Source organism: Streptomyces boninensis, assembly GCF_048572725.1.
Lineage (GTDB): Bacteria > Actinomycetota > Actinomycetes > Streptomycetales > Streptomycetaceae > Streptomyces > Streptomyces boninensis.
This window is the reverse complement of the sequence record NZ_CP183837.1, coordinates 6423805-6533778: the sequence shown is the minus strand read 5'-3', so window position 1 is coordinate 6533778 and position 109974 is coordinate 6423805. Positions and strand designations below refer to the sequence as shown.

The window sequence follows — 109974 nt, the reverse complement described above, 5'->3', positions numbered from 1 at the left end:
AGGACCATGCGAACCGTCCACGTCTCATCGCCAGCGGACGGAAGCAGACATGGCAGACCAGCACAAACGGCGACGCGAGCCAAGTGAGCCCGGGGCCGGGTTGACAGTCCACGCCGAGTTCGCCGCCATCCCCGGACCCGACGGGGAAGAACTGGAACGTCCCCGGGCGGCAGCCGTCCGCGACGTCCTACAGTGACTGCACGGCCAGCGGCAGGATCACGAGCGACCATCCGATCGGACCTGACAGGGCCTGTTCCCATGCTCTGGGTGCCCCACAGGGTTCCGACCGGCGCACAAGTGATCAGTCCCCTGACCTGCATAAACAGCAAAGACCTGACGGCCAGTCAAGCAATCCTGACAAGCCGTCAGGTCTCGCGCACCCGAAAAGGCGCCCTGACCTGCGCTTTCCTTGCGCAGTGGGTGCCCCCGGCGCGGGACCCGGAACATGGGAACTGGGATCGAGCCCGCTGCGCAGGGACCATCTGGTGATCACTAGCACCGTGGCAGTCAAGTGATCGACGGGTGTCCCCCGCCAGTTTCGTTGGCGGGATCCGAACCTGCGACACCCGCTTTAGGAGAATGATCAACTCGGTTGAGCATGACCCCAACTTGCAGCGTTGCCACCTCGGGCGTAGCACTGGAACCGGAACCACCACTGTTCGCCGGAGGCTCATGGCACGATCCGTGGCCCGGAACTGGACTAGGTCCCACCCGTCTCCAAGGGCGCCACGCCGACACTCTGGCCGGCAGTGGCCACTTGGCGTGATGGGCACGCGGTCGCGCCAGCGATCCAGATGCGCAGTCGAGCTTGCCCGTCGCTGCCGCTCCCGGGCGCGTCGAGGTGTTTACGGCTGTGGCTGCCCGGCGACGGCATCAAACCCATCGGCCACACCGACATTGGCCCCCGCCGAGCGGTCGGCCTCACCGCCGCCGACGCCCGCCAGCACCTGCACGTGCTCGGCGCCACCGGCTCCGGCAAGTCCACCCTGATCGCCAACCTCGCCCTGCACGACGTCGACCAACACCGCGGCGTGATCGTCATCGACCCCAAGGGCGACCTCGTCACGGACATCCTGGCCCGACTCCCTGAGAGCTGCGCCGACCGCCTGGTCATCCTCGACCCCGGCGACCTCCACCCCCCGCCCTGCCTGAACGTCCTCGACGGCGGCGCCGCGGACGTGGTCGTCGACAACGTCACCGGGATCTTCGCCCGCATCTTCGCCGCTTTCTGGGGCCCGCGCACCGACGACGTGATGCGCGCCGCCTGCCTGACCCTGCTCGCCTACGCCCGCGCAGCCAACCGCCCCGTCACCCTCGCCGACATCCCCCGCCTCCTCGGCGAGCCGGCCTTCCGCCACCGCATGCTGCCCATGGTCAAAGACCCGGTGCTGCGCGGCTTTTGGAGCTGGTACGAAACGCTGTCCGAACCCACCCGGGCCACCGTCATCGGTCCGGTGATGAACAAGCTGCGCGCCTTCCTGCTCCGCGACTTCGCCCGCCGGGCGCTGACCGCCGGGGCGTCCACCTTCCACCTGCCCGACATCCTCGCGGGCGGCATCCTCCTGGCCCGCCTGCCCAAAGGGGCCCTCGGCGAAGAAACCACCCGGCTGCTCGGCTCCTTCGTCGTCGCCAAAACTTGGCAGGCCGCCGCCGCCCGCGCCCACACTCCCGAACACGCACGCACCGACGCCTCGCTGTACATCGACGAGGCGCACAACTTCCTCACGCTGCCGTATCCGCTGGAGGACATGCTCGCCGAGGCCCGCGGGTACCGCCTCTCTCTCACTCTGGCCCACCAAAACCTCGCGCAGCTGCCCCGTGACCTGCGCGAGGGCATCTCCGCCAACGCTCGCAACAAGATCTTCTTCAATGCTTCCCCCGAGGACGCCGCCGTCCTGGAGCGCCACAGTCTTCCCGCCTTGACCGCGCACGACCTGGCCCACCTCGGTCGCTACCAAGCCGCCGCCCGCTTGGTAGCAGACGGCGCCGAGACCGCCGCGTTCACTTTCACCACCACCCAGTTGCCGGCTCCCGCACCCGGCCGGGCCACAGCCCTGCGAGCTGCCGCGGCCGACCGCACCAGCCAAACACCCAGCCGCCTTCGCCCGGCTAGGCCCTCACACGAAAGGTGACACCACGATGCGTCCGACTCCCAACCCCAGCGGTCCCGGCAGCCCGAGCGGTTCGGGCTACGTGCCTAGGGTCTTCTCCACCCGGAGGCGCGGCCAGCCGCCACCCCAACTGGCCGAGCTCGTACACCGGCTCACCCCCCCCCCGCGACTTGTGGACGGTGGCGATGGTGCACGAACACCGTGTGCTGACCGCCACGCAGCTCACCCGGCTGGCCTTCACCGGCACCCGCTGCGCCCAGCGCCGGCTGCGGATGCTCCACGAGTACGCCGTACTGGACTCCTTCCGTCCCCTGGTCGCCCGCGGCTCCGCACCCCAGCACTACACCCTCGGCCGCACCGGCGCTCAGGTCCTCGCCGCCCAACACGCCACCGACCTCGCCGCCACCGGCTGGCGCTCATCCGCCACCGGCCGCATCGGCTACTCGATGACCCTTGGCCACGACATCGCCGTCAACGAACTGTTCACTCTGCTCTCCGCCCACACCCGTACGGCCCGCGCCCCCGGCACCGGTCTGGCCCTGTGGCTCTCGGCCCGCTCGGCAGCGCGCCGTTGGGGCGACCTGACCCGCCCCGACGCCTACGCCCACTGGATCACCGACGACCACCGGCTGCTGCCGCTGTTCTTCGAGCACGACACCGGCACCGAGAACCTCGCCCGCCTCGAAGCTCGCATCGACACCTATGCCAACTTCGCCACCACCACTGGAACCCGCCCCGCCCTGCTCATCCACACCGCCACCACCACCCGCGAACGCAATCTCCGCCGCCGCCTCGCCTCCCTTGCCCGCGGGCACGGCTTACTGGTCGCCACCACTTCGGCGGAGTATGCCGCCTCCACGCCCTGGGGCCGCTGCTGGACCCCACTGCACCCCGATTGGCCGCGCACCACCCTGGACGGCCTGGCCACCTGTTGGCCCGACCTGACCGAAGCCCCCGGCCTGGACACCGACAGCGAGCAACACATCCCACAGCCGTTCGCCGACCCGGTGCCGCCGCTGCCTCCGGGCGAGGAGTAAGCCGCCATGTCCAAGGCCGTACTTGCCCTTATCGCCAGCGTCCTGGCCGTGGTCCTGCTGGCCGCCGCCGCTGTCACCGGCGTCTTGGGCGTGCTCGGCCCCACCCCGGCCACAGCCGCCGGACAGTCCGCCCCCAGTCGCTACGCCATCACCGACATCCCGCGGAGGATGCTGGCGCTCTACCGGCGTGCCGCACCCGAGTGCCCCGGCCTGGACTGGACGATCCTGGCTGCCATCGGCAAGGTCGAGACCGACCACGCCCGCATCCGCCCGATGGTCTCCTCGGCCGGCGCGGTGGGGCCGATGCAGTTTCTACCCTCCACCTTCCAGGCCTACAAGAACCCGGTGCCGCCGGGCGGGAAGAAGCCGCCCACGCCCTGGGACCCGGTCGATTCGGTCTACGCTGCGGCCCGCCTGCTGTGCGCCAACGGCGCGCGCAACGACAAGAACCTCCGCCGAGCAATCTTCAGCTACAACCACGCCACCTGGTACGTCAACAAGGTCCTGCGCATCGCCGCCTCGTACGCGGCCTCCGTCTCCGCCGCTCGCGTCGACGGCCGCCCCCCGACGATACGCGCCGCCGTGGCGGTGGCGTTCGCCCGCAACCAGATCGGCCACAAGTACGTGTGGGGCGGCGACGGCCCCGCCGAGGGCGGCTTCGACTGCTCCGGGCTGACCAAGGCCGCTTACGGCCGCGCCGGCATCCGCCTGCCGCGCATCGCACAGGCGCAGTACGAGGCGGGCCCGCGTCTGCCCCGCGGCACCCGCATTCGTCCCGGCGACCTCGTCTTCTTCGGTACTCCGAGCAACGTCCACCACGTGGGCATCGCCACCTCCGCCACCCGCATGATCAATGCGCCCAAGCCCGGCACCCGCGTTCGTGAAGAGGCCATCCGCTACCCGGGCGACGACTACCTGGGTGCCACCCGCCCAGCGGCTCCGGGGCGGTGAGCTGTTGTGACAGCAGCAACAGCCACCGCAGACGGGAACCGACTGCGCCCGATCGACTACGCCTGCGGCGACTCCGCCAGCAACTTTAGCCGGTCGCTAGCCGCGTCGAAGCGCAGCAGGGGATGCCCCGCGTCACCCTCGGCGTACATCAGCACCTGCCGGTCCAGGTGGCGTCCCACCGTCCGCAGGAAAGCGCAGAAGGCATCAAGCTGCTGCTGGCCCTGCAGCTCGCGCAGGTCGACATCAAAGTCGATCGACTCCGGCGCGTACGCCCTGAAGATCACCAGCATCCCGGGCGTGGGACGGACGCGCAGTTCCACGCTGTCCTCGTGGACGGCATTCCACAGTCGCCGCGCGTCCGCCGGGATCGGTCGCACCGTGCCACCTTCCTCGTACGTGCACGGCCAGTCCTGCTCCGCGATCAGCTCCAGCAGCGCCTGCCAGCCGGCCATGCCGGCGTCGTCAACGACGAGATCGGGCAGCGCCCCGACCAATTCCGGGTCGAAGATCTCAGCCACCTGCTCCCAGAGCAGGTCAGCCATCAGCCATCACCCGACGCGGGTCGAGGACGATCTCCTGGAAGGTCCAGCAGTCCGCGGACTCGATCGCCAACTCCGCCCCGCAGCCCGCGCATGCGAGGTTTGCCCCGTCCGATCCGTCCGGGCCGCAGCAGCCGTTACGGCGCCCGGGATCGGCCACCGGCACCATCCCGACGGCGTCCGTGGGGCTGAGCACCACGCTGCCGGTGGGCCCACCCGGTACATGCACCCGCTCGCCCTCCTCGGGCGCGGGCACGTACCAAAACCGCGACGGCTCCGGATCGTACGCAAAGGTGCCCGGCGCCACATGCGGCGGACAGTCCTCGAACCCCTCCACCTCGTACGGGGCACGCACCGTCTGTGGATCCGGCAGCGGCACCTCGCGCACCAGCCGGCTCACCTCGGTGCTGCACGCCGCACAGCGAAACATCTGCACACCGACCAGCATCACGCCCGCCGGACCGCGGCACCAGCGCATTTCCTCCCGTGCGCCACGCACGGCCCGCAGTCTTCCGTCCGGAGCCGCTCATGAACACTTCCGACCGCTCCGACGGTTCGCACCCCGCCACCGGCGACTCGGTGGAGGCGGAGGTCCGGAGGCTGCTCACGACATTGACCCGCTTCCTGGCCTCCGTGGCGCTGCTGGCACTGGTCTTCACCGCGGTCAACGTCACCCTCTTCGCCGTGGCCTCCGGCATCCCCTGGCCGATCGCGATCCTCCTCGACCCCCTGGTCGCGCTGACCCTGACCGCCGTGCTGTACGCCGACGCCCGCCTGGCCGCCCTCGGCGTGCGCCCACCCGGCTGGTCCACCGCGCTGCGCTGGGGCTCCGGCCTGACAGCCGCATTACTGAACACCTGGAGCAGCCTCTGGCCCGACAGGCAGCTCGGCTGGCCGACCAACGCCGACGTCGCTGGAGTCGTACTCCACATGGTGCCGCCGCTGATGCTCATCGGCCTGACCGAAACCGTCGCCGCCTACCGTCGCACCCTGGCCGATCTCACCCGCGCTCCGGATTCCCGCCCTACGCCGTCCTCGGTGACCGGCACGAGCAAGGGCCGGCCGGAATCGCTCTCCGGCTCTCCAACGGAGCCCTCGGCGATCCACAACCGATCCGCCAGTTCCTCAGCCGATCCGCAACACCGGACCACGGCTGGACCGCCGACCGTCGATCGATCCGCAGCCGTGCTCGGATTCGCCGCCGACCGCGCTCGCACAACCAGCACACAGCCATCACCAGCCGCGGCCACCGATCCGCGCTCGGCACCGCCGATACCGGCCAGCTCGCCGGTTCACCCCCGGCCCCGTCCCGAGACGGCGCCGGACGGCGGCCACCTCGGGCCCCACACGGCCGACGACACCCCGACAACAGCCCCAGTGGACCCCCACACCCCAGCCGGGCGACGAAAACCCGACAGACGGCGACCTGTTCACTCGCGCCCTGGCCCTGGATGCCGCATCCCGCGCGCTGTTCGGCCGCGGCGTCAGCATCCGCCGGCTCCGCACCGAGCTCCACCTCGGCCCGAACCGCGCCCGCACCCTGCACGAGCGGATCGTCCGCCACCACCCCGACCCGCCGCCACGCTGACCGCCCCACCGGTCACCGCTCTCCGACAACACCCGATGCACTCCCCCACATCCGCCAAGAGTTCTTCCGCGATCCGCTTGACGACGTAGCCGATCCAGAGCGTCGATGGTCGCGAAGCCCGACGCGGACAGATCCACGCACCGTGGATGTGCCGACTGCCGCTCCAGCGGCAATCCTGCGCAGCGCACGCAGCCGCAACGGGCCAACTGCCGAACCGGCAGCCCCGGCCGGGGGTCCCAGAAATCGCAGCACGACGGAGAACGAGGACCCCACGATGACGACGCACGACGCCCTCAGCGGCGCTCCGGCCAACGTCCACACCCACCTCCAGACACAATCTGCCGGTACCGCCCTCACTGTGACCGAGGTTGCCCTGGCCATCGGCCTGGGCCGCTCCACCGTCGGAAAGGCCTTGACCGCCCTGGAGGAGCGCGGACTAGTCGGCCGGCAGCCCGGCAGTACCACCAGCGGACGTCGCAGCCCCGACCGTTGGACCGCGTCCGGCACGGTGGAGATCAAGCCAGGCGCAGCGGCTGAGGCTGGGTCCGCGCGGGTGCAGCAGACGCTGGTGCCGGACGTCCGGACCGGCATCGGCGTCGCTGCTGAGCCCGAGCCGCCCGTGACCTGCCCGGACGGCCGCGCCGCAACCGACACGGACAAGGCACAGAACCCAGCGCGGCCGCGGGCCTCGTACGGGCCGCCGAAGCGACGTGCCCCGGGGCAACTGCGCGAGCGGGTGCTCCAGTTCCTGCAAGAGCGGCCGGGCGAGGAGTGGGGACCGACAGGCCTGTCCCGACAGCTGGAAGCATCATCCGGGGCGATCAGTAACGCGCTGGACAGGCTGGTACAGCTGGGACTGGCGCGCCAGACCTCCGAGAAGCCGCGACGGTTCACCGCGATTTCCGAGCTGGAGCCCGACCCTGCCGGAGTCAACGAGTAGGCAAGGTGCGCACCGGGCTGCCAACGCCTGCGGCGTTGGCAGTCCGGACCACCCCGGCGAGGGCCGGTGACACACCCGTACAGGGAGTGGCCAGCTAACGCCCGATGCAATCGCCGGTTCCAGGTTGGCGATGCCTGGAACGAAGATGGATAACACGGAACTTCAAGATCGATTCGCAGCGCGCGGAGGTGCTTCACACTGGGGCAAGTACAGCACCGAGACGCATCAAAGCCCGTATGGTGATTATCAAGTGCACTACTACATGAACCGAGTGTCTGGCGAGGTCATGTACGACTACGACTACAAGGTCGTCATGAACCGCAGAGTGAGCAGAGGGAGCACCCCGTGAAAGTGAGGTTCACCGGCGCTGAAGGTCACGAGCAGAGCGTTCGTCAGGGGGCGGATGCGCTGCGTCAGGGGCAGGTATACGTGGTCCTTGAGGCGTACTGTCAGGCGGACGGACCGAACTACTTCAGGATCGAGTTCCGTAGAGGCGAACTTCCGCCCCTCTTTGACTCGCGACTCTTCGAGGTGGTCGATTCAGAGGTGCATTCATCGTGGGTGGTGTCCACCGAGTGGGAAGGGTCGCTCACAATGGCGCCTGCCGCCTGGCAAGTTCCGGGGTTCTGGGAGAAATTCATGGACCATTTCCCTGGCGCGTTCGAGATCTATGAGGTCGGCAGAGATGCCCTGATGGCGGGGAAGTCCCCTCTTTGAGCACGCCCGGGGCCTAGGTCACTGCGGGGGCACTTCCTCGACTACCGTCTCACCGAACCGCCACGATCCTCGATTGCCGAAAGCTTCAGCGCGCAGGCCTTCCTCCCAGGCGATACGCGCCGCCTGCGGGTAGGTCAGGTCAGGATAGGTAGCGGGTGTCACTTTGATGTAGCCGCGGCGGTCGGCTGGGTGGGTCCGCAGGGCCTCGCGCAGCTTCTCCTCCTGCTCCGTCCGCGTGGAGTGGTCGGCGGTGACAGCCTTGTGGAACTTCTGTGCCGCACTTGGCCCTTTTCGTGCGTCCCTGGTCCTGGCCGTGTCCGAGCCGCGCCAGGTCATCCAGCCGATGGTGCCGAGCGCAGTGAGTGCGAGCGCTCCACCGCCGAGTGACTCACCGGTTGCGTCCACCGCGCCTGGCGTGCTGGGCGCGAGCTCGCCTTCGGGGTCTTCGATCACAGTCAGTTGCTGTCCGACATCATAGCGGTCGGACGTGGTTTCCAACTCGGGCCCAGGGACGCGGGTGCCATCCGGCCGCGCCAGGGTGTAGTGGGAATGACGACCTTTGCGGCCCTGCGCCGGATCGAGCCGTTCCTTCACCACTTTGGCCGTGATCTCCTTGCCTCGCTGTTGAAGAGTGAGGTCATCGCGCGCCAAGCCGATAACATAGGAAGCCCCTACGGAGAGCAGCACGATGAAGAGCGTCGCGTACGTGCTCGACTCCCTGGCGCCCAGCTTGCGGATGAGCACGATGAGCAACACTCCGTGCACGACCCACACGGACGCCTGGACGGCCGGTCCGGTCTGGTCAGCAAGCCAAAACATCCCGGCGATCACTGCCAGCACGTAGCAGCTGATGCCGACGGCCAGCGGCACGGGGAATCGCGTACGTCGCGCCCTCCCCTCGTCCTCCGCACGGGCGATGCCGCTCATGCCGATGCTTCCTCCTCGCCTGGTTCCTCCACCGAGACTGACTTCATGATGCTACTGAGTACGTGGAGGTACTCATCCCAGTGCTCAAGGTCCTCTGACGTGAAGATGAAGAGGGCCGATCCCGGGCCGGTCCGCAGCGGCACCCAGAATTGCGCCTGCCGCAACATCACGTGCACCGCATCTTCCACGCCGAAGAGGGCACCAGGGATCTCCAGGTCCAGATCGCGTATACACAGCGCGGATATGCCGTATGGCAGCATGACCAGACCGACTTCAGCGTCCGGGAACAGGCTGCGCCACTGGGCGGCCGTGCGATTCGCTGCGCCCTTCCGATCCTGGCTCTGCGGGCCGGACTCCGGACTTTCGATAACTACGCAGAAGGTCCCCTGGGACAGCACATCCCCCGGCATACGGAGCAGGCAGCTGGAGACGTGCTCTGCGCCTGCCGCAATCATCGTCTGGAGGATGTATTCGCTCGATGCCACGATTCTGAGTTTCTGCTCCTGCGTGGCCGTGGCGAAGAGCGAATCCGCCACGTCCGCCATCCGCAGCGCACGCGCCTCGGGCTCCTCCGTGAGATCGAAGGTCATGAACCCCGGCGGCAGTTCGAACCACAGGTCAGGTCCGGGCAGAGACGACCCGACAGGCATCGGTGCTTCGGTAGAGGCCATCAGTCCGTCAACTCCCAGGCGGTCAGACCGGCCGCACTGCCGAAGGCGGTCACCCAGCCGGCCTTGCCCCCTCCGCTGCCGGTAGCGATGTTGCCCACCCCGGTGCCCCAAGTGGCGGCGTCGTAGCGGCCTGTGCTCGTCTGATACGCGTTGATCGCGGTCGGGGCCGTCCAGGCGACCTGGGCGGTGGCTTGGGTGACCTCCGTGGCGGTCAGCGCGGCACCCCGCGAAACGCCCAGCTTGGTGGCGGCGGCCATGATGGGCTTGTCGATGACCTTCGCAACCGGGTCAGCGGCTTTCATCACGTTCTTCGCCGTCGTCCCAGCCGTCTTGATGCCGACCTTGGTGCCCGCAAGCAGCCCGCCTAGGCCGCCACCGATCCGGCCGTCCGCGTGGTGCGGGCGCGTAACACGACCAGCCCTCCCCAGCGGCTCCTGCCGTGGGCGCTCGCCGATGGGCTGGCCCAGTTCCCATCGAGCCAGATCCTGGGCCTCGCCGCCTGGCACGACCGACGCCAGCATGTCTCCCTTCCATGGTGTCAGCACCAGACAGTTGGGCCGCCCAGGGGAGCCACGCCTATGGACACGAAGTCACATTCCGTCAACCGCGACGACGGGCTTGACGAGGACGGGGAGACCGAGCGTCGATGGTCGACGGCCACCCCCGACATCGGTGGGGAACCAGCGACGCCCATCCCCAGGGCGCTGTCCGCGCCGGTCGCGAAGGTGGTCATCGAGTACGTCGCAGTCGGCGGCGTCGACGCCAAGGCGCTAGAGGAGCGTCAGGCCGCGGCCATCCGCGAGGTGCTGCTCTGTCTGCACGCTCGCCGAGTGGATGCGGGCTTGGCACCTCCCTGCTCCCAAAGCGAATAGGCGTCACCCTGCCGAAGATGGAGGACCACGCCATGACACCGCCCGGACCGACCGCTGGCTCCTGGGGCCATGCAGAATCGCACCGCCCCTGGTCTCAACCCGGTGAATCCGTCCCCGAGACGCCTCCCGTCACCGTTCCGGTGGCCTGGCTGGGCAGGACCTCAACCGAAGACGCCCAGGACCCCACGCTGTCCTTGCCCCGTCAGCTGCGCAATGCTCGCGCCGCCCTCCCCCCGGGTTGGGTGATCGTCGCGCACTTCTACGACGTGGAATCCGGACGTAAGGACCTCGACGCCCGCGGCACGTCGCAAGCCCACGAGCGTTTCTCCATCCCGATTCCGCGTGATGGCAGCATCACGGACCTGCTGGAAGAGGCCCAGCGCCCCGACCGCCGGTTCGCCGCAGTGATCTGCGAGTCGATCGAGAGAGTGGCCCGGCGGACCTACTTCGGCACGAAAATCGAGTACGAGCTGGAGCAGGCCGGCGTCGCGCTGTGTGCCGCGGACGAGCCGATCGTCACCGGACCAGGGGCAAAGCGGGCGACACCGACGCTGACACGGCGGGTCAAGCAGGCCGTGTCCGAGTGGTACGTACTGCAGATGCTGGAGCTGTCCTGGGACGGGTTCATCGAGCACACCCGCCAGGGCTGGAACACCGGAAAGCCGCCCTAGGGCTATCTCGCCGAGAAGGTGCCCCACCCGGTTCCCGCCCGGCGGGCGGAGGGCCGCACCAAGCACCGGCTGGTGCCCGACCCCACCCGCTCCCCAGCCGTCACTCGCATCTATCACCTGCGCGCGCTCGACAAGCTCGGCTACGACGCCATCGCCGACCGGCTCAACCTGGACGCGGCCGCCTACCCGCCGCCCGAGCCGACCCGGGCACGCGCCGCCCTCGGGCGGTGGAGCGGCTCCGCCGTCCGCGAGATCCTCCAGAACCCGAAATACACCGGCTACCAGGTATGGAATCGCCGCGCCACCAAGAAGGGCGGTAAGAACAACGCCCCGAAGGAATGGATTTGGTCGCCGCAGCCCACACATGAGCCGCTGATCACGCGCGAGATTTTCGACATGGTCGCGGCCATGGCCAGACAGCGCCAAGGCTCGCGCTCTGGCGCCGACCGGAACCGTCACCCGGCAGCCAAGCGCAGCTACACGCTCCGCTCCTACGTCTACTGCGACCTGTGCGGGCGGCGGATGTTCGGCAAGAGCCGGCACAAGATCTCGTACTACGCCTGCCAGCCAGATGACCGCTACCACCGCGATGAGTCATGGTTTCGCGCCCATCCCAAGGGGCTTTGGATCCGGGAAGAGATCCTCCTGGAGCACGTGGCGAACTTCTTCGCCCTGCGCGTCTTCGGCCCCGACCGGCGCACTTATTTGGAGCCCGGCCTGTCGGCCGCCTCTCGTACGACCGAGCGGGAGGTGCACGCCGAGCAGCGCGCCAAGATCGAGCGTGCCATCGCGGACCTTCAGGAGAAGCAGTCCCGGCTCATCCAGAGCCTCGCCACCGGTGGGGACCCAACCGCACCGGACTCAGACCCCGACGCCGAGCGAGCCTTCCGAGATGCGATTCGCCACGAGCACGCCGCACTGGGCAAACAGGCTCAGGTCCTCAGCCGCCAGCTGACCGAACTGCGGACCGAATCAGCACCCACCACGCCCTCGCCCTGTAATGCGGCGCTGCTGGATTGCCTACCGCAGATCGACATCGACCTCGCCACGCTCTCCGAGCAGACCCAGCGCCGGCTGTACGACGCGTTCGGGCTGGAGATCCGGTACCACCGGCACCGCGAAGAACTCACCCTACGGGTGTCCCTCGCGGCATCACTGCTTGACGAGCTGGTGTCCGTCACCCGCGAGCTGGACCCAGGGAACAAAAAATCGGGCACCCGCACCGAAGTGCTGGCACCCGATCACGGCACCCGGGACGGACAATCCGGAAAAACCCGGCACATCCGTTCCCATGTTCTGGGTGCCCCCGGCAGGATTCGAACCTGCGCACACGGCTCCGGAGGGGGTAAGCGCCAATCAAGTGGCCGCTGGCCAGGACGCCGCCTCGCCCTCTTGAGCTACCTTCTGTCCACGCATAGTCCAAGATCACCAATTTGGCTCCTGCAGCGCACCGTTGGCTCGCTACCGCGCCACGCCGGCAACCCCCTTGCATCGCGCGATCCAGGTGCCGACCACGTGTGAGTCTGGCACACTCGATCACGGCTGGAACGGGGGATGCCTGTGCGAGAGTTGCAGTACTTGTCGACTGCCAAACTGGATGACTTCCTTGAGCCGCGCCAGAGGGCATTCACGGATAGAGCTGTCGAAGCAGAGGCAAGCGTCCTGGGCACTGGAGGTCGCATCGCGCTCGGAGAAGGCGCCGCCGCAGAGCTGACGGACGCAGAACGCCTTGAGCGCGTTTTAGCGCATCTTCGTCCGAAATGTTGGGCTCACACACAGATGCCGGAGAGCTGCGCCACGCTGGGAGTTGGCGCCTGGCTGGAGTTTCGCGGGTTCTTTAGATATGGCGCAGCCCTAAGCGACCTGGGGATGCGTGACTTGGGGGTATTCGCCTACGCCTCCCTGGAAGATGACGACTGTAGGCACCTAAACGACGAGTTCTGCAACGGAATTCAAGTCCTGCTCTGCGGGTCGAAACAGCACGTGCGTGACTATCGCGATTACCCACCCACCCGAATGGGTTCCGGTTCAGACTGGTTGCATGAAATGGCGGCTGATCTGGTGGCCAAGGAAGCGCGCGGGGATACATCCTTGCCAGCTTCTCTAAGATCGACCAATCTAAACGACCAGGAGTTCGCGGCACGTTCTGCCTTTTCGATGATCTCGCATTTCTACCGGACTCCTGGCTATCTGAATGGTCACGCACGCGTGCTGTGTAACCTTCCACCCGAGCGCTTGCGTCATCGCCTTATCGTAGCCACTCCGCTGTATGTAGAGGTAGGCCATCAACCGAATCCTCAGACGTCGAACCAGCCTGAGCCATCACCGCGATCTCGTTGGCGACGCACCCTGGGGTTTCGAGGGCGCAGAGGCTGATCCCGATCAGTCAGACTCAAGGGTTAGATCTGTCGACATGAGCGCGGGGTCAGGCCCAAAGTCGCTGACATCCATGGTGGATGGACCTGATGGCGGACTGTGAAGGATTCCCAGGACACGGACCGGGGTGCCGGTGTCGTGACAATTTACCGCCTGATGATATTGACGCTCGGGCAACTCGATCCAGACCACTCTCCGACGCCGTTCAACCAAAGCCTCGATGCCTACCTTCCCGGTAGCATCTTCCGGCCGTCGACTAAGGTCTGTAATGATGCCGTAGATAACATTTTTTCGAGCGTAAGAATGTCGACGTAATTGGTCTGAAATTCTCCCGACGGTTTCAATGGCGACATCATTGAATTGCACTTGAGGTGACGCTCCGGGAGGAGGTGGTGCCACCTTTGACCAGCGAAATTCGACGTCCAGTGCGGCCACGGAGTCGGTCTGGATAATCTTGTTTACTGCTTGGCACAGTTGGTACGATACGCCTTCGCCAACGGAGTCACTGATTTCGCTGACGGTTGGCTCCCTATGAGCACTCGTCATATCTTCGAGTACGCTCAGAGCGCGAGACATCGTAGCTGTTACTCGCCTATCGAACAGAGTCTCCTCGACCTGAAGATCGAGATGCTGTTGCTGCGGCGCATATACGTCTTCCGGAGCCCTGGCTTGACTAATAATTGGAACCACATAGGATCCACGGCGAGTCTGCCCCAATCGGACTTCTCGAGCCTGATCCCGGGCACGGTGCGGGTAACTCCGATAATGACTCTGCCGTCGAATCGTGGCCGCCGCCGAAGCCATTCGTAGCCGCTTAGCTGACAGGAATAACTCATATCCCGCATCAAGCGGAATTGATCCATCAATTAGCGTCGGGTGTGAAGCTCTGAGATCTGTTACGTCGTGATAAACGGTCGCAATTGACGTGTGGACATCTTGTGCGCCCCTTTGTTCAATCCTCTCCAGATCTCGAAGCAGGATATTCGTCCGCTTGTCGAAGTCCGGAGCTCCCGGCTTCATAGGAACCAGGACGACTTCCTCCGTCGGCCCCGGCAGGCTCCAGAGTTCCGCGAAATCTCCACCCGAGACTGGAGACCAGCCTGACACCTTAAGGTAGCTTCGAATTTCATCAGGCCCGAGGTTCAGGTCGGAGTTCATCACATCAGTTCACCCCTAGTTGGCCACGCCGGCCAAGCGGCGCGCCGCCTCGAACATGATTCCCATGGCCTTCACGGTGAGGGGTTGATCTTCAGGCAGATGCACTGCCGTTGTGCGAGAGCTCCTCGCTCCGCCCGAACCCTGCAGAGACGCCCAGTAACCATGACAGGCAAGGACGATCGACTCCGACTGATGTGTCACCCAACGGCCGATATCTGGAGGGACGACGAGTAGGGCTAAGTGCGCTGGAGCCGAGCGTTCCGGATCTCGAAGCTTGTTGTAGGTTGCTATGTCAAGATCGAAGCTGTAGCCACCCCGCACGACGCGCGGACTTTGCGTGCACTTGAGCTGAATGTCAACCATGAGGCCGCGGGAGCGGAGCGTCACATCCACGCCGTCCTTGTCGACGTTCCAGTCACATATTGTGTAGCCCCCTTGAGCCGCGAGGGCATGCACGTACACACGACTCACCTGCTCCTTCTGCCAGCTCGTTGCCTCCAGCGCCACTGGCACCCCTCCCAGACGTGTGATCGAGAGAATATGGTCTCGATAGCCGCCTGGGAATAGGGCATTTCAGCGAGGAGCGCAGGACGCGAAGATCGCGCCACCAGGTAATCGAACACGTGCGCCCGTGTCTCATTGTGGCAGCTCGCTCTGACATTGCGAAAGGTCTGCACGAGGGCGGCGGAGCGGCTTTGGGCGGGAGCTGCCTTGGGGCGAGGGATCATGAGGGCCTAAGCTGACCGGCGACGGGGCAGGTATCACCCCTGCCCGGAATTGACCCGGTGGCCCTCATGATCGTAGAGGCTCGCCCCAAGGTGGCTGCCTAAAGCCGTGGAGCCGGCCGGACGCAACCACGGACATCCACCTCATCAACTGCCGCTGTGTGGCGCGACCGACCGGCGGCCGGCCGCGCGGGGCGAAGACATGAGCGCGGGCCGAGTCGCTGGGCGGGCGCGCGCCGCGCTGTGCGCGGCAAGCGCCCCTTGATGGTGTAGGGAAAGTTTGACCGCATCGCGTCCTTGTGGGCGTCACCGGGCGCTGCTCCCATGGCTGAAGAGCACGCAGGAGCCTGGGGGTTGGCGTGAGCGACTTACGAGTATCGGTGTGGAAGCGGTACGGGCATGACCGGGTGTATGTGAACCTGGCCGATGGCTCCAAGGTGGCTTGGCTGGACCGGAAGAGCGGTCAGATCACCGTGGTCCAGGAGGCTTATCGCGCCGCGGTCATCGAGGCCTTCGCCCCCTACGTTGAGACGCAGTCGACGGCGACACGGGCGACGCGGCCGTCGGTATCCACCGCGCGTCCTCCTGGCCCAACAGCTCCTCCGGTACCTCCGGAGCATGACTTGGCTACCAACGCACCCGGTGCGGCGCTGCGTGCACGGTTGAACACATCCTCGTTGGGATCGCGGGTGCTGGCTCGTCTTCTCCGCCGACCTCTGGCCGATGAGTCGTGGCTCAAGGGCATCAAGGGCGAGCAGATCGTCGGTGCCGAGTTGGCCCGCTTCACCTCGCGTGGCTGGCGTGTGCTGCACTCCATCCCGTTGGGCAGCGAAACGGACATCGATCACGTGTTGATCGGCCCTGGCGGGGTGCTGTGTGTGAACACCAAGTACCACCGGATGGCGAAGATCTGGGTCGGCGATAACGCCGTGAAGGTCTGGGGCAAGTTCCACCCCTACGTGGCCGCGTCCCGCAACGAAGCCAAGAAGGCCAGCGCAGCTCTCACCAAGGCGTGCGGCGTTCCGGTCGCCGTCAGTCCCGTGCTCGTCTTCGTCAAGGCAGCGAGCGTAACCGTGGTGCCCACGCTCACCGACGTCCGCGTCATACGCCGCCATCGCGACTTCGCCGGCGCGCTGCCGACCGCGGACCTCCTCGCGCCGGATGCGGTGGACCGAATCTACGCCGCAGCTCGCGACCCCCGGACGTGGAGCTCCGCTTGAGTGGTCAGCGCGATGGCAGTAGCTTCCTGCCGTCGTGGTTGCGCACGTACGGCCCGTCATCCTCCAACGCGTCCAGCAGGCGTACCGCGTAGACCTCGCCCATGCGCTCGCGGACCTCCTCCGGCGTCAGCCACGTGACCGCGGTGGACTCGGCCGACGTGCGCTCCACTCCCCCGGACGGCTTGCAGCGGAAGACCAGGGCCACGATGCCGCGGGTCATGTTCTTGTACACGCCGGTGAGGCGGTCCACCTCTACGTGGATGCCGGTTTCCTCGTGGACCTCGCGGCGTACGCCGTCTTCCGGTGCCTCGTCGACTTCGAGTACGCCGCCCGGCAGTTCCCAGGTCCCGTTGTCCGCGCGTTGGATGGCCAGCAGGCGGCCGTCTTCGCGGACGACCGCGCCGGCGACGGACACCGAGTGGAGCGGCGTTGACCGGTCGTGGCGGGTGCTGTTACTCATGTAGAGGAGCTTAGGAGGAAGTAAGGACTATGGGAAACAGCGGGCGGGGAACGAGCACGCCGCGGTACCTGCAGATCGCGGAGGACCTTGCCCGTGAGATCGAGGCGGGGATCCTGGCACCGGGCGATCCGGTGTACAGCGAGAGCAAGCTGGAAGACCGCTACAAGGTCTCGGTCGGCACCGTGCGCAAGGCCATCGGGGAGCTGCGCGCTCGCGACCTGGTGGACACTCACCATGGCAGCGGCTCATTCGTGAAGAAGCGCCCCCCTGTGACCCGTAAATCCTCCGACCGGTTCCGGCGTTCGCACCGTAAGGCGGGCAAGGCCGCCTACATCGCGGAGAGCGAGCAGGCGGGCGTGCTGCCCTCGGTGAGTGTGCTGTACGTCGGGCCCGTGGATGCGCCCCCGGACATTGCGGAGCGGCTGAAGGTGGAGGCCGGCTCCAAGGTGCTCGCCCGGCGCCGGCTGTACTTCAGCGACGGCATTCCGACCGAGGAGGCCACCTCGTACCTGCCGTGGGACGTGGTCAAGGACATCCCGGAGATGTTCGAGGAGAACCCTGGCGGCGGTGGCATCTACGCCCGACTCGAAGAGCACGGGAATGATCTGCACGAGTTCGCGGAGACCGTCCGTGCGCGGCTGGCGACCAAGGCGGAGTCGGGTGCGCTGAAGCTTAGCCCCGGCTCGCCTGTGATCCACCTAGTGCGGCAGGCGGTCACCGACAGCGGGCGGGTTGTCGAGGTCTGCGACACCGTGATGGCGGCGGACAAGTTCATCCTCGACTACCGGATTCCTGCGAGGGATTGAGCTCCCACCTGCGCCAACTCGCGCGCGGCTAAAGAATCTTGCAGGACCCGTTGACTCATGTACATGAGTTGGGCATCCTCGAATCAGCACTCATATACATGAGTGTATGAGTCCCGCGATTTAGAGGAGTCCCCCATGCGTCAGATCCCCGTCGACACCCAGACCGCCATGGTGATGGTCGCCCAGACCCAGCAGCCCAAGGTCGCCAACCGGCAGACCGGCGAGATCGCCCTCGACCGTGACACCGGCGTGAAGCTGATGACCATCGACGTCACGTTCGTCGCCAACGGCGAAGCCGAGGTGCTGAGCATCGCCGTCCCGGAGACCGGCTTCACCGAGGAGCTGCAGCCCGGCACCCTGGTCACCCTCACCGGGCTCATCGCCCGCCCGTGGGAGACCGAGTTCAACGGCCAGAAGCGGCACGGGATCAGCTTCCGCGCGGTGGCCGTGACCGCCATCCAGGTCGGTGCCATGAAGAGCAAGGCGGCCTGAACATGACGTGGTTAGCCCTTGCCCTGCTCGCCCTCACCGCGCTCGCAATGCTGCTGAAGTGGCGGCGGCCGGCCTGGTACTGGGCCACCTTCGGTGCCGTCTTCGCCATCGTCCGGCTCCTGGTCAACTACGGCTCGGTTATGGACGCCTGCGGCCTGACCGTCTCCGCGTCCCGCTGGCGCATCGCGCTGGCCCGGATGTTCAAGCGGGACATGCCGCCCTCGCGGATCCCGCGCATCCGCCGGATCAAGGTGCTGCGCACCGGGCTTGTCCTGCGGATCAAGATGCGCCCCGGACAGGATGCCTTCGAGTATTCCGCCGCTTCCGACCGGCTGCGGCACTCCTTCGGGATGCAGCAGGTGACCACCCGTGAGATCCGTTCCGGGTTGATCGAGCTGGCCATGACGGGCTACGACGTGCTCAAGCGGGTGCAGATGCCCGCCCGCACGGACGCCGGCCCGTTGAAGGTCGCCGTTGCCCTCGCCGATGACGGCAGCGTCCGCTACCGCGACTACCGGGCCACCCCGCACGCCCTCACCCTCGGCGCCACCCAGTCCGGCAAGTCCGTCTACCAGCGCCGCCTGGTCAAGGAGCTCGCCCCGCAGGATGTCGCCCTGGTCGGCATCGACTGCAAACGCGGCGTGGAGCTCGCCCCGATGGCACGCCGCTTCTCCGCGCTCGCCGACAACCCCGATGATGCTCTCGGCCTGCTGGAAGCGCTCGTTGACCGCATGACTGCGATCTACGACATCATCCGCCGCGAGCAGCGCCTGAGCGCGGACATCCCGGACGCGGAGATCACCGCCGACATCTGGGGCCTGCCCGAGCACCTGCGGCCCGAGCCCATCGTAGTCACCGTCGATGAGGTGGCTGAGCTCGCGCTCTACGCCACCAAGGCGGAGGAGAAGCGCCGCGACCGCATCATCACCGCCCTGGTCCGCATCGCCCAGCTCGGCCGCGCCGCCGGCATCTACCTCGACGTCTACGGACAGCGCTTCGGCTCCGAGCTCGGCTCCGGCATCACCATGCTCCGTGCTCAGCTCTCCGGCCGTACCGCGCACCGGGTCAACGACGAAGGCTCCGCCAAGATGGCCTTCGGCGACATCAACCCCGACGCGGTGTTCGCCGCCATCCAGATCCCGACCGAGATGCCCGGTATCGCGATCACCGCCGACGCCTCCGGCGTCTGGTCCCGCATCCGCACTCCGCACACCACGCTGCGGCAGGCCGTGAACGCCTGCAACCGCCACGCCGACCGCGCCCCGGCCATCCCAGAGCTTGCCCGCTGGCGCCCCGCGCTCCCGGCCCCGGCCCCGGCACGTGTCTCGCTGCTCAAGCGCGCGGCCCCGGACGACCTCGCCGACGCGGCGTGACTCACCCCGCACCGATCGGCTGGCGTGACCGCCTCACGCCACGTCCCTACCCGCCCCATGCCGAAAACACGAAAGGAAGTCCCGCCATGCCTACGTCCACGATCTTCCACGCCGCCGCCGACGCCCGCGTCTGGTGCCACGAGTACGACACCGAACGAGGCCCGATCCTCGCCCTGCACACCGAGCGCTCAGGCGTATCGATCTGCAGCGCGGAGACCGTGTCCATCGCCGATCAGCTCGCCTTCGCCCGCGAGCTTGCAGTCGGCGCGACTGCCTACCTGTCCGCCATGGAGCACTACGCCGCCGCCCTCCCGGCCAAGCCCGACGGCGCGAAGGCCGCGTGATCGCCATGTGCCACGCCTGCTACGAGGACTTCAACCGCACCGTGACCTTCCTCAACGACCTCGCGATGTACGCGGAATGCCCCGGCGCCGACGCCGAATTCGTCGACATCACGTCATACGCCCTCGCCTCCTCGCTGCCCTTCGACCGCGATCCGGAGACCGACGAGGACCCGTACGACGGGCCCGAGAACCACACCGACACCTGAAAGGAGAAGCGACCATGCGCGCCTCGCCACGAATCGACGCCGTGCTCGTCCAGGCAGTCATCGCCGGAGCACTGTCCTTCGCGCACCTGCACGACATCGCCGAAGCGGCCGGACAGCACGGCTGGAAGGCCTGGGCCTACCCGGTCAGCGTCGACCTGCTGCTCGTCGCGGCCTGGCGACGCCTGCGCACCCTGCGCGAGACCGGCGACCCGACCGCCGGCGCCTGGCTGTGGTTCACCGTCGCACTGACGGCATCGCTCGGCGCCAACGTCGCCACCGCAGGCCTGCTCGACCTCGACCAGGTACCGGCCTGGCTACGCATCCTCGTGGCCGGCTGGCCCGCCCTCGCCTTCCTCGGCGGCACCCTCCTTGCCCACGCACCCGCCGGCCATGAGCCCGAGGAAACGGCGGCGCCGCTCCCCGCGCCCGTGGTCGAACGCGTCGATCCGACAGACACCCCGGCACCTGAGCTGCTGGCCGCTCCGCCGGTCCCGCCAGCGCTCCTCGACCACGCCCGCCAACTCGCCAACGCCCATCGCGCCCGCACCGGCGACGCGATCGACACCGACACCCTGCGTGCCCGCCTGGGCGTGCCCGCCCCGATGGCCGACGCCATCGCTACCCAACTCGTCTGAAAGGAGCACCACCGCCATGCCCAAGCCCTTCGTCTTCCGCCTCCTGGAGCGCACCGGCCCGGTCTCGGTCGGCAACGTCTGGGGCGAATCCGGAGTGACCGGATACATCGCCGTCTGCAACGCGCCTAGCTGCGGGTGGTCAGCCGAGTACTCCGGATACGCCGCCGCCTGCATCGCCGCCCGCAACCACCGCTGCCGCGTGCGCACGAACTGAGAGGAGATCCCGCCATGTCCGTACCGCTGTGGTTCGCCCTCACCGTGATCGCCGTCCTCGGCGTCAAGCTCGCCCGGCCTCCGCTGTGGCTCGTGATCGTGCTCCTGCTCGGCGGCTTCCTCCTCGCCGACAGCTTCCTCGCCCCCGCCATCGACTCCGGCACCCGTGACGGTGTCGGCGTGATCAACGGCAAGTAACCCGAAAGGAGATCAACGATGTTCCGCCCCAAGTACCCCACCGCCCCGGTTCCGACCAGCGTGGCCTACCCGCCTGCCGTGGTCACCCCGACCGCCATCGAGCAGCAGCGCGCGGCCGGCTGCGGCTGCCAGAACACCGCGCCTCCGCAGCACTACGGCGTCCCCACACCTGGATCCCGGATCTCCGCAGGCCGTGTAGCCGCCTACGTGGCTGGTGGGACCACGGTCCTCCTGGTCGTCGGCGCCGTGTTGGTCTCGATGCTCATCGCCGTCGCGATCTCCGCCTGCGCCGTGACCGGTTGCCTGCTGGTCCTGCGCTCGATGTTCACCAACCCGCCGCGCGACACCGCGCGGCACCACCGCTGATCGGCCCCCGGGATGGCCTCAACCGCCAAGTATCCGCCGTCCCGGTGGGCTCGACCCCTTCCAAACACGTCGAAAGGAATGCCCATCATGCCTGCCCAGGCCACTCACCTGGAAAATGTCTGCCCGAACTGCGACGGATTTCCCGTAGTCGCCGTAGACTCCGGCCTCCGCAACCCGGACGGCACTCGCCAGACACTCAACGTGGTGTGCCCCGGATGCGAAGGCGCCGGAAAGCTCCTCCGACCGCTCCTTGCGAAGGTCGGTGCACCGTGCTGACCTTCACCGATCTCTTCTGCGGCGCCGGCGGCTCCTCCACCGGCCTCGTCGCAGCCGGATACGAGCTGAAGCTCGCCGCGAACCACTGGCAGATCGCCGTCGACACGCACGCCGCGAACCACCCGAGCGCCGATCACCTTTGCCAGGACATCAACAACTACGACATGCGCCGCCTGCCGCGCACGGACATCCTGTGGGCCTCTCCCATCTGCCAGGAATCCTCCCCGGCCGGCGGCCGCAAGCGACGGCCCAAGGGACAGCTCGCCCTCGACCTCGGTGACGAGTACGAGATCACCGACGACGCGTGGGAGCGCACCCGCGCCACCGCCTACGACGTCATCCGGGCCACCGAGATCCACCGCTACGCGGTGGTCATGTGCGAGAACGTCCTCGAATTCGCCACCGACTGGGAGCTGTTCGACTGGTGGCGGCAAGGGATGCATCTGCTCGGCTATCGCTCCCAGGTCGTCTCCGTCTCCTCTGCCCACATCGGCGGACAGGGCAACCCATGCGCGCCGCAGTGGCGGGATCGCATCTACGTCGTCTTCACTCGCGACGGCATCCCGCTCCCGGACCTGAAGCCGCGTCCGCCGGCCTGGTGCCCGATCTGTGGCACGGACGTGGATGCGGTGCAGTCCTGGCGCAACGGCAAGCGCATGGGCAAGTACGGCCAGCAATACGACTACCGCTGCCCCAACACGGCCTGCCGTCACGCCCTGGTGGAGCCGTACGTCCGCCCCGCCGCCGACATCATCGACTGGACCAACCTCGGCGTGCGCATCGCCGACCGCGCCCAGCGCGGGCTACGCCCCCTGGTGCCCAACACCCTCAAGCGCATCCGTGCCGGACTGGAACTTCTCGGCGAACGCCGCATGGTCTTAACGGTCAATCACTCAGGGCATGACGGCCGCGCTGTGCCCGCCGACACCGCGCCGCTGGCGTCCCGCACCGTGAAGATCGGCGATGCGGTGCTCGTGCCTGGCGGCGGTAGCTGGAACACCGACCCGTCCACCACGGGCGAGCCGATGCGCACGCGGATGGCGAACCCGAAGAACTTCGAGGCGCTGTGCATCCCGCCCGAGGCGGCCGAGTCGTTCATCGTCACCCTGCGCCAGCACGCCACCGCCCGCCCCGTGTCCACACCGGTGGACACCGTCACCGGTCAGGGACGGCATCACTGGCTGGTCATCCCCTACCGCAACGCGAAGGCCAAGACCGCCGGCGAGCCGATGCACACCCTCGGCACGAAGGACTCTGCCTTCCTGCTCGGGCCCGCTCCGGCAGTCGAGGACTGCCACTACCGGATGATCCAGCCGCGCGAGCACCTGCTCGCCCAGCGCTTCCCCGCCGACTATGTGGTGCATGGGACCAAGGGTGATCAAACCATGCAGGCGGGCAATGCCGTTTCCTGCAACGTCGCCCAGTGGCTCGGCGAGCGAGTCAAGGCGGTGCTGTGATGAACGCGCTCATGACCGCTGGCGAACTTGGTGGGCTCGCCCCCGCCACCCTGCAGGACATCCTCTGGACCGCCCGCGATCCGAAGTTCGACCGCTGGCGCGAGCAGATCGAACACACCGGAGGCTGCACCGATCCGATCCATCTGCAGGGCTGGACCGTCACCAAGGACAAGACGACCGGGAAGATTCTGCACGAGTACACCACCGAGCACGAACCCGGCGGCCGGCTGCGGATCGCCTGCGGCAACCGTCGCGCTTCCCGCTGTGCGCCCTGCGCCTGGCTCTATGCCGGAGACACCTATCACCTGATCCGCGCCGGACTGTCGGGCGACCCGGCCAAAGGCGTCACCGAGGCAGTCCGCGACCACCCGCGCGTCTTCCTCACCCTCACCGCGCCCTCGTTCGGCGCGGTCCACAACCAGCCTGACCACGACCGCTGTGCCTGCGGCACTCGCCACAGTGCCGACGCCGCTCGGCTCGGCACACCGCTCGATCCCGAGACGTACGACTACGCCGGCGCTGTCCTCTTCAACAACCACGCCGGCCAGCTCTGGCACCGGTTCGCGAACCGACTCCGTCGCGAGATCGCAGCCCGAGCACACCTCTCGCAGCGAGCCCTGGCCGATCAACTGCGGCTCTCGTACGGCAAGGTCGCGGAGTTCCAGCGCCGTGGCGCGGTCCATTTCCACGCCGTCATCCGCCTTGACGGCCCCGACGGACCAGACAGCCCACCGCCGGCCTGGGCCACCACCGAGCTGCTGACCGACGCCATCGTCGCTGCCCTCGCGCACGAGTACAGCGCCGTCACGATCCCTTCCATGGCTGGGGAGCCGGAACGGGTCCTGCGCTGGGGCCGTGTCCACGACGTCCGCCCCATCCGCGCCTTCGAAGGCGGCACAGCCATCACCGAGGGCGCCATCGCCGCGTACGTCGCGAAGTACGCCACCAAGGCAGCCGAGACCACTGGGACCGTTGACCGGCCCATCGGCAACCTCGAAGCTCTCGACCTGCTCGCCCTTCCCGACCACCCTCGGCGGCTGATCGAGTCTTGCCACCGCCTCGATTCGCTCTATCCGGAACGGCGGCTCTGGGCCTGGGCTCACATGCTCGGATTCCGCGGCCACTTCTCCACGAAGTCCCGCCGCTACTCGACCACTCTTACCGAGCTCCGGCAGGCACGCGTCGACCACCGCGCCGCTGAACACCGCGATGCCCTCGGCCTGGACGAACTGGAGCCCGACACCGTGCTCGTCCTGGCCCACTGGACCTACGCCGGCCATGGCCACACCCCCGGCGAATCCGCCCTCGCCGCGGGCATCGCCCGCGACCTCCAGCTCAATCGCGAAACCGCCCGTGAAGCCCTGCAAGAACAACAGCGCCAGGAAGGAGCGCTGACGTGAAGGACGAGCTCATGACCGTGCCGCAGATCCTTACCGAGCTCGGGGACGTCTCGCGCCGCACCTTCTACCGGTGGCGTGAGCTGGGCAATGGGCCGTCCGCCTTCAAGCTCCCGAACGGCGAGTTGCGCGTGTGGCGCAGCGACTTCGTCGCATGGCTTCGGCAGCTGGAGGAGACCGCGGCATGAAGTCCCTCGACGTGCGCATCTGGGGAGTACGGAAGCGTCCCACGAAGAAGATCTCCTACGACGTGCGCTGGTCCGTCGCCGGTGAGGTGTTCTCCGAAACCTTCCGCACGAAAGGGCTCGCAGATCACTTCCGCTCACGGTTGCTGCGGGCGGCCAAGGAAGGCGAGGAGTTCGACACCGAAACAGGGCTGCCGGCCTCCATGTCGGCGACAGTGATCTCTACGAGCTGGTACGCCTTCGCACAGAGGTACCTGGCCATGAAGTGGCCGTACGCCGCCCCCAAGTCGCGGGACTCGATGAACGAATCGTTGACCGTGGTGACCATGGCCATGCTCGATGAGCGTTCTGCGCGCCCCTCCGACACGGCCATGCGGGCGGCGCTCCGGAACTGGGCCTTCGTCTTACCTGGTCCCACCGACAGGGAGCTCCCCGTCGACATCGGAAACACGCTGGCCTGGGTGAGCAAGGCATCTCGTCCGCTTTCGGATCTGCAGGACTCTGCGCTGATGCGCTCGCTTCTCGACGCACTCAAGCTCAAACTGGACGGGACGCCGGCAGCTGCCGAGACCGTACGCAGGAAGCGTAACGTCCTCGTCAACGCGCTGAACTACGCCGTCGACCTGGGAGAGTTCAAAGAGAACCCCGTTGCCGCGGTCCGCTGGCAGCGCCCTAAAGTCGCTAAAGAGGTGGACCCGCGCGTAGTCGCCAACCCTGAGCAGGCCAGATCGCTGCTCCACGCCGTCTCCTACGTCGGCGGATACAAGCGGGCCAAGGGGCGTCGCCTCGTCGGCTTCTTCGCCTGCATGTACTTCGGTGCCTTCCGGCCGGCCGAAGCGATCGGCCTGACAGAACAAGATCTGAAGCTGCCAGAGAACGGCTGGGGCACGGCACACCTCCACCGGACGCGACCACAGGCCGGTAAGAAGTGGACCGGCACGGGCAAGACTCACGACGACCGCGGGCTCAAGAACCGAGCAGCGGAAGAAGTCCGACCCGTCCCCATCCCGCCTCAGCTCGTGCTGGTCCTCCGCGATCACCTGGACACCTTCGGCACGACCGCCGACGGCCGGCTCTTCTTCAACGAGCGCAACGGCGTCCTCGGCTCCACGGCCTACAACCGGGTCTGGCATGAGGCACGAGCACTGGCGCTACCGCCGGCCCTGGTGACATCCCCGCTCGCGCAGCGCCCGTACGACCTTCGGCACTCGGCGCTCTCGACCTGGCTCAACGCCGGAGTGGACGCCACCGAGGTCGCCCAGCGCGCAGGCAACAGCGTCGAGGTACTCCTCAGCCGCTACGCCAAGTGCATCGCCGGCCGCGAAGAGCTCGCGAACCGTCGCATCGAGGAGCTCTTGCGCGAGTACGAGTGATCAGTACGGCCCCCGCGCTACCCTGCAAAGGTCCCTGGACACGTCCGAGGGCCTTCGCCGTTTTCGGCGCCCGACCTGGGAAAACGCCCCCAAGATCCTGTCCACGAATAGTCCACAACCACCGACATTCAGTGGCTCACGGTGGCATTCGCTTGCACACGCAACAAGGCCCCGTGCTCAGCATTGCTGCTGGTCACAGGGCCTTTTGGCACCTCATGAAGGGTGCCCCCGGCAGTGTCCTGGTTCAACACATCCCGGACGGATGTCTCGGGTGATGGCGGACGGCTGTCTCGGGTGATGGCGTACTGGTCCGCCGGGGTGTCGTGCGAGGCCAGCGTGCGGGGATGTCCCGCATCCGTTTGATGATCACTGCGGTGGTGGTCGAGAAGCGTCCGGTGGCCGCCGTCGCGGCCGACTACGGGGTTTCCCGGTCCTGGCTGTATGAGCTGCTGGCCCGGTACCGCGCCGAGGGCGAGGCGGCCTTCGAGCCACGCTCACGGCGTCCGCATACCCAGCCGCGGGCCCTGGCCGCCGAGGCGGTCGACCTCGTCGTCGAGCTGCGGCAGAAACTGAGCGCGGCCGGTCTGGATGCCGGGCCGGACACCATCGCCTGGCATCTCGCCCACCACCACGGCGTGACCGTGTCCCGGGCCACCGTGGCCCGCTACCTGAGCAAGGCCGGCCTGGTCGTGCCCGAGCCGGCCAAGCGCCCGAGGTCGTCCTACCTGCGCTTCGAAGCCGCGCAGCCGAACGAATGCTGGCAGGCCGACTTCACCCACTACCCGCTCGCCCTCCCAGGCGGCCGCCCGGGCGCCGGGGCCGAGATCCTCACCTGGCTGGACGACTGCTCCCGCTACGCGCTCAACGTCACCGCGCACGCCCGGGTCACCGGCCCGATCGTCCTGGCCGCCTTCCGCCACACCATGGCCGAACACGGCCACCCCGCCTCGACCTTGACCGACAACGGCATGGTCTTCACCACCCGCTACTCCGGCCGCGGACAGACCCCCACCCGCGGCCGCAACGGCCTCGAACACGAACTGCGCCGCCTGGGCATAACCCAGAAGAACTCCCGCCCGAACCACCCCACCACCTGCGGCAAAGTCGAACGCTTCCAGCAGACCATGAAGAACTGGCTCCGCGCCCAGCCCGACCAGCCGGCCACCACCACCCAGCTGCAAACCCTGCTCGACCGCTTCGTCCACACCTACAACCACCACCGGCCGCACCGATCGCTACCGCGCCGAGCCACCCCGGCCACGATCTACACCAGCCGGCCCAAGGCCACCCCCGGCGACCGCACCGACGACACCCACGACCGCGTCCGCCGCGACCGCGTCGACAAGGCCGGAAAGATCACCCTGCGCCACGGCGGCCGGCTCTACTCCATCGGCATCGGCCGAACCCACACCGGAACCCGCGTCCTCGCCCTCGTCCAGGACCTCGACATCCGCATCATCGACGCCGCCACCGGCGAGCTCCTGCGCGAACTCGCCCTCGACCCCACCAAGCGCTACCAGGGCACCGGCCAACCACCCGGCCCCACCCGCAAAGACCCCTAAAACGCCAAACAGCCGAACCCGCATCTCGCGGGTTCGGCCGTCCACGATGCCCTGAGACATCACAGGGTGCCCCCGGCAGGATTCGAACCTGCGCACACGGCTCCGGAGGCCGTTGCTCTATCCCCTGAGCTACGGGGGCGGGCGTCGCCAGTGGGTGGCGACGGGTAGAACCTTATCAGGTGTGGTGGGGTGGCTGTGAACTGGTTATTTGGGGGTGGGGGGAGGTTGGTGTGAGGCGCGCCACTCCTTGGCTACGTGGTCTGTGTCGAACGGGGTGATGTTGAGGGGTGGGCCCTCCAGGGGGTGGCGGAGGGCCTCGCGGATGCGGGTGTTGATTGCCTCGATGAGCTGGCGTGCTTCCTGCTCCGTGGGGGCCTTGCGGGCCGCCTTCAGGGCGTCCTGGGCTTCCTTGCGCAGGGCCAGAGTGGGGGGTGTGTAGGAGAGGTTTTCTCGCTCCAGCTTCTGGCGGAGCCACCACATCTCGTCGTAGGGCTCGTTCTCGCCGGTGAGGGGCTTGCCCTTGCCTGGGAGGTTGGCGAACTCGCCGCGTTCCTCCGCCTCGCGGATCTGGCGGTCGACCCAGGATTCAAAGCTGACGCCCGGCGGTTTGCGTTCCGTCATGTGGTCATTGTCGCCTCGCGGGGTGGGCGCTGGGGGCTGTCTGGGCGGCCCTTTTCGTACGTCGTCAGGCCGGGGGTTACGCCCAGTGGGACCAGGAGGAGCTCCGTCAGTACGGCGCGCCAGGCGTAGTAGAGGTTCACCGCCTTGTTTGCGTAGACGCAGGGGAGGTTGAGGAGGATCTGGGGCAGGGGGAGTTTGCGGCGGTGGGCTGCATAGATGAGGGGTGGGGTCGTCAGGAGGAGCTCCGTGGCTGACCAGGTCGTGAGGGTTAGGGGGAGCGGGGTGTCTGTCGTCCAGGCTGCGATGAAGGGGGCCGCCCACCAGGCCGGGGCCGTCACGATCTCCAGCAGCGACAGCAGGACCCAGATCGCCAGTATTGGTTTATGGCGGATCAGGGATCGGGCGTGGATGCGGATGTTCTGGCAGAAGCCCGCCATCCAGCGGTTTAGCTGTTTGCGCAGGTAGAGGAGGGTTTCAGGGTCTGCGGCCCAGGCCGTTGCGGATGATACGTACAGTGCCTTGCGGCCTGCGATTTGTTGCGTCCACGTGTAGTCCATGTCCTCGACGATCGTGCGCTCCGGGAAGCCGCCGGCCGCCGCCAGGTCCGTGCGGCGGAAGATCGAGCAGCAGCCGGAGCAGACCATCGGGCTGCCCGCCGCCTGCTGGATGGGGCGGTGCCAGTGGAAGCCGAAGAGGTACTCCGTCGAGCGGCCCCGCTCCCACAGCGTGCGGGTGTGGCGCGTCTGGACGTTGCCCGCGGCCACCGTGACCCCGGGGTCGTCGAAGGCGGGGGCCACCCGCTCGATGTAGTCCGGGGCCAGGACGGTGTCCGCGTCCACCGCCAGGATCAGGTCCGTCGTGCAGTGCGGCAGGGCGTGGTTCTGGGCCTTGGCCTTGCTGCCCAGGTTCGCTGGTGGGCGCAGGACCCGGACGCGGGCGCCGTACGAGCGCGCCACCTCCCCCGTGCGGTCCGTCGAGGCGTCGTCGATGACGATCACCTCGTCGGGGCGGATGGTCTGGCTCAGTACCGAATCGAGCGTGGCCGGCAGGCCCTCCTCTTCGTTGTGCGCCGGAATGATGACCGTGACAGTGCTGCGCCGCATAGCCTGCTCCCCCAGACGACGAGCCCGACGCCGCCGTAGACGAGCGTGCTGAAGCCGATGAACGGCAGTCCCCCGTGCATCCGTTGCTCCCTCCCTCGGGCAGATTCGTGAATCTCGCGGTTCTTGGTACTTGGTTCTCGGTTCCTGCTTCGGATGCGACGAACGTAGGCCCGGCGCGGACCTCCCCGCACCGGGCTGTGGATTACCGCCGGGTTGTGCACAACTCCGTCACCGCAACAGCCGCGCGAACGCCCGCACCTCCCCCGCAAAGACCCCCGGCTGCTCAAACGCCGCGAAGTGGCCCCCGCGATCCACCTTGCTGAAGTAGACGAGCTGCGACTGGTAAACCCGCTCAGCCCACACCTTCGGCGTCGGCACGATCTCGTGCGGGAAGACGGTGAAGCCGACCGGGACCTTGAAGTCACCAGGCGTCGCCGCGGTCCGCGCGTCCTCCCAGTACAGACGCGCCGACGACGCGGCGGTCGCCGGCAGCCAGTACAGCATGATGGCGTCGAGTATCCGGTCGACGCCAAGGAGTTGTTCGGGGTTGCCGCCGCTGTCGGTCCACTCCAGAAACTTCTCGAAGATCCACGCAGCCTGACCGGCCGGGGAGTCCGTCAGGCCGTAGCCGACCGTCTGGGGACGGGTGGACTGCTCGTACACGAACCCGGCGCCGTCGTCGAAGAACCGCTGAAGCTTCGCCTGTGCTGCCTTCTCCTCCTCCGTCGGCGGATCGCCGACCGGCGGCTGGAACACCGGGAAGAAGTTGAGATGGACCCCGGCGAGCCCCGCAGGCCCCTGCTTCGCCATCTCGTGCGTGACACTGGCGCCGAAGTCGCCGCCCTGGGCCAGCCAGCGGCGGTAGCCGAGGCGCGACATCAGCTGTCCCCAGGCGGCGGCGATCCGCGGGACCTTCCACCCGGTGTCCGCCGGCCGGTCGGAGAAGCCGAAGCCGGGCATCGAGGGGACGACCACATGGAACGCGTCCGCCGCGTTGCCGCCGTGCGCCGTGGGATTGGTCAGCGGCCCGATCACGTCGAGGAACTCCACCACCGAGCCGGGCCAGCCATGAGTGAGGATCAGCGGCATGGCGCCCGCGTGCTTCGAGCGTACGTGCAGGAAGTGGATGCCCAGACCGTCGATCCGGGTACGGAACTGGCCGAAGCCGTTCAGCCGCGCTTCCACCCGGCGCCAGTCGTAGTCGGAGCGCCAGTGCTCGACCAGGCCGCGGACCCGGGCCAGCGGCGCGCCCTGCGATCCGTCCGCGACGGTCTCCCGCTCCGGGAACCGCGTCGCCGCCAGCCGCTGCCGCAGGTCACGCAGCGCGCTGTCCGGCGCCGAGAGGCGAAAGGGTGTCACGTCGGTGGTCGCCGGCGGCAGCGGCACCCCGGACTCCGCGTACGCCGGCGAGGCGGTGGCGGTCGCCCATCCGAGCGGTGCCGCCGCGGCAGCACCGGCCGCACCGACGCCAACCGCGGCGGTCTTACGCAGGACGCTGCGCCGCGTGAGGGTATGACTGGGTTCGGTCCGCACGATTCTCCTCCTGGAGTGGCCGTCGATGCGGACTTCAAGGTGACAAGGCGGCCGGGCCGGGGCCAACGATTCCATGGTGCTGGAATCCACGCCGGCGGCGGCGTACCACCGCTTACGCCAGGTGCGGACGGTCTGCCTCGCCCGCCGGCTCTCCCCCCGCCACCAGCCCGTCCGCCAACGGCGTACGCCGGTACAGCACCCTCCGCCCCGACCGCCAGGACGCCACCAGCCCACTCCGGCGGAGCACCGACAGATGGAAACTCACCGACGGCGGACTCTGCTTCAGCTCACCCGCGAGCTCGGTCGTGGACATCGGCAGCGCCAGCTGGCTGAGGATCGCCGCGCGGCTGTGTCCCAGCAGCGAGCTCAACGCGTCCTCGGGGCAGGGATGACCGGAGCCGGACTCCCACAGCGTGCCGGCCCCGCGGCACGCGTACACGATCGTCGCCGGGACATCCGGGCTCTTGTCGACCATGAGCTTCGGCCACGCGAACACCGACGGGATCAGCATCAGCCCATCACCGTCCAGGTCGTGGTCCGCGGAATACCGGGGCTTGGCGATCCGCAGAAACTCTCCCCGCACGCTGACCTCGGGGTGCAGATTCGACAGCAGCGCGTCGACCCCTCCACCCGTGAGCCGGCCCGCCCGATGGGCCACATCGCCCTCCAGGACCGCCCGCAGCCGCGACCAGTGAGGCTCGATCGCCACGACCCAGTACGCCCACAACGTATCCGCCAACCGCCGCGCCCCGGCAGGCCCTTCGGCGATCAGCGCACGCGCCGGCGCCGGCATCGGATCGCGCCCCCAGACCGCCTCCAGGTCCGCACGGATGCGCCCGGCATCCGCCTCGGCGACCATGCCGAGCTGCGCGTCGATCGTGCCTGCCCGCCCGGCCGCGGAGAACAGGAAGTCCGCCACATACGCCCGCGCCGGCACCACCGCCCCCAGCAGCGCCATGTCCACACCACGCAGGCTTTCGCGGGTCGCCGCCCACCACGGCTGATGCAGCGGCGACACCGTGCGCGAAGACACCTGGTACAGACTCTGCAGCACTTCCGCGAGCGGCGAGTAACCGAACCGGGTCCGCGCCACATCGGCAACACCCATCCGAAACCGGATCACACGAGCGATATTAAGCCGTTTCGGACGTCACAGCTCCAGCACCGCCTGCACCGGCAAGTGGTCGCTCGGGAACTGGCCACCCTCCGCATACGTGTTGATCTCCGAATAGCTGCAGCTCACCCCGGGCGTCGCCAGGATCCAGTCGATCCGGTCGCCGTCCGGTACCAGGCCCTTGTAGCCGTGGAAGGTGCCGTACAGCTTGCTCCGCTTCGCCGCCTCGTCCCACGTGTCCAGGAGGCCGCCTGCCTGCAGCATCGTGTCGTAGACCGGGTTCTTGTGTGCGGCCACGTTGAAGTCGCCGGTCACCACCCGCGGCAGCGAGGCGTCCAGGTCGGCGAAGCGGCTGGTGATCAGCTCGGCGGAGCGTTCTCTGGCCGGCTGGCTCTGGTGGTCGAGGTGGGTGTTGATGAAGTAGAAGTCGGATCCCCGCGAGCGGTCGTGGAAGCGGATCCACGTGACCATGCGGACGATCTCGTTGCCCCATGACTTCGAGGCGATCGTGTACGGGGTGTCCGACAGCCAGTAATGGTCGTACTCGACCGGCTCCAGCCGCCCCGTGTCGTAGAAGACCGCCATGAACTCGTCCTTGCTGCCGCCCATCCGCCCCGTGCCGAGCCAGTCGTAGCGGGCGCCGAGGTCGGTGTGGATGTCGCGCAGTTGCGCGTACAGGCCCTCCTGGGTGCCGAGCACGTGCGGGCGCTCCTCGCGGAGGAGGCTGCGCATCACCGGGCGGCGCTCTGGCCAGGAGTTGGGCGGGGTGTCAGAGGCGTAGCGTAGGTTGAACGACATCGTTTTCAGCTGCTTGCCGCCGGCGCTGCCACCCGAGGGAGCGGCAGTGGCGCCGGGGGCGTTCGCCAGGGGCAGCGCGAGCGCCGAGGCCGCGGCGGCGCCGAGCAGACTGCGGCGCGAGCGCGTGCGCCGGGCCGGGGGCGTGGCGGGGTCAGTCATCTGGCGGCTCCAGGAGTCGAGTTGACGTTGCTCTGGAGAGTGTCAGACGCCAAGGTGTGGCGGAAGTGACCGGCGGGACGCGTACGGGCGAACAGCCCGCCGGCCGACGGCAAGGACGACAGCCTCAGCCCGCTGCATCCTGCGGATACCACCGCAGCTCCACCACGTTCCCGTCCGGGTCCTTCACGTAGATCGACTGCGCGTCGCCGCGCGCCCCGAAGCGGCCCACCGGGCCCTCCAGCACCTCAAAGGCGCCCGAGTCGATGACCTGCTGCCAGTCCAGCGGCTCCACGACCAGGCAGATGTGGTCCACGTTCGACTCCGTGCGCGGGCGGCTGAAGAAGTCGATGATCGTCGCCGCGTTGATACGGGCCGACGGAAACGGCACCTTGCCCGCCCGCCACTCCTCCACCCGGACCGGCTCCAGGCCCATCGTCCCGCAGTAGAAGTCCAGCGCCCGTTCGACGTCAGCCACATTCAGCACCAGGTGGTCGAAGTCCTTGATCCGGACCACCGCGCCCTGCCCCTGCGCACCCAGCCCGTGCGCACCCTGCCCCTGCGTTTCCCCACCCATCACACCTTCTCCTCACGGCTCAACTCGTCTGTCCCCACTACAGACCCCACCCTCACCCCAAACTCATCGCGCCCCCAGAACCGACCGCACATAATCCCCCGCAGCCGCCTCCATCCCCACATCCCGATCCGCCACCTCCGACATGTACCACCGATGCTCCAGCAGCTCGTGATACACCTGCGACGGCTCCATCCCCTTCCGCGACTCCAGCGGCACCAGCCGCACCGTCGGCCGGAAGACATCCCGCACCCACCGGTGCGCCAGCACCTCGGGCCGCGCCCCCAGCGGGTCATCCGGCGCGTAGTCGTCCTGGGTCGCCATCCACGTCTCCAGGTCGTTGAGGAGGCTGCGCGCCTGGTTCTCCTCCGCGTCCAGGCCGGTCAACCGGAGCAGTTGGCGCTGGTGGTGGCCGGCGTCGACGACCTTGGGGAGGAAGGAGACCTTGTCGCCTTCCGGCGAGCGCTGGATCTGCATCTCGGCCACGTCGAAGCCGAGGTCGTTCAGGCGGCGTACGCGGCGGTCGATGTAGTGGCGCTTCTCGACCGGGTACACCGACGTCCGGGTCAGCTCGTGCCACAGCTCGCCGTAGCGCGTGACGATCTCCTCGCCCGAGCGGATCGGGTCCACCGACGGGTGCAGCGAGCCGCCCGCCTCCAGGTCGAGGAGCTCGCCCGCGATGTTCATACGGGCGACCTCCAGGTCGTACTCCCGCTGGCCGCGCGACAGCTGCGGCCGCAGCGAACCCGTCTCCGCGTCCACCAGATACGCCGCATACGCCCCCGCGTCCCGCCGGAACAACGTATTCGACAGCGAGCAGTCCCCCCACGCGAACCCCGCCAGATGCAGCCGCACCAGCAGCACCGCGAGCGCGTCCAGCAGCCGCCGGATGGTCGAAGGCCGCATCGTCGTCTCGAACATCGCCCGGTACGGCATCGACCCCTGCAGCAGCTGCGTGACCAGCACCGGCTCCAGATCCGCGGTCCCCGCCGCATCCGTACGCCCCGTGACCACGGCCACCGGGTCGACGGACGGCACCCCCAGCCGGTCCAGGTCCCGCAGCAGCTCGTACTCGCGCACCGCCGCCCACTCGCCGATCTCCTTCACCGCGTAGACCTCGCCGCCGGCGCGGGCGAAGCGGACGACGTGGCGGGAGATGCCGCGGGGGAGGTTGACGAGGTGTTCGTCCGGCCAGTCCTCCAGGGGGAGTTGCCAGGGCAGGTCGAGGAGGGAGGCCGGGCAGCCGGCGGCGCTGGCGGTTATCTGGAGCTCTTTAGGCATCGGAGTTCTCCGACGGGAGCGACCGGCCCAGGCGCGTGCGGCGCAGCAGCAGATTTACGGCGGTCACGTCCATCACCACCTCATCGTCCTGGTTCAGCACCTCGCTGTGGATCTTCGCGATGCCTCGGTCCGGCTTCGACTGCGACGTACGGGCCTCCAGGATCTCCACCCGCAGCCGCAGCGTGTCCCCCGGCCGTACGGGCTGCCGCCAGCGCAGCTGGTCGACGCCGGGGCTGCCGAGGCTGGAGACGTCGGAGAGGAAGTGCTCGGCGTACAGCCGCATGAAGAGCGCCGAGGTGTGCCAGCCGCTCGCGATCAGCCCGCCGTACGGGCCGTCCGCCGCCGCGGCCGGGTCGGTGTGGAAGACCTGCGGGTCATAGCGCCGGGCGAACTCGAGGATGTCCTCCTCGGTGACCTTGACGCTGCCGAACTCGTAGACGGTGCCCGGCTCGTAGTCCTCGAAGTAGCGGTCGTCCTTGGGGGCCGGGAAGGCACGGCGCACCGGTGCAGTAGACATGCCAACGAGCCTGCCACACCGCCCGCCACGCCCGCCGCCGAGCGGGCGGGCGGACGGACCATGCGCCTGCCGCGGAGCCGTCACACCCGGCCCGCGGCACCCACCCCCACCGTCGCCGCCACCGCCGCGACCACCCGCAGACCGGGATCGGGGCCGGGGCGCTCCCCTGTGCCGCCCCGGCCCTCACCCCCTTCCGCGGGCGGGCTCCCGGAACCGCGGTCTCCTGGCCCCCTTCCCGCCTGCCGCCCCTCCTCCGCTATCTGCGCCAGCGCCGCCTCCCGGAGCGCCATACGCGCGGCGACCGTCCCGCCGCTGAGCGTCTCCCAGTACGGATGGATGGAGATCTCGATCGACAGGTCGCGGAACCGCTTCCGCAACGCCATCTCCTGCCGTGCCGTATCCGGCGTCCAGCCCCGGCCCGTACGGTGCTCGACCCCCTCCGCGTCCGTCCACGGGCGCAGCGGAAGCTCGTCCAACTGCCGCTCCAGGGCGAACCATTCCTTCTTCGCCCGCAGCAGCTCCTCGGGAAACTCGTAGTCGCTCACAGCTCACCATCATACGTGTGTTCGATTTTCGAGTGCGAGCGAATCACCGAACACGCCGCCACTTTCGCGATGAGCCGCGGGCCTCGCCCCCGTCAGCGACATCGACACCGCCGTCACCTGGTACGAAGCCCTCCTCGGCCGCCCCGCCGACGCCCGCCCGATGCCGAGCCTGGCCGACTGGCACATCTCCCCCACCGCATGGGTGCAGGTCTTCCAGTCCCCCGAGCACGCCGGCTCGACCCTGCTGAACCTCACCGTCGACGACCTGGACGCCACCCTCGCCGAGCTCGCCTCGCGCGGCATCGAGGCGGGCGCGGTCCAGCCAGGAGGCGGCGGCACGGTCCGCTTCGCCGCGGTCCACGACCCCGACGGCAACCGGGTCACGCTGATCGAGAACCCGGTCTCGTAACCGCGGCGCCGCATGGCGCCCAAGCCCTCAGTCCACCGCCCCCGGCAGCCCAAAGGCGGCAAAGTGCTCCGCCCCCAGGAAGGAAGTCAGCTCCGCGATCCGCCCCCCGCGCAGCGTCAGCACCGTGATCGACCAGGCGTCGTACGGGCCGGTGTCGCCGTCCGCGCGCAGATAGCACGCCACCGCCGCCTGCCCGTTCGCCGTCACCGCCCGATGCCGCCAAGCCCCGCAGCTCCCCAGCGGCACCCGCACCGCGAAGTCCATCACCGACTCCACCCCGCGATACCAATGCGGCAGCGGCGGCATCGACCACGTCACGTCCTCGGTGAGCAGCGCGACCAGCGCATCCGCGTCCCCCCGCTCCAGCGCGGCCGCGTAGCTCGCCACCACCTCCCGCGTACGGGCGTCCCCCGCCTCCCGCAGCACCCGCTGCTGCGTGCGGTCCGGAATCCGCTCCGCCGCCACCCGCCGGGCCCGCGACAGGGCCGAGTTCACCGAGGTCACGGTCGTATCCATCATCTCGGCGATCTCCGCCGCCGAGAAGCCGAGCACCTCGAAGAGCACCAGCGCGGCCCGCTGATTCCCCGGCAGATGCTGCAGCGCGGCGACAAAGGCGAGCTCGACGGCCTCGCGCTGCTCGTAGCGCGCCTCGGGGGCGGCCGGGCCGCCTTCGAGACCGGCATCCGGGTACGGGCCCAGCCAGGCCACGTCCGTACGAGGCGTGTCCACCGCCACCGTACGGTCGCTGGCCGGCCCGAGGTCCACGGGCAGCGCCCGCCGCCCCCGCGCCGCGACGGCGTCCAGGCAGGTGCGGGTGGCAACCGTGTACAGCCAGGAGCGCAGCGAGCTGCGGCCCGCGAAGCCGCCGAGTCCGCGCCAGGCCCGTAGCAACGCCTCCTGCAGCGCATCGTCGGCGTCGTGGGCCGAGCCGAGCATGCGGTAGCAGTGCGCGTGCAGCTCGCGGCGGAGCGGGCCGACCAGGCGGGTGAATGCGGCGTCGTCGCCCGCCCGGGCCCTGGTCAGGTCGGGGCTCGCGGCCCCCTCCGAAGATATTTCGCTCATCTGCGACGACTCTGCGGCACGGCGTCAGTCACCTCTACGACCGAGAACAGTTCACGAGGTACGGAGTATCCAATGAATGACACCGACCCCGCCATCATCACCGCTTCCCTTGCCGTCCCGGGCGCCCGCCTGCACTACGAGCTCCGCGGCAGCGACAGCGACACCGGTACCGGCACCGGCACCGGCCCGCTCGTCGCCCTGGTCGGCTCCCCCATGGACGCCCGCGCCTTCGCCGCCACCGCCGACCTGCTCGCCGCCGCCGGCCACCGGGTCCTGACCACCGACCCGCGCGGCATCCGCCGCAGCGAGCTCGACGACCCCGAGCAGGACTCCACCCCCGAGCAGCGCGCCGACGACCTCGCCCGGCTGCTGGAGCACGTGGGTGGCGCCCCGGCCGCGGTCTTCGGCTCCAGCGGCGGCGCGGTCACGGCGCTGGCGCTCGTCCAGGCCCGCCCCGACCTGGTGCACACCGTGATCCCGCACGAGCCGCCGCTGGTCGAGCTGCTCCCCGACCGGGCGGAGCTGCACGCCGGGATGGAGAAGATGATCGAGGTGTACGAGTCGGGCGACACCCTCGGGGCCTGGCGGATGTTCATGGAGCAGGCGAATATCCAGCTGCCGGAGGGTGTGCTGGAGATGATGTTCGGCGGCGAGAAGGACCCGCAGGACGCGGCCGACGAGCGCCGCGGCATGACCCACGAGATGTACCCGACCACGCTCTTCCGCCCCGACCTGGACGCCCTGCGCGCGGCGGACTGCCGCATCGTGCCGGGGATCGGCGCGGACTCGGCCGGGCAGCTCTGCGAGCGGTCGACGGAGGCGCTGGCGGCGGGGCTCGGCGTGCGGCCGGTGCGTTTCCCGGGCGGGCACACGGGCTTCGCGGATGACGCGGAGGGGTTCTGCCCGCGGCTGCTGGAGGTGCTGGCGGGGTAGCGGCGGCGCGGCCGCCCGTACCGCGCCGTGGGGGCCCTACAGCTCGAACCATCCCTTCCCGACCCACCAGTGCCCACCCGCCCGCAGGTGATCACCGATCGCCCGCTCCAGCGACGTACGCCCCGGCAGCGTCTCGTACGGCAGCTCCGGATCACCGAAGGTGAACTCCACGGCGGACCGGTCGCTCGGCCCGTCCCCGTCGGTGCCGCACAGCTGGAAGCGGCGCTGGAAGCGGACGATGTTGGAGCGGTCGGAGAGGTGGTCGGGGAGCTGCGGGTCGAGCAGCCAGGAGTAGCAGACGGCGACGTCGTAGCGCTCGTCCGGGAAGTGCCGGGGGAAGAACTCCCGGGCCTGGTCGAGCGCCGCGTCGCACGCCTCGGGCGGGAACGGCCCCGCGAAGTCCGGGATGTGTACGGACAGCACCGCATCGCCGGGCCCGGCAGGACCGCCGCTCTCGGCGACCGCCGTCCCGGTCCGCTTCCCGAGCCGGGCGCGCTGGAACTGCAGCCGTCCCAGCTGGTAGATCTCGCCGCGGAAGTGCAGCTGCAGCCACTGCGGATGGACCAGTCCGCCCGTCCCGTACCGCCTGCGGTGCACCCCGATGTGCCGGCCGAGGTCGGCGAGCGTGCGCCGCGATACGTCGTCGGGGATGCCGTGCGCCCGGTGGTACGCGCGGACGCTCGGCAGCGCGGCGAGGTAGACGAGGACGTGGAAGTAGCGGCCGGCGGCGCCGAGCTCCGCGGGCAGCGGCGGGCAGAGCGGGGTGCCGTCCACCTCCCCCATGCCGTGTACGAGCGACCGCGCGGCCCGCTCGACGAGGGTGCGTAGCTCCGGGTCGCGGTCCAGCCTGGCGCGCAGCGCGATCAGCTCGGCGACGTCCGGGTGCGGGACCCACAGGTCGAGCAGCAGGTCAGGGAGGTCGACGGGGTCGGGCAGGGCGGGCGCCGGGCGGGTGCCGTCGGCGGTGGCCCGCTCGTCCAGCTGCTTCAGCCAGGCATCAAGCCCCGCATCCCCACGCAGCACCTCGAGCACGCTCACCGGACCCCACCCTCCTGTCGGACCTGCACCCTCCGGGGAACAATAGTGCGCGACCGGGCGTTGTACCTGCGTCGTTCCACCATGGCCGGGGAGGCCGCCGTGTTCAACGTGCTCGAACAGCTCTTCGCGCCCGGCCGCAAGCACACGAACGACGAGAAGAACCGGCTGGCGCTGGCGATGGATCAGGTGGGCGATGCGGATCCGGGCCGCGGGCCGATAGACCTGGCGTCCGGGAAGGTCGTGGTCAGGGCGCCGAAGCCGGACGCCGACGAGGCGCCGGAGGCGGCGTCGGCCGACAAGGCCTGACACCGGGACGGCTGCAGGGCGGCTGCAGGACGCCTACGGGAACTCCTGAACGCTCACGCCGCCCGCACAACCTCCGCAAACCGCCCCGCCACCCGCTCCCACACCGGCCCAGCCGCCGCTTCATCCCGCTCGGCGGCCCGTACGAGCTCCCCGTGGTCGAAGCCCATCTCCCGCAGCCGCTCCGCATCCCACCCGACCCGCACCCGCTCCGCCGACACCTCGGGGTGAAACTGCACGCCCCACGCCACCTCCCCGCACCGAAACGCCTGATGCGCACACCGCTCACTCTCAGCCAGCCAAACGGCACCCGGCGGCAAAACCGTGACCTGATCCTTATGCCGCTCAATCGCCGTAACCCGCCCCGGCAACCCACGCAACAGCGGATCCCGTGCAGCCTCCGCCCGCAGAGTCAGCGCCGTACTCCCAAGCTCCGGCTCCCCATGACTGGCCCGCACCTCGCCACCGGCAACAAGCGCAAGCACCTGAGCCCCCTGACAAATCCCGAAGTACGGCACCCCACGAGACACCGCCTCACTCGCGAGCGCGCGAGTGCCCGCAAGCCACGGCATCACATCATCGTCATCCGGCATCGGCGCACCACCGAGCGCAACGACCGCCTGATAACCACGCAGCCCGTCCGGCAACTCCCCACCCGCGTACGGATGCACCACATCCAGCTCCAGCCCCGCTCCCGCCAGCCAGTCACCGAAGCGCCGCGGCCCGCCGTCGGGACTGTTCTGGACGACGAGCAAGCGGGGGGCTGTTGGCCGGCGAGCAACGGAGCGGCGAGGTACCCGGCTGCTGTCCACGTCATGAGCGACCATCTGCAGGCTCCCTACCGCCGTCAGCCACGTCCATCAGGATCCGTACGAATTCGACATCGAGCCCCGAATTATTGCGCTCCACCCACACATCCCTTGCGATCCCCCAATACCGGCGTCCCGGTTCGCCGCTGACCAGCTCGGCGACACTACCGCGCAGCTCACTTTCCGTAATTTTCCCCATCGCATATACGGAGGACCAAAACGTCACGATCTTGGTGATGTATATGTGCTGCCGCGCCTGCTCATCGTTGCCCAGCGGTGCCGCCCCCCAGCAGGCGCGTAGCGCAGGGTCATCCATCGCCGCATTCAGCAGCTCGCTGTGGAGGGATCGATGGATCAGCTCGAGATTGGCCCTTGAATCGCGTACCTGCAGTGCAAGCGATGCGATGACGCCGAGCAGAGTGAGCATGCCAAAGACCGAAGCGATGCCGCCGTAAGCCCCGGCGACATCGCTGAAATGCTGCCAGTCATCCTTCCAGAGCGTGCCGATCAGCAGCAAAGCAGCAGGGACCGCGAAAACGAAGACGGCGACGCTCAGCACAATCGCCGCAACTATGCGCCGGTCTCTGGTCGTCCGCCATATGCCGATCACGTCCCTGCCCCAGTCCGCTACATGTCGGGGATATCGGCCTTCGCGCGCAGCAGCGTCTCCCGCGAAACGATCACGATGCGCTCATGGTCGCCTCGGGAGGCGTCTGCGGGCAGGGAGGGCTCCAGTTCCGCGGTGGCTTCTGTGCCGATTACGGCAAAGTCACCGGTGTCCAGCTCGAACAGGTCCGGGCAGGTTTGGCCGGTCGTGCTGCCGCGCTGAAGGGGAGAGGCACCGAGCCTCCGGCGGATGTTCACTTGAAGATCGTTCCTCGAAGTATTTCTGGGCGCAATGACTACGGAGGGTAACGCTCACCATGCGACTGACGAGGCCGCCGCGTCATCGTATTGCTCCCGTTCCCCATGAGCTACTGAAACACCTCGATTGGCGTATCCGGCCGCTACACGCGCCACCAGTCCTGGCGCTGCTCCTCGTCCTCCAACCTCCGTAGCACGTCGTCCGTTATGCGGGCGAGGCGATTCTCCGGCGAGTCAGGCTGCAGGGTCCTGCGGTGCAGCCTGGTCGCCTCCCAATAGCCGCGGAAGGTCTGGTTCTGCAGGTGGATGGCCATCGCCCCGCGGATTTCGTGCTCCGGGTGCGTGCCCAGCCGGAAGGCGTGCAGGACCTGCAGGTAGAGCATGTTGGCGTACAGGAACTGCCGCCGGCGCTCGGGTGGGATGTCGTCGCCGTACGTGTCCAGTACGGCCAGGAGTTCATCGTCTTCCAGCGCCCGCCCAGTAACGTCCAGGTTCAGCCGGAACTGCTCCGTGACATCGCGGTTCGCCTGGATGCGATTGGCCTCCGCCATCATCGTCAGCTGTCGCAGCACGCGCTCGTTCTGTGCGGAGAGGTGGCGCTGCTGGAGGATGACCGCGATGGCCACTACTGCGCCGGTCAATACGGAGAAGACCGCCGTCGCGGCGGCGAAGGTGTCGTCGTCGCCGAAGCCGTCCACCGCTGTGCCTACTACCAGCACCAGTACGCCTGCGAAGGCGACCGCCAGAAGCCACAGCCCGAATGCCGCGATCACCGCCGCCCCGATGCCGTCTGAGCCCCGCCCTGTGCTGCCCGGTCCGATCGTTCCCGCCATGGTCGGCCCCCTGTCCGAGGGCGGCGCGCCGCAGGGGACCCAGGGTGATGGCACACGGGGGGCGGCGGCCGCGGTCGGTAGTGCGCTTACCCGCCGGTGCCGAGCGACGTTGGCCGGCACCTGCTCGGGGAGTAGCTGCGCGGCCGGATGCGGAACTTGGGAGGTGGGTGCGATGTTCCAAAGGCCGCGGTATTGATGACTTGCCCGGGATTACGACCGGGTAACCGCCTGGCCATGCTGACGTGATCACGGCGAATGGACGAGCCGCCATGCCGTAAAGCGGCATAAACGACAATACTGCCCATAGTTGGTACGTTCGGCCACATGACCGCCGTGCCCGCCGGTGCCGCCGAGCGCAGGATCGACACCCCACCCCCCGCACCACCCCACGCCCGCCGCGGCGGCTCGCAGGCGCTGCTGCTCGGCGGGGCCGTGGTCGTGTCGGTATACGGATACATCAACACCGGCCTCGCCCTCGACGGCGCCGCCCCCAGCGACACCCTGCGCTACGCCGGCGGCCTCGCCGCGCTCGCGCTCATCGCGCACCTCGCCGTCCGCTTACGGGCACCCTGCGCCGACCCCGTCCTCCTCCCCATCGCGGTGCTGCTCAACGGCCTCGGTCTCGTACTCATCCACCGCCTCGACCGCGACCACCCGGAAGCGCAAGCCGCCGCGCCCGTGCAGCTGCTGTGGTCCGCGGTCGGCGTCGGGCTCTTCATCGCCGTGCTCGCCGCCGTGCGCGAGCACGGGGTGCTGCAGCGGTACGGGCAGCGCTGCGCCGTCGCCGCGCTGGTGCTGATGATCGCGCCGATCTTCTTTCCCGCCGTCAACGGCGCCCGCATCTGGGTACGGATCGGCGGGCTGAGCCTGCAGCCGGGGGAGTTCGCGAAGGTGCTGCTCGCCGTCTTCTTCGCGGCCTATCTCGCCGCCAACAGGGAGGCGCTTACCTACATCGGCGGCCGCCGCATCCGCGGGCTCGCCCTCCCGCCCCGCTCCGTGCTCGGGCCGATCGTGGCCGTATGGGCCGTCTGCCTCGCCATCCTGCTGCTGGAGCGGGACCTCGGGGCCTCGCTGCTCTTCTTCGGTCTCTTTGTCGCCATATTGTATGTGGCGACAAACCGCCCCGGCTGGCTCGCCGTCGGGCTGCTCCTCGCCGCCCTCGGGGCCTGCGCCATGGCCACCGTCGTGCCGCACGTGCGCGACCGCGTCGACGGCTGGCTCGCCCCGCTCGCCGGCATCGAGGCAGGTCAAGGCACCGGGCAGCTCGCCCAGTCGCTCTTCTCCTTCGCCGGCGGCGGGCTGCTCGGCACCGGGCTCGGGCGCGGTGAGTCCGAGCTCATCGGCTTCGCCGGAAAGTCCGACTTCATCCTCGCCACGGCGGGTGAAGAGCTCGGGCTCTCCGGGCTCACCGCGCTGCTCCTGCTGTACGCGCTCTTCGTCTCCCGCGGCTATCGCGGCGCGCTCGGCCTGGCGGGCCGTAACGACGACTTCGGTGCGCTGCTCGCCGTCGGGCTCTCCGTCATCGTCACCCTCCAGGCCTTCGTCATCTCCGCCGGCGTGCTCGGGCTGATCCCGCTGACCGGCATGGTGATGCCCTTCCTCGCGCAGGGCGGGTCCTCCATGGTCACCAACTGGGTGATCGTCGCCCTGCTGGTCCATCTCACGCATGCGGCAAGAAAGCCCGACCCTGCGCCCGAGCCGGCCTCCGAGCCTCAGCGGACCACGCCATGATCCGCTGCACCCGCCACACCGCCGCCTTCAGCCTCCTGCTCCTCCTCGCCCTCCTCGCCGGCGCCGCCCGCGTCCAGGTCGTCCAGTCCGAGAGTTACGACGACAACCCCGGCAACCGCCGCCCCCAGATCGCCCGCTGGTCCCAGCCCCGCGGCGACATCTACATCGGCGACCGGCCCGTCACCGGCTCCACCGACACCCGCCAGGGCCTCCGCTACGAGCGCAGCTACAGCGCCGGCGACCTCTACGCCCCCGTCACCGGCCACGCCTCCCAGGGCTACGGCGCCACCGGCCTCGAATCCGCCGAGGACGACCTGCTCAGCGGCGCCGACAACCGGCTCGCCCCGATCCCGTTCTGGCACGAGATCACCCGCAGCCTGCGCCCGCCCGGCGACGTGTACACCACCATCGACCCCGCCCTGCAGCGCGTCGCGTACGACCGCCTCGCCGGGCGCAAGGGCGCGGTCGTCGCGCTGCAGCCGCGCACCGGCCGCATCCTCGCCCTCGTCAGCAGCCCGTCGTACGACCCCCAGCAGCTCTCCAGCAACGGCCGCGGCACCACCGCCGCCTGGCGCCGCCTGACCCGCGACGACGACCAGCCGCTGCTCAACCGGGCGATCCGGCAGACCTACCCGCCCGGCTCCGCCTTCAAGGTCGTCACCGCGGCCGCCGCCCTCGAACGCGGCGTGGTCGGCGACATCGACGCCCCGACCCGCACCCCGAGCCCGTACCGCCTCACCGGCAGCAACACCCTGCTGCGCAACGCCTCCGGCGGCTGCGCCGACGCCCCGCTCCGCGACGCCTTCGCCGCGTCCTGCAACACGGTCTTCGCCAAGCTCGGCGCCGAGGTCGGCGGCGAGGCCCTGGCGGCGACCGCCCGCGCCTTCGGCTTCAACGCCGACCAGGACGAGCTGGAGCTCCCCTCCCCCGCCCTGCCCAGCGTCTTCGCGACCCGGCAGGACGCGGCGCAGGTCTCTTTGTCGGCAATCGGGCAGTACGAGACCCGCGCCACCCCGCTGCAGATGGCCGAGGTCGCCGCCGCCGTGGCCAACGGCGGGCAGCGCATGCGCCCGTACCTCGTGGAGCGGATCACCGACGGGGACGGCGACACGGTCGAGGCGACCCGCCCGGAGGTGGCCGGGTCCGCGATGCGGCCGATGACCGCACAGCTGCTGCAGCAGATGATGGTCGACGTGGTCGAGCGCGGCACCGGGAAGCGGGCCGCGATCAAGGGCGCGGTGGTCGGCGGCAAGACCGGCACGGCGCAGCACGGGGTCGAGAATTCGGCTACGCCGTACGCCTGGTTCATCTCCTGGGCGAAGGGCCGCGAAGGCGATGCCCCCGATGTCGCGGTGGCCGTGGTCGTCGAGGACGCGGAGGCGCACCGCGCGGAGATCAGCGGCGGCGGAAGCGCCGCGCCGATCGCGCGCGAAGTGATAAAAGCTGCGCTGCGCTGAGCGGCGAGCGAGAATTTATTCATGGAGCTCAAGGGCGAGAAGGTCGTCATCCGCTCGGGCGACCCGGCCGACTATCCCCGGCTGCGGGAGATCCTCGCGCGGCCGGAGGTGCACACCTGGTGGGGCGACCTGGACGCCGCCGAGATGGCGAAGCTGCTGGTGATCCTCTTCGACGGCGAGATCGCCGGCGGCATCCAATACGAGGAGGAGGACGACCCCGACTACCGGTCCGCCGGCATCGACGTCTTCCTCGATCCGACCATCCGCGGCCAGGGCCTCGGCGTGGATGCCGTACGCACGCTGGCCCGCTGGCTCACCGACGAGCGCGGCCATCATCGCCTCACCATCGACCCCGCGGTGACCAATACCGCGGCCATCCGCGCGTACGGGAAGGTGGGCTTCAAGCCGGTCGGCGTGATGCGCAAGTACGAGCGGAACCCGGTCACGAAGGAGTGGAACGACAACCTCCTGATGGATCTGCTGGCCGAGGAGCTCGAGCGATAATTCGCGGGCGCTCCACCGACCGCCGACCTACGATCCCCTGCCATGACGCTCCGCCTTGAAGCCCCCGCCCTGGAGGGCGATTTCGTACGCCTCGAACCGCTCGCCCCGCGGCACGCCCCCTGCCTCGCCGCCGCGGCGGCGGAAAACCGCGGCAGCTATCGCCATACCTGGGTGCCGGACGGGGTCGGCGAGGCGGAAGCGTACGTACAGGAGCAGCTGGAGCGGCAGGCGGCCGGGCGTCTTGCGCCGTACGCGCAGGTGGAGCGGGCCACCGGGCGGCCGGTCGGGGCGACCTCCTTCTGGGAGCCGCGGCGGTGGCGCGGCGACGGCCTGGACGCCATCGAGATCGGCTTCACCTGGCTCGCCGCCTCCGCGCAGGGCACGGGCATCAACGCGGAGGCCAAGCTGCTGCTCTTCCGGCACGCCTTCGAGGTGTGGGGCGTGGCCCGGGTGGACCTGAAGACCGACGCCCGCAATGAGCGCTCCCGCGCCGCCATTGAGAAGCTCGGCGCCCGCTTCGAAGGTGTGCTGCGCAACTGGTCCCGGTCGTGGGCGCCCGGCGAGGAGGGCCGGCTGCGGGACTCGGCGATCTACTCGGTCATCGCCGAGGAGTGGCCGGAGTGCCGCGCCGGTCTGGAGAAGCGGGTAGCCGGCTACCGCTAATCCTGCGCCCCCTGCGCGATCGCGTCCTCCACCTCCGCCGTACGGGCCGCCTCCTCCGCCGCGAACCGCTCCGCGTCCAGCTTCTCCGCGATCTCCTCGTCCTGCCGCATCAACAAGTCGAGATTCGAGTCGCCCATCTCGAAGACACCCATATCGACATAGGCACGCTGCAGCCGCTCGCCCCACAGCCCGATGTCCTTCACGCACGGCACGATCCGGCTGAACAGCAGCTGCCGGAAGAGCTGCAGATACTCGCTGCGCTCGCTGAGCTCGTCCGCCTCCGCCGCCGGGATGCCGAAGTTCTCCAGCACCTCGGTGCCGCGCAGCCGGTCCCGCATCAGATAGCAGCCCTCGATCACGAACTCCTCGCGCTCCCGGAGCTCCTTGTCGGACAGCTGCTTGTAGTAGTCCCGCAGCGCCATCCGCCCGAAGGCCACATGCCGCGCCTCGTCCTGCATCACGTACGCGAGGATCTGCTTCGGCAGCGGCTTGTCGGTGGTGTCGCGCAGCATCCCGAAGGCGGCCAGCGCCAGGCCCTCGATGAGCACCTGCATGCCGAGGTACGGCATGTCCCAGCGGGAGTCGCGGAGGGTGTCGCCGAGGAGCGACTGCAGGTTGTCGTTGATCGGGTACAGCATCCCGATCTTGTCCTTGAGGAAGCGGCTGTAGATCTCCGCGTGCCGCGCCTCGTCCATCGTCTGCGTCGCCGAATAGAACTTCGCGTCCAGGTCGGGCACCGACTCCACGATCCGCGCCGCGCACACCATCGCGCCCTGCTCGCCGTGCAGGAACTGGCTGAACTGCCATGAACCGTAGTGCTTGCGCAGCTCGCCCTTGTCGCGGTCGGTCATCTTGTCCCAGTACGGCGTGCCGTAAAGGGTCATCGCCTCGTCCGGGACGCCCAGCGGGTCGTGCGGGTCCACCTCCAGGTCCCAGTCGATGCGCCGGACCGAGTCCCACTGCTTGTCCTTGCCCTTCTGGTACAGGTTCAGCAGCCGCTCTCTGCCGTCGTCGTATTCCCAGCTGAAGCGGGCCGCGCCGGTCGCCGGCACCTGCCAGTGCATGTCGTCGGGGGTGCGCGTGTAGATCTCTTCCGTCGTCATCGACGCTCCCAAATCCCGAGCACGGGTGGATAGTTGGCAGGCTCACACGTGTGTTACCCATCGGTCAACAATGCGTGCCGGAGGGATTGACGGGCTTACTGACGCCGAGTCTCATAAGAACCATGACTGCTGTGGCAGGCAATGAAGCGACCAATGAGGCGATACTCCGCGACGTCCTCGGCGTGATCAAGGACCGCGAAATCGTCGCCGAACGACTCCTGGCCTCGTCCGCGAAGCACTCCTTCGACCCGGACAAGGAACTCGACTGGGACGCGCCCTTCGAAGAGGGGAAGTGGTATTGGCCGCCCGAGCTGGTCTCCCTCTACGACACCCCGATGTGGCACCGGATGCCGGAGGAGCAGCGGCACGAGCTGGCCCGCCGCGAGGGCGCCGCGCTGGCGTCGCTCGGCATCTGGTTCGAGATCATCCTGATGCAGCTGCTGGTACGGCACATCTACGACAAGCCGCTGGGCAGCCGGCACGTCCGGTACGCGCTCACCGAGATCGCCGACGAGTGCCGACACTCGATGATGTTCGCCCGGCTGGTGACCAAGGGCGGCATCGAGCCGTACAAGGTCACCTGGCTCCACCACAATCTCGCGCGGCTGCTCAAGACGGTCTCCACCACGCCGGGTTCGTTCACCGCGACCCTGCTCGGCGAGGAGATCCTCGACTGGATGCAGCGGCTGACCTTCCCGGACGACCGGGTGCAGCCGCTGGTGCGCGGCGTCACCCGCATCCATGTGGTGGAGGAGGCGCGGCACGTCCGGTACGCCCGCGAGGAGCTGCGCCGGCAGATGATGACGGCGCCGCGCTGGTCGCGGGAGTTCACCCGGCTCAGCTCGGGCGAGGCCGCCCGCATCTTCTCGATCGCCTTCGTCAACCCGCAGGTCTACACGGACACCGGCCTCGACAAGCGCGAGGCTCTGGCGCAGGCCAAGGCGAGCCCGCACCGGCGCGAGGTGATGCAGACCGGGGCGAAGCGGCTCACCGATTTCCTGGACGAGATCGGGGTGCTGCGCGGGCCGGGCCGCAGGCTGTGGCGGAGCTCGGGGCTGCTGGCCTGAGGCCGGTATGGTCCGGCCGGCCGCCCCGTCCCGCAAAGCGGTTACGCTCACCTGCATGACCCATACGGCCGCGTACCGCAGGCTCAGTGTCGAGGAACGCCGAAGACAGCTCATAAACGCCGCCCTCAACCTCTTCGCGCACAGGCGGCCGGAGGACGTCTCCCTCGACGACGTCGCCGCGGAAGCGGCCGTCTCCCGCCCGCTCGTCTACCGCTACTTCCCCGGCGGCAAGCAGCAGCTCTACGAGGCCGCCCTCCGCAGCGCCGCCAACGACCTCCAGCAGTGCTTCGTCCAGCCGGAAGAAGGCCCGCTCACCCAGCGCCTGGCCCGCGGCCTCGACAGCTATCTCGCGTTCGTCGACGAGCACGACGCCGGCTTCAAAGCGCTGCTGCAGGGCGGCAGCGTGGTGGAGACATCCCGTACCAACTCGATCGTCGACGAGGTCCGCCGCGACGCCGCCGAGCAGATCCTCAAGCACCTGCAGGTGCCCAAGCCGGGCCTGAAGCTCGGCATGATGATCCGCACCTGGATCACGGCCGTCGAGGCCGCCTCCCTGATCTGGCTCGACGAGGGCAAGCAGCCCCCGCTGAGCGACCTGCGCGACCTCCTCCTCGACCACTTCCTCGCCACGCTCGCCGCCACGGCCGGCGGCGATCCGCAGACCGCAGAGGTCGCCGTGCGCGCGCTGGAACTCGAGAACGAGGACAGCCCGATCAGCAACCTCATCGAGCGCGTCATCGCCGTGATGGGCGATGCCTGGGCGCTGCCCGCGCAAGACTGATCCCGTGTCCAAGAACGACGTCACCTTCTCCGGCGGCCCGATGGACGGCCGCACGCTGCCGGTGCAGCCGGGCCTCACCGGCCAGCCCCCGAAGACGTACCGGATCCCGGTCCCCGATCCGGACGGCGGCGCCCCCACCGTGCTCATGTACCGCCGCGAGCCCCTCGCCCACAGCAGGCTGCTGCGGCTTCCGCGCGGCTGGGTGTACGTGTACGACCCGGACGCGGACCCCGACGACGGGCGGCCGAAGTGGCCCTGGTCACGTAGGCGTTGAAACCGCAAACCTCCCGTGACGTCCTAAGCTCAAGGTCATGACCGAGCGGGGGAAGCCTGGTTCCGCAGGACCGGCGGCGCTCTCCCGGCGCCGGATGCTGCTGACCGCGTCCGCCGGCGCCGGAGTGCTGGCCGCGGGTGGCGGCGGTGCGGCCTGGTGGCTGCTGAGCGGGCGCGAGGAGCGGCCCGAGGAGCCGTGGAAGGCGGAGCCGCTCGCCTCGTACGAACCCGAGGTGGCGCCGCCGCCGCTGTGGCGGCTGCCGCGGGTCGGCGCGGCCGAGGGGCCGCCGCCGGTGCCCATCGGACGGTACGTCGCCTATGCCGCGGCGGGCGGCGGCATCGCGGCCCGTACCGTCGCCCGCGGCGCCGCCGCCTGGCGCAACGGCGACGCGGACGCGGGCCGCGGCCTGGTCGCCGCTTCGGGACTGCTGCTGGCCGCCGACGTGGCGGGGCGGGTGCTCGCCCTCGACCCGGAGACCGGCCGCCCGCGCTGGGTGGCGGCGGCCGCACACGCGACGACGCTGCTGGCCGCCGACCCGCTGACGCTGTACGCCAGGACCCGCAGCCCGCGCGGCCGCCGCGACGAACAGGGCGCCGCCGGCTGGATTGTCGCCATATCGCTGAAGGACGGCGCGACGCTGTGGCGCTCGCCGTCCCCGGTGCGGCTGCCCGCGCGAGCCGCGGCTGCTTCGGCGCGGCTGGTGCTGTACGGGGACGAGGGCGATGTCGCGGCGCTGGACGCCACGTCGGGCGTAGTGAGCTGGCGCCGCAAGGAGCTCGGCCACGCGGCGCTGAGCCCGTACACCGACGACGGCATGGTCTACCTCGGCGGCGCGGAGCTGCTGTCGCTGAGCCTCGCCGACGGCAAGGAGCGATGGCGCCTGACGGCGGACGGCGACCGCGGCTGGGGCGCGCCCTCGGCGCACGACGGACGGGTGTACGCCTGCGAGGGCGCGACCCTGCGCGCCCTGTCCACCGACGACGGCGACGCCGAGGGCTGGTCGCTGCCTCTGACCTACAAGGGCGCGGCCCCGTCCCCGGTCATCCAGCACCGCACCCTGTGCCTCCCCACCACCGACTCCGAACGCGCGGGCCTCACCTTCTGCGACCTCGCCACCGGCCGCCCGGCCTGGACCTACCCGCCTGCCTCCACGCCGGGCACCTGGCGCCTCGCGGCGAGCGGCAACCGGATCTTCGCGGCGCGCGGCGCGACCTTGTCGGCGATGCCGGTGATCTGACGGTGCGCCGATCTGACGATCCGCCAGTCGCGCCGCAGGAATCCTGAATGCCCGCTATGCCACGATCGCGCCATGCGTCTGTCCTCTCTCCGCTATGCCTGCGCGGCCGTGGTCACCGCATCCATGCTGACGCTGCCGCCCCCGGCGGCGGCCGCGCCCGAGCCCGAGGGGCCCGAGGGGCAGGCGCAGACGCTCGGGGCCGTGCTCGGGCGGCTGCAGAAGCTCTACGCGGACAGCGAGTCCGCGACCGACGCGTACAACACCGCCGCCGAGGAGCTCAAGGCGCAGCGCAAGGAGGTGCGCTCGCTGGACCGGCGGCTCACCAAGGCGCGCAAGGACCTCACGGTCAGCCGCCGCCAGGCCGGGCTCATCGCCCGCGAGCAGTACCAGAACGGCACCTTCTCGCCGTACGTCCGCCTCCTCCTCGCCCGCGACCCGCAGGCCGCCCTCGACCAGGGGCAGGTCCTCCGCCGCGCCGCGGGCAATCGCGCCGCCGCCGTCGAACGGTTCGCCGCCGACACCAAGCGGATCGGCGTCCTGAGCGGCGCGGGCCGCAAGGCGCTCGACCGCCAGCTCACCCTCGCCGCAAAGGCCAAGGACCGCCGCACCACCGTGCGGCAGCGGCTGCAGGCCGTAGAAGAGCTGCTGTCGACGCTCTCCGAGGAGCAGCTGGAAGAGCTCACCGAGATCCAGCTCGCCGACGCCACCGAGGCCCAGCGCGAGCTGCTCGACTCCGGCACCCTCGGCGGCGGCGCCGGGGGGACGGACGACGGCAAGCCTCCGGCGTCGGCCTCCCGCCCGGGCAATCGCGCGGTGTCGTACGGCCTCGACCAGCGCGGCAAGCCGTATCGCGCGGGTGCGGCGGGCCCGAAGGCGTACGACGCGTCCGGGCTCACCCAGCGGGCCTGGCGCGCGGCCGGGCGGAAGCTGCCGCGGGCCGCGGGGGCGCAGTGGCGGGAGCTGCCGCACGTATCGCTGAAGCGGCTGCGCCCCGGCGACCTGGTGGTCTACAAGCCGGACGCCGCGCATGTGGCGCTCTACCTCGGCGACGGGCGGGCGCTGGAGGCCTCGCCTTCCGGGAAGAAGGTGCGGGTGGTGCCGGTGGCGGTGCGGCCGCTGCTGGGCGCGGTGCGGCCTGACGGTCGCACCGCTAGAGGTGATTCCTAGCTGCCGCTGGGCTCCAGCGACCGCCGCAGTTCGGTGCGGAGTTCGGGCGTGAGGACATGTCCTGCGCGGCCGACGAAGAGCGCCATGTGATAGCAGACGACATTGAGGTCGGCGTCCGGCGTGGTCAGCACGCCGAGCAGGGCGCCGTCGCCGACAGTCATCACCAGCAGGCAGCCGTCGTCCATCGCCACCATGGTCTGCTTGACCGGCCCGGCCTCCATCAGGTCCGCGGCGCCCGAGGTCAGGCTCGCGAGACCGGACACCACCGTGGCCAGCTCGCCGCCCTCGAACGGCACCGGGTCGGTGGCCAGCAGCGGCAGCCCGTCCGAGGAGACGACGATGACCGCGCGCACCCCTGGCGCCTCCGCCGCGAGGCTGTCCAGCAGCCAGCGCAGGTCGCGCATCGCGCTGTCGTGATTCACGCCGAGGGCCTCCTCATCGCTCATGACCTCATCGCTCATGACCTCATCGCTCATGACCTCACCGCTCATGACCTCGCCTCGGGATACGAGGCCGTCTCCGCCGCGGCGGCTCTGAAGCCCTCCCGCGAACCCTGCTGCAACCCGCCGAGCAGCCGCCGCACCTCCACCGGATCCGCGGCCTTGCGCCGCGCGGCCTCCGCCGCCTGCGCACCCGAGTCCGCGGCGCGCGCCGGGGCCTTGGGCGTACGGCGCGGAAGGCCGCCCGCGGTCGGCTGCGCGGACGCCACCCGCTCCCACCGGCCGGTGTCGGCGGCAGCGGCGGCCGGGTGGGCGGTGACCGGCGCGGTGAACTCCTCGGCGGGGCGGGTGTGTTCCATCGCGTCCCGCCGCCCGCGCACAGCAGCCGCGCCGACCTGCGCCATCGTGTCTTCCGCCCGGTCCTCCACCACCCGCAGGCCGTCCACCGACGGCTGCTCGGGTACGGCGACGACCACCCGGGCCGGCAGCGCGACCTCCGCGGTGATGCCGGTGGCCTGCGAGCGCAGCTCGACCTGTACGCCATGCCGGGCCGCCAGCCGCGCGACCACATAGAGCCCTAGGCCGAGCGCCTCGCCGGGGGCAGGCCCCGGGTCGGGCTGGGTGAGGCGGGAGTTGAGCTCCGCCAGCCGGTCCGGCGGGTGGATGCCGATGCCCTCGTCCCGGACGGTCAGCAGCAGCCGGCCGTCGGGCAGCAGCCGCCCGGCGAGCTCGACCTGCGCCTCCGGCGGGGAGCAGGCGGTGGCGTTCTCCAGCAGCTCGGCCAGCAGGTGGCCGGTGTCGCCGGAGGCGAAACCATTGAGCTGCACCTCGGGGAGGCCGCCGACGATGTGCACGCGCTGATACGCCTCGATCTCGCCGACGGCGGTGCGCAGCACGTCGATCAGCGGGAGGTGCTCGCGGCGCGGGCCGCGCTGGTCGGAGCCGGCGAGGACGAGGAGATTCTCGCTGTGCCTGCGCATGCAGGCGGCGAGGTGGTCGAGCTGGTAGAGGGTGTCGAGCCGGTCGGGGTCCTGCTCGTGCTCCTCGAGGTCGTCGATGAACGCGAGCTGCCGCTCGACCAGGCCGAGGGTGCGCCGGGAGAGGCCGACGAAGGTGCCGTGCACGGCTTCCTGCAGGCCGGTGATGCGCTGGGCCAGCGCGGCCCGCTCGCGGAGCAGGGTGTCGCGCTCGATGGTGTGCGCCTCGCGGGTGTCGTCGAGCTCGGCGCGGGCCGCGGCGAGCTGGGCGGCCGTGCTGCCCGGGGCGGCCGCGCCTTCGCCGCCCGCTCCCGCGCCGCTCCGGTGGCCCGACCTGCGCAGTGCGTACGCGCCGATGCCGATGGCGAGCGCCAGGCAGAGGGCCAGCAGCGCGCCCTGGAGCTGCAGCGCGGAGGCCGCGTCCGAGGCGCTCGCGCCGGAGGGGGCGCCGCGCAGGTCCCGTACGGCGGCGGCCATGCCGGGGGCGCCGGCCGCGAGGACGGCCACGCCGACGATGGTCAGCGCCGCGGCATTCCGGGTCTTGCCCGGCATCCGGTCCGCTCCCGCACGCCTGCGCCGCCGCGCCGCCGCCCGCCCTTCGTCGCTGTGCACCCGCTCCCCCTCCCGCCGGAACTCGGCTCGTCCGCTCACCGAGTTGACACTTTCAGCACTGCTCAACGACGCGGAGGCATATGCACATCCGTCACACGAAGGAGTGAGAGACGTGCTAGGGGCGGTCGGATGTGCTGTATGGGAGGCCAGGCAGACTGGGCTCATGCGCGTTGAACTGGCTTGTCTTCCCGGGAACCCGGACGTACCGAATGAGGACTTCGCGGCCGTGTCCTTGCCGTCCTCCGGCAGTGGCGGCAGCGTCGTGGTCCTGGACGGGGTGACGCCGCCGGCCGACGGGGACACCGGGTGCGTGCACTCCGTGCCGTGGTTCACCGCCCGGCTGGGTGCGGCGCTGCAGGAGCTGGCGGGGGTGCGGCGGGAGCTGACGCTCGCCGAGTGCCTGGCGGCGGCGATCGGGCGGACCGCGGACGCGCATCGGGCGACCTGTGACCTGTCGCATGTACGGACGCCGCAGGCCACGGTGGTGGCGGTGCGGTGGGACGAGGAGCGGGTGGAGCACCTGGTGCTGTCGGACTCGGCGCTGCTGCTGCGGTCGCCGGACGGGCAGTTGCGGACCGTGCTCGACCGCCGGCTCGCCGAGCTGCCGCCGCCGCTGCGGGCGCTGCGCGACGAGGTGCGGGCGCTGCCGCGCGGGTCGGCGGAGCGGGAGGCGCTGGGGCGGGAGTACGGGCGCGCGGTCGAGGGGCTGCGCAATGCCGAGGGCGGCTTCTTCACGGCGGCCGCGGACCCGGATGCGGCGCGGCGGGCGGTGACCGGGTCCACGCCTCGGGCGGAGGTGGCCGGGCTGGCGGCGCTGACGGACGGGGCGACGCGATGGACCGAGGTCTTCCGGCTGGGCGACTGGGAGCAGCTCTTCGCGCTGCTGGCGAAGAAGGGGCCGGGCGAGCTGATCGAGCAGGTCAGGGCGGCGGAGGCGGCGGATCCTGAGGGGCGTACGCATCGGCGGGGGAAGGCGCGTGATGACGCGGCGGCGGTGCTTGTGGAGCTGTGATGGGGAGCTGGAAGGCGCTCACCCCGTCGACTCGTTCACCCCGTCGACTCGTTGAACCGCCCCAGCAGCCGTGCCAGCTCCGCCACTTCGTCGTGCTCCCAGCCGCCCAGCCGCTCCACATACCGCGCATAGCGCGCCGCGCGGACCCGGTTGACCCGCTGGGCGCCCTCCGGGGTGAGCACCAGCAGCGAGGCGCGGCCGTCGGCCGGGTCCGGCTCGCGGGTGACCAGGCCGAGCTCCTCCAGGGCGCGGAGCTGGCGGCTCATCGTGGCCTTGCCGACGCCGAAGAAGCCGGCCAGCTCCGACGCGCGCTGCACGCCGCCGTCGGCGAGCCGGACCAGCAGCCCGTACGCGGCGGGCTCGAGCTCCGGGTGGACCTCCCGGGCCATCTCACCGGAGGCCGATCTGGCGCGCCGGTAGAACAGCGTCAACTCCCGTTCCAACGCGAGGAAAACGTGGTCCACACCATTCCCACGATCGGGCTGCGCCGCCTCGGCGGCGCCGGTCTTGTGCACGTCAGGGCTCTCTTCCGGCTTCCAGATGATGAAAGTTTTCTTCAGCTGCCCGGGTAGCCGCAGCTCCGTCAGAGTTTCGCAGGCGTAGACCAACGGCACCACCTGGACCCTCTTCCGCCACCCGCGCGCCACCTTTACCGTCTTTACTCAGCACCAGCAGTGACATGGCCACACCAATCGACAAGTCGCCCTACCGGCTTGCCGATCGGCACCCCCCACGCTTTCCGGTCCGAGGCACCCCCACCACCCCGGAGGTAAGCATGACTCCCCGTACAGGGTCACGCCTGGTCAGACGCACCACACTCGGCGCGATCAGCACGGTCATAGCGTCACTCGCGATGATGCTCGGCATGTCGAGCCCGGCCGCGGCGGCGCCGGACGCACGCGGCAACGGCGCCAGTGGACGCGCGTCGACCCAGAGCCCCAGCGCCGACGAGATCAAGCCCGGCGAGGCCTACATGGGCGTCGGCGTCCGCGCCCACGAGCCCGGCAACCAGAACGCGAACCCGATCACCCCGATGGCCACCGTCGAGGGCGTGGACGTCTCCAGCCATCAGGGCAACGTCGCGTGGTCCACTCTGTGGGGCAACGGCGTCCGCTTCGCGTACGTGAAGGCCACCGAGGGCACCGGCTACACCAACCCGTACTTCGCGCAGCAGTACAACGGCTCGTACAACGTGGGCATGATCCGCGGCGCCTACCACTTCGCGCTGCCGAACAGGTCCTCCGGCGCCACCCAGGCGAACTACTTCGTCGACCACGGCGGCGGCTGGTCCAAGGACGGCAAGACGCTGCCCGGGGCGCTCGACATCGAGTACAACCCGTACGGCTCGACCTGCTACGGGCTGAGCCAGTCGGCCATGCGCAGCTGGATCACCTCCTTCATCAACCAGTACAAGGCCCGTACCGGCCGCTACGCGTCGATCTACACGACCACCAACTGGTGGACGCAGTGCACAGGCAACTACGGCGGGTATGCCTCCAACAACCCCCTGTGGATAGCCCGGTACGCCTCCAGCCCGGGCACGCTCCCGGCCGGCTGGGGCTTCTACACCTTCTGGCAGTACACCTCGTCCGGCGCCGTCGTCGGCGACCACAACAAGTTCAACGGCGACATGACCCGGCTGAAGGTGCTGGCGACCGGCTGACCGCGCCGCCGCCCCCCCATCACCGCCGGCCTCCCGGAGCTGCTCCTCCAGGAGGCCGGCGGATCAACAAATCCCCCCACGAAAGGCACCCTTGCCATGACCATGCCCCGAATACGCGGCACCCTCCTGGCTGCCGCCTCCGCCGCCGCCCTCCTGGCGACCGCCGGCACCGCCCAGGCCGCACCGCTCAACGACACCGACGGCGTCCAGCGCGGCGAGGCGTACATGGGCATCGGCGTCCAGGCCCACGAGCCGGGCAGCCCGGTCGAGAACCCGGTCGCCCCGCAGGCCACCACCGAGGGCGTCGACGTCTCCAGCCACCAGGGCAATGTGGACTGGCCGGCGCTGTGGAACAGCGGCGTGAAGTTCGCCTACGTCAAGGCGACCGAGGGCAACTACTACAAGAACCCGAACTACGCGCAGCAGTACAACGGCAGTTACGACGTCGGCATGATCCGCGGCGCCTACCACTTCGGCACCCCGAACGACGCCAGCGGCGCCGAGCAGGCGAATTACTTCGTCGACAATGGCGGCGGCTGGTCCAAGGACGGCAAGACGCTGCCCGGCGTCCTCGACATCGAGTGGAACCCGTACGGCGACGCCTGCTACGGCAAGTCGGCCGCCGACATGGTCGCGTGGATCAAGGACTTCGTGAATACGTACAAGTCCCGCACCGGACGCGACCCGGTCATCTACACGGCGACCAGCTGGTGGAAGGACTGCACCGGCAACAGCGCCGAATTCGGCGCCACGAACCCGCTCTGGATCGCCCGCTACAACTCCTCCCCGGGCGAACTCCCGGCCGGCTGGGGCACCCAGACCATCTGGCAGTACACCTCCACGGGCCCGATCGTCGGCGACCACAACCAGTTCAACGGCGGCATCGACCGCGTCCAGGCGCTGGCGAACGGCTGACGACAAAGAAGTGGCGGCCCTCCCCGGACCCGCACTCCGGGAGAGGACCGCCACGTTGCAGCGGCTTACGCCGCGACCGGCACCCGCGGCTCCGCATCCGCCGTCGCCGGGGTCAGGGCGATGTCGAGCACCTTGCGCACGTCGGACACGGGGTGCACCTCCAGCTTTTCGAGGACCTCGGCCGGGACGTCGTCCAGGTCGGGCTCGTTCCGCTTCGGGATGATCACCGTGGTGACGCCGGCCCGGTGCGCGGCGAGCAGCTTCTGCTTCACGCCGCCGATCGGCAGCACCCGCCCGGTGAGCGACACCTCGCCGGTCATCGCCACGTCGGTACGGACCTGGCGCCCGCTGAGCAGCGAGGCCAGCGCCGTCGTCATGGTGATGCCCGCGCTCGGGCCGTCCTTGGGCACGGCGCCCGCGGGGACGTGCAGGTGCACGCCGCGGTCCTTCAGGTCGGCGACCGGCAGCTCCAGCTCCGCGCCATGCGACCTCAGGAAGGAGAGCGCGATGTGCGCCGACTCCTTCATGACATCGCCGAGCTGCCCGGTGAGGGTCAGCCCCGAGCCGCCGGACTCCGGGTCGGCGAGGGACGCCTCGATGAAGAGCACGTCGCCGCCGGCGCCGGTGACCGCCAGGCCGGTCGCGACCCCGGGCACCGCCGTACGCCGCTCGTCCGGGTCCTGGGCGGACTCGGGCGTGTGGTGCGGGCGGCCGATGAGCGGCCGCAGCTGCCGGGCGCCGACCGTGAACGGCAGTTCCTGGTCGCCCAGTTCATGCTTGGCCGCGACCTTGCGCAGCAGCCTCGCGATGGACCGCTCGAGGTTACGGACGCCGGCCTCGCGGGTGTACTCCCCCGCCAGCTTGCGCAGCGCCTCGTCCTCGATGGTGACCTCGCCGGACTCCAGGCCCGCGCGCTCCAGCTGCCGCGGCAGCAGGTGGTCACGGGCGATGGTGACCTTCTCGTCCTCGGTGTAGCCGTCGAGCCGGACCAGCTCCATGCGGTCGAGCAGCGCCTCCGGGATGGCCTCCAGGACGTTGGCCGTGGCCAGGAAGACGACATCGCTCAGGTCCAGCTCCACCTCCAGGTAGTGGTCCCTGAAGGTGTGGTTCTGCGCCGGGTCGAGGACCTCCAGCAGGGCCGCGGCCGGGTCGCCGCGGAAGTCGGAGCCCACCTTGTCGATCTCGTCCAGGAGCACGACGGGGTTCATGGACCCGGCTTCCTTGATGGCCCGGACGATGCGGCCGGGCAGCGCGCCGACGTACGTACGCCGGTGCCCGCGGATCTCCGCCTCATCCCGTACGCCACCAAGGGCGACGCGGACGAACTTCCGCCCCATGGCGCGGGCCACGGACTCGCCGAGCGACGTCTTGCCGACGCCGGGCGGACCGACGAGCGCCAGCACGGCACCCGCGCGCCGCCCGCCGACCAGGCCGAGCCCGCGCTCGGTGCGCCGCTTGCGCACCGCCAGGTACTCGGTGATGCGCTCCTTCACGTCATCGAGCCCCGCGTGGTCGGCGTCGAGGATCTCCTTCGCGCCCGCGATGTCGTACGCGTCCTCGGTGGTCTCGCTCCACGGCATCTCCAGGACGGTGTCCAGCCAGGTGCGGATCCAGCCGCCCTCGGGCGACTGGTCGGAGGAGCGCTCCAGCTTGTCGACCTCCTTGAGGGCGGCCTCGCGCACCTTCTCGGGGAGGTCGGCGGCCTCCACCCGGGCCCGGTAGTCGTCGGAGTCCTCCTCGTCGGACTCGCCATTGAGCTCGCGCAGCTCCTTGCGTACGGCATCGAGCTGCCGCCGCAGCAGGAACTCGCGCTGCTGCTTGTCGACGCCCTCCTGGACGTCCTTGGCGATGTCCTCGGCCACGTTCTGCTCGGCGACATGCTCCTTCAGCCAGGCGGTGGCGAGCTTCAGGCGCGCGACCGGGTCGGCGGTCTCCAGCAGCTGGACGCGCTGCTCGACACTCAGGAAGGGCGAGTAGCCGGAATTGTCGGCAAGGGCGCCCGGGTCGTCGATCTGCTGCACCCGGTCCACGACCTGCCAGGCGCCGCGCTTGCGCAGCCAGCCGGCGGCGACGGCCTTGTACTCCTTCATCAGCTCGGTGACCGAGCCGGGCAGTGGGTCGGGCGTCTCGTCGTCGATTTCGGTGCCCTCGACCCACAGGGCGGCGCCTGGTCCGGTGGTCCCGGCGCCGATCTTGATCCGGGTGACGCCGCGGATGAGCGCCCCCGGATCGCCGTCCGCCAGCCGGCCCACCTGCTCGACGCGGCCGAGGACACCGGTCCCCGCGCACGAACCGTCGACCCGCGGCACCAGCAGCACCCGCGGCTTGCGCCCGGCGCCGCGAGCGTCGGCCTGCGCGGCCTCGACGGCGGCGCGCACCTCGGCGTCATTGAGGTCGAGGGGCACGACCATGCCCGGCAGCACGACCTCGTCGTCCAGCGGCAGGACGGGCAGTGTCAGCGGTGTGTACTCAGCAGCCATGATCTCCCCTTCGGCATCCAAGTTGAGTTATGTCGACTCAATGCTGGGGAGCCTCAGGATGTTCCCCCGGGGGCGTTCGCTGTGAGCGATCAGGGGGATTGGCGGCTTGGCTACCCTCGTCAGCCATGGAGGCAGGCATGGAATTCCCCCCGGAGACCCTGGACCGCCGCGAGGGCCCGTACGGCGAGGTGGCGCTGCGCCGCCGCACGTCCGGCGAGGCGGCGACGTACGAGATCATCGCGAACGGCTGCTTCCTGATGGACACCTCCGACGGCCGCTCCGAGCGGCTGCTGATCGATGCGGCGCTGGCCTCGCTGGACGGCCGCCCGTCCCCATCGGTGCTGATCGGCGGCCTCGGCGTCGGCTTCTCGCTCGCGCACGCCGCCGCCGAGCCGCGCTGGGGCGCGATCGCGGTGGTGGAGCGGGAGCAGGCGGTGATCGACTGGCATCTGGAGGGACCGCTCGCGGAGATCAGCGGGCCCGCGCTGGCCGACGAGCGGGTCCGGATCGTCACCGCCGACCTCGTCGAGTACGTGCGGACCGCCCCTGTCGCGTACGACGCGCTGTGCCTGGACATCGACAACGGCCCGGACTGGACGGTCACGGAGGACAACGGGTCGCTGTACTCCCCCGCCGGGCTGGCGGCCTGCGCGGCCCGGCTCACGGCGGGCGGAGTGCTGGCGGTCTGGTCGGCGCAGCCGTCCCCGGCCTTCGAGGAAGCGCTGCGTACGGCGGGCTATGCGGATGTTCGCACAGAGCAAATTCCGGTGGAACGGGGCGTTCCGGACGTAGTCCACCTTGCCAAGCGGCCCTGACGGCAACGTTATCCACACCGTGTAGCCGAGCCCACCGCCAGGCACATACGCTTCTGCCCAGCAAATCTGACCGACGGGGACCCGGCACTCTTGCCGAAGACCAGCGGGGGCGGCACCCATGACGCGGCTACACCACGAATCCACACACCTCACCTCCGCGCACAACGCGAGCGCGGCGGGGAACCCCGGCCTGCCTCCGGCCAGACGAGTCCTCCTGGTCGAGGACGACCCGACCATCGTCGACGCCATCGCGCAGCGGCTGCGCGCCGAGGGCTTCGAGATCCGTATCGCGGGCGACGGCCCCGCGGCCGTGGCCGCCGCCGCGGAGTGGGAGCCGGACCTCCTCGTCCTCGATGTGATGCTCCCGGGCTTCGACGGCCTGGAGGTGTGCCGGCGGGTGCAGGCGCACCGCCCGGTGCCCGTCCTGATGCTCACCGCGCGGGACGACGAGACGGACATGCTGGTCGGCCTCGGCGTCGGCGCTGATGACTACATGACGAAGCCCTTCTCCATGCGCGAGCTCGCCGCCCGCGTGCATGTCCTGCTGCGCAGGGTGGAGCGGGCCGCGCAGGCCGCCGGGTCCCCGCGCGACGGCGACACCATCCGGCTCGGCGAGCTGGAGATCGATCACACCCAGCGCCGGGTCCGCGTCCATGGCGCCGATGTGCATCTGACGCCGACCGAGTTCGACCTGCTGGTGTGCCTGGCCAACCAGCCGCGCGCGGTCCTCTCCCGCGAGCAGCTCCTGGTCGAGGTCTGGGACTGGGCGGACGCCTCCGGGACCCGCACGGTCGACAGCCACATCAAGGCCCTCCGCCGCAAGATAGGCGCCGAGCGCATCCGTACGGTCCACGGCGTCGGCTATGCCCTGGAGCCGGCCACCGCCTAGTTACGCCCGGTGCTGGTGCGCCCAGCGCGTACCAGCCCGCGTCAGACGTAAGGGACCAGCGCGATGCACGACCCCGCCCCACAGCCTCCCGTGCCCGGCGTCCGGCCGCGCCGGCGGTCCTTCCGCGCGTACGTGGACGGGCTGATGGCGCGGCTGTGGACGGCGATGAAGCCGATCGACCCGTTCCGGTCGCTCAAGGCCGCCCTCAGCGGCCTGGTCATGGTGTCCGTGATCATCGCCACACTGCTGGTCTTCGTCGCCATCCGCTCCTCCACGGAGCTGCGGATCGCCACGATATTTTCGCTGATCGCAGCCCTGCTGATCACGCAGTTCGTGGCGATGCGGCTGACCCAGCCGCTGGACGAGATGACCGAGGTCACCCGCTCCATGGCGCACGGCGACTACACATCGCGGCTGAACACCGGCCGCCGCGACGAGTTCGGCGAGCTCGCCGTGGCCTTCAACCGGATGGCGGGCGACCTGGAGGCCGCCGACCGGCACCGCAAGGAGCTGGTCGCCAATGTGTCGCACGAGCTGCGCACCCCCATCGCCGCGCTCCGCGCCGTGCTGGAGAACGTGGTGGACGGCGTGTCCGCCGCCGACCCGGACACGATGCGCACCGCCCTGCGCCAGACCGAGCGCCTCGGCCGGCTGGTGGAGCAGCTGCTCGACCTGTCCCGGCTCGACAGCGGCGTGGTGCCGCTGCGCGCCCGCCGCTTCGAGGTGTGGCCGTATCTGTCAGGGGTCCTGAAGGAGGCCGGGCTGAAGCAGGGTGCGTACGGGCCGGTCGGCCCCGGCCTGGGCGGCAGCATCGACGCGCCGAACCCGCGGCAGCGGCCGCGTCGCGATGTCAGCCTGCACCTGGACGTGGCGCCGCCCGGCCTCACCGCCAGCGCGGACACCGAGCGGCTGCACCAGGTGGTGGCCAACCTGATCGACAATGCCGTGAAGCACAGCCCGCCGCACGGCCGCGTCACCGTCCGGGCCCGCGGCGGCGAGGCGGCCGACGGCCTGGTGCTCGAGGTGATGGACGAGGGCCCCGGCATCCCGGAGGCCGAATGGCACCGGGTCTTCGAGCGCTTCACCCGCGGCCAGCAGCAGCCCGAGGCGCATCTCCCGGGCCGCGACGGCGGCACCGGACTGGGCCTGGCGATCGCCCGCTGGGCCGTGGACCTGCACGGCGGCCGGATAGGCGTGGCCGAATCCCCTCGCGGCTGCCGGATCCGCGTCACCCTCCCGGGGGTGCTGCAATCTCCCGGGGGCTGACCCCCGGACCCCCAGCAGGACAAGCAGGCTCACCGCCCGAACCCGGGGCCGCACCGGAGTGGCTGATTCCACTCACGACTGCCCAATGCGCGTCACCCTCCCGGGGGTAAACGGGATGCAAAATTGACGTAGGGTTCGAACCGCGGGCGGTCATCCGGCCCGGAGGGGCAGCGGCGCGGCGCCGTGGCTCGATTTCGGCCTTTCCCGGTGCGGGCAAACCGTGTGTGTTTCCCGCCAAATCGCGGCCTCAAACCCCGGAGTCTTTGTGACTTGCACGACCTCTGCCCAAGGGGGCCTGCACCGAACCCGGTCAGGGGCGTAGCCTTGTTTTCCGCTGTCCATCACTCAAGTGAAGCGGAAGAGGGCGGTCCAGGCCGTGTCTGCAAAGTCCCCCAATAGCTCGAGCGTCTCGACCGAAGACTCAAGTCAGGGCCGAGACCCTGCCGCGGCTTTCGGACCCAACGAGTGGCTCGTCGACGAGATCTATCAGCAGTACCTCCAGGACCCGAACTCGGTGGACCGAGCCTGGTGGGACTTCTTTGCCGACTACAAGCCAAGCGCCGCCGGCACCGCACGGGCCGCGGAGGCCGCAGCCGCGGCGCCCACCGCCCCGGCCCAGACCGCACCGGCACCGGCCGCCCCGGCCCAGCCGGCCGCACCCGCCGCGCAGCCGGCGGCCCCGGCCCAGCCGGCCGCCCAGGCCCCTGCCCCGGCAGCCCCGGCAGCGCCCGCGCCCGCCCCGGCCGCCAAGCCGGCCCCCGCCGCGAAGCCGGCAGCCGCCGCTGCCAAGCCGGACGAGGCGAAGGCCGACGAGGCCCCCGCCGGCCCCGAGCTGGTCACCCTGAGGGGCCCGGCCGCCGCCGTGGCGAAGAACATGGCCGCCTCCCGCGAGATGCCGACGGCCACCTCCGTCCGCGCCGTCCCGGTGAAGCTGCTCTTCGACAACCGCATCGTCATCAACAACCACCTCAAGCGCGCCCGCGGCGGGAAGGTCTCCTTCACGCACCTCATCGGGTACGCGATGGTGCAGGCGATGAAGCTGATGCCGTCGATGAACCACTCCTTCACGGAGAAGGACGGCAAGCCCACCCTCGTCAAGCCGGAGCACATCAACCTCGGCCTCGCCATCGACCTGGTCAAGCCCAACGGCGACCGCCAGCTCGTCGTCGCGGCGATCAAGAAGGCCGAGACGCTGAACTTCTTCGAGTTCTGGCAGGCCTACGAGGACATCGTCCGCCGGGCCCGTAACAACAAGCTCACGATGGACGACTTCTCCGGGGTGACCTGCTCGCTCACCAACCCCGGCGGCATCGGCACCGTGCACTCCGTGCCCCGCCTGATGCCCGGCCAGTCGGTCATCCTCGGCGTCGGCGCGATGGAGTACCCGGCGGAGTTCCAGGGCACCTCCCAGGACACCCTGAACCGGCTCGGCATCTCCAAGGTCATGACCCTGACCTCCACGTACGACCACCGGGTGATCCAGGGCGCCGCCTCCGGCGAGTTCCTGCGCATCCTGCACCAGCTGCTGCTGGGCGAGAACGGCTTCTTCGACGAGATCTTCCAGGCCCTGCGCATCCCGTACGAGCCGGTCCGCTGGCTCAAGGACATCGACGCGTCGCACGACGACGACGTGTCCAAGGCCGCCCGCGTCTTCGACCTGATCCACTCCTACCGGGTCCGCGGCCACGTCATGGCCGACACCGATCCGCTGGAGTACAAGCAGCGCAAGCACGCCGACCTCGACATCACCGAGCACGGGCTCACGCTGTGGGACCTGGAGCGCGAGTTCGCCGTCGGCGGCTTCTCCAGCCAGTCGATGATGAAGCTGCGCGACATCCTCGGCGTCCTGCGCGACTCGTACTGCCGCACCACCGGCATCGAGTACATGCACATCCAGGACCCGAAGCAGCGCAAGTGGATCCAGGACCGGGTCGAGCGCCGGCATGACAAGCCCGAGCGCGAGGAGCAGCTGCGCATCCTCCGCCGCCTCAATGCGGCCGAGGCCTTCGAGACCTTCCTGCAGACGAAGTACGTCGGCCAGAAGCGCTTCTCCCTGGAGGGCGGCGAGTCCACGATCCCGCTCCTGGACGCCGTCCTGGACGCGGCCGCCGAGTCCCGTCTGGACGAGGTCGTCATCGGCATGGCCCACCGCGGCCGCCTCAACGTCCTCGCGAACATCGTCGGCAAGTCGTACGCGCAGATCTTCCGCGAGTTCGAGGGCAACCTCGACCCGAAGTCGATGCACGGCTCCGGCGACGTGAAGTACCACCTGGGCGCCGAGGGCACCTTCACCGGCCTCGACGGCGAGCAGATCAAGGTCTCGCTCACCGCCAACCCCTCGCACCTCGAGGCGGTCGACCCGATCGTCGAGGGCGTCGTCCGCGCCAAGCAGGACGTCATCGGCAAGGGCGGCACAGACTTCACGGTCCTGCCGGTCGCGATCCACGGCGACGCGGCCTTCGCCGGCCAGGGCGTCGTGGCCGAGACCCTCAACATGTCGCAGCTGCGCGGCTACCGCACCGGCGGCACCGTCCACGTGGTCATCAACAACCAGGTCGGCTTCACCGCTCCCCCGGAGTCCGCGCGCTCGTCCATGTACGCCACCGACGTGGCCCGCATGATCGAGGCCCCGATCTTCCATGTGAACGGCGACGACCCCGAGGCCGTCGTCCGAGTGGCTCGCCTCGCCTTTGAGTTCCGGCAGGCGTTCAACAAGGATGTGGTCATCGACCTCATCTGCTACCGCCGCCGCGGCCACAATGAGTCGGACGCCCCGCAGTTCACCAACCCCAAGATGTACTCGCTGATCGACAAGAAGCGCTCGGTGCGCAAGCTCTACACCGAGTCCCTCATCGGCCGCGGCGACATCACCATGGAAGAGGCCGAGCAGGCGCTGCAGGACTTCCAGGGCCAGCTGGAGAAGGTCTTCACCGAGGTCCGGGAGGCCACGGCCGCCCCGGCCCCGGTCGAGGTCCCGGCCGCCGAGAAGGAATTCCCGGTCGCCGTCGACTCCGCGATCACCCAGGAGGTCGTCAAGCGCATCGCCGAGTCGCAGGTGAACATCCCCGACCACGTCACCGTCCACCCCCGGCTGCGCCCGCAGCTGGAGCGCCGGGCGGCCATGGTCGAGGACGCCACCATCGACTGGGGCATGGGCGAGACCCTCGCCATCGGCTCGCTGCTGATGGAGGGCACCCCGGTACGGCTCGCAGGGCAGGACTCCCGCCGCGGCACCTTCGGCCAGCGGCACGCGGTCCTCGTCGACCAGAACACCGGCGAGGACTACACCCCGCTGAATTACCTCGCCGAGGGCCAGGCCCGCTACAACGTCTACGACTCGCTGCTCAGCGAGTACGCGGCGATGGGCTTCGAGTACGGCTACTCCCTTGCCAGGCCCGAGTCGCTGGTGATGTGGGAGGCCCAGTTCGGCGACTTCGTCAACGGCGCCCAGACCGTCGTGGACGAGTTCATCTCCTCGGCCGAGCAGAAGTGGGGCCAGACGTCCGGCGTCACCCTCCTCCTCCCGCACGGCTACGAGGGCCAGGGCCCGGACCACTCGTCCGCGAGGATCGAGCGCTTCCTGCAGCTCTGCGCGCAGAACAACATGACGGTCGCGATGCCCTCGCTCCCGTCGAACTACTTCCACCTGCTGCGCTGGCAGGTCCACAACCCGCACCACAAGCCGCTGGTCGTCTTCACCCCGAAGTCGATGCTCCGGCTCAAGGCGGCGGCGTCGACGCCGGAGGAGTTCACCAACGGCGGCTTCCGCCCGGTGATCGGCGACAATTCGGTGGATCCGGCGGCCGTCCGTAAGATCGTCTTCTGCTCCGGCAAGGTCTACTACGACCTCGACGCCGAGCGCCAGAAGCGCGGCCTGACGGACACCGCGATCATCCGCCTTGAGCGGCTGTACCCGCTGCCGGCCGCGGAGATCCAGGCGGAGCTGGCGAAGTTCTCGGGCGCCGAGAAGTTCGTGTGGGCCCAGGAGGAGCCGGCCAACCAGGGCGCATGGCCGTTCATCGCCCTGAACCTGCTGGACCACCTCGACCTGATCCTCGGCTCCGAGCCGGTCCCCAACACGGACCGCCTCCGCCGCGTCTCCCGCCCGTCGGGCTCGGCCCCGGCCGTCGGCTCGGCGAAGCGCCACCAGGCGGAGCAGGCGGCGCTGGTCGCGGAGGTCTTCGACCTCTGAACGAGGCCGCTTAGGACCCGCTTCCGTTACGGACCGGAGCCCGGCCCCCTCACCAAGAGGGGCGCCGGGCTCCGGCCGTATCACGTCAGCTGCGGCTCGAAGTCCCAGTACGGCCGCTGCCCCGAGCGCATGTACTCGACCTGCCGGTGCCGCGGCCCGTACGCCGCCTCCAGCGCCTCCCTCGCCTGCCGCTCCAGCTCGGCCGCCTCCTCGGTCTCGCCGAGCCGGTGCAGGTCCTGTGCCAGCCCCGCCATCAGGTTCAGCGCCAGCACATGGCGGGCGCCCACCGCCTCCGCCGCCCGCCCGATGGCGTCCCGGCCCAGGGCGGCGGCCTCCTCGACGGCGCCGCCGGCCGCCAGCGCCGCGGCGCAGTTCAGCGCCGCGCCCACGGCCCACACATGGTCGCGGCCGATGGTCCGGTCCAGCTCCTCCATCGACTTCCGGGTGCCGCGCAGCGCGCTCTCCGTACGGCCCTCGTCGAGCTCCATCAGCGCGCAGTTGTTCCGCGCACCGATCGCGTACGGATGCATGGCGCCGAGCGTGGCCGCATACGTCTCCGCGGTCTCCTCGGCGAGCGCGCGGGCCGTGTGCGGGTTGCCGATGGCGCGCAGCAGCATCGCGTAGTCCATGGAGACGTGCAGCGCCTCCGGGTGGGTGCTGCCGCGGCGGCGGATGAGCCGGTCGCGGACCGAGCGCATGAGGGCCTCGGCGGAGTCCTGGTTGCCGTCGCGGCGCAGGCACAGCGCCAGGTTGTGCTCGGCCTGCAGGGTCTGGGTGTGGTTGCGGTCGAGGACCTGGCGGTGCAGCTGCGCGTTGTGGTCGGCCAGGCCACGGGCCTCGCGGAGCTCGCCGAGCAGCCGCAGCATCCAGGCGGTGTTCAGGCCGGAGTTGAGGGTGCGCTGGTCGCGCGGGCCCATCAGGCCCACCCGGTCGTCGAAGAGGGCCCGGTGCAGGTCGTACGACTCGCGGTAGCGGCCGCGGAGGCCGAGGGCGAGGGCGAGGTTGCTGCGGATCTCCAGGGTGCGCGGGACCTGGCTGCTGCCGAGCCAGTCGGTGGCGTTCTGCGCCGCCTCCTGGTAGAGCTCCTGCGCCTCGGCGTACTTGGCGCGGGCCAGCAGGGTGCCGCCGAGGCCGTTCTTGGCCCGCAGCACCTCGATCCCGCGGGCGCCCGGCACGGCTGTCAGCCGGTCCAGTATGGCGCGGCCCGCGGTCTCGGCCTCCTCGTACCTGGCGAGCCGGCACAGCATGTCCGCCTCCTGGTGCGCGGCCACGAGCACGGCCCGCTCGGTGGGCCCGTACGCCTCCCGCCACCGGTCGAGCACCGTGCGCGCCAGCGCCCAGCCGTCCTGGTATTCGCCGCGGGTGCGCAGGTATTCGATGCAGTTCAGCACCAGCTCGCGGACGTCCTCGTCCTGGGAGTCCAGGGCGCCGGACGGCTCCAGGTGCGGGAGGAGTTCGGCATAGCGGGTCCAGTGCAGCGGGGATCCTGGCTCCCGCGGGTCCGAGGCGACCAGGACGTTCGCGGCGATGGCGGCGTTCCTGCGGATGGCCTCCGGCGGCAGGTTGCTGCGTACGAAACGGTGGAAGATGCGGTGCATCCGCAGGGTGGCCACGCTGACGGTGTCCCGCCGCGGATCGGTGTCGTAGTCGAGCCGCATCGAGGTGACCTCGGAGATGGTGCGCAGCGCGGCGTTCCAGCTGCTCGTGTCCCCGACCAGGCGGGCGAGATGGGGCGGCAGGTCGCGGGCGCGGGCGGAGCGCAGCAGCCATACCGGCACGACGTCGGGCGAGAAGAAGGCGAGCAGCGTCAGCAGCTCGTACACATCCGGCTTGTGCCGCTCCAGGCTGCCGAGGGTGATCGCCCAGCCGACCTGGAAGGCGGGCGGGGCGTCGGGGGACTGCACGACGCCGAAGTCGTTCGGGTCGCCGTGCTTGAGGTTCTGCAGGTAGTCGGGGATGTCGAGGGCCTTGTTGGCGTCGATCCAGGCGGTGATCTGGTCGATGAGCAGCGGCAGGTCCTGCAGCGTCTCGCCGAGCTCGCCCGCCTGTTCCTCGGTGAGCCGCAGGCAGCGGCGGCAGGCGAAGGCGATGGACTCGTCGCGCTCGAAGGAGCCGAGCTCGATGGGCTGGGCGCCCTGCTCCATCCAGTCCGCGGAGTGGGCGGTGATCAGCACATGGCCGCGCCCCTTGGGCAGCAGCCCGGCCAGGGCGGCGGGGTCGTCGGCGCTGTCGAAGACGATCAGCCAGCGGCCCGACCGGTCGGCCTCCAGGGCCCGCCTGACCGCCTCGATCTGCCCGGCGAGCTGGTCGCCGTCCCCGAGCCCGACCTCGGCGGCCAGCCCCGCGAACGCCTCCCTGGCGCCCGCCTTCGTGCCCGCGTGCACCCACCAGACGAGGTCGTAGCCCCCGGCGAAGCGGCGCGTGTACTCGGCGGCGACCTGCGTCTTGCCGACGCCGGGCGGTCCGTACAGCACCACCCGGGTGCCGCTGTCGTCCTCGGCGAGCGCGTCGTGCAGCTGCGCGAGCAGCTCCTCGCGGCCGGTGAACTTGGCGTTGCGGTCCGGCGAGTTGTCCACCGCGGGCGGGTATTCGGGGAAGCGCAGCGCGCGCTCCAGGCTGACCGGCTGGCCCGCGGCCACCCCGACGGCGCTGAGCAGCCGGTGGCGGGCCTCCTCGGGGCCGACGCCGCGGAGCGTGGCGGCGCCGAGCGTGACCGCCTCGGGCGGCAGCGGGCGGGTGGTGACGGAGACGGTGCCGATGCGGTCCCGGTAGGCGGGCATGACCTGGCGCAGCACGTCGGCCCACTGCCGGGACCGGCCGGTGTCGAAGCGCAGATACCAGTCGGCGAGCACCAGCAGGACCTTCCCCGGGGCCTGCAGGAAGTCGGTGATCGCGGAGACCGCGGGGGCGCGGCGCAGCGGGTCCCAGCGGACGAGGCTCACCTCGCAGCCGGCCCGGGCGAGTTCGCTCTCGATCCACTTCGCCCACGAGTGGCTGGTCCCCGCGAAGACGACCGTGACGTGCGGAGGCGGCTCAGGTGGCTCCACTGGGCTCATCGAATCCTCCGGCTCGGCGCGGTGGCGGTGTCCGGACACGTCAGCACGTTAACCGATTGTGCATCAGATACGGGTCAGTGCCCGGGCGTTGGGCTTGGGCGGGCGGCTCACCGGGCGGCTCATGGCCCACTTTCGGCCAGCCGCGCGGCGATGTGCCTGATCAGGTACTCCAGGTCGGCGCAGTAGACGCTGCGGTGCGTGAAGCCGTGGGCGGGGTGGTAGCGGTGCGCGTAGTGCCCGCCGCCGCACACCTCCCCGACCGGGCAGGCGCGGCAGGCGTCGGCGAGGGCGCGACGGGGGTGGCGGCGGGCGGCGACGCCCGCGTGGGTGGCGGCCGCGTCGAAGGAGTGGCGGAAGACGTCGAGGCCGGTGGCGGCGGCGCCCTGGTGCGCGGACTTGAGGGTGTCGGTCTGCTCGATGGCGCCGTCGGTGTCCACGACGACCGCGGCGGAGGGGGCGAGGCCGACGGTCTCGGCGGTGCTGGGGGCGCCGAGGAGGAGGGCGAGGATCTCGTGGAAGAGGCGGATGCGGGGTGCTGCCGGTCCGTCGTGCCACCAGCGGTCGAAGGCGGTCGCGAGCCATTGGCCGTACGCATCGGGGCTGCCCTGCGGGCGGGGCGGCGGCGTCGCCCAAGTGGCATGCGGCAGCAGCAGGTCGAGCATGGGCGGCTGGAGTGCGGCGAGGGAGTCGTACACCTCGACGGGGTCTGCGGCGATGTCGACCGCGCACAGCAGGCCTGCCCACGCGGCGGGGCGCTCGGCGAGCAGCCGGGCGGCGCGGTGGGCCGCGGGCCAGGAGGGGCGGGCGGCGTGGTCGGTGCGGCGGCGGTTGAGGCGGGCGGTGCCGCCGTCGAGGCTGAGGCCGATGCGGATGTCGGCGACCGCGAGGGCGTCGAGGGTGGCCGGGGTGAGGAGGGTGCCGTTGGTCTGGACGGTGGCGGCTACGGCGCAGCCGGGCGGGGCGGCGGCGCGGACGGCTTCGGCGTACGCAAGGACCTGGCCGGGCCCGCCGAGCAGCGGCTCCCCGCCGTGCAGTTCGATCCGTACCTCCGGCAGCCGGTGCGCGGCGGCGTGCTCGGCGATGTGGGCGGCGGTGCGGTGCATGACGTCGCCGGAGGCGCGGTGCGGGCGGCGGCGCCAGGAGTCGTCGGCGCCGCGGTAGACGTAGCAGTAGGTGCAGGCGAGATTGCAGCGGCTGTGGACCTTGAGGACGAACTGGCGGAAGGCGTCGGCGTGGTCGCCGCTGTCGGCATCCGGCGGCAGATCGCGGCGCCCTGCCGGGGAGTTCTCGTGGTACGCGAAGACCCGCCCGGGCGCGGCGGCGCGCTCGCGCAGGCCGGGAAGAGCGGCGGCGAGCTGCGGGGGTGTGGACGGTGCCGTGTCGAGGAGGCCGGTGAGGTCCGGCAGGGGTATGCCGGGGGTCACTCGGGGCCTGCTTCCGGGTCGGGGACGGGGCGGGCTTCGGCGTCCGGCGGGGCGTCCGCCGCCGCGGAGTCGCGCATGTACCGCTCCAGCGCCGCGTCGCGGGCCGCCGCGGCCCGCTCCGGTCCGACGATGTGCGTCAGTACGGCGACGCCCTTCCGGGACGCGTCCAGGGCCAGCGGGAAATCGCGGACCTCCAGGGCATACGCGATGGCCCGCTCGTAGTAGCTCCACGCCTGCCGCTGCCGCTGATGCCCCGGGAGCCTGCCGGTGACATCGGCACGCAGCAGCCAGGCGCGGGCGAGCTGGTGGGGATCGTGGGAGTTCTCCACCACGGAGATCAGCGAGCCCTCCGCCTCGTAGAGATCCGCGGGCGCTTGCGTATGGTCGAAACGCTGCCGCAGCGCGGTGGCGAACAGCAGCCTGCGTTCCGGCAGTTCCGGATCGGACGGCGGGGTCTCGTCCAGCACCTCGCGCAGCACCTCGACGGACCTGGGGCTTCCCTGCCGCAGCAGGAGCCGGCCCACCAGGGCCAGCAGCCGGGGAAAGCCGGCCGAGCCGGGGGACACGGCCTGGAGCGCGATGTCCACGACGTCCAGGACGAGTTCGTTGGCTTCCTGGTCCTGCCACTCGATGCGGGCCGCGCGGTCCAGGCAGGCGAGCAGCGTCTCCTGGCCGACGCCGGCGACATCCCTGGCCGCCGTCAGCGCATCGTGTACGGCCGACCGCTCAGCGCCCGGCACATCGGCGAGCCGGTGCGCATCGGCCAGGTCGAGCAGCGCCCTGATCCAGTCGTCGACGGGCCAGCTCTCCAGCCGCAGGTCCATGCCCTTGCGCAGGTCCCGGACGGCCCCGCCGGCCCACTTCACCGCATCGGCGGCCGGCGGCGACACCGGCCGGATCCCGGCCACGTCCTCGCCCGCCTGATAGCGCGCCAGGTCCAAGCCGAGCCGCGCACGGGTGAACAGCACCGTCCGCTGCCAGGCGGGCTGCTCGCCCGGCCGCCCGAGGCGCGCCTCGACCACGTGCAGCGCCCGTACGGCACCGGTGAGGGGGACGGTGAACGCCTCGTCCGGGTCCTGCCCCGGCAGGCCTCCCGACGGCGACCTCGCCAGCCGGGCGCCGGCCGCCGCCAGCCGCCGGCTCGCCCCCGCCCGGATCACCCCGGCGGTCAGCACCAGGCCCATCGGCGCGACTTCCGCCGGCAGCCGGAGGGCGTCGTCGAGCACCCGCTCGGCGAGCGTGAGCAGCCGGACCAGCGCCAGGTCCGTACCGTCGCGGCCGGGGGGCAGCCCCTCGTCCTCCAGCTCGGACGCCAGCCAGCCGGGCAGCACGCCGCAGGCCGGCCCGGCGTCGTTGACCGCGTCGGCCATCGCCGCGTACACCCGGCCGAGCGTCAGCAGCGCCACCGCGTCCGTACGGGCCGACGGGCTCGCGGCCTCCCACGCCTCCCGGAGGTCCTGCGGCCGCCCCGCCGCCTCCCAGCGCGACAGCAGCGCGTCCGCCAGCTGTACGGGCGGCCCGGCCTGCCGGAACAGGCCGATCGCCGAGTCCAGTTCGCGGATGAGCGCGGTCGCCTCGTACCGGTCGAGGTGCCGCCGCGCCTGCACGCGCACCGCGTCGCGGTCCGGCGGCTCGGGCCGCGGCACCGCGCCTCCGCCCGGCCGCACCACCGGCCGGAAGCGGGCCAGGACCGCCTGCGTCACCCGGGCGAACGCGGCGGGCACGGGGCGCTGTTCGCGGTCGTCCGCACTCCCGCCCACGCCGCCGATCGCGGGGCCCGCCGTCCCGGAGAGATTCGCCACCGCCACCGCCGCGAAGTTCCGCGCCCGCCGCCCGTAATGCTGCTCCACGAACGCCGAGCACTGCTTCAGCACCAGCGCCGCCTCGCCCTCCGTCAGCAGCTTCAGCAGCTCCTCGCGTACGGAAGGGAGGAACTCGAACCACGGCCCCTCGTCCTCACCGGCCGGATCGCCCGACTCGCCCGACTCGCCCGCCTCCTCCCCCGCCGCCTGCCGCCGGAGCAGCCCGCTCAGCAGCACCTCCGCCAGCACCTCGGCGCCCGTGCCCGGCAGCATCGCCCGCTGCACCAGCCGCATCACCGGCAGCCACAGCGGCACCGCCGACAGGAACACCGCCAGCCGCACCGCCTCCTGCGAGTCGGCCTCGGCCCGGAAGTCCTGCACCAGCTGCCGCGCCGGGACCTCGGGGCCCGGCAACTCCTGCGCCGCCTCGGGGTGGTCGGCGTAGACAAGACCCGCCGCCGCGTTGACGGACCTGGCCCGCCCGCCGCCGACCAGCCGCGCCCACCCGTCGAAGGCGGCCCGCGTCGGCGCCAGCACCGGCACCACGGTCCCGCTCGTCTCCGCAGCGCCCTCCAGCTCCATCGGGACCCCGCCCGCAGGCGTAAAGGTGAGCCGCCCGCAAGGCCCCTCGCCCCGGTGCAACACCCCGAACCGAGCAGGCAGCTGGGTATCCGCCCACATCCCCTCCGGCAGCGGCTGCACCACCGCCACCGGCGCCGTCGCCGCCCACGCGTGCAGCCAGCGCTGCATCCGGCCGCTGCGCCACGCGGGCCCGGCACAGTCACTCAGTACGAGCGTGAGCTGCCGCCCCGCCGGGTCGGCGAGCCGCGCCGGACTCCCGCCGTCGGCAAGCCGCAGCACCCCGTCCTCGCCGGCCTCCAGCCACGCCACGTCCACTGCGGCGAACGCCCCGGTGGCTTCGAAGACCTCCCGCACCTCGTCAAGCAGCTGTTCCCACACCACCGTCGACGACGACCGGTCCATCACCAGCCGCACCCGCGCCAGCCGCCGCGACCGGGCCCGCAGCACCGGCACCACAACACCGCTGTCCGCGGCCCGCTCCGCCGTCGCCTGCTCGTCGAGGAAGACGCCCGGCTGCCGCCCCGGCGGCCGATAGCGCACCAGCGGGCGCAGCGCGCGCTGCAGCGGCATCGCGGCCGGCAGCACGGACGCCGCCGGCAGCCGTACGGATACGTACTCGGCACCCTCGCCAGGACCGCCGCCCTGGCCGCCACCGGGACCTGAGCCTCCTGCCCCCGGACGCGCGGGCGGCACAAGATCGGCGGTCCCACCGGGCGTCCCCGACGGCGCATCAGACCGTGTGTGCCCCCGGGCACGCCCCTCGCCCGCCCCCGGCTCCGAGTTGGCCGGTTCCTTTCCCCCGGCCGCGTCAGCGGCCACCGCCGAGTCCGTCGGCGTCGCGTACTTGGCCAGCCACAGCGACTCGGCGACCTCCCTCGCGGTCAGGTCGAGCCCCGCCGCCGCCAGCCGCCGCAGATACGCCTCGAGCCCGCCCTCCGCGGGCCCGTGCGCTCCCTCCTCCGCGGCCGGCATCCTGCTCACCCCTGGCTGCCGTCCGGCCCCGAGAGCAGCAGCGTCGCGAGGTGCCTGCGGTCGCCCGGCGCGCCGCCCGGGGTGGCGCTGCGCATGAGGTAGATCGCGTTGAGCAGCCGGTCGGCGGCGCGTTGGGCCGCGGGTGCGGGGGCGCCGTCGGCCGCCTCGGCGAACTGCCGGATGACATCGCCGTACTCGCTGCTCGCCGCGTCGCCGAAGTGGGCGCGCACCATGGCGGCGAGGCGGGCCTCGCCCGGCCGGTCGAGGTGGACCTGGATGCAGCGGCGCAGCAGCGGCTCGGGGAAGTCGCGTTCGCCGTTGCTGGTGATGACGACGAACGGGAAGGCGCGGCAGCGCACCTTGCCGTCGAGCACGTCGACCTGGCGGCCGTCGTCGTCCTGCACCGGTACGGGCGTGCCGGGCTCGGCCGTCCGCTGCAGCTCGGGGATCCGGAACTCGCCCTCTTCCAGGACGTTCAGCAGGTCGTTCGGCAGGTCCACATCGCTCTTGTCGAGCTCGTCGACGAGCAGCACGCGGGGCAGCTCGGCGGGCAGCAGCGCCGTGCCGAGCGGGCCGAGGCGCAGGTAGCGGCCGATGTCGCCGTGGATGCCGGGGCGGGCGTCGGCGCGGTCCAGCTGGGCGTCGTGCAGCCGGCCGATGGCGTCGTACTGATACAGCCCGTCGCGCAGCGCCGTACGGCTGACGATGGGCCACTGCAGCACCCGGCCGAGGCCCAGTTCGTACGCGACGGCGTGCGCGAGCGTGGACTTGCCGGCGCCGGCCGGGCCGGTGACGAGCAGCGGGCGGCGCAGGTACAGCGCGGCGTTGACGCGCTCCAGGACCGTGCTGTCGAGGGACGGCTCGGCGTGTTCGTAGTCGCCGAGCCGGCGTCGCGAGGACGGCTCGACGTCCGGCGGCGGGCCGCAGAGCGGTTCGCCGTCGAACGTACGCCACGGCGGCGGGAGGGGCAGACCCGCGACTCTGTCGTGCGGGGCTCCCGCGCCTTTGAAGATCAACCAGTCGGTCACTGGGCCTCGCTCCTCGTCGGGTACGGCGGGGCGGCTGCGATGGCGCGGTTCCCCATTCCATACCCGCGCCCAGCTCCGGTAACGGCGGTTTTCGGCCGAGGGTGACGGCATACGGCGATCTGCGCAGTCGCGGTCACGGTGACCTCACCGTCCGGCGTACGGGCGGTCTCGCCGGGTCCTCGTACAGCAGCGCGACGCCCTTGAGGGAGTGGGCGATGCTCTGCTGCTTCCCATGGCGGTGGCGGGTGTCGCGCAGCCGCTCGGGCAGGTCCTGCGCGCGGCCGGTGCCGAGCAGCACGTCCACCGCCTCGAACATCGGGCCGCAGTGTTCGTGGCACTCGCTGCCGTGCTCACCCGCGGTCTGCCACAGGGCGATCCCGTATCCGGCGCTGAGCACCCCGTCGATGATCTTGCGTCCTTCGCCGCGGGCGGCGGGGCGGCAGGACACCGGGACCGTACCGCCGCGCTGCCCGGTCAGGTCGGCGGCGGCCATCGGGCGGCGGAGGGCGAGCGCGGTCAGCCCGCCGTTCCCGGGGGCCTGGTGGTCGTCCCGGCGGGCGCCGCCGCCCGCGGCCCTGACCACCACCTGCCGCTCGGCACCCAGCGCCAGCGCCGAGCCGGGCACCGCCCATCGGTGCGCGGCCAGGTCGAAGTGGTCGGTGGGCAGCACGAACTCGACCCGGGCGCGATAGCCGCCGATGTCGAGCCGGGCACACGCCGCGGCCAGCGGCGGCAGCAGCGCCTCGCGCAGCCCGGCGGGCGTGACGCCCTCCGGCGACCGGTCGCGGGCGGGGATCCCGATGCCGCCGCGGCGGTCGTCGGTACGGATCTTCCAGCGCAGCCGCCCGTTGCCCCAGGCGGCCGGCTGCACCTCGACCGTCACCACCGGCCGGTGGTCCTCGGTGCGGCCCGCGCCGGTCAGATCGGCCGGGAGCCGGACCTCGGTGATGAGCTTGCGCATGCTGGGCCCGGCGCGCAGCGCGCGGTCGCCGGCCCACCGCAGGGCGGCTTCGGCCGCGGGCGGCACCTCGTCCGCGACGGGGTGCGCGGCTACGGCGACGTGCGCGGCCATGGCGAGATAGACCAGATAGCGCAGGAAGGCGACGCCGTCGGCGTCCTGCGCGTCGTGCAGCCGCCCATAACCGTCCCGCCAGGAGGCCGGCCCCGCGTACTGCCGGGACTCCCCGAACGCCTCGTCCACCAGCCGGCCGACCAGGCCCGGCGAGTCCGGCGGCGGGAGCTCGGCGAGCAGCCCGAGGGTGGCGAAGCGGTCCTCCGCGGTCCACTCGGTGCCATCGCCGGGACCGGGCCGCCCCGCGGCCGCCGCCTGCACCTCCCGCCACGCCGGATGGTCGCGGTGCCAGCGGTCGTGGGCGCGCAGCAGCTCGGCGTACGGGCTCTCCGCCCCGAGCAGCTCGCCGCCGCCTGCCCAGACCCGCCGCCAGCGGGTGCCCGCCAGCGCACCGAGGCCGATCGCGAGGCCGCCGTCGCGCCCGAGGTCGCGGCGGGCCTGGACGACGCCGACGACGGCGCCGCGGACCGGGTCGGCGACGGGGCCGCCGGAGGCGCCGGGGCGGACGTCCTCGCCGCGGATCAGCGCGTACGCGTGGTCGCCCTCCGGGCCGCCGTACTGGTAGATCCGCCCCCACCATTCGCTGCGCCCGGCGGGGCTGGGCGGGCGGCCGTACGCGGTGATGTCGCCGACGGACGGGTCGACGCGGTCGCACAGCCAGGCGCAGTCGTTCTCGACGTCGTCCAGGAGCCGGACCAGGGCGAGGTCCCCGGCCGGGTCCCCGGGGTCGCCCGTGCTGGTGGTGTAGGCGAGCCGACCGGCGGCGGACCAGGCGTCGCAGGACACGGCGAAGATGGCGTCCTCGCGGACGGCCTCCAGCACATGCGCGCAGGTGAGCACCCAGCCGGGCGCCACGCAGAACCCGCTGCCCCACACCACGCCGCCACCCGCGGGTCCCAGCGCCACCGTGGTCGACCGGCACAGGGACTCGAGGTCAGGCATGCCCGATCTTCTGTATCCGGTGCGCCACAACTCCCCCGTCACAACGCTCACTTGGGTGCGGACCAGGGTATCCCCACGCCACCGTGGGAGCGACCCCGCAAACTGCGCCATACCCTGGTCACATGTACTTCACCGACCGGGGCATCGAGGAGCTGGAGAAGCGGCGCGGCGAGGAGGAGATCACCTTCGCCGAGCTCGCGGAGCTGCTGCGCACCTTCACCGACCTCAATCCCGACTTCGAGGTCCCCGTGGAGCGCCTCGCGACGTGGCTGGCCAGGCTCGATGACGAGGATGACGAGGACTGACCGGGCCCTCCCGTGCCGCCCCGCTTGACATCCCGAATCCGCGATATATCGTGTCTCTCGTAGACGCGATATGTTGCGTTGGCTTATTTTCCTTCAGGGAGGCCCGGGTCATGGCACGGGAACACCAGGTTTCAGCACCCGAGACGCTCGACTTCGACGGCCCCGTCGACACGCTCCAGGTCCGCCTCGTCGGCGGCGCGGTCAACATCGTCGGCTCCGACGACCCGGGCGCCCGGCTGGAGGTCACCGAAATCGAGGGCCCGCCGCTCGAGGTGACCCAGGAGGGCGGCCGGCTCACGATCGCGTACGAGGATCTCGACTGGAAGGGCTTCCTGAAGCGCCTGGAGCGCAAGGGCTGGCGGCGCCGCGCCGTCGTCTCCCTCGCCGTCCCGTACGGCACCAGGGTCGAGGTGGGCGTGGTGACCGCGCACGCCGTCGTCTCCGGCATCACCGGGCGTACGGATGTGCGCGGCGTCTCCGGCGATACGACGATCACCGGCATCGCCGGCGACATCCGCGCCGAGACCGTCTCCGGCAACCTCGACGCCCAGGGCATCACGGGCCACCTGAAGTTCGGCTCCGTATCCGGGGCGCTGACGGTCGTCGACAGCGAGCTCGCCGCGGTGAAGGCGGACAGCGTCAGCGGCGACATGGTCCTCGACCTCGCCCCGGGCTGCCTGGAGGACGGCGCCCGCATCAGCACGGTCTCCGGCGACGTCGCGCTGCGCCTGCCGGAGGACTCCTCCCTTACGGTCGACACCTCCACCGCCAGCGGCGCCGTCTCCAACGCCTTTGACGAGCTGCAGGTCAACGGCATGTGGGGCGCCAAGAGCATCAACGGCCGGCTCGGCGACGGCAAGGGCAAGCTAGGCGTCAACACGGTCTCCGGCGCGATCGCCCTGCTCCGCCGGCCCCCCGTCGACGACCTCCCCGCCGACGACCCCGCCGACGCCGGGCCCTCCGAGCACGACAAGAAGGTGCTGTAGCCATGCCTCCCGTCTTCGCCCACGGCCGCCTGCGGCTGTACCTCCTCAAGCTCCTCGACGAGGCGCCGCGCCACGGCTACGAGGTCATCCGGCTACTGGAGGAGCGCTTCCAGGGCCTGTACGCGCCTTCGGCGGGCACGGTCTACCCGCGCCTGTCCAAGCTCGAGGCCGAGGGCCTCGTCACGCACACCACGGAGGGCGGCCGCAAGGTCTACGCCATCACCGACGCCGGCCGCGCCGAACTCGCCGCCCGCGCCTCGGAGCTGGAGGAGCTGGAGCTGGAGATCCGCGACTCCGTGGCCGAGCTGGCGGCCGAGATCCAGGCGGACGTCAGCGGTACGGCGAGCGACCTCCGCCGCGACGTGAAGGCCGCCGCGCGGGAGGCCCGCAGCAAGGGCGGCACGTCCGGCGGCTGGTCCTGGTCCGGGTCCAAGCCGGGCGACAGCGAGGGCTGGCGCCAGGCCAAGGAGGAGCTCAAGCGCGCCAAGGACGAGTGGAAGGACCAGGCCCGCCGCGCAAAGGACGAGACCCGCCGCGCCCAGCAGGACGCGAAGGCGGCCCGCGAGGAGGCGAAGGCCGCCCGCGACGCCCTGCGCGACCAGGCGACCCGTATCGCCAAGCAGGTCCAGGACCAGGTCCAGACGGGCGCCCGCGCCGGCGACTGGCCCGGCGCCCTCCGCGACGGCCTCTCGGAGCTGACCCGCGAACTGGGCCGCCTCGGCACCGCCACCGGCACCCCCTGGCCGGGCCACATCAAGCCGGACCCGCCGGCGGCGGACCTCCCCGACTGGGCCGAGGGCGAGACCCCGGCAGACGCCACCCCGGCCGAGCTGACCCGCGAACTGGAACGCCTGCTGGACCGCTTCCGCGACGACGTCCGCGACACGGCCCGCGACAACGGCCTGACCGCGGACCAGCTCCGCGAGGCCCGCCGCCATCTGTCGACGGCGGCGGCGCATATCGCGGCGCTGCTCACGGTGCGGAAGGGCGAGTGATCGGCGGGCTCAGCCGAAGTAAGCCTGCGCCGCCCGCACCCCCTCCGCCAGTGCGTCGATCTCCGCCTCCGTGTTGTACACGTACGGCGTCGCCCGGGTCGTAGCCGCGAGGCCATAGCGGCGGATGATCGGGCGGGCGCAGTGGTGGCCGACGCGGACGGCTACTCCGCGGGCGTCCAGGACCTGGCCCACGTCGTGGGGGTGGATGCCGTCCACCGTGAAGGAGACCGCCGAGCCGCGGTCCGTCAGGTCCTTCGGTCCTACGATCCGTACGCCCGGGATCTCCTGGAGCAGGGTCAGCGCGCGCGCCGTCAGGGCCTCCTCATGAGCCGCCACCGCCTCCATCCCCAGCCCGGTCAGGTAGTCCACCGCCGCCGCCAGGCCGATCGCCTGCGCCGCCATCGGGACGCCGGCCTCGAAGCGCTGCGGGGGCGGCAGGAAGGTGGAGTGGTCCATCTCCACCACCTCGATCATTGAGCCGCCCGTCAGGAAGGGGGGCAGGTCTGCCAGCAGTTCGCTCCTGCCCCACAGCACGCCGATGCCCATCGGGCCGAGCATCTTGTGGGCGGAGAAGGCGAGGAAGTCCGCGCCAAGCGCGGCCACGTCGACCGCGCGGTGCGGGACCGACTGGGCGGCGTCGACGAGCAGCAGGGCGCCGACCGTGTGGGCGCGGTCGGCGATCGTACGGACCGGGTTGACCGTGCCGAGGACGTTGGACTGGTGGGTGAGCGCCACCAGCTTTGCCGACTCGTCGATGAGGGTGTCCAGCTCGGACAGGTCCAGGCGCCCCTCGGGCGTCAGGCCGAACCAGCGCAGCGTCGCGCCCGTCCGCTCGGCCAGTTGCTGCCAGGGGACCAGGTTCGCGTGGTGCTCCATCTCCGTGATCACGATCGAGTCGCCCGGGCCGATGCGGCGGGCGTTCTCCAGGGCGTACGCGACCAGGTTGATGCTCTCCGTGGCGCTCTTGGTGAAGACCACCTCGTCGGCCGTCGGCGCGCCGATGAAGGCCGCGACCGTCGCCCTGGCGCCCTCGTACAGCTCCGTCGCCTCCACCGAGAGCTGGTGGGCGCCGCGGTGCACGGCGGCGTTGTGGTGGAGGTAGAAGTCGCGTTCCGCGTCGAGGACCTGGAGGGGCTTGTGGGACGTGGCGCCGGAGTCGAGGTAGACGAGGCGGGCGCCTTCGGCGACCGTCCGGTCCAGGATCGGGAAGTCCTTGCGTACGGCTGCGACATCGAGTCCCACGATGCTCTTCCTCTCACGCTTTCTTGCTCTATTAGCCGTGAGGGACGCTAGCTCTCCTCACGGAGAATGGCAAGCGTTAACATGAGGCCGTGCCTTCCTTGGATGACGAGAGCCCGTACTTCCTGCATCACCTCCCCGTGCCCGGCGAGGAGCGCTTCGCCTCGCTCGCCCTGGTCAACACGCGTTTTACGCTCAGCCATGGCGCCGTCGACCTGCTGGAGGACGCCGAGGCGGGGCACCTCTGGCTCGTACGGCAGGAGCTGCTGCCCGACAAGGCGGCGCTCAACGGGCGTCGGCTCGGGCGGCTGCGCAAGCTCCGCGAGGCCATCCGCGACCTCTTCGCGGCCCGCGCCGCCGGGGCCGCCCCGCCGCCCGCCAGCCTCGCGACCTTCAACGACGCCCTGGCCGCCGCACCCGCCACCCCCCGCCTCGACTGGGACGCCACCGGGCCGCGCCGGGCCGCGGAACCCGACGCCGCCGACCCCGCCGGCGCCGCCCTCTCCCTGCTCGCCGAGGACGCGGCCGAGCTGCTCACCGGCCCCGACGGCGACCAGCTCGCCGCCTGCGCCGCGCAGGGCTGCTCGCGGTGGTTCCTGCGCTCGCACGCCGCCCGGCGCTGGTGCACCACCAAGTGCGGCAATCGGGTACGGGCGGCGCGGGCGTACGCCAACCGGAAAAAGTAGGTACCTTCGCGGCCATGACCGTACTCGGCCAGCGGGCCCTCAACCGCGCGCTCCTGCACCGCCAATGGCTCGCCCCGCGCGCAGCGGCCGGCGCGACCGCCGTGGACGTGGCCGAGCATGTGGCCGGGCTGCAGGCGCAGGCCGGCGACCCGCCGTACTACCAGCTCTTCACCCGCATCCCCGGCTTCCGGCCGGGGGATCTGTCGCGGCTGCTGACCGGGCGGGCGGTGGTCCGGGTGGTGCTGATGCGCGGCACCATCCACCTCGTCAGCGCCCGGGACGCGCTGCGGCTGCGCGCGGTGATGCAGCCCTATCTCGACAAGACGCTTTTCAACAGCAGTTACGGGCGCAAGGTGCCCGGCGTCGACCCGGCCGAGGTGGCGGCGGCCGCACGCAAGGCGCTTGCCGACGGACCGCTGCACAACGACGACCTGGGCGCCCGGCTCGCGGAATCCTTTCCCGGCCGGGACGGCAACGCTCTCGCGTATCTCGCGCGCAGCCTGCTCCCGCTCGTGCAGGTGCCGCCGCGCGGGCTGTGGGGCGAGAGCGGCGGTCTCGTGTACGCGCACGCCGACCAGTGGCTGGGGGCGGAGTCGGAGACGGACCCGGCGCCGGACGACGCCATCCTGCGCTATCTGGCGGCGTACGGCCCCGCCACCGTCCAGGACATCCAGAAGTGGTCGTCGCTGTCCGGCCTGAAAGCCGCCGTCACGCGGCTGCGGCCGCAGCTGGTGACGTACCGGAACGAGCACGGCAAGGAGCTCTACGACCTCCCGGACGCCCCGCTCCCCGACCCCGACACCCCGGTCGAGCCGATGCTGCTGGCCCCGTTCGACAACGCGCTGCTCTCGCACGCCGACCGCACCCGCATCATCGACAAGGACGCCGAGAAGCGGGTCTTCACTCACAACGGCATGGTGCTCGGCACGATCCTGCTCGACGGCTTCGTCGCCGGGCAGTGGCGGGTCACCCGCACCAAGGGCGGGGCGCAGGCGGAGCTGACGCCGTTCGCCCCGCTCGGCAAGCGCGACCGCGCCGCGCTGGAGCAGCGGGCCGAGGAGCTGCTGGACTTCGCCGCCGACGAGGGGGCGGTGCGCGAGGTGCGGTTCGCCTGACGGTCAGCCGTCCGTCGGTGGCTCGTCCTCCGGCGGCGCGTCCTTCGGGGGCGTGTCCTCCCGGTCCGGCCCCTGCGCCCGCACCCGCTGCACCTCCGCGAGGGAGTCGCGCAGCTCGCCGAGCCAGTCGTCCGTGTTCGCCTGCACCAGGCGTACGCACCAGGCCAGCGCGTCGCTGCGGCTGCGGGCGACGCCGCCGGCGATGAGGGTGTCGAGGACCTGCCGCTCCGGCTGCCGCAGCCGGGTCATCACGGGCGCGGCGACATTGGTGAACACCTCGCGGGTGCCGCCGCAGTCGACGCCCCAGGACACCTTCCTGCGGTAGCGCTTCTCGGCGGCGCGGGCCACCGACATGCGCTCCTTGCGGGTGCGGGAGCGGAACTCGGAGATGCGGCCCTCGGCCGCCGCCTCCCGCTCCGCCTCGGAGGCGTCGTCGGCGAGTTCGGGGGCGGGGATGGAGCCGATCACGGTGATCTCTTCGCGGTCGACGGTCACGTCCAGCGGCGATGCGTAGAGCCCGTCGGGGAGGCGTCCGGCGAACCAGCCGCGTACGGCGTCGAGTTCTTCGGAAGTAAGCATGTAATCGAGATTACGTCGCTCTCCCGGCATCCGGAAGAGATGGGCGCGATGAGTTTTCCGCGACGGCCCGGTCTACCCGTACAACACCAACAGAGCACCAGCCGCAAGCACTTCGAAGGGACGCCACCATGGCCACCACCAGCATCTTCGTCAACCTGCCGGTCCAGGACCTGAGCCGCTCCATCACCTTCTTCGAGGCGCTCGGCTACGAGTTCAACAAGCAGTTCACCGACGACAACGCCGCCTGCCTGGTCATCGACGAGAACATCTTCGCGATGCTGCTGACCCACGACTTCTTCAAGGGCTTCACCCAGAAGGAGATCGCCGACACCTCCGCCGCCAACGAGGCGCTGATCGCGCTCTCCGCCGACAGCCGCGAGGCGGTGGACACCCTTGTCGACAAGGCGATCGCCGCCGGCGGCGCCGCCCACGGCGACGCCACCGACGAGGGCTTCATGTACGGCCGCGGCTTCACCGACCCCGACGGGCACGTCTGGAACATCATGTGGATGGACGCGTCGGCCGTCGAGGGCTGAGCGTCCGTCCTCATCGAGTCTGCGCGGCCTTTTCGCCGAAATGATCATAAGGCCCGCCCCGCCCTCGATCGGGTGCATTCCGGGAGCGTTCCCCGAGGAGCGGAAGACTCGTGGGGTCCGTTCCCCCAACACACTCAAGGAGCAGGTCATGCATGCAGGTATCCGCCGGACGGTCGTGGTGATCGCTGCCGGAATTGCCGTGACTGCCCTGGCCAGCACGCCCGCGAGCGCCGCCGCCGCGGGGCCCGCCGACGGCCTCCCCATCGGCGGCCTCGGGAGTCTGCTCAACCCCAGCGTCGTCACCGAGAACCCCCTCGGCCTCGTCACCGGCATCTTCGACGGCAGCACCACGGTGGCCGGCATCTGACCGGGCAGGGAAGCGCGTACGCAAAAGCGCCCGGCGGAGAGCAATCCGCCGGGCGCTTTCGTGCGTTGCTGAGTGGCGCTCAGCCCTGCTTGGTCTCCCAGAAGATCTTGTCGATCTGGGCGATGTAGTCGAGCGCCTTCTGGCCGGTCGCCGGGTCGTTGGAACCCTTGGCCGCGGACAGCGCCTTCAGCGTGTCGTTGACCAGCTGGTGCAGCTCCGGGTACTTCTCGAAGTGCGGCGGCTTGAAGTAGTCGCTCCACAGAACCGAGACGTGGTGCTTCGCAAGCTCGGCGCGCTGCTCCTTGATGAGCACGGCCCGAGTGCGGAAGTCCGCGTCCTCATTGGCCTGATACTTCTCCTGCACGGCCTTGACCGACTCGGCCTCGATACGGGCCTGCGCCGGGTCGTACACACCGCAGGGCAGGTCACAGTGGGCGCTGACCTTCACCTTGGGGGCGAATAGGCGAGAGAACATGGGCGTCCTTCCTCGTGATCGCGTTCTAGGTGGGACATTACTCCGTAGCGCCGGGGATTTGGCGAGTGCCCCCAAGGGCTTAGGTCAAAAGTCCAGGGTCAGACTGGACTGTGTGGAGGATTCACGCGGACTTCGAGGGAGGAGCCCGGGATGCCCGAGCAGCAGGTGCAGTCCGAACGCGAGCGGGAGCGGCGCGGGCTGCGGCGGATCGGGGTGGCCGAGGTGTCGGGCCCGTCGATGGCGCCCACGCTCAGCCCGGGAGACCGCATCGTCGTGAGTTACGGCGCCGCCGTCCGACCGGGTGATGTCGTCGTGCTGCGGCATCCCTTCCAGCAGGACCTGCTCGTGGTCAAGCGCGCGATCGAGCGGCGCGAGGGCGGCTGGTGGGTGCTCGGCGACAACCGGTTCGTGGAGAACGACAGCCGGGAGTACGGAGCCGTGCCCGATGACCTGATCGTGGCGCGCGGGCTGATGCGGCTGCGGCCGCTGGACGCGGATCAGCGCGGCGTGCGGTCGTTCGCCGGCTGGGCGGTCTCCGCCGTACGGCCGCTCGCGCCGCTCTCCAGGCGCTTGCGGGCGCGGTAGGCGGCCACGTTGGCGCGGGTCGCGCAGCGGTCCGAGCAGTAGCGGCGGGAGCGGTTGGTCGACGTGTCGATATAGGCGTTCTGGCAGGGGGCGGCCTGACAGATGCCGAGGCGGTCGACGCCGTAGTCGGTGAGCGCGGTGGCCAGGCCGAAGCATGCCATCGCCGTGTAACCGGCGCCCGCATTGGACGGGTGGTCGGCGATGTGCAGGTGCCAGAGCGGGCGGCCGTCGTCGTCGCGGTGGTCGTGCCCGGAGATCTGCGGGCTGACCGGGAACTCCATCAGCAGCGCGTTGAGCATGTCCACCGCCCGCACCTCGTCGCCCTCGCTGGCCGACGCGAAGACCGCACGCAGCCGGGTCCGTACCGCACGCAGCCGCGTCACGTCGGCGTCGGTGGCGCGGCGGGCGGCCTGCTGGGACGGGCCGAACAGCTCCCGTACGACCTCGACGGTCGTCAGCGTGTCGGTGCCGCGGGCCGGCTCCTCCGTGTTCACGAGGCTCACGGCCATCTCCGAGTAATAGGCCAGTTCCACTTGTAGTCCTTACAGAAGGAGGGTTACAGTCGGCTCCGGGGTCGTAATAGGCGACCTAGCTACGAGGGTATTACGTAACCGAGGAGACGCAATGACCGGTACCGACACGATCAGCGTTGACTGGGCCGCCTGGCAGGCCAGCTGGGACCGGCAGCAGGAGTGGTACATGCCGGACCGCGAGGACCGCTTCCGCGTGATGCTCGACATGGTCGAGGCGGTCGCGGGCCCGGCGCCGCGCGTCCTCGACCTCGCGTGCGGCACGGGGTCGATCTCCGATCGGGTGCTGCGGCGGTTCCCGGAGGCGCGTACGACGGGCGTAGACCTGGATCCGGCGCTGCTGACGATCGCGCGCGGGTATTTCGCCGGGGAGTCGCGGGCGGACTTCGTCTCGGTGGATCTGCGGGACGCGGGCTGGGTGGAGAAGCTCCCGCACCGGGAGTACGACGTGGTGCTCACCGCCACCGCGCTGCACTGGCTGGAGTCCGACGCGCTGCGGACGCTGTACGGGCAGGTGGCGGGTGTCGTGCGGGAGGGTGGGGCGTTCCTGAACGCCGACCACATGCCGGACGACTCGACGCCGCGGATCAATGCGGCGGTACGGGCGCACGCGAAGTCGCGGCAGGCCGCGGAGTCGGCGGCCGGGGTGCAGGACTGGGCGGCGTGGTGGCGGGATGTGGCCGCGGACCCGGTGCTCGGCGCCTACGCGGCTGAGCGATTCCGGATCTTCGGGGACCCGACCCAGGGGCAGTCCGACCATCACGACGCGGTCCCGTCGGCGGAGTGGCACGCGCAGACGCTGCGCGCCGGGGGGTTTGCGGAGGCCCGTACGGTCTGGGCTTCGCCCAGGGATGCGATGGTGCTGGCGCTGCGCTGACGGCCTGCGGCCGCGCTGAGCGCTGGGCTGTCCCCACCCGCCCGCCCGTTGCTGTGAGCGACAGGAACGGGCGGGCGGGTGGGTAGGGCCGGCGCAGCGCAGCCGCACGCGCCCGCCCGAGCCGTCAGCGTCGCGCCACGCCCTCCGCGCGCGCCGCCGCCGCGACCGCGCGGGTCACGGCCGGGGCGACTCGCTCGTCGAAGGGCGAGGGGATGACGACATCCGCGGAGAGCTCGTCGGCGACGACGTCCGCCAGGGCCTCGGCCGCGGCGAGCTTCATGCCCTCCGTAATACGGGACGCCCGGACCTGGAGTGCGCCGGCGAAGATGCCGGGGAAGGCCAGGACGTTGTTGATCTGGTTCGGGAAGTCGGAGCGGCCGGTGGCCACCACCGCGGCGTACTTGTGCGCCACGTCCGGGTGGACCTCCGGGTTCGGGTTGGCCATCGCGAAGACGAAGCAGCCCGGCGCCATCTTGGCGACCGCTTCCTCCGGGACGGTGCCGCCGGAGACGCCGATGAAGACATCGGCGCCGTCGAGCGCCGACTCCAGCGAGCCGGCCAGGCCCGCCTTGTTCGTCAGCTCGGCGATCTCCCGCTTGGCGGCGGTCAGGTCCGTACGGTCGCGGGACACGATCCCCTTGCGGTCCGTCACCGCCACATCGCCGATGCCCGCCTCGACCAGGAACTTCGCGATCGCGGCACCCGCGGCCCCCGCGCCGGAGATGACGGCGCGCAGCTCGGACAGCCCGCGGCCGGACAGCTTCGCGGCGTTGCGCAGCGCGGCCAGCGTCACGACCGCCGTGCCGTGCTGGTCGTCATGGAAGACCGGGATGTCCAGGCGCTCCTGGAGCTTGCGCTCGATCTCGAAGCAGCGGGGGGCGGAGATGTCCTCCAGGTTCACCCCGCCGAAGGACGGCGCGAGCCGGACGACGGTCTCGACGATCTCGTCCACATCGCGGCAGTCCAGCGCGATCGGCACGGCGTCCACGCCGCCGAACTGCTTGAACAGAATGGCCTTGCCCTCCATCACGGGGAGGGACGCCTCCGGGCCGATGTCACCGAGCCCCAGCACCGCGCTGCCGTCGGTGACGACCGCGACGACCTGGGACTTCCAGGTGTAGTCGTGCACCAGCTCCGGCTTCTCCGCGATGGCGCTGCAGATCTTGGCGACGCCGGGGGTGTACGCCAGGGACAGATCGTCCTTGTCGTTCACCGGCACGGTCGCCTGGATGGCCATCTTGCCGCCACGGTGGAGCGCGAAGGCCGGGTCGAAGAACTCGTCCTCAGACCCCGTATCGCTCGGCGGATTGACGATCTCGGCTGCCACTTTGATTGACCCCTTCAGTCACGGAAATGTCGAGGGTGTGCCGCCCCCTTGTTGGGAGCGGGCGGGAACCACGTCCGTGGCCCGGTGGCGAGGTGGGCCCGCCGCCAGGAGGAGGTACGAACGTCTCGGACGCGCCGCACACGCGCCCGTGGCCCCGGGTGAGGGGTGTAACGGCTCTTTCTACCGGAAGACCGCTACGAAGCGCGAGTCCGATTCGTTACCGGAAGCCTGTCGCGCTAGCGGAAGCCAAGCGGGTGGCTAGCCAATGTGTCCTATGCCACTTTTTTACGTACATTCGAGTCGTTGGGGTATTCTGCCGGGGTCCGCATATATATGCGACTGCGGCGTCGTCCGGCGAACCACCTGTTATGGGATTTTGATCAGGGCGACAGCCTGAAGGGGCGCTTCCGGATGGCAGGATGCCGTAAATCAAACGGAATCTCGCCCACCCATCCGCGTGTGCGAGATCGTGGCGACCCCCTCATCACCGCAGGAGGAACCAGCATGACCGCAAGCACCACCCGTCGCACCACCCCGGCCAAGCACCGCCTGGCCGCGGTGAGCGCACTCGCGGTCGCGGGCGCCCTTGTCCTGTCCGCCTGCGGCGACCAGACCGAGGGCGCCGACGGCGGCAGCAAGAAGGTCGAGGGCGGTTCCGCCGCCCTGAACAAGGAACTGCCGAAGAAGGTCCGCGACGCGGGCGTCCTCAAGATCGGCTCGGACGTCGCGTACGCCCCGATGGAGTTCAGCAAGGGCGGCAAGACCACCGGCGTCGACATCGACATCGCCAATGCCCTCGGCAAGGAGCTCGGGGTGAAGGTGGAGTTCAAGAACAACACCTTCGACAACCTGATCCCGGCGATGCAGACCGGCCGTTTCGACATCATCATGTCGTCGATGACGGACAACAAGGACCGCCAGGGCAAGGTCGACTTCGTCGACTACTTCACCGCCGGCGTCTCCATCCTGACCAAGAAGGGCAACCCGCACGAGCTGAAGTCCCTCGACGACCTCTGCGGCAAGAAGGTCTCGCTGCAGCGCGGCACCGTCTCCGCCGACATCGCGAAGGCGCAGAACAAGAAGTGCGACAAGCCGATCGAGGTCCTGCCCTTCACCAAGGACACCGAGGCGCTGCTGCAGGTCCGCCAGGACCGCGCGGTCGCCGACCTGAACGACTTCCCGGTCGCGGCGTACAACGCGAAGACCTCCGGTGGCGGCAAGGACTTCGAGGTCGTCGGCGAGCAGGTCGAGGCGGCGCCGTACGGCATCGCGGTGCCGAAGGACCAGAAGGAGCTGCGGGACGCGCTCACCAAGGCGCTCGACAAGATCATCGAGAACGGTGAGTACGGCAAGGTGCTCAAGAAGTGGAATGTCGAGCAGGGCGCGGTCACGAAGGCCGCCGTCAACGGCGGCAACGAGTAACCACGGCCCTCAAGAGAGACGCTCCTCGTGACTGACTACAACCCGAAGGAACCGGCCGACACCCCGTCGGCCGGTTCCGGGTACACCAAGACCGGCACCGCCACCGCGGTGCCGCCCGAGGCCATCAAGGCCATCCCGGTGCGCCACCCCTGGCGCTGGGTCAGCGGCATCGTGGTGCTGGCGCTGCTCGCACTCCTCGGCATCGCCTTCGCCAACGCGAAGATCCAGTGGAGTGACATCCCCGAGTACCTCTTCGACGACCGGGTCCTGGAGGGCGCCAAGAACACGCTGCTGATCACCGTGCTCGCCATGGTGATCGGCGTGGTGCTCGGCATCGTGCTCGCCGTGATGCGGCTGTCGAAGAACCCGGTGACCTCCGGCTTCGCCAACCTCTACATCTGGCTCTTCCGCGGCACGCCCGTCGTGCTGCAGCTGCTGATCTGGTACAACCTGGCGCTGATCTTCCCGACGCTGAACCTGATGCCGCTCTACAAGAACGAGATGACCGAGGTCATGACGCCGTTCCTGGCGGCGCTCCTCGGCCTCGCGCTCAACGAGGCCGCCTACATGGCGGAGATCGTGCGCGGCGGCATCCAGTCGGTGGACGAGGGCCAGACCGAGGCCTCGCACGCGCTCGGCATGAGCAAGGGCAAGACGATGCGGCGCATCGTGCTGCCCCAGGCGATGCGGGTGATCGTGCCGCCGACCGGCAACGAGTTCATCAACATGCTGAAGACCTCGTCGATCGCCTTCACGATCACCTACCACGAGCTGCTCTTCGTGGCCCAGGACATCTCCTCGGAGAAGCTGAACGTGATGGAGATGTACTTCACCATCGCCGTCTGGTACCTGGTCATGACGACCTTCTTCAGCATCATCCAGTTCTACATCGAGCGGCATTACGCCAAGGGCACGATGCGGGAGCTCCCGCCCACGCCGTGGCAGAAGATCAAGGCGAACCTGTCCTCCGGGCCGCGCCTGATGGGCACGAGGAGCGCGCGATGACCCGAACCATGGTCAAGTCCGAGAGCGTCCACAAGTCCTTCGGCGCCACCCACGTCCTCAAGGGCATCGACCTTGAGGTCAGGGAGGGCGAGGTCTTCTGCATCGTCGGCCCGTCCGGCTCCGGCAAGTCGACCTTCCTGCGGTGCATCAACCACCTCGAGAAGATCAACGCCGGCCGCCTCTACGTCGGTGACCACCTGGTGGGTTACCGCCAGAAGGGCGACAAGCTCTACGAGCTGAAGGACAAGGAGGTCGCGGCGCAGCGCAAGGACATCGGCATGGTGTTCCAGCGCTTCAACCTCTTCCCGCACATGACGGCGCTCGAGAACGTCATGGAGGCACCGGTCCAGGTCAAGGGCGAGTCGAAGAAGGCCGTACGCGAGCGGGCGCTGAAGCTCCTCGACCGCGTCGGCCTCGCCGACAAGGCCGGCAACTACCCGTCCCAGCTCTCCGGCGGCCAGCAGCAGCGCGTCGCCATCGCCCGCGCGCTGGCGATGGAGCCGAAGCTGATGCTCTTCGACGAGCCGACGTCCGCGCTCGACCCAGAGCTGGTCGGCGAGGTGCTGGACGTCATGCGCGACCTGGCCAGGTCGGGCATGACGATGATCGTCGTCACCCACGAGATGGGCTTCGCCCGCGAGGTCGGCGACTCGCTGGTCTTCATGGACGACGGCGTGGTGGTCGAGGCGGGCAACCCGCGCGATGTGCTCAACAACCCGCAGCACGAGCGAACCCAGGCCTTCCTGTCGAAGGTGCTGTAGGCAGGGTTCTTACGCCGCAGGGCGGTACGAGTCGCGGAGGCTCGTGCCGCCCTGTCGCGCGTTCACGACTGCCTTCGGGGCTGCCGGCTGCTTCTCGGTGAAGACCGCCAGCCGCAGGATCGCGTACCGGCCCAGGCCGACCAGGCCGGTGGCGGAGAGATAGACGGCCTGTTCCAGGGCGATGCCCGCGTCGGGCCGTATCGCGTGCAGCGCCATCACCGCGCCCGAGGTGACCAGCCAGCCCGCGGCGATGGTGGCCGCGCTCTGCAGGTGCTCGCGGAGGCCCGGGCTGCCGGCCCGGAAGGTGATGCGGGCGTGCAGCTCGGTGGCGACCACGGTGGAGGCGACGGTGGTCATGGCGTTGGCCGCCATGAAGGGCAGCCACTGGGAGAGCGCCACCAGCGCCGCGGAGGCGGTCAGGGTGACGCCGCCGCCGAGGCCGACGAAGCGGGCGAAGGCCGCCGCGTGGCGCCGGATGCCGCCGGTGTGGGCGGTGTTCACGGTGTTCGCGGTGCTCGTCATCGTCGTCCCCTCCTGCGTTGCCGTCGTCATGGCCCAGAGCTTGGGCCCGGCCGCATTCACCGCGCTCTCATAGCGCTGTCAGCCGACTGCCGCGGACTGAAACCGGCTGAAATAGATTGGCTGTGCCGCCGTGGTGACATGCGTCCCTTCCCGGGCGTGCGCGCTGGTGGGATGGCGGTACCGGGGCGTAGCTTCGGGGCATGTTTGCTGCCTACGCCGCTCGAATCGACCGTGATCAGCCGCTCGCCGGACTGGAGTTGGGGGACCGCCCCGAGCCCGAGGTGCCGGCCGGCTGGACGACCATTGACGTACGGGCCGCCTCCCTCAATCACCACGACCTCTGGTCGCTGCGCGGAGTCGGACTCCCCGCCGAGCGGCTGCCGATGATCCTCGGCTGCGACGCCGCGGGGGTGGACGCCGACGGGAACGAGGTCGTGCTGCACTCGGTGATCGGTGAGTCCGGTCATGGCGTCGGGCCCAAGGAGCCGCGGTCGATCCTCACCGAGCGGTATCAGGGGACCTTTGCCGAGCGGGTGGCTGTACCGCGGTGGAATGTGCTGCCGAAGCCGGCCACGCTGTCCTTCGCCGAGGCGGCCTGTCTGCCGACAGCCTGGCTGACCGCGTATCGCATGCTCTTCACCAATGCGGGCGTACGGCCCGGGGACTCGGTGCTGGTGCAGGGGGCGGGCGGCGGCGTGGCCACCGCGGCGATCGTGCTCGGCGCCGCGGCCGGGCTGCGGGTCTTCGCCACGAGCCGGGACGAGGCCAAGCGGAAGCGGGCGGAACAGCTGGGCGCGGAGGGCGCCTTCGAGACGGGCGCGCGGCTGCCGCACCGGGTGGACGCGGTGCTGGAGACGGTGGGCGCGGCCACCTGGTCGCACTCCATCAAGTCGCTCAAGCCGGGCGGCACACTGGTGATCTCGGGCGCGACCAGCGGATTCACGCCGCCGAGCGGTGAGCTGCAGCGGATCTTCTTCCTGGAGCTGAAGATCGTCGGGTCGACGATGGGCAGCAAGGACGAGCTGGCCGGGCTGCTCAACTTCTGCGCCGCCAAGGGCGTACGCCCGGTGATCGACGGCGAGCCGCTGCCGCTGGAGCGGGCGCGTGAGGGCTTCGAGCGGATGGAGCGGGGGGAGCTGTTCGGGAAGGTGGTGCTGACGGTCGGCTGATCGCCCACCGCCCCACTGTCAACCAGGGTTGACATCGGTGCGCGTGTCAATGTAGGTTGACACGTATGACCGAAGCAACCGATCTTGCCGAGCGCGCCGGCGACCGCGACCCCCGCGTGGGGCTGCGTTCCGTCGCCGCGCTGCGGCGGCTTCTGGAGCGGCTGGAGGCCGTGCAGGTGCGCTCCGCGCGGGCGCAGGGCTGGTCGTGGCAGGAGATTGCCGCGGAGCTCGGCGTGAGCCGGCAGGCCGTGCACAAGAAGCATGGGAGGCAGTGATGTTCGAGCGTTTTACGCGGGAGGCCCGCGAAGTGGTGGAGGGGGCCGTGGCCCACGCCGAGCGGGCCGGGGCCGGCACGATCACGGATGAGCACATGCTGCTCGCCCTGCTGGACCTGCGGACCGGCCGGGTGGCGGGAGTGCTGACCATCCTGGCGCTGGACCGCGAGACGGTCGTACGCGAGATGGCCGAGGCGCGCCGGCGCGGCGGTCTTTCGCAGGCCGACGAGGCGGCGCTGGCCGGCCTCGGCATCGACGTCGGCGAGGTCGTCGCGCGCATCGAGGGAACGCACGGCGAGGGCGCGATGGCCGACGAGCGCGGTGGGGTGGGGCGGCGGCTCCTGCGGCTGGCAGGGCACCGGCCGTTCGCGCCGACGGCGAAGGACACGCTGGCGAAGGCGCTGCGTATCGCCACGGGGCGCGGGGACCGGCAGATCGGCGGCGAGCACATGCTGCTCGCGCTGGCGGCGCGGCCGGGGGTGGCGCAGGACGTCCTGGCCGGGCAGGGCGCGGGGTATGCGGATGTGGAGCGGGTGCTGCGGCAGGCGGCATAGCGGGGAGGGACGGGGCGGGCGGTACGCGACCGCCTGCCCGCTCGATCAAGCGCCCCGCCTCCCCGTCCGCACCGCCCCCGCACTGGCCACCACGACCAACGCGATCGCCAAGCACTGCACCAGCGAAAGCGTCTGCCCCAGAATCAGCCACCCAGCCGCCGCAGCCAGCCCCGGCGCCAAGCTCATCAGCACCGCGAAGGTCGCCGCCGGCAGCCGCCGCAGCGCGAGCAGCTCCAGCGTGTACGGCAGCCCGGACGACAGCAGCGCCACGGCCAGCCCCAGCCCCAGCACCCCCGGCTCCAGCAGCACCGACCCCGACGACGCCACCCCCAGCGGCAAGCTGATCAGCGCCGCCACCGCCATCGCGATCGCGAGGCCGTCCAACCTCGGGAAGCGGGCGCCCGCCCGTGAGTTGAAGACGATGTACGCCGCCCACATGGCGCCCGCGCCCAGCGCGTAGCCGGCGCCCGCGAGGTTGAGTTCGCCGAAGCCGCCCTGTCCCAGCAGGAAGACACCGGCGAGCGCGAGACCCGCCCACACGAGGCTGAGTGCCCGCCGCGCCGCGATCACGGACAGCGCCAGCGGCCCGAGCACCTCGAGCGTCACCGCGGGGCCCAGCGGAATCCGGTCGATGGACTGGTAGAAGAGCATGTTCATGCACCCCAGCGCGACGCCGAAGCACGCCACCACCGCCCAGTCCTGGCGCGTATAACCGCGCAGGCGCGGCCGGCACACCACCAGCAGCAGCACCGCCGCGATGGCGATCCGCAGCGCCACCACGCCCAGCGCCCCGGCCCGCGGAAAGAGCAGTGCCGCCACCGCGGACCCGAACTGCACCGACACCGTCCCGGCCAGCACCAGGCCGACACCGGCCACACTGCCGCGCCCGGCCGCCGCCTTGATCACTCGTACCCGGGCCCCCGCGGCGCCCGCCGTCTCCACCCTCGTCGTCATGGCCCTCACGCTACGGACCGCGCGGCTCGCCGTGAAATGCCGAATATCCCGCGGTTATGCTGGCAGGGCATGACCATCGAGCTGCGCCATCTGCGCGCCTTCCTCGCGATCGCCGAGGAAGGCAACGTCACCCGCGCGGCGGCCCGCCTGCACACGGGCCAGCCGGCCCTCTCCCGTACGCTCCGCCAGCTCGAGGACCACCTCGGCACCCGCCTGGTCGACCGCTCCACCCACCATCTCGACCTCACCGCCGCGGGCCGCACCTTCCGCGACAAGGCCACGGTCGCCCTGGCAGCAGTGGACGACGCCCTCAACCCGGCCACCCTCACCCGCTGGCCCCTCCGCCTCGGCCACCCCTGGGCGGCGTACGGCGACCTCACCATCCCGCTCCTGCGCCGCTGGGACGCGGCCCACCCCGACGTCCCCCTCGAGCTGCGCCGGATCGACGACCGTACGGCCGGCCTCACCAGCGGCAAGGTGGACGCCGCGCTGCTGCGGGGCGAGGTCGACGCGCCGGATGTCGTCACCGAGCTGCTCCTGTACGAGGACCGGCTCGCGGTCCTCCCGGCCACCAGCGAACTCACGTCGCGGGACACCCTGACCCTGGCCGACCTGGCCGCGTACCCGATCGCGATGAACACCATCGCGGGCACGACGTCCCTGGACCTGTGGCCGGCCGGCGCCCGCCCGCCGGCGGCGATCGAGGTGACGAACACGGATGAGTGGCTGACGACGATCATGGTCGGGCGAGGGCTGGGCGTCACGACTTCGGCGACACCCAAGATCCACTCGCACGCGTCGATCGTCTTCCGCCCGCTGACGGATGCCCCGCCGGTGCCGGTGTATCTGGCGTGGCGGAAGGGGCCGGGGCATCCGGCGCTGCCGGAGCTGGTGACGATGGCGCTGGAGGTGGCAAACACCAGCCCGTCCGGCGTTTGAGGACGAGCGCCGCCAGGCGCGATACGGGGGTCTGGGGGCGGAGCCCCCAGGAACGGGGCCTGGGGCACGCCCCCAGTTTCGGGAAGGGGCGGGTCAGGGGCTAAGGAAGCGTCACCACCTGCCCCGCGTACGACAGCCCGCCCCCGAACCCGAACAGCAGCGCCCGCGCCCCCGGCCCCACCTCCCCGGCAGCGACCAGCTTCGACAGAGCGAGCGGCACCGACGCCGCCGAGGTGTTCCCGGACTCGGTCACATCCGTGGCGACCACAGCCTTGACCGCCCCCAACCGCTCCGCCACCGGCTCCACAATCCGCAGGTTCGCCTGATGCAGCACCACCGCATCCAGCTCCTCGGGCGCCACCCCGGCCCGCTCGCACACCTCCCGCGCGATCCCGGGCAACTGCGTAGTGGCCCACCGATACACGGCCTGCCCCTCCTGCCCGAACCGCCCAGGCTCCCCCTCGATCCGTACCGCCGAGGCCATGGAGGGCACCGACCCCCACACCACCGGCCCGAGCCCGCCAGGCTCCCCCTCCGGCGCCGCTTCCACGACGGCGGCCCCGGCGCCGTCCCCCACCAGCACACACGTGGCCCGGTCGGACCAGTCCGTCATGGCACTCAGCTTCTCCGACCCGATGACCAGCGCCCGCCGCGCGGCCCCGGCCTGAATCGCATGATCGGCGGTGGCGAGGGCATGCGAGAACCCGGAACAGGCGGTGTTCACATCCATGGCGGCAGGCGCCGGAATCCCCAGCCGCGCGGCGACCCGCGCCGCCATGTACGGACTCCGGTCGATGGCCGTACAGGTGGCGACCAGCACCATGTCCACGGACTCGACCGGGATGCCTCCGGCGGCGAGGGCCCGCTCGCCCGCCACGGCGGCCATGTCGTCGACCGTCTCGTCCTCGGCGGCGATATGCCGGGTACGGATCCCGACCCGGCTCCGGATCCACTCGTCACTCGTATCGACGAGCTGAGCGAGGTCGTCGTTGGTGAGCACACGTTCGGGTTGATAGTGGCCCAGCGCCACCATGCGAGTAGCCGTCATGCCATCCGAGTCTGCGCCGCCGCCCCGGTCGGGTGTGATCGCGTAACCCGCCAAAGCGGGTGGGGGCATCTTGTCGGGGTACGGGGTTGTTCCGGGCTTGTTCCGGAACATCGGCCGGGCGGGGTTCGTTGATTGATTGAGGGCACACGGGATACTTGTGCACCAACCGTACCTACCGCACCAAACGTCAGGAGACAGACCTATGAGCAGCTTCCTGGACCGCGCCAAGTCGCAGGCGCAGTCGGCGCTCAATCAGGGCAAGGAGAAGGTCGAGGAGGTGCAGTCGCAGCGCGAGGGCGCGGCGCTGCTCCGTAAGCTCGGCGCCGCGTATTTCAACGAGCAGCGCGGCCTCGGCTCCCCGCAGCAGGTGCAGGAGGCCCTGGACGCCGTCCAGCGTCACCTCCAGCAAAACGGCGAGGACTTCATCACCCGCTCCTGAGCGTGTCCCGTGACCCCCTCGACCTCGATGCCCTCGCGCCGCGACTGCCGTCGCCGGTGCAGCAGGCGGACGATCCGCGCTTCACTGCGCGCGGCCTGACGCTGCTGCTCAAGCGCGAGGACCTGATCCACCCCGAGCTGCCCGGGAACAAGTGGCGCAAGCTGGTCCCGAACCTCAGGGCCGCGGCCGCGGCGGGCGCGCAGGCGCTGCTGACCTTCGGCGGCGCGTACTCCAACCACCTGCGCGCCACCGCGGCGGCCGGCCGGCTGCTCGGCTTCACGACGATCGGCGTGGTCCGCGGCGCGGAGCTGGCGGACCGGCCGCTGAACCCGGTGCTGGCCGGGTGCGCCGCGGACGGCATGCGGCTGGAGTTCGTCACGCGCGCCGCATATCGCGACAAGTCCGCGCTGCTGCCGGGCCTTGCGGCCCGTTTCGGCGACTTCTACGCGGTGCCGGAGGGCGGCAGCAATGCCGCGGCGGTGCGCGGCTGTTACGAACTGGGCGCAGAACTCGCCGCGCAGGGCGCGGACGTGGCGGCGGTGGCGTGCGGCACGGGCGGCACGCTGGCGGGCCTGGCGGCCGGCTTTTCTGGCGAGTCAGTGGGCTTTGCGGTGCTGAAGGGCGGGTTCCTGGCGGCGGAGGTGGCGGACCTGCAGAAGGCGGCCTTCGGGGCCGCGCGGGGGCGCTGGCGGGTGGAGGACGGCTTCCATGCAGGGGGCTATGCCCGTACGACCCCGGAACTGGACGCATTCGCAGCGGACTTCGAACAGCGGCATGGCTTGGCGGTGGAGCGCGTCTATGTGGCGAAGATGCTGTGGGGCCTGACAACGCTGGCGGCGTCCGGCACCTTCCGGCCGGGCGGCCGGCTGGCAGCAGTGATCACAGCAACGAACCCACCCACCCACCCGCTGCAGTAAGCGACAGGGAAAGGCCAGCCCCGATCCCCCGCATCGACGTCGCGCACGAGACGCCCCCGCACCGACGCCGCCCCCAAGCCCCCGCACCGCACCCGCGCCGCCACGGACCCCCGCCCCGGCCCAGACGCACCGCACCACGCCCTCACGGACCCCCACCCAGCCGGGCCCCGCCCCACCCCTCCCGCCGACAGCAACGGGTGGGCGGGTGGGCTAATCCGCCTCGCGGTAAGCCGCCGCCTCCTCCAAGTCAAGCCTCCGCAGCAGCACCCTCAGCATCTCGTCATCGATCCGCTTCGCATCGCGCAGCTCCACGAACACCTCCCGCTCCGCGGAAATCGCCTCCCGCGCCAGCCGCCGGTACGTGTCGTCCGCCGACTCCCCCGTGACGGCATTGACGCCCCCCAGCCGCTCCCACACCGAATTCCGCCGCCGCTGCAGCACCGTCCGCAGTCGCTCCTCCAGCGGCCCGGGCAGCTGGTTCGACGGGTCCTCCAGCAGCTCGTCCAGCCGCCGCTCCGCCGCCGCCGACGCGGCGTTCTGCGCCTGGGCCTCCGCCAGCGTCTCCCGCCGCTCGTCGCGGCCCGGCAGGCGCAGCACCCGTACCAGAGGCGGCAGAGTCAGCCCCTGCCCCACCAGCGTGCCGATCACCGTCGTGAAGGTCAGGAAGAGCACCAGATTCCGCGCCGGAAAGTCCCCGCCGCCATCCACCGTCGCGGGGATGGAGAAGGCGATCGCCAGCGATACGACCCCCCGCATTCCGGCCCACGACACCACAAAAGGCACCTGCCACGGCGGCAGCCCCTCCCCCCGCGCCCACAGCAGCCGCGGCAGATACGTCGCCGGATACACCCACACGAACCGCATCACCACCACCGCCGCCAGCACCGCCCCCGCGTACGCCAGCGCCTGCCCCACCGAATACGGCCCCAGCTCCCGCAGCACCACCGGCAGCTGCAGCCCGATCAGCGCGAAGACCGCCGACTCGAGAATGAAGGCGACCATCTTCCAGACCGCCGCCTCCTGCAGCCTTGTCGCGAAGTCGACTTGGTACGCGCGGTGCCCGAGGTAAAGCCCGACCACGACCACCGCGAGCACCCCCGACGCCCCCATCGCCTCCGCCGCGATGTAGGCGACGTACGGGATGAGCAGCGACATCGTGTTCTGCAGCAGCGGCTCCTTCAGCCGCAGCCGCAGCCAGTGCAGCGGCACCATCAGCGCAAGACCGACCCCGACCCCGCCGAGCGCCGCCACCGCGAACTCCCGCAGGCCCCCGGCCCACGTCGCCCCCTCCCCCACCGCCGCCGCGAGCGCCACCTTGTACGCCGTAATGGCCGTCGCGTCATTGATCAGCGACTCGCCCTGCAGCACCGTCGTCACCCGCGACGGCAGCCCCACCCGCCGCGCGATCGCCGTCGCCGCCACCGCATCCGGCGGCGCGATCACCGCGCCCAGCACCAGCGCGGCGGTGAGCGGCAGCTCCGGGATCACCGCGTACGCGATCAGCCCCACCGACACCGCCGCGAACAGCGTGTAGCCGATGGACAGCAGCCCCACCGCCCGTTTGTTGGCGCGCAGGCCCAGGTAGGAGCTGTCGAGGGCGGCCGTGTGCAGCAGCGGGGGCAGCAGCAGCGGCAGCACCACGTGCGGGTCGAGCTCGTAGTCCGGCACGCCGGGTACGTACGCGGCCGCCAGCCCCGCGGCGACGACCAGCAGCGGCGGCGGTACGGGGGTGCGCCGGGCCGCGCCGGCCAGCGCCGTCGAGCCCGCGACCAGCAGAAGCAGCGGAAGTGCGTTCATCGCCCTCGATCTAACCTGGCTGCATGAAGGATTGCCCACATCTTTCGGACCTGCCGTCCCCCGAGCCCGCCCCGCTGTCCGCCACCTGCCTGGAGTGCGTGGCCCTCGGCAGCCACCCCGTCCAGCTGCGACTCTGCCTGACCTGCGGTTACGTCGGCTGCTGCGACTCCTCGCCGCATCAGCACGCCACCGCCCACTTCCAGGAAAAAGGCCACCCGGTGATGCGCAGCTTCGAGCCGGGCGAGTCCTGGCGCTGGTGCTACGTCGACCAGCTGATCCTCTGATCCCGACCGGCTGATCCCCCGATTCGGACGTAACCTGATTCCATGATCAGAAGGGCCGTCCCGGACGATGTGCCGGCGCTGCACGCGATGATCCGCGAGCTCGCCGCCTTCCACGACGAGGACGAGACCGAGGCCACCGACGAGCAGCTGTACGAGGCGCTCTTCGGCGAGGACCCGGGCGTCTTCGCCCTCATCGCCGAGGCCGAGGGCCAAGAGGCCGAGCCCGCCGGCTTCGCCCTGTGGTTCCGTAACTTCTCCACCTGGACCGGCACCCACGGTGTCTACCTGGAGGATCTCTACGTGCGCCCCCAGCACCGCAGCGGCGGCCACGGCAAGGCCCTGCTGGCCGCCCTCGCCGGGATCTGCGTCGAGCGCGGCTATGACCGCTTCGAGTGGTCGGCGCACCAGGAGAACACCGCGGCGATCGACTTCTACAAGTCCCTGGGCGCCGAGGAGAAGGACATCTGGACCGGTTTCCGCCTTTCCGGCGAGCCGCTGCGCACCCTGGCGACGTCACGCAGCGTCAACATGCAATGATCGAACGGGAATTGGGCACCGCAGACCCCTAGCCACTGTCCGTGCCCGAAGGCTTACTATAAGTGACGCGCGTGGGTGCGCAGGCCTGGCCACCCCCGGTTCATCGCGACCTGGGGACACAGGCCAGCTACTCGCGGTAGCGTCGCAGGGCGAACTTTGTGCCGCGCCGGTCCGTTACCCCCCGTAGGGGGCAGACCGGCGCACTGCAGCGCTCAACGGATTAGTTTCACCTTGGAGGTGAGGGTGTCCCAGTACGAAGGCGAGCCCAGCCCGAAGGACTTCGTAGAGGTCCGGCTGCCGGCCGCGGGCGCCTACCTGTCGGTGCTGCGCACGGCCACAGCCGGCCTCGCGGCCCGGCTGGACTTCACTCTGGACGAGATCGAGGATCTGCGCATCGCGGTCGACGAGGCCTGCGCGATCCTCCTCCAGCAGGCCGTTCGCGGCTCCGTGCTGCGTTGCGTCTTCGAGCTCGAAGATGACGCACTGCTGGTCACGGTCTCCGCCCCGACCACCGACGGCCGCGCCCCCGAGCGCGACACCTTCGCCTGGACGGTGCTGTCAGCCCTGGCAGGACGGGTCGAATCCACCGTCGCCGACAACAAGACGGTCACCATCAGCTTGCACAAGGAGCGTGGTGCCGGCCCCGTGCCGACGTGACGGAACGCGAGGAGGGGCCGGCAGTGAACGAAGCGCTCGTCCCGGGACACCGGGCGGTGGAGCAAGAGCGGGCGGACCACAGCATGGACGGACAGCACGCCTCACAGCGGCCGGAGCGGCATGATCCGCGCGACCGCAGCGGCGCCCGGGACATGTTCTACGAGCTGCGCAAGCTCCCCCCGGGCACGCCTGAGTACGCGGAGCTGCGCAACAGGCTGGTGCAGATGCACCTGCCCCTGGTCGAGCACCTCGCCCGCCGCTTCCGTAATCGCGGCGAGCCCCTCGACGACCTCACCCAGGTCGCCACGATCGGCTTGATCAAGTCGGTGGACCGCTTCGACCCGGACCGCGGCGTGGAGTTCTCCACGTATGCCACCCCCACCGTCGTCGGCGAGATCAAGCGGCATTTCCGCGACAAGGGCTGGGCGGTGCGCGTCCCGCGCCGGCTGCAGGAGCTGCGGCTTTCCCTGACCTCGGCCACGGCGGAGCTCTCCCAGCGGCATGGCCGGGCGCCCACGGTGCACGAGCTCGCCGAGAAGCTGGAGATCACCGAGGAAGAGGTCCTGGAGGGCCTGGAGTCGGCGAACGCCTACTCCACCCTGTCCCTGGACGTCCCCGACACCGACGACGAGTCCCCGGCGGTCGCGGACACCCTCGGCGAGGAGGACGAGGCCCTCGAGGGCGTGGAGTACCGCGAGTCGCTGAAGCCGCTGCTGGAGGAGCTCCCGCCGCGCGAGAAGAAGATCCTGCTGCTGCGCTTCTTCGGCAATATGACCCAGTCCCAGATCGCCCAGGAGGTCGGCATCTCCCAGATGCACGTCTCCCGGCTCCTGGCCCGCACCCTGGCCCAGCTCCGCGAACGGCTGCTGGTGGAGGAGTAGTGCAAGAGCGGCGGACCGGGCTCGGTAGTCTGGTCCGCATGACAGCGTCACCCCCCGAGCCCCCCGCCCACCCCCGCACGCCCCGCCTGATGATCGCGGCGGCGCTGGCGGGCGTGGAGGCGGCGGTCGTGGCGGGCCTTGGCCTGTACGAGCTGGTGATGCTGGTCGTCGGCGACCCCGACAGTAAGCGCCAGGCCCTCTTCGGCGGCCTTACGGTCCTGGCCCTGGCCGCGCTGCCGGCCGCGGCGGCCTACGGCCTGTGGCAGCGCAAGAGCTGGAGCCGCGGCCCCGCGGTCATCACGCAGCTGATGGCGATCCCGGTCGTCTGGGCGATGACCACCGCGGGCGGCGTCCTGCTCCCGCTGGGCATCGCGCTGGGAGCGGTGGCCCTCACGGCCCTCGTATGCCTGCTGAGCCCGTCCACGACGGAGGCGCTGGGCGTGGGCCCGCGCGAGGCGAGCTGAGGCGGCCCCGGTTTTACACGGGGTGGGCCAACGTACCGCCAGGTAGGTACGCTTCCGGGTATGCGCGCCCTCCTCGTCGTCAACCCCGCCGCGACCACCACCAGCGCCCGCACGCGTGACGTGCTCATCCACGCGCTGGCGAGCGACCTGAAGCTCGAGGTCATCACGACGGAGTACCGCGGCCACGCGCGCGACGTGGGCCGCGCGGCGGCCCAGAGCGGCGACGCCGAGATGATCATCGCGCTCGGCGGCGACGGCACCGTCAACGAGGTCGTCAACGGCCTCCTCCACAACGGCCCCGACCCGGACAACCTCCCGGGCATCGCGGTCGTCCCCGGCGGCTCCACCAACGTCTTCGCCCGCGCCCTCGGCCTCCCCAACGACCCGGTCGAGGCCACCGGCGCCCTCCTGGACGCGCTGCGCCAGGGCTCGTCCCGTACGGTCGGCCTCGGCATCGCCTCCGGCACCCCCGGCAGCGCGGACGAGGGCGCGCCCTCCCGCTGGTTCACGTTCTGTGCCGGACTGGGTTTCGACGCCGGCGTCATCGGCCGCGTCGAGCAGCAGCGCGAGCGCGGCAAGAAGTCCACCCCAGCGCTCTACATGCGTCAGCTGATGCGCCAGTTCGTCGGCGAGGAGCACAAGCGGCACGGCACCATCACCCTCGAGCAGCCCGGCGAGGAGCCCATCACCGACCTGGTGGCGTCCATAGTCTGCAACACCGCCCCCTGGACCTACCTGGGCAATCGCCCGGTCTACGCGGCCCCGCACGCCTCCTTCGACACCGCCCTCGACGTGCTCGGCCTGGCCCGCCTCTCGGCCCCCGCGGTGATGCGTTACGGCACCCAGCTGCTGACTTCCTCCCCCGAGCGCGGCCCGCACGGCAAGCACGCTGTGTCACTGCACGACCTCACTGGCTTCACCTTGCAATCGCAGGCCCCACAGCCCTTCCAGATGGACGGTGACCACCTGGGACTGCGGACGAGCGTCACCTTCACAGGCGTACGGCGGGCACTGCGTGTGATTGTGTGAGTGGAAGGGCCTAAAGTCCTTCCTCTCGAACGTTTAGCCCAGCCTCCACCCCCTGGAAGTACGGTCGTGACCCAGGTCGCACCAAGGAATCCAAAGAAACTTTCCGGAAGGGGTTGTATCCGAAGCTGAGGTTTGCGAACCTTCTTCTTGGCGATCGGACGGCGCCCCGCACATCGGGCCCCTCGAAGCGCCGAACCTCCCCGAACATGTTGCAGATCACAGTGCAAATCTGTGTTGAGATCTTCTCCGCCGGGGAGATTCGTGAAAGCGTTCACATTCACAAGCAACGTGCACGCAACACGCACCAACACCGACTACGTAGAGATGGAGCAGTCATGGACTGGCGTCACAACGCCGTTTGCCGCGAGGAAGACCCCGAGCTGTTCTTCCCCATCGGCAACACCGGTCCTGCGCTGCTGCAGATCGAGGAAGCCAAGGCCGTCTGCCGCCGCTGCCCCGTCATGGAGCAGTGCCTGCAGTGGGCGCTCGAGTCCGGCCAGGACTCCGGCGTCTGGGGTGGACTGAGCGAGGACGAGCGCCGTGCGATGAAGCGTCGTGCCGCCCGCAACCGCGCTCGCAAGGCCACGGCGTAGGGCTGACGCCCGGCCCTCCCCCTCCCCCCGGCCCGGGGGTCCGGGGGTTCCCCCCCGGAGAAGCACAGCATCCTCAGAGCCGCAGCCGCGCAGCAATTGAACAAGCGAGCCTCGGAACCAATGGCGGTTCCGGGGCTCGAGTGTTTGTGACGTTTGTGATCTCTACCGCTTGTCGGCCTTGACCGGGAGGTCGAGGGTCACCCGCGTCCCCCGCTCCGGCGCTGGTGCCATTGTGAACGCGCCGCCCAACTCGCCCTCGACCAGCGTCCGTACGATCTGCAGCCCCAGATTCCCGCCGCGCTGCGCGTCGAAGCCGGCCGGCAGCCCGCGCCCGTCGTCCTGCACCGTCACGTGCAGCCGCGACTGGCCGCCGGAGGTCGAGCGCAGGGCCGTAACCTCCACGGATCCGGTGTCGTTCGTCCCGAAGCCGTGCTCAAGGGCGTTCTGCAGCAGTTCGGTCAGCACCATGGACAGCGGCGTCGCGACCTCGGCCTCGAGAATTCCGAAGCGCCCGCCGCGCCGCCCCGTCACCCGGCCCGGCGAGATCTCCGCGACCATGGCGAGCACCCGGTCGGCGATCTCGTCGAACTCGACGGTCTCGTCCAGGTTCTGGGACAGCGTCTCGTGCACGATCGCGATCGACCCGACCCGCCGCACCGCCTCGTCCAGCGCGGCGCGCGCCTTGCCGTCCGGGTCGTCGGAGGCCAGCCGGCGGGACTGCAGCCGCAGCAGGGCGGCGACGGTCTGCAGGTTGTTCTTCACCCGGTGGTGGATCTCCCGGATGGTCGCGTCCTTGGTGATCAGCTCCCGCTCGCGCCGCCGCACCTCGGTGACGTCCCGCAGCAGCACCAGGGACCCGATCCGGGTCCCCTTCGGCTTCAGCGGGATCGCCCGCAGCTGAATGGTGCCGGTGGCCCCCTCCACCTCGGTCTCCCGCGGCGCCCACCCGCTGGCCAGCTTGACCAGGCCCTCGTCGGTGGGCCCGGTGTTGGTGGCGAGGTCGGCGGTGGCGGAGCCGAGGTGCAGGCCGACGAGGTCGGCGGCGTGGCCGAGGCGGTGGTAGGCGGAGAGCGCGTTCGGCGAGGCGTACTGGACGATGCCGTCGGCGTCGAGCCTGATCAGCCCGTCGCCGACGCGCGGCGAGGTCTCGCTCTCGCCGCCCTGCCCCGGGTACGGAAACGATCCTGCGGCGATCATCTGCGCCAGATCCGAGGCGGACTGGAGATAAGTGAGCTCCAGCCGGCTGGGGGTGCGGACGGTGAGCAGGTTCGTATTACGGGCGATGACGCCGAGGACGCGGCTCTCCCGCCGCACCGGGATCGACTCGATCCGTACCGGCACCTCCTCACGCCACTCCGGATCGCCCTCGCGCACGATCCGCCCTTCGTCGAGGGCGGAGTCCAGCATGGGGCGGCGGCCGCGGGGGACCATGTGGCCGACCATGTCGTCCTGATACGAGGTGGGGCCGGTGTTCGGCCGCATCTGCGCCACGGAGACGTAGCGCGTGCCGTCGAGGGTGGGCACCCAGAGCACGAGGTCGGCAAAGGAGAGGTCGGCGAGCAGCTGCCACTCGGAGACGAGCAGGTGAAGCCACTCGAGGTCGGTCTCGCTGAGCGCGGTGTGCTGGCGCACAAGGTCGTTCATGGAGGGCACGAGGCGAGCCTAACGGCGAAAAGGAGCGGACAAACACTTCGGGCCGCGGCGCCCGCGGCGGGACCCTCAACCCACCCGGCGCTGCGGCCCGGAGCTGCACCGTGCTCGGGACACCGGGTGTGCGGCCCGGTGCCGCTAGCTGAGCGCGGCGGGGAGGCCGGGGCGCAGTCAGGGCAGAGAGCGCCTCGATCCTCTATCCACCCTCCTGTGCGGTGAGGGCGGAAGCACAACTTGAATTGTGGACTAGACCACTCCGCCCTGTCTATGCCCCCGGCGGGATTTCCTCGCCGCCCGGCCACGACCGCATCGCGGCCTCCGCCACCCGCAGAAGCTCCTCGGTCGCCGCCCCGTCTCTGGCCTGCGTGGACATGCCCTGCATCACTGCACCGGTGAAGCGCGCGAGCGCCGCGGCGTCGGTGTCCGCCGGCAGCATGCCCGCGTCCACGTCCGCCTGGATCCGCTCGGCGATCAGCCCGATGTTCCCGTTGCGCATCTCGCGCAGCTCCGCGGCGACCTCGGGGGTGGTCGTGTTGATGCCGGCGCTGACCACCATGCAGCCCTTGGGCTGCCCGGCCGCGGTATAGCCCACCGCCGCCTCCCGCAGGATGCGGGCCACCGCCGCGCGGGCGGTGGGCTCCTCGGCGAGGGCGCGGTCGGTGAAGGTGCCGTTCGGCGAGTGTCCGTAGACCTCGAGCGCGGCGTCGAAGAGGGCCTTCTTGTCGCCGAAGGCCGCGTACAGGCTCGGGGCGCCGATGCCCATCTCGCGGGTCAGCTCGGCGATCGACACCGCCTCGTACCCGCGCTCCCAGAAGGCGAGGAGCGCCTTCTCCAGGGCGGCGTCGCGGTCGAAGGCGCGGGGGCGCCCGCGCTGTTTGGTGGCCATGCCAGCAATTCTATAGCGCCCACTAGAAAACGTGCTACGGTTCTTTCTGTAGCGACCACTAGAGAAAGGGGGCGCAGCCATGAGTGGCGCGCTCGCAGGCAAGACGGCACTGGTCACCGGCGGCAGCCGCGGCATCGGCCGGGGCATCGCGGAGCGGCTGGGCCGCGACGGGGCCCGGGTGGCCGTGCATTACGGCAGCGACGACCAGGCGGCGAAGGAGACGGTGGCCGCGATCGAGGCGGCGGGCGGCTCCGCCTTCGCGATCCGCGCCCGGCTCGGCGAGCCGGGGGACGCGGCGGCGCTGTGGGCCGAGTTCGACAAGCACGCCGACGGCGTCGACATCCTGGTCAACAACGCGGGCATCGCCCTTCAGGCCGAGATCACCGACACCTCGGAGGAGGACTTCGACCGGCTCTTCGCCATCAACGTCAAGGCGCTGTTCTTCATCACCAAGCAGGCCCTCCCCCGGCTGCGCGACGGCGGCCGGATCGTGAACCTGTCGACGGGCGCCGGCCGGATCGCCATGCCGGGCATCGGGGCGTACGCGGCGACCAAGGGTGCGGTCGACAACCTCACGCTCTCCCTGGCGGAGGGCCTGGGCGCGCGCGGCATCACGGTGAACGGGGTGGCGCCCGGCGTGGTCAAGACGGACATGAACGCCTGGCTCGAGGACCCGCAGGCGCTGGAGATGGCGAGCGGCTGGTCCACGTTCGGGCGGGTCGGACAGCCGGCGGACATCGCCGATGTCGTCGGCTTCCTGGCGGGAGACGGCGGCCGCTGGGTGACCGGGCACACCATCGACGCCACCGGCGGCTCGTCGCTGGGAGCCTGAGGCCTTGGCGTCGACGCCATTGGAGCCCGGCTCCGACACCCGGAGTTCGCCCGCCGTTCCCCTTGGTTCGGCGGGCGACGCGGGCTACGCTCTGCTAGATTGGTCTATACCACATCGTCCCGGCAGAGTCCCCCACTTGAACGGCAGGCCAGCGTGGAAGTTGTCATCGTCCCGGACGCCAAGGCAGGCGGCGAACTGATCGCCGAGGCCATGGCCGCACTGCTCCGCCGCAAGCCGGACGCGCTGCTCGGCGTGGCGACCGGCTCGACTCCACTGCCGATCTACGAGGCGCTCACCGCGAAGGTCGCGGCCGGCGAGGTGGACGCTTCCAAGGCGCGGATCTGCCAGCTCGACGAGTACGTGGGCCTGCCGGCCGGGCACCCGGAGTCGTATCGCGCGACGGTGCTGCGCCAGGTGGTGGAGCCGCTCGGGCTGACGGAGTCCTCGTTCATGGGCCCGGACGGCTCGGCGTCCGACATTCCGGCGGCATGCGAGGCGTACGACCGCGCGCTCGCGGAGGCTGGCGGCGTCGACCTGCAGCTGCTGGGCATCGGCACGGACGGCCACATCGGCTTCAACGAGCCGTGCTCGTCGCTGGCGTCGCGCACCCGCATCAAAACGCTGACGGAGCAGACGCTGGTGGACAACGCCCGCTTCTTCGACGGCGACATCGACCAGGTCCCGCATCACGTGATCACGCAGGGCATCGGCACGATCATGGAGGCCCGGCACCTGGTGCTGCTCGCGACGGGCGAGGGCAAGGCGGATGCGGTCGCCGCGACGGTGGAGGGCCCGGTCGCAGCAATCGTCCCGGCATCCGCGCTGCAGCTGCACCGGCACGCGACGGTGGTCGTCGACGAGGCGGCTGCCTCGAAGCTGAAACTGGCGGACTACTTCCGCCACACGTACGCCAACAAGCCAACTTGGCAGGGGCTGTAGGGCGTCCCGCCCCTCCGGGACGGCGGCTGACGCAACTCTCGGGGGCAGGCGTCCCGCAAGGCGGGACGCCTGCCCCCGAGAGGCCGGCTAGCGCGAACTCGCTCCTGTGATGACCTCCGCGGCAGCCCGCCCGCACACCCTCGACGCACCATGCGTGGCGATGTGCAGCGCACCCGACGGTGGCGCCTGCGGTACGCCCATCTCCACCACCACCGCGTCCGGACGGTCCGCGATCAGCGCCTTCAGGGCGGCGGCCATCCAGCCGTGGCGGTGTACGTCCTTGACCACCGCCACCACCGGCAGGTCACCCGCGTCAGCGGTCGCCTCCGCGAGGCCGGACTCGGGGCCGTACGAAC

At 70.5% G+C, this 109974-nt stretch carries 116 protein-coding genes and 1 tRNA gene (1 of these 117 only partly in view); 71 read left to right on the top strand and 46 right to left on the bottom strand.

The annotated features are described in order from the left end of the window. Positions 1-794: 794 nt before the first annotated feature. From ACNNMR_RS30065 to ACNNMR_RS30055, 3 genes are all read left to right on the top strand, one after another. Positions 795-2132 carry a type IV secretory system conjugative DNA transfer family protein gene (locus ACNNMR_RS30065; RefSeq protein ID WP_419997812.1) on the top strand — a complete coding sequence of 446 codons (1338 nt, stop codon included), beginning with the start codon at positions 795-797 and terminating at the stop codon, positions 2130-2132. Between the two features lie 167 nt (positions 2133-2299). Then, positions 2300-3148, top strand: a complete 849-nt coding sequence (locus ACNNMR_RS30060) for a replication-relaxation family protein (RefSeq protein ID WP_419997811.1) — start codon at positions 2300-2302, stop codon at positions 3146-3148. 6 nt (positions 3149-3154) lie between these two features. After that, a complete protein-coding gene (locus ACNNMR_RS30055; protein ID WP_419997810.1) occupies positions 3155-4099 on the top strand; it encodes an NlpC/P60 family protein in 945 nt (314 codons plus the stop codon). A gap of 56 nt (positions 4100-4155) precedes the next feature. On the opposite strand, the gene ACNNMR_RS30050 is transcribed toward ACNNMR_RS30055, so the two are convergent. Together ACNNMR_RS30050 and ACNNMR_RS30045 are read right to left on the bottom strand one after the other, a co-directional pair. Next, positions 4156-4641 (bottom strand): hypothetical protein, encoded by a 486-nt coding sequence (locus ACNNMR_RS30050; RefSeq protein WP_419997809.1) that lies wholly within the window; start codon positions 4639-4641, stop codon positions 4156-4158. Continuing rightward, on the bottom strand, positions 4634-5137 hold the full coding sequence (locus ACNNMR_RS30045) for a hypothetical protein (protein ID WP_419997808.1): 504 nt from the start codon (positions 5135-5137) through the stop codon (positions 4634-4636). The genes ACNNMR_RS30050 and ACNNMR_RS30045 overlap by 8 nt, the downstream gene beginning before the upstream one ends. Positions 5138-5166: 29 nt before the next feature. Between ACNNMR_RS30045 and ACNNMR_RS30040 the strand changes: the two genes are divergently transcribed. The 3 genes from ACNNMR_RS30040 to ACNNMR_RS30030 all read left to right on the top strand — a co-directional run bounded on the left by ACNNMR_RS30040 (position 5167) and on the right by ACNNMR_RS30030 (position 7883). Beyond that, positions 5167-6315 (top strand): extensin, encoded by a 1149-nt coding sequence (locus ACNNMR_RS30040; protein ID WP_419997807.1) that lies wholly within the window; start codon positions 5167-5169, stop codon positions 6313-6315. Between the two features lie 185 nt (positions 6316-6500). Beyond that, positions 6501-7166: a helix-turn-helix domain-containing protein gene (locus ACNNMR_RS30035; RefSeq protein ID WP_419997806.1), complete on the top strand. Its 666-nt coding sequence runs from the start codon at positions 6501-6503 to the stop codon at positions 7164-7166. Positions 7167-7511: 345 nt separating this feature from the next. Further along, positions 7512-7883: a hypothetical protein gene (locus ACNNMR_RS30030; protein ID WP_419997805.1), complete on the top strand. Its 372-nt coding sequence runs from the start codon at positions 7512-7514 to the stop codon at positions 7881-7883. A gap of 18 nt (positions 7884-7901) precedes the next feature. Here the strand turns inward: ACNNMR_RS30030 and ACNNMR_RS30025 are convergent, their stop codons facing one another. From ACNNMR_RS30025 to ACNNMR_RS30015, 3 genes are read right to left on the bottom strand one after another with little or no spacing between them, the layout of a single operon-like run. Further along, positions 7902-8810, bottom strand: a complete 909-nt coding sequence (locus ACNNMR_RS30025) for a hypothetical protein (RefSeq protein ID WP_419997804.1) — start codon at positions 8808-8810, stop codon at positions 7902-7904. Continuing rightward, on the bottom strand, positions 8807-9481 hold the full coding sequence (locus ACNNMR_RS30020; RefSeq protein ID WP_419997803.1) for a hypothetical protein: 675 nt from the start codon (positions 9479-9481) through the stop codon (positions 8807-8809). The genes ACNNMR_RS30025 and ACNNMR_RS30020 overlap by 4 nt, the downstream gene beginning before the upstream one ends. After that, the gene (locus ACNNMR_RS30015; RefSeq protein ID WP_419997802.1) at positions 9481-10002 is read right to left on the bottom strand and encodes a hypothetical protein; all 522 of its coding nucleotides are present in this window, start codon (positions 10000-10002) and stop codon (positions 9481-9483) included. Before ACNNMR_RS30015 ends, ACNNMR_RS30020 begins: the two co-directional genes overlap by 1 nt. Before the next feature lie 57 nt (positions 10003-10059). Between ACNNMR_RS30015 and ACNNMR_RS30010 the strand changes: the two genes are divergently transcribed. The 4 genes from ACNNMR_RS30010 (at position 10060) to ACNNMR_RS29995 (ending at position 13400) form a co-directional block, all read left to right on the top strand. Continuing rightward, positions 10060-10353 carry a hypothetical protein gene (locus ACNNMR_RS30010; protein WP_419997801.1) on the top strand — a complete coding sequence of 98 codons (294 nt, stop codon included), beginning with the start codon at positions 10060-10062 and terminating at the stop codon, positions 10351-10353. A gap of 17 nt (positions 10354-10370) precedes the next feature. Next, positions 10371-11024: a hypothetical protein gene (locus ACNNMR_RS30005; RefSeq protein WP_419997800.1), complete on the top strand. Its 654-nt coding sequence runs from the start codon at positions 10371-10373 to the stop codon at positions 11022-11024. Between the two features lie 72 nt (positions 11025-11096). Beyond that, a complete protein-coding gene (locus ACNNMR_RS30000) occupies positions 11097-12545 on the top strand; it encodes a recombinase family protein (protein WP_419997799.1) in 1449 nt (482 codons plus the stop codon). Positions 12546-12578: 33 nt separating this feature from the next. After that, on the top strand, positions 12579-13400 hold the full coding sequence (locus tag ACNNMR_RS29995) for an SAVMC3_10250 family protein (protein WP_419997798.1): 822 nt from the start codon (positions 12579-12581) through the stop codon (positions 13398-13400). Between the two features lie 6 nt (positions 13401-13406). Here ACNNMR_RS29995 and ACNNMR_RS29990 read toward each other — a convergent pair whose 3' ends face one another. Further along, positions 13407-14558: a hypothetical protein gene (locus tag ACNNMR_RS29990; protein WP_419997797.1), complete on the bottom strand. Its 1152-nt coding sequence runs from the start codon at positions 14556-14558 to the stop codon at positions 13407-13409. A gap of 15 nt (positions 14559-14573) precedes the next feature. Next, positions 14574-15065 carry a DUF4365 domain-containing protein gene (locus ACNNMR_RS29985; RefSeq protein WP_419997796.1) on the bottom strand — a complete coding sequence of 164 codons (492 nt, stop codon included), beginning with the start codon at positions 15063-15065 and terminating at the stop codon, positions 14574-14576. 577 nt (positions 15066-15642) lie between these two features. Here ACNNMR_RS29985 and ACNNMR_RS29980 point away from each other — a divergent pair. After that, a complete protein-coding gene (locus ACNNMR_RS29980) occupies positions 15643-16503 on the top strand; it encodes a nuclease-related domain-containing protein (protein WP_419997795.1) in 861 nt (286 codons plus the stop codon). A 4-nt stretch (positions 16504-16507) separates the two neighbouring features. Here the strand turns inward: ACNNMR_RS29980 and ACNNMR_RS29975 are convergent, their stop codons facing one another. Further along, positions 16508-16963, bottom strand: coding sequence for an NUDIX hydrolase (locus ACNNMR_RS29975; RefSeq protein ID WP_419997794.1), 456 nt, complete (start codon positions 16961-16963; stop codon positions 16508-16510). Positions 16964-16992: 29 nt separating this feature from the next. On the opposite strand from ACNNMR_RS29975, the gene ACNNMR_RS29970 reads away from it, so the two are divergent. The 14 genes from ACNNMR_RS29970 to ACNNMR_RS29905 all read left to right on the top strand — a co-directional run bounded on the left by ACNNMR_RS29970 (position 16993) and on the right by ACNNMR_RS29905 (position 27846). Further along, positions 16993-17769, top strand: a complete 777-nt coding sequence (locus ACNNMR_RS29970) for a GntR family transcriptional regulator (RefSeq protein WP_419997793.1) — start codon at positions 16993-16995, stop codon at positions 17767-17769. 135 nt (positions 17770-17904) lie between these two features. Then, complete coding sequence (locus ACNNMR_RS29965; protein ID WP_419997792.1) at positions 17905-18261, top strand: hypothetical protein; 357 nt, start codon at positions 17905-17907, stop codon at positions 18259-18261. Between the two features lie 2 nt (positions 18262-18263). Continuing rightward, positions 18264-19634: an FtsK/SpoIIIE domain-containing protein gene (locus ACNNMR_RS29960; protein ID WP_419997791.1), complete on the top strand. Its 1371-nt coding sequence runs from the start codon at positions 18264-18266 to the stop codon at positions 19632-19634. An 86-nt stretch (positions 19635-19720) separates the two neighbouring features. Continuing rightward, positions 19721-19978 carry a hypothetical protein gene (locus ACNNMR_RS29955; protein WP_419997790.1) on the top strand — a complete coding sequence of 86 codons (258 nt, stop codon included), beginning with the start codon at positions 19721-19723 and terminating at the stop codon, positions 19976-19978. Further along, entirely contained in the window at positions 19975-20184 is a 210-nt protein-coding gene (locus ACNNMR_RS29950) for a hypothetical protein (RefSeq protein WP_419997789.1), read from the top strand. The genes ACNNMR_RS29955 and ACNNMR_RS29950 overlap by 4 nt, the downstream gene beginning before the upstream one ends. Before the next feature lie 14 nt (positions 20185-20198). After that, complete coding sequence (locus ACNNMR_RS29945; protein ID WP_419997788.1) at positions 20199-20819, top strand: DUF2637 domain-containing protein; 621 nt, start codon at positions 20199-20201, stop codon at positions 20817-20819. A gap of 16 nt (positions 20820-20835) precedes the next feature. Further along, positions 20836-21033, top strand: a complete 198-nt coding sequence (locus ACNNMR_RS29940; RefSeq protein WP_419997787.1) for a mobile element transfer protein — start codon at positions 20836-20838, stop codon at positions 21031-21033. A gap of 14 nt (positions 21034-21047) precedes the next feature. Then, entirely contained in the window at positions 21048-21230 is a 183-nt protein-coding gene (locus ACNNMR_RS29935; protein ID WP_419997786.1) for a hypothetical protein, read from the top strand. A gap of 18 nt (positions 21231-21248) precedes the next feature. Beyond that, positions 21249-21596: a SpdD-like protein gene (locus ACNNMR_RS29930; protein ID WP_419997785.1), complete on the top strand. Its 348-nt coding sequence runs from the start codon at positions 21249-21251 to the stop codon at positions 21594-21596. Positions 21597-21865: 269 nt separating this feature from the next. Continuing rightward, complete coding sequence (locus tag ACNNMR_RS29925; protein ID WP_419997784.1) at positions 21866-23329, top strand: DNA cytosine methyltransferase; 1464 nt, start codon at positions 21866-21868, stop codon at positions 23327-23329. Further along, positions 23329-24729 (top strand): replication initiator protein RepSA, encoded by a 1401-nt coding sequence (repSA, locus tag ACNNMR_RS29920; protein WP_419997783.1) that lies wholly within the window; start codon positions 23329-23331, stop codon positions 24727-24729. Before ACNNMR_RS29925 ends, repSA begins: the two co-directional genes overlap by 1 nt. An 11-nt stretch (positions 24730-24740) precedes the next feature. Continuing rightward, a complete protein-coding gene (locus ACNNMR_RS29915; RefSeq protein WP_420000531.1) occupies positions 24741-24914 on the top strand; it encodes a helix-turn-helix transcriptional regulator in 174 nt (57 codons plus the stop codon). Continuing rightward, positions 24911-26284 (top strand): tyrosine-type recombinase/integrase, encoded by a 1374-nt coding sequence (locus ACNNMR_RS29910; RefSeq protein WP_419997782.1) that lies wholly within the window; start codon positions 24911-24913, stop codon positions 26282-26284. Before ACNNMR_RS29915 ends, ACNNMR_RS29910 begins: the two co-directional genes overlap by 4 nt. Positions 26285-26628: 344 nt before the next feature. After that, the gene (locus tag ACNNMR_RS29905) at positions 26629-27846 is read left to right on the top strand and encodes an IS481 family transposase (protein WP_419996392.1); all 1218 of its coding nucleotides are present in this window, start codon (positions 26629-26631) and stop codon (positions 27844-27846) included. 67 nt (positions 27847-27913) lie between these two features. On the opposite strand, the gene ACNNMR_RS29900 is transcribed toward ACNNMR_RS29905, so the two are convergent. The 10 genes from ACNNMR_RS29900 to ACNNMR_RS29855 all read right to left on the bottom strand — a co-directional run bounded on the left by ACNNMR_RS29900 (position 27914) and on the right by ACNNMR_RS29855 (position 36088). Continuing rightward, positions 27914-27985 (bottom strand) — tRNA-Arg (locus ACNNMR_RS29900). 65 nt (positions 27986-28050) lie between these two features. Beyond that, positions 28051-28467 carry a DUF1992 domain-containing protein gene (locus tag ACNNMR_RS29895; RefSeq protein ID WP_419997781.1) on the bottom strand — a complete coding sequence of 139 codons (417 nt, stop codon included), beginning with the start codon at positions 28465-28467 and terminating at the stop codon, positions 28051-28053. Continuing rightward, positions 28464-29570 (bottom strand): glycosyltransferase family 2 protein, encoded by a 1107-nt coding sequence (locus ACNNMR_RS29890; protein WP_419997780.1) that lies wholly within the window; start codon positions 29568-29570, stop codon positions 28464-28466. The genes ACNNMR_RS29895 and ACNNMR_RS29890 overlap by 4 nt, the downstream gene beginning before the upstream one ends. 228 nt (positions 29571-29798) lie before the next feature. Beyond that, complete coding sequence (locus ACNNMR_RS29885; protein ID WP_419997779.1) at positions 29799-31103, bottom strand: epoxide hydrolase family protein; 1305 nt, start codon at positions 31101-31103, stop codon at positions 29799-29801. 112 nt (positions 31104-31215) lie between these two features. After that, positions 31216-32136, bottom strand: a complete 921-nt coding sequence (locus ACNNMR_RS29880; protein ID WP_419997778.1) for a DUF5937 family protein — start codon at positions 32134-32136, stop codon at positions 31216-31218. Positions 32137-32253: 117 nt separating this feature from the next. Continuing rightward, the gene (locus tag ACNNMR_RS29875; protein WP_419997777.1) at positions 32254-33174 is read right to left on the bottom strand and encodes an endonuclease/exonuclease/phosphatase family protein; all 921 of its coding nucleotides are present in this window, start codon (positions 33172-33174) and stop codon (positions 32254-32256) included. 124 nt (positions 33175-33298) lie between these two features. Beyond that, a complete protein-coding gene (locus tag ACNNMR_RS29870) occupies positions 33299-33748 on the bottom strand; it encodes a VOC family protein (protein WP_419997776.1) in 450 nt (149 codons plus the stop codon). Between the two features lie 63 nt (positions 33749-33811). After that, the gene (locus ACNNMR_RS29865; RefSeq protein ID WP_419997775.1) at positions 33812-35026 is read right to left on the bottom strand and encodes a DUF4032 domain-containing protein; all 1215 of its coding nucleotides are present in this window, start codon (positions 35024-35026) and stop codon (positions 33812-33814) included. Then, complete coding sequence (locus ACNNMR_RS29860; RefSeq protein ID WP_419997774.1) at positions 35019-35543, bottom strand: MaoC family dehydratase; 525 nt, start codon at positions 35541-35543, stop codon at positions 35019-35021. Before ACNNMR_RS29860 ends, ACNNMR_RS29865 begins: the two co-directional genes overlap by 8 nt. Positions 35544-35623: 80 nt before the next feature. Continuing rightward, the gene (locus ACNNMR_RS29855; protein ID WP_419997773.1) at positions 35624-36088 is read right to left on the bottom strand and encodes a hypothetical protein; all 465 of its coding nucleotides are present in this window, start codon (positions 36086-36088) and stop codon (positions 35624-35626) included. A gap of 100 nt (positions 36089-36188) precedes the next feature. Here ACNNMR_RS29855 and ACNNMR_RS29850 point away from each other — a divergent pair, with 100 nt between their 5' ends. Then, the gene (locus tag ACNNMR_RS29850; protein ID WP_420000530.1) at positions 36189-36497 is read left to right on the top strand and encodes a VOC family protein; all 309 of its coding nucleotides are present in this window, start codon (positions 36189-36191) and stop codon (positions 36495-36497) included. Positions 36498-36524: 27 nt separating this feature from the next. On the opposite strand, the gene ACNNMR_RS29845 is transcribed toward ACNNMR_RS29850, so the two are convergent. After that, positions 36525-37559: a sigma-70 family RNA polymerase sigma factor gene (locus ACNNMR_RS29845; RefSeq protein ID WP_419997772.1), complete on the bottom strand. Its 1035-nt coding sequence runs from the start codon at positions 37557-37559 to the stop codon at positions 36525-36527. A gap of 72 nt (positions 37560-37631) precedes the next feature. Here ACNNMR_RS29845 and ACNNMR_RS29840 point away from each other — a divergent pair, with 72 nt between their 5' ends. Continuing rightward, entirely contained in the window at positions 37632-38492 is an 861-nt protein-coding gene (locus tag ACNNMR_RS29840) for an alpha/beta fold hydrolase (protein ID WP_419997771.1), read from the top strand. Positions 38493-38528: 36 nt separating this feature from the next. On the opposite strand, the gene ACNNMR_RS29835 is transcribed toward ACNNMR_RS29840, so the two are convergent. Next, on the bottom strand, positions 38529-39530 hold the full coding sequence (locus ACNNMR_RS29835; protein WP_419997770.1) for an acyltransferase domain-containing protein: 1002 nt from the start codon (positions 39528-39530) through the stop codon (positions 38529-38531). 99 nt (positions 39531-39629) lie between these two features. Here ACNNMR_RS29835 and ACNNMR_RS29830 point away from each other — a divergent pair, with 99 nt between their 5' ends. Further along, positions 39630-39836 carry a DUF6191 domain-containing protein gene (locus ACNNMR_RS29830; protein ID WP_419997769.1) on the top strand — a complete coding sequence of 69 codons (207 nt, stop codon included), beginning with the start codon at positions 39630-39632 and terminating at the stop codon, positions 39834-39836. 53 nt (positions 39837-39889) lie between these two features. Here the strand turns inward: ACNNMR_RS29830 and ACNNMR_RS29825 are convergent, their stop codons facing one another. The 4 genes from ACNNMR_RS29825 to ACNNMR_RS29810 all read right to left on the bottom strand — a co-directional run bounded on the left by ACNNMR_RS29825 (position 39890) and on the right by ACNNMR_RS29810 (position 42339). After that, a complete protein-coding gene (locus ACNNMR_RS29825; protein ID WP_419997768.1) occupies positions 39890-40660 on the bottom strand; it encodes a type 1 glutamine amidotransferase in 771 nt (256 codons plus the stop codon). Then, positions 40647-41252, bottom strand: coding sequence for a DUF6082 family protein (locus ACNNMR_RS29820; RefSeq protein WP_419997767.1), 606 nt, complete (start codon positions 41250-41252; stop codon positions 40647-40649). The genes ACNNMR_RS29825 and ACNNMR_RS29820 overlap by 14 nt, the downstream gene beginning before the upstream one ends. 17 nt (positions 41253-41269) lie before the next feature. Then, entirely contained in the window at positions 41270-41506 is a 237-nt protein-coding gene (locus ACNNMR_RS29815; RefSeq protein WP_419997766.1) for a hypothetical protein, read from the bottom strand. Positions 41507-41649: 143 nt separating this feature from the next. Further along, positions 41650-42339, bottom strand: coding sequence for a DUF6082 family protein (locus ACNNMR_RS29810; protein ID WP_419997765.1), 690 nt, complete (start codon positions 42337-42339; stop codon positions 41650-41652). Positions 42340-42663: 324 nt separating this feature from the next. Between ACNNMR_RS29810 and ACNNMR_RS29805 the strand changes: the two genes are divergently transcribed. Genes ACNNMR_RS29805 through ACNNMR_RS29790 form a run of 4 tightly spaced genes read left to right on the top strand, consistent with a single transcriptional unit; the run spans position 42664 to position 46694 of the window. After that, positions 42664-44070 (top strand): FtsW/RodA/SpoVE family cell cycle protein, encoded by a 1407-nt coding sequence (locus ACNNMR_RS29805; RefSeq protein WP_419997764.1) that lies wholly within the window; start codon positions 42664-42666, stop codon positions 44068-44070. Continuing rightward, entirely contained in the window at positions 44067-45527 is a 1461-nt protein-coding gene (locus ACNNMR_RS29800; RefSeq protein WP_419997763.1) for a peptidoglycan D,D-transpeptidase FtsI family protein, read from the top strand. The genes ACNNMR_RS29805 and ACNNMR_RS29800 overlap by 4 nt, the downstream gene beginning before the upstream one ends. Positions 45528-45548: 21 nt before the next feature. Next, on the top strand, positions 45549-46031 hold the full coding sequence (locus tag ACNNMR_RS29795) for a GNAT family N-acetyltransferase (RefSeq protein ID WP_419997762.1): 483 nt from the start codon (positions 45549-45551) through the stop codon (positions 46029-46031). A 42-nt stretch (positions 46032-46073) separates the two neighbouring features. Beyond that, entirely contained in the window at positions 46074-46694 is a 621-nt protein-coding gene (locus tag ACNNMR_RS29790) for a GNAT family N-acetyltransferase (protein WP_419997761.1), read from the top strand. Here ACNNMR_RS29790 and ACNNMR_RS29785 read toward each other — a convergent pair. After that, the gene (locus tag ACNNMR_RS29785) at positions 46691-47797 is read right to left on the bottom strand and encodes a ferritin-like domain-containing protein (protein ID WP_419997760.1); all 1107 of its coding nucleotides are present in this window, start codon (positions 47795-47797) and stop codon (positions 46691-46693) included. The genes ACNNMR_RS29790 and ACNNMR_RS29785 overlap by 4 nt on opposite strands. 122 nt (positions 47798-47919) lie before the next feature. Between ACNNMR_RS29785 and ACNNMR_RS29780 the strand changes: the two genes are divergently transcribed. The 5 genes from ACNNMR_RS29780 (at position 47920) to ACNNMR_RS29760 (ending at position 52323) form a co-directional block, all read left to right on the top strand. Further along, positions 47920-48864, top strand: coding sequence for an AurF N-oxygenase family protein (locus ACNNMR_RS29780; protein ID WP_419997759.1), 945 nt, complete (start codon positions 47920-47922; stop codon positions 48862-48864). 55 nt (positions 48865-48919) lie between these two features. Then, complete coding sequence (locus ACNNMR_RS29775; protein WP_419997758.1) at positions 48920-49645, top strand: TetR/AcrR family transcriptional regulator; 726 nt, start codon at positions 48920-48922, stop codon at positions 49643-49645. Further along, positions 49617-49919, top strand: a complete 303-nt coding sequence (locus tag ACNNMR_RS29770; RefSeq protein WP_419997757.1) for a hypothetical protein — start codon at positions 49617-49619, stop codon at positions 49917-49919. Before ACNNMR_RS29775 ends, ACNNMR_RS29770 begins: the two co-directional genes overlap by 29 nt. Positions 49920-49956: 37 nt before the next feature. Continuing rightward, positions 49957-51156 (top strand): PQQ-binding-like beta-propeller repeat protein, encoded by a 1200-nt coding sequence (locus ACNNMR_RS29765; RefSeq protein ID WP_419997756.1) that lies wholly within the window; start codon positions 49957-49959, stop codon positions 51154-51156. Positions 51157-51228: 72 nt separating this feature from the next. After that, positions 51229-52323, top strand: a complete 1095-nt coding sequence (locus ACNNMR_RS29760) for a C40 family peptidase (protein WP_419997755.1) — start codon at positions 51229-51231, stop codon at positions 52321-52323. On the opposite strand, the gene ACNNMR_RS29755 is transcribed toward ACNNMR_RS29760, so the two are convergent. Next, positions 52320-52769 (bottom strand): roadblock/LC7 domain-containing protein, encoded by a 450-nt coding sequence (locus ACNNMR_RS29755; RefSeq protein ID WP_420000529.1) that lies wholly within the window; start codon positions 52767-52769, stop codon positions 52320-52322. The two genes, ACNNMR_RS29760 and ACNNMR_RS29755, sit on opposite strands and share 4 nt — an antisense overlap. A gap of 41 nt (positions 52770-52810) precedes the next feature. Beyond that, entirely contained in the window at positions 52811-54391 is a 1581-nt protein-coding gene (locus tag ACNNMR_RS29750) for a sensor histidine kinase (protein ID WP_419997754.1), read from the bottom strand. Between the two features lie 124 nt (positions 54392-54515). Between ACNNMR_RS29750 and ACNNMR_RS29745 the strand changes: the two genes are divergently transcribed. After that, the gene (locus tag ACNNMR_RS29745) at positions 54516-55364 is read left to right on the top strand and encodes a protein phosphatase 2C domain-containing protein (RefSeq protein WP_419997753.1); all 849 of its coding nucleotides are present in this window, start codon (positions 54516-54518) and stop codon (positions 55362-55364) included. 35 nt (positions 55365-55399) lie between these two features. On the opposite strand, the gene ACNNMR_RS29740 is transcribed toward ACNNMR_RS29745, so the two are convergent. Then, entirely contained in the window at positions 55400-55879 is a 480-nt protein-coding gene (locus ACNNMR_RS29740; RefSeq protein ID WP_420000528.1) for a MarR family winged helix-turn-helix transcriptional regulator, read from the bottom strand. Positions 55880-56139: 260 nt separating this feature from the next. Here ACNNMR_RS29740 and ACNNMR_RS29735 point away from each other — a divergent pair, with 260 nt between their 5' ends. Continuing rightward, positions 56140-57027 carry a lysozyme gene (locus ACNNMR_RS29735; protein ID WP_419997752.1) on the top strand — a complete coding sequence of 296 codons (888 nt, stop codon included), beginning with the start codon at positions 56140-56142 and terminating at the stop codon, positions 57025-57027. Between the two features lie 96 nt (positions 57028-57123). Continuing rightward, the gene (locus ACNNMR_RS29730) at positions 57124-57942 is read left to right on the top strand and encodes a lysozyme (protein WP_419997751.1); all 819 of its coding nucleotides are present in this window, start codon (positions 57124-57126) and stop codon (positions 57940-57942) included. A gap of 65 nt (positions 57943-58007) precedes the next feature. Here the strand turns inward: ACNNMR_RS29730 and lon are convergent, their stop codons facing one another. Further along, the gene (gene lon, locus ACNNMR_RS29725; protein ID WP_419997750.1) at positions 58008-60422 is read right to left on the bottom strand and encodes an endopeptidase La; all 2415 of its coding nucleotides are present in this window, start codon (positions 60420-60422) and stop codon (positions 58008-58010) included. Positions 60423-60559: 137 nt separating this feature from the next. On the opposite strand from lon, the gene ACNNMR_RS29720 reads away from it, so the two are divergent. The 4 genes from ACNNMR_RS29720 to ACNNMR_RS29705 all read left to right on the top strand — a co-directional run bounded on the left by ACNNMR_RS29720 (position 60560) and on the right by ACNNMR_RS29705 (position 67584). Next, positions 60560-61237: a spermidine synthase gene (locus ACNNMR_RS29720; protein WP_419997749.1), complete on the top strand. Its 678-nt coding sequence runs from the start codon at positions 60560-60562 to the stop codon at positions 61235-61237. Positions 61238-61355: 118 nt separating this feature from the next. Then, positions 61356-62126: a response regulator transcription factor gene (locus ACNNMR_RS29715; protein ID WP_419997748.1), complete on the top strand. Its 771-nt coding sequence runs from the start codon at positions 61356-61358 to the stop codon at positions 62124-62126. A 144-nt stretch (positions 62127-62270) separates the two neighbouring features. Continuing rightward, positions 62271-63392 (top strand): HAMP domain-containing sensor histidine kinase, encoded by a 1122-nt coding sequence (locus ACNNMR_RS29710; protein WP_420000527.1) that lies wholly within the window; start codon positions 62271-62273, stop codon positions 63390-63392. Positions 63393-63768: 376 nt separating this feature from the next. After that, positions 63769-67584, top strand: coding sequence for a multifunctional oxoglutarate decarboxylase/oxoglutarate dehydrogenase thiamine pyrophosphate-binding subunit/dihydrolipoyllysine-residue succinyltransferase subunit (locus tag ACNNMR_RS29705; protein ID WP_419997747.1), 3816 nt, complete (start codon positions 63769-63771; stop codon positions 67582-67584). Between the two features lie 80 nt (positions 67585-67664). On the opposite strand, the gene fxsT is transcribed toward ACNNMR_RS29705, so the two are convergent. The 5 genes from fxsT to ACNNMR_RS29680 all read right to left on the bottom strand — a co-directional run bounded on the left by fxsT (position 67665) and on the right by ACNNMR_RS29680 (position 78462). After that, the gene (fxsT, locus tag ACNNMR_RS29700) at positions 67665-70679 is read right to left on the bottom strand and encodes an FxSxx-COOH system tetratricopeptide repeat protein (protein ID WP_419997746.1); all 3015 of its coding nucleotides are present in this window, start codon (positions 70677-70679) and stop codon (positions 67665-67667) included. A gap of 80 nt (positions 70680-70759) precedes the next feature. Beyond that, entirely contained in the window at positions 70760-71902 is a 1143-nt protein-coding gene (locus ACNNMR_RS29695; RefSeq protein ID WP_420000526.1) for an FxsB family cyclophane-forming radical SAM/SPASM peptide maturase, read from the bottom strand. A 158-nt stretch (positions 71903-72060) separates the two neighbouring features. Continuing rightward, a complete protein-coding gene (locus tag ACNNMR_RS29690) occupies positions 72061-75420 on the bottom strand; it encodes an SAV_2336 N-terminal domain-related protein (protein WP_419997745.1) in 3360 nt (1119 codons plus the stop codon). A 5-nt stretch (positions 75421-75425) separates the two neighbouring features. Then, positions 75426-76448, bottom strand: coding sequence for an AAA family ATPase (locus ACNNMR_RS29685; protein WP_419997744.1), 1023 nt, complete (start codon positions 76446-76448; stop codon positions 75426-75428). 133 nt (positions 76449-76581) lie between these two features. Then, positions 76582-78462, bottom strand: a complete 1881-nt coding sequence (locus tag ACNNMR_RS29680) for a trypsin-like peptidase domain-containing protein (protein ID WP_419997743.1) — start codon at positions 78460-78462, stop codon at positions 76582-76584. A gap of 122 nt (positions 78463-78584) precedes the next feature. On the opposite strand from ACNNMR_RS29680, the gene ACNNMR_RS29675 reads away from it, so the two are divergent. The 3 genes from ACNNMR_RS29675 to ACNNMR_RS29665 all read left to right on the top strand — a co-directional run bounded on the left by ACNNMR_RS29675 (position 78585) and on the right by ACNNMR_RS29665 (position 80748). After that, positions 78585-78767: a DUF6104 family protein gene (locus ACNNMR_RS29675; protein WP_419997742.1), complete on the top strand. Its 183-nt coding sequence runs from the start codon at positions 78585-78587 to the stop codon at positions 78765-78767. 110 nt (positions 78768-78877) lie between these two features. Continuing rightward, entirely contained in the window at positions 78878-79753 is an 876-nt protein-coding gene (locus tag ACNNMR_RS29670; protein ID WP_419997741.1) for a DUF4097 family beta strand repeat-containing protein, read from the top strand. Positions 79754-79755: 2 nt separating this feature from the next. Further along, positions 79756-80748 carry a PadR family transcriptional regulator gene (locus ACNNMR_RS29665; RefSeq protein WP_419997740.1) on the top strand — a complete coding sequence of 331 codons (993 nt, stop codon included), beginning with the start codon at positions 79756-79758 and terminating at the stop codon, positions 80746-80748. A 9-nt stretch (positions 80749-80757) separates the two neighbouring features. Here ACNNMR_RS29665 and ACNNMR_RS29660 read toward each other — a convergent pair whose 3' ends face one another. Further along, positions 80758-81990, bottom strand: a complete 1233-nt coding sequence (locus ACNNMR_RS29660) for a cysteine desulfurase (RefSeq protein ID WP_419997739.1) — start codon at positions 81988-81990, stop codon at positions 80758-80760. Between the two features lie 89 nt (positions 81991-82079). Here ACNNMR_RS29660 and ACNNMR_RS29655 point away from each other — a divergent pair, with 89 nt between their 5' ends. Together ACNNMR_RS29655 and ACNNMR_RS29650 are read left to right on the top strand one after the other, a co-directional pair. Beyond that, positions 82080-82673 (top strand): ABATE domain-containing protein, encoded by a 594-nt coding sequence (locus tag ACNNMR_RS29655; RefSeq protein ID WP_419997738.1) that lies wholly within the window; start codon positions 82080-82082, stop codon positions 82671-82673. A gap of 14 nt (positions 82674-82687) precedes the next feature. Beyond that, the gene (locus ACNNMR_RS29650) at positions 82688-83788 is read left to right on the top strand and encodes a winged helix DNA-binding domain-containing protein (protein WP_419997737.1); all 1101 of its coding nucleotides are present in this window, start codon (positions 82688-82690) and stop codon (positions 83786-83788) included. A gap of 3 nt (positions 83789-83791) precedes the next feature. On the opposite strand, the gene ACNNMR_RS29645 is transcribed toward ACNNMR_RS29650, so the two are convergent. After that, positions 83792-84367, bottom strand: a complete 576-nt coding sequence (locus ACNNMR_RS29645) for a hypothetical protein (protein ID WP_419997736.1) — start codon at positions 84365-84367, stop codon at positions 83792-83794. Between the two features lie 128 nt (positions 84368-84495). Between ACNNMR_RS29645 and ACNNMR_RS29640 the strand changes: the two genes are divergently transcribed. After that, complete coding sequence (locus tag ACNNMR_RS29640; protein WP_419997735.1) at positions 84496-84903, top strand: VOC family protein; 408 nt, start codon at positions 84496-84498, stop codon at positions 84901-84903. Positions 84904-85051: 148 nt separating this feature from the next. Next, entirely contained in the window at positions 85052-85270 is a 219-nt protein-coding gene (locus ACNNMR_RS29635) for a hypothetical protein (protein ID WP_419997734.1), read from the top strand. Positions 85271-85349: 79 nt separating this feature from the next. Here the strand turns inward: ACNNMR_RS29635 and sodN are convergent, their stop codons facing one another. Beyond that, positions 85350-85745 carry a superoxide dismutase, Ni gene (gene sodN / locus ACNNMR_RS29630; protein ID WP_165240595.1) on the bottom strand — a complete coding sequence of 132 codons (396 nt, stop codon included), beginning with the start codon at positions 85743-85745 and terminating at the stop codon, positions 85350-85352. 150 nt (positions 85746-85895) lie between these two features. On the opposite strand from sodN, the gene sodX reads away from it, so the two are divergent. Continuing rightward, the gene (sodX, locus tag ACNNMR_RS29625) at positions 85896-86330 is read left to right on the top strand and encodes a nickel-type superoxide dismutase maturation protease (RefSeq protein ID WP_419997733.1); all 435 of its coding nucleotides are present in this window, start codon (positions 85896-85898) and stop codon (positions 86328-86330) included. Here the strand turns inward: sodX and ACNNMR_RS29620 are convergent. Further along, on the bottom strand, positions 86243-86863 hold the full coding sequence (locus tag ACNNMR_RS29620; protein WP_419997732.1) for a CGNR zinc finger domain-containing protein: 621 nt from the start codon (positions 86861-86863) through the stop codon (positions 86243-86245). The genes sodX and ACNNMR_RS29620 overlap by 88 nt on opposite strands. A 91-nt stretch (positions 86864-86954) precedes the next feature. Between ACNNMR_RS29620 and ACNNMR_RS29615 the strand changes: the two genes are divergently transcribed. Further along, positions 86955-87737, top strand: coding sequence for a class I SAM-dependent methyltransferase (locus ACNNMR_RS29615; RefSeq protein ID WP_419997731.1), 783 nt, complete (start codon positions 86955-86957; stop codon positions 87735-87737). 124 nt (positions 87738-87861) lie between these two features. On the opposite strand, the gene ACNNMR_RS29610 is transcribed toward ACNNMR_RS29615, so the two are convergent. Beyond that, complete coding sequence (locus tag ACNNMR_RS29610; RefSeq protein ID WP_419997730.1) at positions 87862-89064, bottom strand: NAD(P)-dependent malic enzyme; 1203 nt, start codon at positions 89062-89064, stop codon at positions 87862-87864. 504 nt (positions 89065-89568) lie between these two features. Here ACNNMR_RS29610 and ACNNMR_RS29605 point away from each other — a divergent pair. From ACNNMR_RS29605 to ACNNMR_RS29595, 3 genes are read left to right on the top strand one after another with little or no spacing between them, the layout of a single operon-like run. Then, positions 89569-90486: an ABC transporter substrate-binding protein gene (locus ACNNMR_RS29605; RefSeq protein ID WP_419997729.1), complete on the top strand. Its 918-nt coding sequence runs from the start codon at positions 89569-89571 to the stop codon at positions 90484-90486. Between the two features lie 27 nt (positions 90487-90513). Continuing rightward, positions 90514-91491, top strand: a complete 978-nt coding sequence (locus ACNNMR_RS29600; RefSeq protein ID WP_419997728.1) for an amino acid ABC transporter permease — start codon at positions 90514-90516, stop codon at positions 91489-91491. Between the two features lie 8 nt (positions 91492-91499). Further along, the gene (locus tag ACNNMR_RS29595; protein WP_420000525.1) at positions 91500-92252 is read left to right on the top strand and encodes an amino acid ABC transporter ATP-binding protein; all 753 of its coding nucleotides are present in this window, start codon (positions 91500-91502) and stop codon (positions 92250-92252) included. A gap of 9 nt (positions 92253-92261) precedes the next feature. Here ACNNMR_RS29595 and ACNNMR_RS29590 read toward each other — a convergent pair whose 3' ends face one another. After that, positions 92262-92804: a GtrA family protein gene (locus ACNNMR_RS29590; RefSeq protein ID WP_419997727.1), complete on the bottom strand. Its 543-nt coding sequence runs from the start codon at positions 92802-92804 to the stop codon at positions 92262-92264. 170 nt (positions 92805-92974) lie between these two features. Between ACNNMR_RS29590 and ACNNMR_RS29585 the strand changes: the two genes are divergently transcribed. The 3 genes from ACNNMR_RS29585 to ACNNMR_RS29575 all read left to right on the top strand — a co-directional run bounded on the left by ACNNMR_RS29585 (position 92975) and on the right by ACNNMR_RS29575 (position 94772). Continuing rightward, a complete protein-coding gene (locus ACNNMR_RS29585; protein ID WP_419997726.1) occupies positions 92975-93943 on the top strand; it encodes a zinc-binding dehydrogenase in 969 nt (322 codons plus the stop codon). A 65-nt stretch (positions 93944-94008) separates the two neighbouring features. Further along, complete coding sequence (locus ACNNMR_RS29580; protein ID WP_419997725.1) at positions 94009-94218, top strand: helix-turn-helix domain-containing protein; 210 nt, start codon at positions 94009-94011, stop codon at positions 94216-94218. Next, on the top strand, positions 94218-94772 hold the full coding sequence (locus tag ACNNMR_RS29575; protein ID WP_419997724.1) for a Clp protease N-terminal domain-containing protein: 555 nt from the start codon (positions 94218-94220) through the stop codon (positions 94770-94772). Before ACNNMR_RS29580 ends, ACNNMR_RS29575 begins: the two co-directional genes overlap by 1 nt. A 45-nt stretch (positions 94773-94817) precedes the next feature. Here the strand turns inward: ACNNMR_RS29575 and ACNNMR_RS29570 are convergent, their stop codons facing one another. Continuing rightward, positions 94818-95726 carry an EamA family transporter gene (locus ACNNMR_RS29570; RefSeq protein ID WP_419997723.1) on the bottom strand — a complete coding sequence of 303 codons (909 nt, stop codon included), beginning with the start codon at positions 95724-95726 and terminating at the stop codon, positions 94818-94820. A gap of 69 nt (positions 95727-95795) precedes the next feature. Between ACNNMR_RS29570 and ACNNMR_RS29565 the strand changes: the two genes are divergently transcribed. Then, positions 95796-96665: a LysR family transcriptional regulator gene (locus tag ACNNMR_RS29565; RefSeq protein WP_419997722.1), complete on the top strand. Its 870-nt coding sequence runs from the start codon at positions 95796-95798 to the stop codon at positions 96663-96665. Positions 96666-96765: 100 nt separating this feature from the next. On the opposite strand, the gene ACNNMR_RS29560 is transcribed toward ACNNMR_RS29565, so the two are convergent. Then, entirely contained in the window at positions 96766-97713 is a 948-nt protein-coding gene (locus ACNNMR_RS29560; RefSeq protein WP_419997721.1) for a beta-ketoacyl-ACP synthase III, read from the bottom strand. Positions 97714-97915: 202 nt separating this feature from the next. Between ACNNMR_RS29560 and ACNNMR_RS29555 the strand changes: the two genes are divergently transcribed. Beyond that, positions 97916-98152, top strand: a complete 237-nt coding sequence (locus ACNNMR_RS29555) for a hypothetical protein (protein WP_419997720.1) — start codon at positions 97916-97918, stop codon at positions 98150-98152. Between the two features lie 2 nt (positions 98153-98154). Next, entirely contained in the window at positions 98155-99069 is a 915-nt protein-coding gene (locus ACNNMR_RS29550) for a 1-aminocyclopropane-1-carboxylate deaminase/D-cysteine desulfhydrase (protein ID WP_419997719.1), read from the top strand. Between the two features lie 210 nt (positions 99070-99279). On the opposite strand, the gene ACNNMR_RS29545 is transcribed toward ACNNMR_RS29550, so the two are convergent. Beyond that, positions 99280-100866, bottom strand: coding sequence for a Na+/H+ antiporter (locus ACNNMR_RS29545; RefSeq protein ID WP_419997718.1), 1587 nt, complete (start codon positions 100864-100866; stop codon positions 99280-99282). A 23-nt stretch (positions 100867-100889) separates the two neighbouring features. On the opposite strand from ACNNMR_RS29545, the gene ACNNMR_RS29540 reads away from it, so the two are divergent. The 7 genes from ACNNMR_RS29540 (at position 100890) to ACNNMR_RS29510 (ending at position 105311) form a co-directional block, all read left to right on the top strand. Beyond that, positions 100890-101150, top strand: a complete 261-nt coding sequence (locus ACNNMR_RS29540) for a UBP-type zinc finger domain-containing protein (RefSeq protein WP_419997717.1) — start codon at positions 100890-100892, stop codon at positions 101148-101150. Between the two features lie 42 nt (positions 101151-101192). Beyond that, complete coding sequence (locus ACNNMR_RS29535) at positions 101193-101687, top strand: N-acetyltransferase family protein (RefSeq protein ID WP_419997716.1); 495 nt, start codon at positions 101193-101195, stop codon at positions 101685-101687. 243 nt (positions 101688-101930) lie between these two features. Continuing rightward, positions 101931-102344, top strand: coding sequence for an anti-sigma regulatory factor (locus ACNNMR_RS29530; RefSeq protein ID WP_419997715.1), 414 nt, complete (start codon positions 101931-101933; stop codon positions 102342-102344). Between the two features lie 23 nt (positions 102345-102367). Further along, positions 102368-103225: an RNA polymerase sigma factor SigF gene (locus ACNNMR_RS29525; protein ID WP_419997714.1), complete on the top strand. Its 858-nt coding sequence runs from the start codon at positions 102368-102370 to the stop codon at positions 103223-103225. Positions 103226-103263: 38 nt separating this feature from the next. Next, entirely contained in the window at positions 103264-103689 is a 426-nt protein-coding gene (locus ACNNMR_RS29520) for a hypothetical protein (protein WP_419997713.1), read from the top strand. Positions 103690-103749: 60 nt separating this feature from the next. After that, positions 103750-104718, top strand: a complete 969-nt coding sequence (locus tag ACNNMR_RS29515) for a diacylglycerol/lipid kinase family protein (protein WP_419997712.1) — start codon at positions 103750-103752, stop codon at positions 104716-104718. 335 nt (positions 104719-105053) lie between these two features. Next, the gene (locus ACNNMR_RS29510; RefSeq protein ID WP_028427873.1) at positions 105054-105311 is read left to right on the top strand and encodes a WhiB family transcriptional regulator; all 258 of its coding nucleotides are present in this window, start codon (positions 105054-105056) and stop codon (positions 105309-105311) included. Positions 105312-105473: 162 nt separating this feature from the next. Here the strand turns inward: ACNNMR_RS29510 and ACNNMR_RS29505 are convergent, their stop codons facing one another. Together ACNNMR_RS29505 and ACNNMR_RS29500 are read right to left on the bottom strand one after the other, a co-directional pair. Continuing rightward, positions 105474-106955, bottom strand: coding sequence for a histidine kinase N-terminal domain-containing protein (locus ACNNMR_RS29505; protein ID WP_419997711.1), 1482 nt, complete (start codon positions 106953-106955; stop codon positions 105474-105476). A 271-nt stretch (positions 106956-107226) separates the two neighbouring features. Beyond that, positions 107227-107847, bottom strand: a complete 621-nt coding sequence (locus ACNNMR_RS29500) for a TetR/AcrR family transcriptional regulator (RefSeq protein ID WP_419997710.1) — start codon at positions 107845-107847, stop codon at positions 107227-107229. Positions 107848-107926: 79 nt separating this feature from the next. Here ACNNMR_RS29500 and ACNNMR_RS29495 point away from each other — a divergent pair, with 79 nt between their 5' ends. Both ACNNMR_RS29495 and nagB read left to right on the top strand, forming a co-directional pair. Further along, on the top strand, positions 107927-108679 hold the full coding sequence (locus ACNNMR_RS29495) for an SDR family oxidoreductase (RefSeq protein ID WP_419997709.1): 753 nt from the start codon (positions 107927-107929) through the stop codon (positions 108677-108679). 153 nt (positions 108680-108832) lie between these two features. Further along, positions 108833-109618 carry a glucosamine-6-phosphate deaminase gene (nagB, locus tag ACNNMR_RS29490; protein WP_419997708.1) on the top strand — a complete coding sequence of 262 codons (786 nt, stop codon included), beginning with the start codon at positions 108833-108835 and terminating at the stop codon, positions 109616-109618. 87 nt (positions 109619-109705) lie between these two features. Here nagB and ACNNMR_RS29485 read toward each other — a convergent pair whose 3' ends face one another. Next, on the bottom strand, positions 109706-109974 hold the end of the coding sequence (locus ACNNMR_RS29485) for a glycoside hydrolase family 3 protein (protein WP_419997707.1). 1216 nt of this gene lie beyond the right edge of the window; only the last 269 of its 1485 coding nucleotides appear in the window; its start codon lies off the right edge, out of view — the gene reads right to left on this strand; its stop codon occupies positions 109706-109708.

Bases quoted from the DNA above. Each gene is read 5' to 3' on its own strand.
- ACNNMR_RS29710 (WP_420000527.1), top strand. From the start codon at position 62,271: ATGGCGCGGCTGTGGACGGCGATGAAGCCGATCGACCCGTTCCGGTCG.
- ACNNMR_RS30020 (WP_419997803.1), bottom strand. From the start codon at position 9,481: ATGGCCTCTACCGAAGCACCGATGCCTGTCGGGTCGTCTCTGCCCGGA.
- ACNNMR_RS29860 (WP_419997774.1), bottom strand. From the start codon at position 35,543: ATGTCTACTGCACCGGTGCGCCGTGCCTTCCCGGCCCCCAAGGACGAC.
- ACNNMR_RS29645 (WP_419997736.1), bottom strand. From the start codon at position 84,367: ATGCTTACTTCCGAAGAACTCGACGCCGTACGCGGCTGGTTCGCCGGA.
- ACNNMR_RS30055 (WP_419997810.1), top strand. From the start codon at position 3,155: ATGTCCAAGGCCGTACTTGCCCTTATCGCCAGCGTCCTGGCCGTGGTC.
- ACNNMR_RS29735 (WP_419997752.1), top strand. From the start codon at position 56,140: ATGACTCCCCGTACAGGGTCACGCCTGGTCAGACGCACCACACTCGGC.
- sodN (WP_165240595.1), bottom strand. From the start codon at position 85,745: ATGTTCTCTCGCCTATTCGCCCCCAAGGTGAAGGTCAGCGCCCACTGT.
- ACNNMR_RS29915 (WP_420000531.1), top strand. From the start codon at position 24,741: ATGACCGTGCCGCAGATCCTTACCGAGCTCGGGGACGTCTCGCGCCGC.
- ACNNMR_RS29990 (WP_419997797.1), bottom strand. From the start codon at position 14,558: ATGAACTCCGACCTGAACCTCGGGCCTGATGAAATTCGAAGCTACCTT.
- ACNNMR_RS29785 (WP_419997760.1), bottom strand. From the start codon at position 47,797: ATGACGACGGAAGAGATCTACACGCGCACCCCCGACGACATGCACTGG.
- ACNNMR_RS29960 (WP_419997791.1), top strand. From the start codon at position 18,264: ATGACGTGGTTAGCCCTTGCCCTGCTCGCCCTCACCGCGCTCGCAATG.
- lon (WP_419997750.1), bottom strand. From the start codon at position 60,422: ATGGCTGCTGAGTACACACCGCTGACACTGCCCGTCCTGCCGCTGGAC.
- ACNNMR_RS29790 (WP_419997761.1), top strand. From the start codon at position 46,074: ATGACGCTCCGCCTTGAAGCCCCCGCCCTGGAGGGCGATTTCGTACGC.
- ACNNMR_RS29680 (WP_419997743.1), bottom strand. From the start codon at position 78,462: ATGCCTGACCTCGAGTCCCTGTGCCGGTCGACCACGGTGGCGCTGGGA.
- sodX (WP_419997733.1), top strand. From the start codon at position 85,896: ATGCCCGAGCAGCAGGTGCAGTCCGAACGCGAGCGGGAGCGGCGCGGG.
- ACNNMR_RS29540 (WP_419997717.1), top strand. From the start codon at position 100,890: ATGAAGGATTGCCCACATCTTTCGGACCTGCCGTCCCCCGAGCCCGCC.
- ACNNMR_RS29945 (WP_419997788.1), top strand. From the start codon at position 20,199: ATGCGCGCCTCGCCACGAATCGACGCCGTGCTCGTCCAGGCAGTCATC.
- ACNNMR_RS29805 (WP_419997764.1), top strand. From the start codon at position 42,664: ATGACCGCCGTGCCCGCCGGTGCCGCCGAGCGCAGGATCGACACCCCA.
- ACNNMR_RS29635 (WP_419997734.1), top strand. From the start codon at position 85,052: ATGCATGCAGGTATCCGCCGGACGGTCGTGGTGATCGCTGCCGGAATT.
- ACNNMR_RS30010 (WP_419997801.1), top strand. From the start codon at position 10,060: ATGGACACGAAGTCACATTCCGTCAACCGCGACGACGGGCTTGACGAG.
- ACNNMR_RS29905 (WP_419996392.1), top strand. From the start codon at position 26,629: ATGTCCCGCATCCGTTTGATGATCACTGCGGTGGTGGTCGAGAAGCGT.
- ACNNMR_RS29575 (WP_419997724.1), top strand. From the start codon at position 94,218: ATGTTCGAGCGTTTTACGCGGGAGGCCCGCGAAGTGGTGGAGGGGGCC.
- ACNNMR_RS29795 (WP_419997762.1), top strand. From the start codon at position 45,549: ATGGAGCTCAAGGGCGAGAAGGTCGTCATCCGCTCGGGCGACCCGGCC.
- ACNNMR_RS29865 (WP_419997775.1), bottom strand. From the start codon at position 35,026: ATGCCTAAAGAGCTCCAGATAACCGCCAGCGCCGCCGGCTGCCCGGCC.
- ACNNMR_RS29565 (WP_419997722.1), top strand. From the start codon at position 95,796: ATGACCATCGAGCTGCGCCATCTGCGCGCCTTCCTCGCGATCGCCGAG.
- ACNNMR_RS29570 (WP_419997723.1), bottom strand. From the start codon at position 95,726: ATGACGACGAGGGTGGAGACGGCGGGCGCCGCGGGGGCCCGGGTACGA.
- ACNNMR_RS29640 (WP_419997735.1), top strand. From the start codon at position 84,496: ATGGCCACCACCAGCATCTTCGTCAACCTGCCGGTCCAGGACCTGAGC.
- ACNNMR_RS30065 (WP_419997812.1), top strand. From the start codon at position 795: ATGCGCAGTCGAGCTTGCCCGTCGCTGCCGCTCCCGGGCGCGTCGAGG.
- ACNNMR_RS29585 (WP_419997726.1), top strand. From the start codon at position 92,975: ATGTTTGCTGCCTACGCCGCTCGAATCGACCGTGATCAGCCGCTCGCC.
- ACNNMR_RS30025 (WP_419997804.1), bottom strand. From the start codon at position 8,810: ATGAGCGGCATCGCCCGTGCGGAGGACGAGGGGAGGGCGCGACGTACG.
- ACNNMR_RS29910 (WP_419997782.1), top strand. From the start codon at position 24,911: ATGAAGTCCCTCGACGTGCGCATCTGGGGAGTACGGAAGCGTCCCACG.
- ACNNMR_RS29930 (WP_419997785.1), top strand. From the start codon at position 21,249: ATGTTCCGCCCCAAGTACCCCACCGCCCCGGTTCCGACCAGCGTGGCC.
- ACNNMR_RS29875 (WP_419997777.1), bottom strand. From the start codon at position 33,174: ATGACTGACCCCGCCACGCCCCCGGCCCGGCGCACGCGCTCGCGCCGC.
- ACNNMR_RS29675 (WP_419997742.1), top strand. From the start codon at position 78,585: ATGTACTTCACCGACCGGGGCATCGAGGAGCTGGAGAAGCGGCGCGGC.
- ACNNMR_RS29995 (WP_419997798.1), top strand. From the start codon at position 12,579: ATGCCTGTGCGAGAGTTGCAGTACTTGTCGACTGCCAAACTGGATGAC.
- ACNNMR_RS29780 (WP_419997759.1), top strand. From the start codon at position 47,920: ATGACTGCTGTGGCAGGCAATGAAGCGACCAATGAGGCGATACTCCGC.
- ACNNMR_RS29770 (WP_419997757.1), top strand. From the start codon at position 49,617: ATGCCTGGGCGCTGCCCGCGCAAGACTGATCCCGTGTCCAAGAACGAC.
- ACNNMR_RS29665 (WP_419997740.1), top strand. From the start codon at position 79,756: ATGCCTCCCGTCTTCGCCCACGGCCGCCTGCGGCTGTACCTCCTCAAG.
- ACNNMR_RS29555 (WP_419997720.1), top strand. From the start codon at position 97,916: ATGAGCAGCTTCCTGGACCGCGCCAAGTCGCAGGCGCAGTCGGCGCTC.
- ACNNMR_RS29505 (WP_419997711.1), bottom strand. From the start codon at position 106,955: ATGAACGACCTTGTGCGCCAGCACACCGCGCTCAGCGAGACCGACCTC.
- ACNNMR_RS29970 (WP_419997793.1), top strand. From the start codon at position 16,993: ATGGGAAACAGCGGGCGGGGAACGAGCACGCCGCGGTACCTGCAGATC.
- ACNNMR_RS29940 (WP_419997787.1), top strand. From the start codon at position 20,836: ATGCCCAAGCCCTTCGTCTTCCGCCTCCTGGAGCGCACCGGCCCGGTC.
- ACNNMR_RS29615 (WP_419997731.1), top strand. From the start codon at position 86,955: ATGACCGGTACCGACACGATCAGCGTTGACTGGGCCGCCTGGCAGGCC.
- ACNNMR_RS29760 (WP_419997755.1), top strand. From the start codon at position 51,229: ATGCGTCTGTCCTCTCTCCGCTATGCCTGCGCGGCCGTGGTCACCGCA.
- repSA (WP_419997783.1), top strand. From the start codon at position 23,329: ATGAACGCGCTCATGACCGCTGGCGAACTTGGTGGGCTCGCCCCCGCC.
- ACNNMR_RS29605 (WP_419997729.1), top strand. From the start codon at position 89,569: ATGACCGCAAGCACCACCCGTCGCACCACCCCGGCCAAGCACCGCCTG.
- ACNNMR_RS29545 (WP_419997718.1), bottom strand. From the start codon at position 100,866: ATGAACGCACTTCCGCTGCTTCTGCTGGTCGCGGGCTCGACGGCGCTG.
- ACNNMR_RS29720 (WP_419997749.1), top strand. From the start codon at position 60,560: ATGGAATTCCCCCCGGAGACCCTGGACCGCCGCGAGGGCCCGTACGGC.
- ACNNMR_RS29580 (WP_419997725.1), top strand. From the start codon at position 94,009: ATGACCGAAGCAACCGATCTTGCCGAGCGCGCCGGCGACCGCGACCCC.
- ACNNMR_RS29535 (WP_419997716.1), top strand. From the start codon at position 101,193: ATGATCAGAAGGGCCGTCCCGGACGATGTGCCGGCGCTGCACGCGATG.
- ACNNMR_RS30040 (WP_419997807.1), top strand. From the start codon at position 5,167: ATGAACACTTCCGACCGCTCCGACGGTTCGCACCCCGCCACCGGCGAC.
- ACNNMR_RS29955 (WP_419997790.1), top strand. From the start codon at position 19,721: ATGCCTACGTCCACGATCTTCCACGCCGCCGCCGACGCCCGCGTCTGG.
- ACNNMR_RS29690 (WP_419997745.1), bottom strand. From the start codon at position 75,420: ATGCCGGCCGCGGAGGAGGGAGCGCACGGGCCCGCGGAGGGCGGGCTC.
- ACNNMR_RS29895 (WP_419997781.1), bottom strand. From the start codon at position 28,467: ATGACGGAACGCAAACCGCCGGGCGTCAGCTTTGAATCCTGGGTCGAC.
- ACNNMR_RS30015 (WP_419997802.1), bottom strand. From the start codon at position 10,002: ATGCTGGCGTCGGTCGTGCCAGGCGGCGAGGCCCAGGATCTGGCTCGA.
- ACNNMR_RS29965 (WP_419997792.1), top strand. From the start codon at position 17,905: ATGCGTCAGATCCCCGTCGACACCCAGACCGCCATGGTGATGGTCGCC.
- ACNNMR_RS29520 (WP_419997713.1), top strand. From the start codon at position 103,264: ATGACAGCGTCACCCCCCGAGCCCCCCGCCCACCCCCGCACGCCCCGC.
- ACNNMR_RS30005 (WP_419997800.1), top strand. From the start codon at position 10,371: ATGGAGGACCACGCCATGACACCGCCCGGACCGACCGCTGGCTCCTGG.
- ACNNMR_RS29935 (WP_419997786.1), top strand. From the start codon at position 21,048: ATGTCCGTACCGCTGTGGTTCGCCCTCACCGTGATCGCCGTCCTCGGC.
- ACNNMR_RS29775 (WP_419997758.1), top strand. From the start codon at position 48,920: ATGACCCATACGGCCGCGTACCGCAGGCTCAGTGTCGAGGAACGCCGA.
- ACNNMR_RS29715 (WP_419997748.1), top strand. From the start codon at position 61,356: ATGACGCGGCTACACCACGAATCCACACACCTCACCTCCGCGCACAAC.
- ACNNMR_RS29495 (WP_419997709.1), top strand. From the start codon at position 107,927: ATGAGTGGCGCGCTCGCAGGCAAGACGGCACTGGTCACCGGCGGCAGC.
- ACNNMR_RS29560 (WP_419997721.1), bottom strand. From the start codon at position 97,713: ATGACGGCTACTCGCATGGTGGCGCTGGGCCACTATCAACCCGAACGT.
- ACNNMR_RS29595 (WP_420000525.1), top strand. From the start codon at position 91,500: ATGGTCAAGTCCGAGAGCGTCCACAAGTCCTTCGGCGCCACCCACGTC.
- ACNNMR_RS29975 (WP_419997794.1), bottom strand. From the start codon at position 16,963: ATGAGTAACAGCACCCGCCACGACCGGTCAACGCCGCTCCACTCGGTG.
- ACNNMR_RS29800 (WP_419997763.1), top strand. From the start codon at position 44,067: ATGATCCGCTGCACCCGCCACACCGCCGCCTTCAGCCTCCTGCTCCTC.
- ACNNMR_RS29840 (WP_419997771.1), top strand. From the start codon at position 37,632: ATGAATGACACCGACCCCGCCATCATCACCGCTTCCCTTGCCGTCCCG.
- ACNNMR_RS29825 (WP_419997768.1), bottom strand. From the start codon at position 40,660: ATGGTCGCTCATGACGTGGACAGCAGCCGGGTACCTCGCCGCTCCGTT.
- ACNNMR_RS30050 (WP_419997809.1), bottom strand. From the start codon at position 4,641: ATGGCTGACCTGCTCTGGGAGCAGGTGGCTGAGATCTTCGACCCGGAA.
- ACNNMR_RS29510 (WP_028427873.1), top strand. From the start codon at position 105,054: ATGGACTGGCGTCACAACGCCGTTTGCCGCGAGGAAGACCCCGAGCTG.
- ACNNMR_RS29765 (WP_419997756.1), top strand. From the start codon at position 49,957: ATGACCGAGCGGGGGAAGCCTGGTTCCGCAGGACCGGCGGCGCTCTCC.
- ACNNMR_RS29730 (WP_419997751.1), top strand. From the start codon at position 57,124: ATGACCATGCCCCGAATACGCGGCACCCTCCTGGCTGCCGCCTCCGCC.
- ACNNMR_RS29810 (WP_419997765.1), bottom strand. From the start codon at position 42,339: ATGGCGGGAACGATCGGACCGGGCAGCACAGGGCGGGGCTCAGACGGC.
- ACNNMR_RS29515 (WP_419997712.1), top strand. From the start codon at position 103,750: ATGCGCGCCCTCCTCGTCGTCAACCCCGCCGCGACCACCACCAGCGCC.
- ACNNMR_RS29650 (WP_419997737.1), top strand. From the start codon at position 82,688: ATGACCGTACTCGGCCAGCGGGCCCTCAACCGCGCGCTCCTGCACCGC.
- ACNNMR_RS29500 (WP_419997710.1), bottom strand. From the start codon at position 107,847: ATGGCCACCAAACAGCGCGGGCGCCCCCGCGCCTTCGACCGCGACGCC.
- ACNNMR_RS29590 (WP_419997727.1), bottom strand. From the start codon at position 92,804: ATGACGACGGCAACGCAGGAGGGGACGACGATGACGAGCACCGCGAAC.
- ACNNMR_RS29745 (WP_419997753.1), top strand. From the start codon at position 54,516: ATGCGCGTTGAACTGGCTTGTCTTCCCGGGAACCCGGACGTACCGAAT.
- ACNNMR_RS29870 (WP_419997776.1), bottom strand. From the start codon at position 33,748: ATGGGTGGGGAAACGCAGGGGCAGGGTGCGCACGGGCTGGGTGCGCAG.
- ACNNMR_RS29670 (WP_419997741.1), top strand. From the start codon at position 78,878: ATGGCACGGGAACACCAGGTTTCAGCACCCGAGACGCTCGACTTCGAC.
- ACNNMR_RS30035 (WP_419997806.1), top strand. From the start codon at position 6,501: ATGACGACGCACGACGCCCTCAGCGGCGCTCCGGCCAACGTCCACACC.
- ACNNMR_RS29890 (WP_419997780.1), bottom strand. From the start codon at position 29,570: ATGCGGCGCAGCACTGTCACGGTCATCATTCCGGCGCACAACGAAGAG.
- ACNNMR_RS29845 (WP_419997772.1), bottom strand. From the start codon at position 37,559: ATGAGCGAAATATCTTCGGAGGGGGCCGCGAGCCCCGACCTGACCAGG.
- ACNNMR_RS29755 (WP_420000529.1), bottom strand. From the start codon at position 52,769: ATGAGCGATGAGGAGGCCCTCGGCGTGAATCACGACAGCGCGATGCGC.